The sequence below is a fragment of the Bradyrhizobium sp. CCBAU 53338 genome (assembly GCF_015291665.1).
In the GTDB taxonomy this organism is placed as follows: Bacteria; Pseudomonadota; Alphaproteobacteria; order Rhizobiales; family Xanthobacteraceae; genus Bradyrhizobium.
In genome coordinates, this window is sequence record NZ_CP030048.1 from 7,174,035 (window position 1) to 7,289,377 (window position 115,343).

A 115,343-nucleotide genomic window follows, 5' to 3' on the forward strand; every position below is an offset into this window, starting at 1 on the left:
CTCGGCGACGCCGGGATGGGCCCGCATCAGCGATTCGATTCCGGCCCACCAGTCCGGGTCCATCGTCGTATCAGGCGAGATGTTGAGGCTGAGGCGGATGTCCGGCGCGGCCGCGAGTTCGGCAACCACCAGTTCGAGCACGCGATGATCGACCAGGCGGATGAGGCCGAGCCGCTCGGCAACCGGCACGATGTCGGGCGCAAGCAGCACCTGGCCGTCGCCCTGGTCCATCCGCACTAGGCATTCGTGGAACGCGCCCTCGCGGGTCGCAGCCGAGACCACCGGCTCGTAGGCGAGCTTGATGCGACGCTCGTTCAGCGCCGTGACGATCTCGTCGGTGACGCGGATGTTGACGCGGCGCTGCGCGTCGCGCGCGGCATCCGGACGCCACGCCGCGAACGAGCCGGCGCGGCGGCGCTTGGCGGCATCCAGCGTCTCGTGGGCGCGGTTGATCGCCTCGTCGGTATTGCGGGCATAGCGCGGCAGGCTGACCGCGCCGATCGAGACGGTGACCGAGACCGGGCCGGATCTGGTCGGCACCACCTCGTCGCGGATGCCGGCGAGGAAGCGCTCGGCGGCGACGTTCATGTCGTCGACGGTGCAGTTCTTCAGGATCAGGCCGAACTTGTTGCCGGAGAAGCGACCAAGCACGTCGCCGCCGCGCAGGCGCGCGCGAATCCGCTTGGCGACGTCGAGGATCACGGCGTCGGCCACGTCGAAGCCGAAGGCGTCGTTGACGCGGGCGAGATGATCGATGCCGACCAGCATGAAGGCCGCGGTCGAGCGGAAGCGGCTCGTCTCCTCGATCGCTTCGGCCAGCGCCGCAATCAGATGGGAGCGGTTGAGCTCGCCGGTCAAGGGATCGAGCCGGGCGAGCCTGCCCAGTTCCTCGTCGCGGGCGTGCCGTTCGTTGTTGATGCGGATGGAGCCGATCGCGCGCGTCGGGCGGCCGTCGGGGCCGGCGAACCAGCGGCCGGTCTCCTCGATCCAGACCACGGGATCGGAGGCGCTCATGCGCACGCCATATTCGACCCGGTAGGGCGTGCCGTCGGCGCCGTGCACGGCTGATGTCTGCGCGAGCGCGGCGCTCCGGAGCGTTTGCGCGGGCTCGATCAGCTTGGCGAACTCGGCGCCGGTCGCGAGCCGCTCGGCAGGGATCCCGGGGAAGATGGCGCCGGCCTGCTCGCCCCACACGATGGCGTCGCTGGCAAGATCCCAGGCGAACAGGGCCTCGCCGAGGGCGGCGAGGATTTCGGAGGCTTGCGGCAATGCAGGGGTCAAAAGCGCCTCGTTTCGGGACAGCGGGGGAGTCCTGAGCCGGCACAGGATACGGCCAGATTCGCCTTCGACCCTAGGCAAAGTTCATAAACAATTTGGAAACCACGTTCCGGAACCCCGTGGAACGGAATAGGCTCGGCCGGCATAGGCCTTGCGAGACCATCACATGCACCGGCGCCAGCGTCCCAAAACGCGCCAGTTCAACCGGATCAGCGGTGTTGCGATGGTGAATGCGGACCAGATCGAAGAAACAACGCGGGAAGCGAGCACCGCGCTGGTCCCGTTGACCCCGGTTTTGCAGTTCCTTCGCAAGGTGCCCTTGACGCGTCCCGACCCCAGCTTCGTCACCCAGCTGATCGCCAATGCCGAACACCTGCCCCAGGCAAGCCGGCTGCGCCGCGGCTCGTCCGAGGACGCACGCATGGCCTATGGCAGCAAGCGCCCGCTGGGAAGCGTCAGCGCGCGCACGCGTCAGGTGGCTTGAGAAATCTCAGCGCGACTCTTCGGGGGAGGACGGCGTGCCGTTGCCCGGCTGCAAATGCGGCGAGGGAATTTCCGGCGACGGCGCGATCGCCGGCTTCGGCGCGGGATGATCCATCAAAACGGATTCGGCAACCGATTGCGCCGAGGGAGCGGGCGGCTCGGGCTGCGGTTCGGGCACCTTCGGCTCGAACGTCGACGCCGGTGGCGGCGCCTCGGCCTGCCGCTTCGCCTTGCGTGGCACCGGCACGGTCTCTGCGGTGACATAAGTGATGCGGCGACGCGCGCGCTGCGCAATGCCGCCGAGGAAATCGGCCATCGCCAGCAGTACCAGCAGGAAGTAGGTGGAGTTGCCGAATTTGGGCCACATCACGAATTCGGCGGCGGCCGCGCCGAAGATGATCAGCGACAGCAGATGATCCATCAGGAATTTCGCGCCGGGCCGTGCGCCCTTCACCACTTCGAGCAGCAGCAGCAGCACGCCGAGCGCCAGCAGCAGATCGGCGAGCGTGACCGGCCAGGTCTCGCCCGTGATCATCGGCACCTTGAACAGCACGTCCGAGAAGGACACGCTGGGCATCAGGAAGGCGATGATGTTGTAGACCGCGAGCGGAATCAGGAGCAGCGGGAAACCAACCATCGGCGAAATGCCTTCTCGATCAAGATATCCGGACAGAACAATGCAGCGGCGAAGCATTCGCTCCGCCGCCGTCACTGTCATATCTCATGGATTGGCCGAAATCAGGCAGGTCACGCCATCCTGATTGAGGATAACTCTGCCCGAGAAGAGTCTTTAGGACTCTTTCTTCTTCAGGACCTGACGGCCCTTGTACATGCCGGTCTTGAGGTCGAGATGGTGCGGACGACGGAGCTCGCCGGAGTCCTTGTCTTCCACATAGGTCGGCTTCTTGATGGCGTCTGCCGAGCGGCGCATGCCACGGCGCGACGGCGAGGTTTTTCTTCTCGGAACGGCCATTTCAGTATCCTCTAGGGATTGGTGTTCATCCGGGCATCGTCCGCGGAGGACGGCTCAGCACCCGCAATACGGGGCGAGCTGAATGCCGATCAAGGCCGGGCTTATAGAGGAAGGCTGGCCGTAAAGCTAGGCTCTTCGACCGGAAAATACGCCCGAAAATCGCTCGAAATCAGCGATTTTCCCGCCAGCAGGTCAAAAGCGAGGACGCCTGCCCCCTCGCCACATAGGTCCCGGCCAGCCGCCGGACGCCCGGCCCCGGGGTCCTGGCGCTGCGTTTGACCGGATTCGGCAGGATCGAGGCCAGAAGCGCCGCCTCCCGGGGGGAGAGATCGGCCGCCGACTTGCCGAAGGCATAGGCGCTGCCCGTCTCCGCCCCAAACTGCCCCTGCGGGCCGAGTTCGGCGATGTTGAGGTAGATTTCCAGAATCCGGCGCTTCGGCAGGACGAGGTCGACCCATAGCGCCAGCGGAAATTCCATCGCCTTGCGGATGAAATCGCGCCCCTGCCAGAGGAACAGGTTTTTTGCCACCTGCTGGGTGATGGTGGAGGCCCCCCGGAACGGCGTGCCGTCCTCCGTTGCGTCGTCGATGGCCTCGCGCAGTGCGCCCCAGTCGATGCCGTGATGCTTGCAGAAATGGGCGTCCTCGGCCGCCACCACCGAACGCGGCAGATGCGGCGACATCTCGGCCAGATCGATCCATTCCCGATGCATCGGCGCGCCCGTCAGCGAGCGCCAGGCCATCAGCGTCGAAACCGGATGGCCGGTGCGATAGAACGGCGCGATCACATAGGGCGTGAGAGCAACGACCACGAGCGCGACCAGCAGGATTTTAACGATGCGCAAATCAACCTTTCCGGCGCGAAATGAACGCAGCCGCGGATCCCGCCATTAAGTCTGTGATAATTCGGGCCTTTTCCAGCACTTTTTAGGCCTTCCAAACGATTGACTGGGGCGGGCGCATAAAGGATTGTCCGGCCGAATTTTGGTTCTGGAGCCTTTCTTGATGACCGGCACGTCACCGTCCGATTTCGCCAAGCGTCTGGACAAGACCGCTGATGACACCGAAACCCTGCTCGGGCGCCTGCTGTCGGACGACATCCTGCACGATGAGATCGCCCGCCCCAAGCGACTGATGGACGCAATGCGCTATTCGAGCCTGAATGGCGGCAAGCGCCTGCGGCCGTTCCTGGTGGTCGAGAGCGCCGCCGTGTTCGGCGTTCCCCGCGAAGCCGCGCTGCTGGTCGGCGCCGCGCTCGAATGCATTCATTGCTATTCGCTGATCCATGACGACCTGCCGGCGATGGACAATTCGGACCTGCGCCGCGGCCGTCCCACCCTGCACAAGCAGACCGACGACGCCACGGCGATCCTCGCCGGCGACGGCCTGTTGACGCTCGCCTTCGACATCGTCACCCGCGACGAGATTCATCGCGACGCCAATGTGCGGCTGCTTCTGACGCGGGCGCTGGCGCGCTGCGCCGGCATCGGCGGCATGGTCGGCGGCCAGATCCTCGACCTCGCCGGCGAAGGCCGCTTCGGCGGCAACGAGCCGATCGACGTCGCCCGCATTCAGCAGATGAAGACCGGCGCGCTGCTACGCTACGGCTGCATCGCCGGCGCGATCCTCGGCCAGGCCTCGCAGAAAGAATACCAGGCGCTCGACGATTACGGCCGCGCGCTCGGCGAAGCCTTCCAGATCGCCGACGATCTGCTCGACGTCGAAGGCGATGCGGCCGCGCTCGGCAAGCCGGCCGGCGCCGATGCCGCGCTCGGCAAAACCACCTTCGTCACCCAGCTCGGCATCGACGGCGCCAAGCAGCGCGTCCGCGACCTGCTGGCGCGCGCCGACAGCGCGGTGTCGATCTTCGGCGATCGCGCCGCCGTGCTGCAAGCCGCAGCCCGTTTCGTCGCCGAGCGCAAGAGCTGACGTATTCACGATCTTCACCTCTCCCCGCTTGCGGGGAGAGGGAGCAGAGAGCCATCGCCACCATGGCCACTGACAAGGAAGACCCCGTCCTCGCCCGCTTCCGCCAGATGTCGCGACCGATGCGGCTGATCTACGCGCGGCCGCGGACCTTCATCTCGCTCGCCGTCGGCGTCCTCGTCTGCCTGCTCGTCCCCGGCTCGTACCGGCTGGTGACGCGGCTGTTGTTCGGCTGGGATGCGCTGATCGCGGTCTATCTCGTGCTGGTCTATACGATGATGCTGTGCAACGACCATCAGCACATCCGCCGTGCGGCTGCGATGCAGGACGACGGCCGCTTCGTGATCCTGCTGGTGACGGCGGTCGGCGCGTTCGCCAGCATCGCGGCGATCGTCTCCGAGCTCGGCACGCCGCACCGTGGCGCCGCGGAGCTCACCATCGCCATCACCACCATCGCGCTGTCCTGGGCCGCCGTGCACACGACCTTCGCGCTGCACTACGCTCATGACTATTACCGCCATCCGCCCGGCGGATTGCAGTTCCCGAGCGGCGACAAGGAAGACCACGCCGATTATTGGGACTTCGTCTATTTCTCGTTCGTGATCGGCATGACCGCGCAGGTCTCCGACGTCGGCATCACCGACAAGACCATCCGCCGCACCGCCACGGCGCACGGCATCGTCTCGTTCATCTACAATACGGCGCTGCTGGCGCTGACGGTGAACATCGCGGCGAGCGCGATCTCGGCGTAGCCGTCACAGCTCTCTTGCGACACCTCAGTTGCAGACCTCGACATTGGCATCGACGTGAGGGCCGCCGCCGCCGTGATACTCGAGATGGCAACCGCGCTTGACGGGACGGCAGAGCAGATCGTTACAAAAGATCTGACCACTTCCGCCCGTAGCGCGACCGGCGCCGGCGGCAACAGCAGCGCCGCCCGCAGCTCCCGCCGCCGCACCGCCGGACTGACGACGCTGCCGTGCGGGACGGTCATCGCCGTCGTCGCGCCTGGCGGTTGCGGGCTTGGCGCCTGCAGGCCTGGCCGGCTTGCCGGCACGCTGCTTCTCGCATTCATTGTCGTCGTTCAGCACGAAACCGTCGCCGCAGACGATCTTGGTGCAGGTGTCGCCGTCGGCCTTGAAGCCGTGATCGCAGACCAGCGGGCAGACGCGCGACTGCCTGGCCTTTACCGTGTCGAGCGCGTCCGTGCTCGCCACCTTCACGTCGAGCTTGGTGCCGGCATAGCGGTTGAACTGCGACAGCGACCGCTGCGAGGACGTGTTCCAGTTGCCGTCAGCCTGGCCTGAGAAGCAGCCGACGCGGCCGAGCTCGGTCTGCACCGAGCGGCTGAGATCGGCCGGCGTGGTGGCCGGCGTCAGCGCGGCGACATTGGTTCCGGCGGGACTCGCCGTGCCGGCCGGCGCGGCGGTCGGCGCGGCGGCAGCGAGATTGACGCGCTGCTGCTCGGCAGCGGCGGCCTGCTGCTGCGCCTGCTCCTTGGCCTTCTGCGCGGCCAACTGGGCCTGCTCCGCCGCCTTCGCGTCGGCCGCAGCCTTGGCCTGCGCGTCCTTCTGCGCACCAAGCGCAGCGAGACGGTCGCGCTCGGCTTCCGCCTGCTTTGCCTTCTCGATCGCTGCGGCATGAACCTGCTCGGCCTGGATCTTGTCGAGCTGGAGCTTGGCAAGGCTCGCGTAGAAACCGTCCGGGTGCTGGGCCAGGAAGGCCTCCCACGCCGGCCTGTTGCCGACCTGGAGCGCGAGCTCGTAGTCGCGGCGCATGTCGGCTTGCGGATTGACCGCAGGCGCAGATGCCGCCGCGGCCGCCGGCGCGGCCTTGACCGGCACCAGCGGCACGTCTTCACCGCCGAGCGAACCGTAGACGAACGGCTCCTGCTTGTTGCCGGTCGATTTCAGCACGTCGTCGCGCACGAAGCCGAAAGCGCGGCGGACGTCGAGGCCAGGCGTCGTCAGATGCTTCGACAGCGCGATCGTGAAGGGACTGTTGGCGCCGTCGCCATCCTGCGCGGTGAACCCGGCCTTGGCCGAATAGGCAATCAGCGTGTTGGTGCTGGTCGGCTCGACCTGGGCCAGACCACGGCCGATGCCGCGCGAAGCGAGCGTGCGCTTCATGGTCCGGCCAAACGGATTGTCGCGGCAGGCGTCGAGGATCACCAGGCGAAGCTGCTTCGCCGGCTCGACGGCGACCAGAACGCGATCGAGCGAAAGCGCCTCGTCATAGACGTCGGTGTCGCGCTCGAGCTTGGCGTCGACCGGGATCAGATAGTTGGAGCCTTCGACCTCGATGCCGTGGCCGGCATAGTAGACCACGGCGATGTCGGCATCGCGGGTCGCATCGGCGAAGTCGCGCAGCACGCGCCGCGTTTCGAGCGCGGTCAGATCGTGGCGGGAATCGACGACATCGAAGCCGGCATCCTTCAGCGTCTTCGCCATCACCGCACCGTCGTTGACGGGATTGGGAAGCGAGGGCGCGTGCTGATAGGCCGAGTTGGCCAAAACCAGCGCAACGCGTTTTCCGGCGAAGGCGGGCTCGGCACCCCACATCAGCGCGACAGCGAGCAGAAGCAGGCAAAGTCTGAAAATATTTCGCATGACACGACGTCCAAATATTCGGGGTAGTTCACACCCTCGGGGCCAGCCTTAGCAAGATCCATTGCCTGCGCTTGTGATGGAGGTCACGCACACCGCGCCGGCGACATGCCGAGGAACCCTTTTTGTTAGTCGCGCCAGAGCCTTGGCGGTTCGCCACCAAATGCCCGCGGGCCGGTTTCCGCTACGCATCTTCGATGTGGCCCCGATACTGCGGCAGATTGTCCGTGATCTCGTGCCACGGCGCCTTGGAGCCGACGAAGATATGGGCGGTCGGGCGGATGGTGGGGGCATCGACCAGGGTTCCCATGGCGACATGGGCCCATTGGCCTTCGCGGACGCGGGAATAAAGCAGCGAGCCGCAGCGGCCGCAGTGCGCGTCATGGGTGGTGTCGTCGCCGTAGATGATCCTGATGTCCTCGCCCCCGACGAGGCGGAGCCGGCTGTATTCGATGCCGACGAACGGCTTGAAGGCGGAACCCGTGGTCCGGCGGCAGTTCGAGCAGTGACAGTTCAGCGCGTAGGAGAACGCGTCCGCCACCTCGTAGCGGACCGCGCGGCAGGTGCATTCGCCGGCAAGGATACGAGCATTCTGATGTCGTGAACCCGTCATGATGGTGCCCTCGCGCAAATCGCGGAAGACAGAGATAGCGCAATCCGACGCGTCCGACTAAATTCTCGCCAAGCCATCATTCAAAGGGATGATCCATGAGCCCAAATCGGTCGAGCATCGAAGCCGTCGTGCAATCCTATTTTGACGCGCTTTACGAGGGCGACGCCGACAAGCTCGGCGACGTCTTCCATCCGTCCGCCGATCTGCGCTGGGTGGAAAAGGGCGAGCTGAAGATCCTGACCGTGCCTGACTGGCTCGCCTGGGTCCGCAAGCGCCCCTCCGCCAAGGCCGAAGGCAAGCCGCGCGAGGATTTCATCGTCACGATCGACCGTTCGGACGACAAGACCGCCTTCATCAAGGTCAAATGCCAGCTGCCGCCGCGGTTTTTCACGGACTATCTGGTGGCGATGAAGCTCGCCGACGGCTGGCAGATCGTGTCGAAATCGTATCGGTACGATCTGAAGGAGTGAGGGCTTTCGCCGGCCATCCACCTGCCGCGCTCATCCCTCATTCTCCGTCATTGCAAGCCCAACTCTCGCCACACGTCATTGCGAGGAGCTCTTGCGACGAAGCAATCCAGAGTCTCTCCGCGGAGAGACCCTGGATTGCTTCGCTTCGCGCGCGATGACGACGCGGATAGCCCGTCGATTGCATCTCTTTCCACTTCTCCGTCTCCCAGAAGGCCCCCCATGCTCGATCGCCGTTCCGTGCTCGCCTCGCTCTGCTGGATGGCCGCTTCTCCCGCGCTCGCCGCGGAGGCGCCGCCCGAGCTTGAATCCTATGAGCGCGAGAGCGGCGGACGGATCGGGGTCTATGCGGAGAATCTCGCCACCGGCGCAAAACTCGCATGGCGCGCGGACGAGCGCTTCGTGATGTGCTCGACGTTCAAGGCTTCGCTCGCGGCCTGCGTGCTGGCGCGGGTCGACCGCGGCGAGGAGAAGCTGGCCGCGATGATCTCTTTCGGCAAGGCCGACCTGCTCGAGTACGCGCCGGTTGCGAAGCAGAACCTGACGGCCGGCGCGATGTCGGTCGCCGACATGTGCAAGGCGATCGTCGAGCTCAGCGACAACACCTGCGCCAACCTGCTGCTGGCGCGGATCGGCGGACCCGCCGCGCTCACGGCGTTCTGGCGATCGACCGGCGACACCACCTCGCGGCTCGACCACAACGAGCCCGAGCTCAACCGCTCGCCGCCCGGCGATCCCCATGACACGACCACGCCGGCCGCAATGGCCAGCAATCTGAAGCGGCTGGTGACGGGCGAAGCGCTGTCACCGGCTTCCCGGATCCAACTCACCGAATGGATGGTCGGCTGCAAGACCGGCGCGAACCGGCTGCGCGGCGGCCTGCCGGCAGCCTGGAAGATCGGCGACAAGACCGGCAGCAACGGCAAGGACGCATCAGGCGATATCGCCGTCACCTGGCCCAAGCCCGATGCACCGATCCTGATCGCCGCCTATACCCAGGGCGGCGCGCCGAATCCGGCTCAGCTCGAGGCGGTGTTCGCGCGGATCGGGCGCATGGTGGCGGAAAAGCTGGTGTAGGCCGCCCTGCATTGACCTCCCGGCCGCTTCCGGCCAAGACAGGTCATGATCGCAGCGAAATTCCAGACCTTTCTCATCCTGCTCGCCGTGCTGGCAGGCACCGCGCTGGTTGCACGCCGCTTCAACCTGGCGCCCGCGATCCTGCTGATGCTCTCCGGCGTCGGCCTCGCTTTCGTGCCCGGGATGCCGCCGGTGGAACTGCCGCCGGAGCTGGTGCTGCTGATGGTGCTCCCGCCGCTGATCTACTCGGCGAGCGTGGCGATGAGCTGGCGCGAGTTCAGGAACAATCTGCGTCCGATCGTGCTGCTCGCGGTCGGCGCGGTGATCTTTACCGCCGCGATGGTGGCGATGGCGACGCACTACGTGATCGGCCTGCCCTGGAGCATCGGCTTCCTGCTGGGCGCGATCGTCGCGCCGCCCGACGTGGTGGCGCCGCTCGCGATCGCGCGACGGCTCAACATGCCGCGCCGGCTGCTGGTCATCCTCGAAGGCGAAGGGCTCGCCAACGATGCCACCGCGCTGATCCTGTACCGCTTCGCGCTCGCCGCGATCGTGGTCGGGCATTTCTCGCTGCCGCTGGCAACAGGCGAATTTGCCCTGATCGTCGCCGGCGAGATCGCCTTCGGCATCGGCGTCGGCTGGCTCTCGCTGCGTTTCCGCAGATGGTCGTGCGAGCCACGGGTCGAACTGACGCTGTCGCTGATCACGCCTTACGTGTCCTACTGGCTGCCCGAACACGTCGGCGGCTCCGGCGTGATCGCCACCGTCGCCTGCGGCCTCTATGTCAGCTGGAACGGGCCGCTGCTGATCTCGGCGTCGACGCGGCTGCAGGGCATCTTCTTCTGGGACCTGATCATCTACCTGATCGAGGGCCTGCTGTTCCTGCTCACCGGCTTCCAGATGCGGGCGCTCTACGAAAAGTCAAAAGCGTTTCCGCTCGACGACATCATGCTCGCGACCGCATTGGTCATGGTCATCGTCGTTCTGGCGCGCTTCGCCTGGCTCTATCCCGCGACTTACCTGCCGCGGATGCTCTCGAAGTCCCTGCGCGCGCGCGATCCCTCGCCGCCCTGGCAATGGCCGTTCGCGCTCGCCTTCACCGGCGTGCGCGGCGCGGTGTCGCTCGCCGCCGCGCTGGCGCTGCCGTTCACGCTGCCCGACGGCGATGCTTTCCCCTATCGCGATCTGATCCTGTTCGTCGCCTTCGGCGTCATCTTCATCACGCTGATCGGCGTCGGCCTGACGCTGCCGCCGGTGGTGCGCGCGCTCGGCATCGCGGAAGCCGGCCGCAACGAGCATGTCGCCGAGCACGAGGCCGAGATCGCGGCACGGCGCCAGGCGCTCGACGCCGCGCTGAAATCGCTGGATGCGCTGACCGAGCAGAAGGAGGTGTCGGACGAGGTGATGCGGCTGCTGCGCGCCCGTCATGAGATCCGCGTCAACCAGCTGCCTGACTCGCTCGATCCCGCCCACCACGACGTCTCCGCAGCCGGCACCGCGCTGACCCGCGAACTGATCGAGGCCGAGCGCAAGTTCATCCACGACCTCCTGCGCGACGGCCAGATCACCGACGAGACGCGGCGGAGGATCGAACGCGATCTGGACCTGGAAGAGGCGAGCCTGGCGAACCGGGAGTATCAGGGCACGCCGCTGTAGCCTGACGGCAGCCTACCGCTTCCCGCAATAGGTCCGCATCGCCGTCACCACGGCCGTCGCGATCAGCTCCCGCCGTTCCGGCGAGTTCATCGCCATTTCCTCGTCGCGGTTGATGATGGAACCGGCTTCGAGCAGGACTGCCGCGCTTCGGGTCTGCGAGAGCACGACGAGGGCGTCGTAGCGGTAGACGCCGACATCCTTGTCGAGCAGGGGATGCCGATAGCGGCCCATCAGCGGCAACGTGTATTGGCTCGCATAGTGCAGCCCGCCGGCTTTCAGCTCCTTGCCCAGCAGCCGGGCAAAAGAGAGGCTGTCGGTGAAGTGCGGATTGCGCTCCGATACGAACAGCGAATGGCCGCTGAAGCGGTCGCTGAACCAGCTCCTCGAGCCGTCGAACTCCCATTCCTCGAGCAACTTGTCCGGGACGGAATCATGGTGGATCGACAGGACAAGGTCGGCGTGGTCGGCGTTGGCCGTGGCAACACGCTTGAGCAGGCTCGCCTTCGCCTTGCCATCGGTCACCAGCACGCGGGTCGCGGCGAAGCCCGCCGACTTCAGGCGCGTTCCGATCAGCCGCGTCAAATACAGATTGAATCCGAATTCCACGTCGTTGCGCGCGCTGGTCGCCCCTTGCGCTTCGGAGGTGTGGCCGACATCGAGGATGATCCTGAATTTGCGCGGATCGCAGGTCTCCGGCGCGGATGGCTTGATCTTGACCCGCGCGGCCTTGCGTGCCGCGGCCGCTTCGCTGTCGTCCACCGACGAAACCATGAGCGGGATCAGCGAAACAACGATGGCGGCGGTGATGCGCCACGACATTCTCACACCGGCCGTTCCCCCTTCACCGTCACGCGCGTGCCCGAGCGTGTATGCGGCCAGTAGTCCCACATCGCGCGATGCTGGGTGCAGCGGTTGTCCCAGAAGGCGATGGCGTTCTCGGTCCAGCGGAAGCGGCACTGGAACAGCGGGTTCTCGGCGTGCTGGTAGAGATAGGCCAGCACCGCGTCGCTCTCGTCGCGCGGGATGCCGTTGATGTGCCTGACGAAACCGCGGTTGACGTAGAGCGCCTTCTTGCCCGTGACCGGGTGCGTGCGCACGACGGGGTGCTCCGCATTCGGGTAGGACGGCCGATCGGCGACGCCGTAATTCGCATAGAGCCCGCGATAGATCGGCTCGCCATCGTGCAGCGCGGTGAGTCCGTCGAGATAGGCCTTCATGCGATCCGACAGCGCCTCATAGGCCGCATACATGTTGGCGAACAGCGTGTCGCCGCCGCGCGGCGGGCACTGCTTGATGTAGAGGATCGAGCCCATCGGCGGCTCGAGATCGCAGGACACGTCGGAATGCCAGCCCTCGCCGTTCGCGCGCGGCGAGTTCTTGTCGGCATGGATCTTCATCAGCGCCGGGTCTTCGTCCTCGTGCGGTGCGGCGGGATGAAAATGCAGCTCGCCGAACTTGCGGCCGAAGGCCAGATGCTGCTTCGGCGTGATGGTCTGGTCGCGGAAGAAGATCACGAGGTTTTCGGCCAGCGCGCGGTGGATCTCGTCCATTTGCTGGTTCGAGCGCGCATCGCCCTCGACGAGCTTGCCGATCTCGACGCCGGAAATTTCCGCGCCGATGATCGGCGTGAGCTTCTCGACCGCGATGGTCTCGTAAGGCGCGCCGTCGTCGGCCGTGTGGCGATAACGCGGGCCTTGCTTGCCGGATAGCGAGCTCATGGGTGCCGTCTCCCGATCGTTCTTGATTGGGAGCCATCGTAGCCCGGATGACGCGAAGCGCAATCCGGGAACGGTCGCGCAAAAGAAGAGGGCGGGCCGCTGTTCGCTAACCCGCCCTACGATTCCAACATCTGGAAGACGGCTACTCCGCCGCTGATACGGGCGCCTTGGCGCCCTGGCCGTAGCGCTGGTCGATGTAGTCGATCACCAGCGCCTTGAAGTCGGCGGAGATGGTCGGGCCGCGCAGCGTGCGGAACTTCTTGCCGTCGACGAAAACGGGCGCAGCCGGCGCTTCGCCGGTGCCGGGCAGCGAGATGCCGATATTGGCGTGCTTGGATTCGCCGGGGCCGTTGACGATGCAGCCCATCACCGCGACGTTGAGCTCCTCGACGCCGGGATATTTGCTCTTCCAGTTCGGCATCTCGTCGCGGATGAAATCCTGGATCGAGCGGGCGAGTTCCTGGAACGTGGTCGAGGTGGTGCGGCCGCAGCCGGGGCACGCGGCGACCAGCGGCACGAAGGTGCGGAAGCCCATGGTCTGCAGCAGCTCCTGGCCGACCTGCACCTCACGGGTGCGGTCGCCGCCGGGCTCCGGCGTCAGCGAGATGCGGATGGTGTCGCCGATGCCCTGCTGCAGGAGGATGCCGAGCGCGGCGGACGACGCAACGATGCCCTTCGAGCCCATGCCGGCCTCGGTGAGGCCGAGATGGATGGCGTAGTCGGAACGCGAGGCGAGATCCTGATAGACCGCAATGAGGTCCTGCACCGCCGAGACTTTTGCGGAGAGGATGATGCGGTCCTTGGGCATGCCGAGCTCTTCGGCACGCGCGGCCGAGAGCAGCGCGGACTGCACCATCGCCTCGCGCGTCACCGCGCGCACGTCGCGCGGATTGGCGGAGGCGGCGTTCTCGTCCATCAGCTTGGTCAGCAGCTCCTGGTCGAGCGAGCCCCAGTTGGCGCCGATGCGGACCGGCTTGCCGTTCTTGTTCGCGATCTCGATGATGTCGGCGAACTGGGTATCGCGCTTGTCCTTGAAGCCGACATTGCCGGGATTGATGCGGTACTTCGCCAGCGCCTCGGCGCAGGCCGGATAGGCCGCCAGCAGCTTGTGGCCGATATAGTGGAAGTCGCCGATCAGCGGCGTGGTGATGCCGCGCTTGGCGAGGCCGTCGCGGATGTGCGGGACGGCGGCAGCAGCCTCTTCGCGGTCCACGGTGATGCGGACCATTTCGGAGCCGGCGCGCGCGAGCGCTGCGACCTGGGCGATGGTGCCGTCGATGTCGGCGGTGTCGGTGTTGGTCATCGACTGCACGACGATCGGCGCGCCGCCGCCGACGGCGACGTTGCCGACCTTGACCTGGGTGGTGTGATGGCGCGGCGCGGGCCCCGCGATGTCGGAATCGATGGTGTTTTCGGGCTTGTTCATGGGGTCCAAATATCAGGTTTTGGTGACGTTCAGCAATGCATCAGCCGGCGCCGCAGCCGTTTGGCTCGGACGGTTAACCAGAAAAAGCCCAGCAATTACAAGGACGGCTGCCGCCCCAAAGGCCAGGCTCAGGGTGTCGTGCATGATGAAATAGCTACCCACCACGCCAAACAAAGGGGTGATGAAGGTAAAAGCCGACAATTTGCTGGCCGAATAGGCCTTCACCAGCGCGAACCAAAGCGTGAACGTGGTTCCGACCACCCAGATCGCCTGGAAGGCCAGAAGCGCGAACGACAGCGGCGAGGGGGTGTGGGTGATGGATTCGCCCGACAGCAGGGCGGCCGCGCCCAGGATCGGGATCGAGGTCGCGACCTGGTAGCCGAGCGCCTTCTCCGGCGCGGCAAAGCGCAAGCGCGTGCCCTTGGCAACGAGCGTGGTCGCGGCCCACAGCGATGCACCAAGCACGATCAGGAGATCGCCGAGCAGAACATGCGAATCGACATTGGCCTGCGGCACGCCGATCGCGAGCGCGACACCGGCAAAGCTCACGGCGAGCCCCAGCCATTGCGTGGTGCCAAGCCGCTCGCCGAGCACCTGATAGGAACCGAGCGCGACGAAGAAGGGCGCGGTGTAGAGGAACACCACCGCGCGGGAGGCCGAGGTCAGTCGCAAGCCCTGGAAGATCAGCACGAACTCGATGCCGAACATCAGCCCCGCAACCAGGCCGGGCTTCCACGTGTTGTCGTTCTCGAAGAATTTGACCCCGCGAAACGTGCCGATGAGAAACAGCACCGGCAGCGCGCCCATCGAACGGATCATCGCCTGCAGCATCGGCGGCACGTCGGGCAGCACCAACTTCACCGCGATCTGGTTGAAACCCCAGGTCAGGCACAGCATGAGCATCAGGGCGATGGCGCCGGCACTGAGGGGACGACCGGCAGACGGGATGGGTTGAGGTGAGGACATTTCTTCCTGAGACCCGGCTTTGCGCCGTTGTTGCTTTAAGACGTTTTCTGACAATGGGTGCAGACGCCCGTGATCTCCACCACGGACAGTTTTGGCGCGAAGCCCGACGCACGCGCCGCGGCGTTGAGCTCCCTGGCAAAAGACCCTGACGGGATCTCGCCGACGAGACCGCAGCGCTCGCAGATCAGGAACGCGACCGCCGAGGTCGCGTCGTGATCGTGGGCGGCGCAGGCGAGATAAGCGTTGCGGCTCTCGATGCGGTGCACGAGGCCGTTCGCCATCAAGAAATCGAGAGCCCGGTAGACCGTGATCGGTGCCGGCCGCGGCATCGATTTGGCGAGTTCGTCGATCACCTCATAGGCGCCGAGCGGCCGATGGCTGGAAAGCAGTGCGCCCAGCACCTGGCGGCGGATCGGCGTGAATTTCTGCGCCCGCTGCTCGCAGACCGCTTCCGCATGCGCCAGCGCGTCCGCGGTGCAGCGTCCGTGATCATGGTCGGGGGTTGGAAATGCCGGCTTTGCGAGGGTCATTCGGCCCGCCTTCTAGCATTTCGGCAGGGGAACCCAAAGCACGACCGGCACGGCGGCGATCAGCCATGCTTTTGCTGCGGGACAGCATCGCATTAACCCGCCATGAAATAATCATAAGCTTGCTTATTATATTCAAGCTTATTGGAGACCAAGCTCATGACCCGCGGGTCTGTCGACCAGAACTTCCTGTTCACGCTCGGCGAGCTCTACCGCCTGTTGCGCGTCTATGCCGACAAGGAGGCCTCGCGCTTCGGCATCACCCGCGCGCAATGGGCCGTGCTGGCCAAGGTCGAGCGCAGCGAGGGCATGAAACAGTCGGAACTCGCCGAGCTGCTGGAGATGCAGCCGATCACGCTGACGCGCCTGATCGACAAGCTCTGCGACAGCGACTGGATCGAGCGCCGCAGCGACGCCACGGACCGCCGCGTCAAGCGCCTCTATCTGAAGAAGGCCGGCCGCGCGCTGCTCGGCAAGATGAGCGGCCTGAAGTCCGAGCTGACCGCGAACGCGCTCGACGGCATCAACCCGGCGGACGCCCACCGTCTGCTTACCCAACTCGAAACCATCAAAGAAAACGTGCGTAGCGCGATCCAGACATCCGGCGCGGAACAAGCACGCAAGGAGCAGCGCTATGGCTGAACAAGTCCTCAAATTCCAGCCCGAGCAGAAGATCGACAGCGGCAAGCCGACCAAGAAGGCCGGCACCGATCCGCGCCGCCGCTTCGTTGCCGGCCTGCGCCGCTATCGCCGCTTCCTGCTGATGGTGGTGCTGCCGATCGTGGCCGTCATCGCCGGCCTGACCTTCTATCTCAATGGCGGCCGCTATGTCGGCACCGACGATGCCTATGTCGGCGCGCAGAAGGTGCTGGTGACGCCGGATATCTCCGGCAAGATCGACAAGGTCGTGGTCAAGGAAGGCCAGAACGTACAGCTGGGCGACGTGCTGTTCGAGATCGACCCCGTGCCGTTCCGCCTCGCCGTGGACGAGGCCAGGGCGCAGCTGATGCAGGCGCAGACGACCTATGACAACCTTCGCGCCAACATCAAGATCTACGGCGACATGCTCGATCTCGCCCAGAAGGGCGTCGACCTGAAGCAGCGCGACGTCGAACGCAAGCAAGCGCTGGTGAAAAACAGCTTCGGCTCGCAGCTCGACCTCGACAACGCGTCGAATGCACTGGTAACCGCGGGCGCGCAAACCCAATTCATCAGGCAGCAACTCTCGAACGCCAAGACACAATTGCTCGGCGACCCCTCCTTGCCGCTGGAGAAGTTCCCGCCCTACGCGCAGGCGAAGGCCAAACTCGACGATGCCGAGCGCAATCTGGACCACACCGTGCTGCGCGCACCGATGGCCGGCGTCGCCACCCAGGTCGACCAGATCCAGCTCGGCCGCTTCGTTGCCGCCGGCACGCCGGTGTTCTCCATCATCGACATCGCCCATCCCTGGGTCGACGCCAATCCGAAGGAGAGCGACCTCACCCACGTCACCGAGGGACAGCCCGTGACCCTCGAGGTCGATGCCTTCCCGGACCATGTGTTCAAGGGCAAGATCGGCTCGCTCTCGCCCGGCACCGGCGCGCAATTCGCGATCCTGCCGCCGCAGAACGCCACCGGCAACTTCGTCAAGGTGGTGCAGCGCGTGCCTGTCAGGATCTATTTCGACGAGAGCGACAAATACGTGAAGAAGCTGAAGGCCGGCATGAGCGTCTATGCCACCATCGACACCGGCCACAAGCGCTCGCTCGCCGGCCTGCTCGGCCTGTCGGCGACGGCAAATCAGGACAAGGACTAGGATTATGTCCGGTCCCAATGCCAGCCTGATGGTCCCCGGCCTGCGCCGGAACATGGTGACGATCTGCGCCATGACGGCGACCATCATGCAGGCACTGGATACGACCATCGCAAACGTCGCGCTGCCCTACATGCAGGGCACGCTGTCGGCCTCGCAGGACCAGATCAACTGGGTGCTGACCTCCTACATCGTCGCCGCCGCGATCATGACGGCGCCGGTGGGATGGATCGCCAACCGCTACGGCCGCAAGCGCATCTTCATCATCTGCTCGGCCGGCTTCACGCTGGCCTCCGTGCTGTGCGGTCTCGCGCAGGACATCAACCAGATGGTGCTGTTCCGCCTGCTGCAAGGCGTGTTCGGCGCGGCACTGGTGCCGCTGTCGCAGGCGGTGATGCTCGACTATTACACGCTCCAGGAACGCGCGACCGCGATGTCGATCTGGGGCATGGGCGTCATGATGGGCCCGATCATGGGGCCGTCGCTCGGCGCCTGGCTCACCGAGACCTATTCCTGGCACTGGGTGTTCTTCGTCAACCTGCCGTTCGGCGTCATCACCGTGCTCGGCCTCGCCGTCTTCATGGACGAGACCGACAAGAATCTCAGCCTGAAGTTCGACTGGTTCGGCTTCGGCGCGCTGGCGATTGCGATCGGCGCACTGCAGCTCGCGCTCGATCGCGGCGAGCAGCTCGACTGGTTCGAGTCGGTCGAGATCGTCACCGAGTTCGTCATCTCCGGGATCGCGTTCTATTACTTCTTCGCGCATTCCTTCACGACCTCGCGCCCCTTCATCCAGTTCGCGCTGTTCCGGGACCGCAACTTCCTCACCGGCTGCATCTTCATGACGGTGATGGGCCTCGTGCTGTACTCGACCATGGCACTGGCCTCGCCCTACCTTCAGAACGTCATCGGCTATCCCATCATGACCGCCGGCGGCCTGCTCGCCAGCCGCGGCTTCGGCACCTTCTTCGCCATGATGATGGTCGGCCGCATCATGAAGTACATCGAGGCGCGCACGCTGATCATCTGCGGCCTGACGCTGACGGCGGCCTCGCTGTTCCAGATGACCGGCTGGACCGACCAGACCCAGGTGCCGGAGATCGTCATCGTCAGCGTGATCCAGGGGTTCGGCTTCGGCCTCGTCTTCGTGCCGCTCTCGACGGTGTCGTTCCTGACGCTGCCGAACCATCTGCGCACCGACGGCACCTCGATGCTGACGCTGCTCCGCAACGTGGCGAGCTCCGTCGGCATCTCCATCGTGATCGCCCAGCTGACGCAGGGCACGCGCAAGACCTATGCAATCCTCTCGGAGCACATCAACCCGTTCAACCACGCGCTCCAGATGCCCGACGTCCGCGGCCTGATCAACCTGTCCACCGATGCCGGCCGCGCCATGGCCGACCGCATGGTCAGCGTGCAGGCGCAGATCATCGCGTTCGCACACGACTACCAGGTCATCATGTTCTTCATCCTCTGCACCATCCCGCTGGCGCTGATGATCGGCTCGACCAAGGCCGCGCTGCGCAAGCAGGCGGCAGGTCCGGAACATGCGGTGATGGAGTAGGCAGTCTCAGCTGTGCGGCCATCTCCGCTCGTCGTCCCGGATCTGCGCCGGGACGACGCTGAACGAGTTGAGCCGCCGTCGCGCCTCACCGGCTACCAGGCGACCGCTACAACAGCTCCTCGCACCCGAGATCCTCGACCGCCATCATCACCCGCTCCAGATTATTCCACCAGATCAGCGGCGGGATGTTGATGCTCCATTGCCAGACCGGCTTGGTGATGTGCCAGAGCACCGATCGGCGATAATCCTGGTCGAGCGCCCCGCGCGAGTAGCCGCGAACGCCGTTCGCGATCAACGTCTCATGATAGTGATTGAGCAGCGCACGCTCGAGCACCTGCCGGCGCTCGGGATACCATTGCATGGCCATCATGTAGGCGAGATCACCGGTCGCCACGTTGATGCGCCACTGGTCGAAATCGAACATGCGCACGGTGTCGGCGACGCCGGCACGCGGCAGCATGAAGTTCCAGATGTGGGCGTCGCCATGGGCAATGGTGAGATGCCGACGGGAATGATAGCGCTCGAATAAGCGAGCCGACTGGTCGATCAGGCGGCGATAGAGAATGCGCCGTTCCTCGCTGAGGCGATCGCCGAGCAGATCGGCGAAGCGATCGTAATGGCCGGCGAAGATCTCCATATGCTGCGCGCTCTCGTCGGCGCTCACCCAGGTGCCGACGGTATCTCCAAGGCCGGGGTGATCCCACCAGGCGGCATGCCAGCGCGCGAGCGTCGTGACGATCGCGATCGCCTGATCGCGCGACGGCGGCAGCGGCCATTGCGTCGCGACCTCGTGACTGTCGGTGAGGTCTTCGAGCAGGAGGTGCCAGTCCGTGCTCTCCTCGTCGAAGCGCCCGTCGAAACAGCGGGGCACCAGCCCCGGTGGCATGTTCGGTGCCAGCTTCGTATAGAAGGTCACTTCATGCCGACCGCCATGCACGAGCGTCTTGGCAAAATTTGCATGAGGCGTTTTGAGGAACAAGGTCTGCGGAGAACCGGCGGACTCCCCGACATAGCGCAGTCCGAGCCTGATGATGTGCGACACCAGAGTATCGCGCTCATGCAGCACCTTCACTTCGCGCACGGCGCCCGCGTCCAGTGCGCCGGCCTTGCGCAGCGCAGCCGTGAGGAAATTAGGTTCGGCGACCGCCGGAAGTTGCGGATTCGTCATGACCACGATGCCCCCGTGTCGAGCAATACTGCACGATCACAATCGCGGACACCAGCGGCAGATGCACGGAAGTGAAGGCGCTCAGGCCGCCGCCGCTTCCTCTCCAAAATTCCGGGCGATGTAACGGGCGAGCTCCTTCTTTTGCGCATCGCCAAGGGCAAAGGCGACGTGCGCGGCTTCGCCGTCATGGGTCCGGACCGTGAAGGGGAGCGGCAATGCAAATCCCCTGATGCGCAGCACCCCGGTCTCACCAACATCGAGCTGGGACGCGCAGCGGATCCAGGCTCCGCCTTCCGAAAGATCAACCAGCGTGGTCGCGTGCGCAGCCTGCCGGTTGTCGGTGACCGTCACTTCCAGATCGGTCGGATAGCGCTTGCTGAGGCGTCGATCGACCTCCGTCGCCGAACTGCGCACCGTGCGGACGAGCAACGACTGCAACGACGACAGGTTTGAAGATACGCCGGAAATCGCATCTCGCATCTCGGCCGCACGCGCGTTGACGGAATCGGCATCCTGGCTGACGCGGGCGATCTTGGTCGACACCTGCTTGGCCGCGGTTGCCGACTCCTGGATCGACCGCGCGATCTCGCGCGTCGCCGCGTCCTGCTCCTCCATCGCCGCCGCAACCGAGGTCGCAACGCCGTCGATCTCGGTGATCTGGCCTCCCATCTCCTCGACCGCCTGCACTGCGGCCTGTGTCGATGCCTGAATCTCCGCGATCAGCCGCGCAATCTCTTCGGTCGATTTTGCGGTCTGGTTGGACAAGGATTTGACTTCGGCCGCCACCACCGCAAAACCGCGGCCGGCCTCGCCTGCACGCGCAGCCTCGATCGTGGCGTTCAAGGCAAGCAAGTTGGTCTGGCCGGCAATTCCACCGATCAAATCGGAGACTTCAGCGATTTTCTTCACGGAGCCCGATAGCGCCTGGATGGTGGCGTGAGCCTGCTCGCGACCTACGACGGCCGATGCCGTGACCTGGCTTGCGCGCGCCAATTGTCCCGAAATCTCGCGAATCGATGCAGTCAATTGCTCCGCCGCAGCGGAGACGGTATCCGCGCTGGCGAGCGCCTGCTCGGAAGCCGCGGCGACGCCTTGCGATTCTATCGACAGATCCCGCGCAATATCCGAGAGATTGGTGGCTGCGCGCTCCACACCCTGGGTCGCGTCGGTCGCCGTCTCGACCGAAGCGCCGGTTTCGCGCTCCACGGTGGCGGCCATGTTCAGCAGCGCTTCGCGCTTCGTCAGGTTGGCCTGCTCCTCGTTACGAATCTGCTCCTCGCGCAGCCGTGCATTGTCCAGCGCACCCTGCTTGAATACCGCCAGCGCGCTCGCCATCGAGCCCACCTCGTCGCGGCGTTCGGCGTAAGGCACTTCCGCGGAGAGGTCGCCGGTCGCGAGCTTCTGCATCGCGCCGGTCATTCGAACGATCGGGCGCACGACCCCGAATGCGACGAAGGCGATACCGCCGATGATCAGCGCAAGCACGACGGCAGACACGCCCCATACGACATAGGAGATGGAGGCGTCGCGCTCGGCGGCGAGCTTTTCCATGTCGGCGTTCTTCTTGTTGGCCCCCTCGACGATGCCGTCGATGATGCCGCGATGCGCCGTATAGGTCTCCTTCAGCTGCGCGTAAGCACGCTCGGCCGACGTGCCGTCCTTGCCGTTGAGAGCCGGCATGAGCTGATCGAGCACCAACTTCCAGAATTTCTGAACCTCGACATCTGATTTGGAAACCAGCGCCGTCTTCAGATCCGCTCCCAGGCTGGACGCGCTCCAGAATGCTTTGCGATCTTCATAGTCCTTCCGGAGTTGAACGAGGCGCTCACCGTGAGCAGCAAGTTGATCCGGCTCCCGCATTGCCAGAGTCGCGACCAGATAGGCTTCGAGCACGTAAGCCGGGGGCGGCAGGATGTCGGCGACGAGATCGTTGCCGAGCTTGATGTCGGAATAGAGCGGACCTCCGACCTTCAGCTCGCGCAACGCATAGACGCTGGTGGCCAGCACCGCCGAGAAACCGAGCACGAGGAGAAGACCAAACGCAACGATGGCGGAGGAAATCGACAAACGCATTTTCATGGAGGATGCCCGCAAGATGTACGGCCCCCATGAATAGTCCTATCAAGTCAACGGACACTGAATGGGACTATCGAAATTCCGCAGCAGGAGCCTCCGTACGATACCGGAGGAGGAAAGATAATTCGCATCTCTCGCATTGCATCATTTCAAGAAGCGATGCCCGGGAGCAGGCCCGGGCATCGCAACGAAAGAAGCAATCGCGGTTGGCTCACACGTCGAAGAACACCGTCTCGTTGTCGCCTTGCAGGCGCAGGTCGAGCTTGTAGACGCCCTTGCCGGCCTCGCGTACCGCGATCAGCGTAGCGCGGCGGTCGGCGGGCACCAGGCCCAGCACGGGATCGGCAGCGTTGCCGGCCTCGTCGCTGAAATAGATGCGGGTATAGAGATGCCGCAGCATGCCGCGCGCGAACACCGCCAGGACGATGTGCGGCGCCTGCGGCTTGCCGTCAGGGTCGGGCACCGCGCCCGGCTTGATGGTGTCGAAGGAATAATTGCCGTCCTTGTCGGTGCCGCAGCGGGCGAAGCCGCGGAAGCTGGCGTTCGGCAGCGCGCGCTTGTCCTGCGGATCGGCGTAGCGACCCTGCGCATCCGCCTGCCAGATCTCCAGCATGGCGTCGGGCACGACGGCGCCGTCGCCGTCGAGCACGCGGCCCTCGATGCGGACGCGATCGCCGGAAACATCCGGGGTCAGCGTCGAGTTGGTGAACGCGTCATTCCAGGAATATTCTCCGGTCGGCGTCAGGCCGTATTTGAAGAACGGGCCGACCGTCTGCGACGGCGTGATCCCGTCGGGCTTCACAGAATCCTGCACGTTACTTGGTCTCCATGGGGGTGGCGTTCTTGCCGCGCAGCACGATGTCGAAGCGATAGCACAGCGCCCATTCGGGCTTGGTGTTCTCCAGGTCGAACGACGAGACCATGCGCATCCGCGCCTTTTCGTCCGGCACCGAGTTGAAGATCGGATCAAACGGAAACAGCGGATCGCCCGGAAAATACATCTGCGTCACCAGGCGCGTGACGAAGGAATGGCCGAACACCGAGAGGTGGATGTGCGCCGGCCGCCAGGCATTGTGGTGATTGCCCCAGGGGTAAGCGCCGGGCTTGATGGTGACGAAGCGATAGTAGCCGGAGGCATCGCTCTGGGTGCGGCCCGCGCCTGTGAAATTCGGATCGAGCGGCGCCGGATGCTGGTCGCGGACATGGACGTAGCGGCCGCAGGCGTTGGCCTGCCAGATCTCGACCAGCGAGTTGGGCACGCCGCGGCCGTCCTCGTCGCGGACATGGCCGTGCACGATGATGCGCTCGCCGAGCGGCTCGCCCTTGTGCTGGGTGGTGAGGTCGTTGTCGCCGTCGCGCACGGTCTCGTGGCCGTAGACCGGACCGGTCAGTTCCGACAGCGTATGGCGCATCGGGATCAAGGGCTTGTTCGGCGCGCGCTTGATCGAGCTCTTGTAGTCGGGCGACAGCGGCAGCGGATGCGCCTTGTTGCTGTCGACGGGATAGATGAATGTCATTGGCGAACTCCTCCCCGGCCATCTTGGTCCGGCCGGACAACCTTTGCGCCAATCATTATAGAATATAACTAATTTAGGGAAGCGAGTTTAGCACCCTTCCCGCACCGGGCACTACTTGATCGGCGCACGCGGCAGCACGGCCTCGCCGGCTTCGAGCCGGTAGATGTGGTCGAGCGAATACCAGGGCGTTGCGACATCGGACGCAGTCGGATGCGGCGTCTCGTGGCGCACGAACTTGCCGATCAGCGCTTGCGTCACGCCGAACTGCACGTCGCTGTCGATGTGAGGGTCGTTGGGATCGTAGACCTGCGAGATCAGCACCTTGAATCCGGGCTTGAAGATCAGGGCGTGCAGGTGCGCGGGACGATAGGGGTACCGGCTCTGCGCCTCCAGCAGGCGACCGACCACGCCGTCGGTTGGAATGGGATAGCCGACCATCATCACCGAGCGGAAGGCAAAACGGCCGTCGGCATCCGTCGTGAACTTGCCGCGCAGGTTCATGTCGGCCTGCTCGGGGTCCTGGTTCTCGTAGAGCCCGACCGGCGAGGCGTGCCAGACATCGACCTCGGCAGCCGCGACGGGACGGCCGTCCTTGTCGACGACGCGGGCGTTCACGAACAGCGGCGCACCCGGCGTTTCGGAGCGGACGATCGATCCGCCATTCTCCACGCGCGGCGAGTTCAACCGCCAGAACGGCCCGAGCAGCGACTGATCGGTTTCGGTGTTGCCCTGGTCGCCGTTGTTGAGCAGGCACACCAGCGGCGAGACGCCGAGCGAGCCCGCCGTCAGCACGACTTCGTTGTGCGTGTCGCTCGTCAGTTTGCCGAGTTCGGCAATGATCGCCGTGGCGTCGCGGAATTCCTTCTCGGTCAGCCTGACATCCCGGACGAAGCCGTGCAGGTGCTTGACCAGCGAGACCATGATCTGCCGCAGCCGCGGATCGGACGTCCGCTCCATCACCGCAAGTGCGGCGGCCGTGACGTCCTGCTCGCGCGCGATGATCATGCTTGTCTCCCAACCGCCGGACTCTTCGCCTCTCCCCGCCTGCGAGGAGAGGGAGAGGGAGAGGAGAAAGCTCAGTTCAGCTTCTCGATCGCGACGGCCACACCCTGGCCGACACCGACGCACATGGTGGCGAGCGCCAGCTTGCCGCCGCGCTTTTCCATGCCGTGCACGGCGGTGAGCGCCAGGCGCGCGCCGCTCATGCCGAGGGGATGCCCGAGCGCGATGGCGCCGCCATGCGGATTGACGAAATCGGCATCGTCGGCGACGCCGAGCTGGCGCATGCAGGCGATGCCCTGCGAGGCGAAGGCCTCGTTGAGCTCGATCAGGTCGAAATCGGTGATCTTCTTGCCGAGCCGCTCCATCAGCTTGCGGGTCGCGGGCACAGGTCCGATGCCCATGATGCGCGGCGGCACGCCGGCCGAAGCGAGGCCGAGGATGCGCGCGCGGGGCGTCAGACCATGCTTCTTCACCGCGGCTTCCGACGCCAGGATCATCGCCGCCGCGCCGTCATTGACGCCCGACGCGTTGCCGGCCGTGACCGTGCCGGGATTGCGCACGATCGGCTTCAGCTTGGCGAGGCCTTCGAGCGTGGTCTCGGGACGCGGATGCTCGTCCTTGTCAACAGTGATGGGGCCGGCCTTGCCGCCGGGAATGGTGAGCGGCGTGATCTCTTCGGCAAAGTAGCCGGCAGCGATCGCCTTGCCGGCACGCTGCTGCGAGCGGATCGCGAAAGCGTCCTGGTCGGCACGCGAGACCTGGAATTCCTCGGCGACGTTCTCGCCGGTCTCGGGCATTGCGTCGACGCCGTACTGCGCCTTGAGCAGCGGATTGATGAAGCGCCAGCCGATCGTGGTGTCGAAGATTTCGGCCGAGCGCGAGAACGCTTCCTGCGCCTTGCCCATCACGAAGGGCGCGCGGGTCATGGACTCGACACCGCCCGCGATCGCGAGCTCGATCTCGCCGGAGCGGATGGCGCGCCCCGCAGCACCGACCGCATCGAGGCCCGAAGCGCAAAGCCGGTTCAGGGTCTGACCGGGAACCGAATCCGGGAGGCCCGCCAGCAGCAGCGCCATGCGCGCGACGTTGCGGTTGTCCTCGCCGGCCTGGTTGGCACAGCCGAAGAAGACTTCGTCCACCTGCGCCCAATCGAGATTCGGGTGCTTGGCCATCAGCGCCTTGATCGGGGCTGCGGCGAGGTCGTCGGCACGCACCTTGGCGAGCGAGCCGCCGAAACGGCCGATCGGGGTCCGCACGGCATCGCAGATAAAGACGTCACGCATCATCGTTCTCCCTGAATGCCGCGATCCGGCGAAAATTCTTCAATGTCGGCGGAGTTTTAGGAGGGCGCCCGCGGCAGGTCAATTGACGGTTTCTTGCATGTTCCGAGGGGCGCGCACGCCGCCAGCGCATGCCGCGGTGCGGACAACGTGGAAAACCTCTCCTGCCAGCCCAAAGCGATAGGAGCGAAGGGGGAAATTTTGTAGGTTGCGCCGCCCATGACGATGCAACAGCCCATTCCCGTACCGCCACCCGACGAAGCGCCCGCGCCGCAGGCGGAAGCCGCCGCGCGCGTCACGCCGATGATGGAACAGTACCTGGAGATCAAGGCGGCGCATCAGGGCCTGCTGCTGTTCTACCGGATGGGCGATTTCTACGAGCTGTTCTTCGAGGACGCCGAGATCGCCTCCAGGACGCTCGGCATCGTCCTGACCAAGCGCGGCAAGCACCAGGGCAACGATATCCCGATGTGCGGCGTGCCGGTCGAGCGCTCCGAGGATTATCTGCATCGCCTGATCTCCGCCGGCCACCGGGTCGCGGTGTGCGAGCAGACCGAGGATCCTGCCGCCGCAAAGGCGCGCGGCAACAAGAGCGTGGTGCGCCGCGGCGTGGTGCGGCTGGTCACGCCGGGCACGCTGACCGAGGACACGCTGCTCGATGCGCGTGCCAACAACTATCTGCTGGCGATCGCGCGAGCGCGCTCGTCCGCCGGCGGCGACCGCTTCGGCCTCGCCTGGATCGACATCTCGACCGCTGAATTCACCGTGACCGAAGTCTCCGGCGGCGAGCTTGCCGCGACGCTGGCACGCATCAACCCGAACGAGGCCATCGTCACCGACGCGCTCTTTGGCGACAACGAGCTCGGACAGACCTTGCGCGAGCTGCCGGCGGTGACGCCGGTGACACGTGACGTCTTCGACGGCGCCACCGCGGAAAAGCGGCTGTGCGACTATTTCGCCGTCGCGACCATGGATGGCCTCGCACAGCTCACGCGGCTCGAAGCCGCCGCCGCGGCCGCGGCCGTCACCTATGTCGACCGCACCCAGGTCGGCAAGCACCCGCCGCTGTCGCCGCCCGCGCGCGAAGCCTCCGGCGCGACCATGGCGATCGATCCCGCCACCCGCGCCAATCTCGAGCTGACGCGCACGCTCGCGGGCGAACGCCGCGGCTCGCTGCTCGATGCGATCGACTGCACGGTGACCTCTGCCGGCTCGCGCCTGCTGGCGCAGCGGCTCGCTGCGCCGCTGACGGATGCCCCGGCGATCGCGCGGCGGCTCGATGCCGTCAGCGCCTTCGTCACGGATTCGGCGACACGAGAGGACATCCGCAGCATCCTGCGCGGTGCACCCGACATGTCGCGCGCGCTCGCCCGGCTCTCGGTCGGCCGCGGCGGCCCGCGCGACCTTGCCGGCCTGCGCGACGGCATCATTGCCGCCGACCAGGTGCTGGCGCGATTGTCCGAACTCGACCAGCCGCCGCTGGAAATCGCCGCGGTGATGGCGGCGCTCGAGCGTCCCTCGCGCGAGCTCGCCGCGGAATTTGCAAGCGCGCTCGACGAGCAGCTGCCGCTGATCAAGCGCGACGGCGGCTTCGTCCGTGCCGGCTACGAGCCGGCCCTCGACGAAGCGCGAAACCTGCGCGACGCCTCGCGCCTCGTCGTGGCCTCGATGCAGGCGCGCTACGCCGACGACACCGGCGTGAAAGGCCTCAAGATCCGCCACAACAACGTGCTCGGCTATTTCGTCGAGGTCACCGCGCAGCATGGCGACAAGCTGATGTCGGCGCCGTTGAACGCGACCTTCATCCATCGCCAGACGCTGGCGGGCCAGGTGCGCTTCACGACGTCCGAGCTCGGCGAGATCGAAGCCAAGATCGCCAATGCCGGCGACCGTGCGCTCGGCCTCGAGCTCGAAATCTTCGAACGGCTCTGCGCCAAGGCGCTCGCGATCAGCGACGACCTGCGCGCCGCGGCGCAAGGCTTTGCGCTGCTCGACGTCGCGACGTCGCTGGCCAAGCTTGCCGTCGACGAGAACTACGTACGGCCCGAGGTCGACGGCTCGCTCGGCTTCGCCATCGAGGCCGGCCGCCATCCCGTGGTCGAGCAGGCGCTGAAGCGCAACGGCGAGCCGTTTATCGCCAATGCCTGCGATCTCTCGCCGAGCCCCGCGCAAAAGTCCGGTCAGCTCTGGCTGCTCACCGGTCCGAACATGGCCGGCAAGTCGACCTTCCTGCGCCAGAACGCATTGATCGCGCTGCTCGCACAGATCGGCAGCTTCGTGCCGGCCACGCGCGCGCGGATAGGCATCATCGACCGCCTGTTCTCGCGCGTCGGCGCCGCCGACGATCTCGCCCGCGGCCGCTCCACCTTCATGGTGGAGATGGTCGAGACGGCTGCGATCCTCAACCAGGCCGGCGAGCGCGCTCTGGTCATCCTGGACGAGATCGGCCGCGGCACCGCGACCTTCGATGGCCTCTCCATTGCTTGGGCCGCGATCGAGCATCTGCACGAGAGCAACCGTTGCCGCACGCTGTTCGCCACGCACTATCACGAGCTGACCGCGCTTTCGGCGAAACTGCCGCGCATGTTCAACGCCACGGTGCGCGTGAAGGAATGGCAGGGTAATGTCGTGTTCCTGCACGAGGTGCTCCCCGGATCGGCCGACCGCTCCTACGGCATCCAGGTCGCCAAGCTCGCAGGACTTCCGCCGGCAGTAATCACGCGCGCGAAATCTGTACTGGCAAAACTCGAAGCGCAGGACCGCGGCCAGACCGCCCGCGCGCTCGCCGACGACCTCCCGCTATTCGCCGTCCCCTCACGCGCCGCCGCGGAAGCCGCGCCGCCGACCGAGGCCGAGCTGCTGATGGACGCGGTCAAGGCGCTGCACCCGGACGAAATGTCGCCGCGCGAAGCGCTGGACGCGCTCTATGCGTTGAAGGCCAAGCTGCCGAAACAGTGACGGCCCTTCCGGAGGTTAGTGCGCCAGCCGCTTCCGGCGGCCGTTCCACCACAGCGTCAAGTTCCAGACGATGCAGGTGGCGAGGCCCATGCCGAGGCCGGCAGCCGAGCCGAAGCTCGATGCGCCGACATGGAGCACCGCAATCGCCATGCCGAAGCCGAGCAGGCCCCAGGCCGAGTTGGCGAGCACGGCCGCAGTCGGCGGACCGCCGATGCGCGGGTGCAGGATCACCATCATGCTGGTGAACACGATCGGATACAGTGCGATGACGCCGGAGACGCGCGGGCCGACCCAGCCCGAGGTCGAGACCACGATTGCAACGAGCGTTGCGACCAGCGAGGCGCGGAACGGAATGTCGTACCAGCGGCGTGTCACCAGTGGCATCTTCACATGGCGGTACTTTGCGAGCAGCGGAATGCAGATGCCGAAGGCCACCAGATTGGCCGCGAGCCCGGCCGTCAGGGTCCAGTCGAACAGACGGACGATGGACGCCAGGACAATCCACACCCCCACAGCGCTTCCAACGCTCACGGCAAAGCTGTGCCGCTGCGCCAGCACGACGTAAGTCAGCCCGAGGAAGATCGTCGCGGCGTTGACGGGAAGGCTCGACAGCGCGCCCTGCGCAATGAAAGCAGCGTCATGGTCGATCGCGAGGAAGACATAGGAGGGCCCCGCCGAAATCGGCAGCGTCGCCACCAGCGCCCCGATCACCGGACCGGAGCGCTCGGTGATGATCGACGCCGACACCACGAAGGCGGCCGCAACCGCCATGCGCAGCAGAAGGAAGAGGATGTAAGACAGTTCGGCCGGCATCTTTTTCTTCTTGCCCTCCCCTCGAGGGGGAAGGAGGCAGCTACATCCGCTGCATCGACACCGAAACCTTCGGGCCGTTCTTGATGGTCTGATAGACCACGCAGTAGCGCTCGGTGAGCTTGAGCAGGAGATCGAGCTTGTCCTGCGGCGCTGGCGTGTCGACCTCGAAGCGCAGGCGGATCTCGGCGAAGCCGACCGGGGTTTCCTTGTCGACGCCGAGGGTGCCGCGGAAATCGAGGTCGCCTTCGGCATAGACGTTGCCGGTCTTCAGCGGCACCTCGATCGCGGTCGCGACCGATTTCAGCGTGACGCCGGCGCAGGCGACCAGCGCTTCCAGCAGCATGTCGCCGGAACAGAGTTCGAGGCCGGAGCCGCCGGTGGCGGGATGCAGGCCGGCCATCGCGATGGCGCGGCCGGTCTCGACCTTGCAGGCGATGCCTTCGCTATCGGTCGAGCCCTTGGCCTTCAGCGTGATCATCGCGGTCTTGGGATCGGTCTTGTAGCGTTCCTTGATCGGGGCCTGCATCTGGCGCAGCTCTGCGGCATCCATCTCGTTCTCTCCCGGGAAAATTGCTCTCCGATGTACCGGCTCGGGGCGAAATTGTCACCACCACACGGCCTGACCGGGACCCTGGGTTGCGTCACGGTCGGGCATGTTGCGATCGAGCGAACGGTCGAGTGACGTCAGCACGCTTCGTTTGAAGTTCTCGAACAACGGCGAATTGCGGTCGCGCGGCCGCATCACCGTTACGCGGTCGGCCAGCGCCATAGCCTCGTCGATGTCACCGGCTGCTCGCGGTGCACGAGGAGACCCGCAAACATTCGCTGGCGAACTACGACGACCTTGAGGAAGGTCTTCATCGCGTCGCAAGGCTGCCCGACGCTGTCGTCGTCAAGCAGCTCAGGAACCGAGTTCGCCCGCAGCCGCATCGGTGCGGATCCAGGTCGGCCCAGACGCCTGGATCGCCGCAGGTCGCGCGGAAAGCAAGAAATTTCATGTTTTCAATGGGTTACATCCTGAGTTCACCGAGAAAATCAGACCCTTGAAAGCGTGTGGCCTGAGAACAATTTTGCTTCGGCGGGCCTTTTCCAGCATGGAACGACACTTGCCAGAGAATGGCTGATGACAGCGCCTGTCAGCTCTTATATCCGGTGAGACATGGACACCGTTGCGACCGAGCACAAGCCAGAGCTGGATGATCGCTTCGACACGGCGCGGATCACCGCCGCGGTCGATGCGCTTGCCGAAAAGCATCAGGGACGCGAGGACACGTTCCGCACCGCCGTGGCGCAACTGCTCAAGGCCGAGCTGATCGCCGCACGCGCCGCAGCGCAAGCGATCCTGCTGAAGGACCGCCACGGCCGCCGCTGCGCCGAGCGTCTCTGCCACGTGCAGGATGAGATCATCCGCATCCTCTATTCGGCCGCGACGCGCCATCTCTACCGCTCGCCGATCCCGAGCGGGGCGGAGCGCATGGCGGTGGTGGCGACCGGCGGCTACGGCCGCGGCCTGATGGCCCCCGAGTCCGATATCGATCTGCTGTTCATCCTTCCTTACAAGCAAACCGCCTGGGGCGAGCAGGTCGCAGAGGCCATCCTCTATTGTCTGTGGGATATGGGGTTGAAGGTCGGCCACGCCACGCGCTCGGTCGACGAGTCGATCCGGCAGGCGCGGGGCGACATGACCATCCGTACCGCGATCCTGGAGACGCGCTTCCTCACCGGCGACCAGCCGCTCTATAACGAGCTGGTCGAGCGCTTCGACAAGGAAGTGGTGCAGGGTACGGCGTCCGAATTCGTCACCGCCAAGCTCGCCGAACGCGAGGAGCGGCATCGCCGCGGCGGCCAGTCGCGCTATCTGGTGGAGCCCAACGTCAAGGACGGCAAGGGCGCGCTGCGCGACCTGCACACGCTGTTCTGGATCGCCAAATACGTCTATCGCGTCCGCGACACCGACGAACTGGTCGAGCGCGGCGTGTTCGACGCGCAGGAATATCGCAGCTTCCGCCGCTGCGCCGACTTCCTCTGGTCGGTGCGCTGCAATCTGCATTTCTACTGCAACCGTGCCGAGGAGCGCCTTTCCTTCGATCTCCAGCGCGAGATCGCGATCAGGCTCGGCTACACCTCGCATCCCGGCATGCAGGACGTCGAGCGCTTCATGAAGCACTACTTCCTGGTCGCCAAGGAAGTCGGCAACCTCACCGCCATCCTCTGCGCCAAGCTCGAGGACCAGCAGGCCAAGCCCGCGCCGGTGCTGAGCCGGATGATGGCGCGGCTGCGCCCGACCCAGGCGAAGCGGCGCGTCCCTGACAGTGACGACTTCATCGTCGACAACAACCGCATCAATGTCGCCGCGCCCGACGTGTTCAAGCACGATCCGGTCAATCTGATCCGCATCTTCCGCCTGGCTCAGAAGAACAACCTCGCCTTCCATCCGGATGCGATGCGCGACGTGACGCGCTCGCTCGGCCTGATCAACGCGCAGATGCGCGAGAATCCCGAGGCCAACCGTCTCTTCATGGAGATCCTGACCTCCGACAACGCCGAGATCGTGCTACGGCGGATGAACGAGACCGGCGTGCTCGGCCATTTCATCCGCGCCTTCGGCAAGATCGTCTCGATGATGCAGTTCAACATGTATCATCACTACACGGTCGACGAGCACCTGATCCGCTGCGTCGGATTCCTCCAGGACATCGAGCGCGGCGGCATCGAGGAATTCGCCCTCGCCAGCGACCTGATGCGCAAAATTCGCCCCGAGCATCGCCCGGTCATCTACATCACGACACTGCTGCACGACATCGCCAAGGGACGGCCGGAAGATCATTCGATCGCCGGCGCCAAGGTCGCACGCCGGCTCTGCCCGCGGCTCGGCTTCAGCGCGGCCGACACCGAGCTGGTGGCCTGGCTGATCGAGGAACATTTGACGATGTCCACGGTCGCGCAGTCGCGCGACCTCTCCGACCGCAAGACCATCGAGAATTTCGCTGCCGTGGTGCAATCGGTCGAGCAGATGAAGCTCTTGACCATCCTGACCACCGCCGACATCCGCGGCGTCGGTCCCGGCGTGTGGAACGGCTGGAAGGCGCAGCTTTTGCGCTCGCTGTATTACGAGACCGAGCCGGTGCTGACCGGCGGCTTCTCGGAGGTTGACCGCGGCAAGCGCCTCACGGCCGCCTATGCCGAATTCCGGCACGCCTTCGCCGAGTGGCCGACGGACGAACTCGATGCCTATGTCGGCCGGCACTATCCGGCCTACTGGCTCAAGGTCGAGCTGCCGCGGAAAATTCGCCATGCGCGTTTCGTCCGCTCCAGCGAGCAGGCCGGCCACAAGCTGGCGATCAATGTCGGCTTCGACGAGGTGCGCGGCGTCACCGAGCTCACCATCTTCGCCGCCGATCATCCCTGGCTGCTCTCGATCATCGCAGGCGCCTGCGCCTCGGCCGGCGCCAACATCGTCGACGCGCAGATCTACACCACGACCGACGGCCGCGCGCTGGATACGATCTCGATCTCCCGGGAGTACGACCGCGACGAGGACGAGGGACGGCGCGCCACCCGCATCGGCGAGATGATCGAGGACGTGCTGGAAGGCAAGCTGCGCCTGCCCGAAGTGGTGGCGCGACGCACCGTGCGCAGCAAGGCAAAGCCGTTCGTGATCGAGCCTGAGGTGACCATCAACAACCAATGGTCCGACCGCTACACCGTGATCGAGGTTTCGGGCCTCGACCGCCCCGGCCTGCTCTACGAGCTGACCACCGCGATCTCGAAGCTCAACCTCAACATCGCCTCGGCCCATGTCGCGACCTTCGGCGAACGCGCGCGCGACGTGTTCTACGTGACCGACCTGCTCGGCGCGCAGATCAACGCACCGACCCGCCAGGCCGCGATCAAGAGTGCGCTGACCCATGTGATGGCCGGCGACAAGGCGGTTCAGCCGGCGGCGTGAGGAGCGAGGCCTAAACCGCCACGCCCTCGTGCCGCAGCAGCCAGCGCTTGCGCTCGAGGCCGCCGCCATATTTCACCAGCGAACCGTCTGCACCGATCAGGCGATGGCACGGCAGCACAACGCTGATCGGATTGGAGCCGTTGGCGTGGCCGACGGCACGAATGGCTTTCGGCATCTCGATCTTCGCGGCCAGCGTGCCGTAGCTCATCGTGGTGCCCGCCGGAATCTTCGCGAGCGCCGTCCAGACCTTCTGCTGGAACGGCGTGCCGGCGACGCGCCAGGCGATTCGTGCGAGTTGACCGAGATCGCCTTCGAAATATGCCGAGAGCGCGGCCTTCATCGCGGTTGGCGCGGGCTGATCGATCAGGTTCACCGCGCCATGATGCAGGCGCAGCAGATCGCGCATGCGGTGCTCGTAATCGTCCCAATCGAGCGCGCGCAGCGCGCCATCTGCGTCCGTGACGAGCAGCGCCGTACCAATCGGTGTCGCCAGCCGATCGAGGCCGAAGCGTTCAGGCGTCATCGTTGATCGAGCGAGCATTACGGCACCATCACGTCGGAACACGGTTCGCACTTGCCATGCCTGATATGCTAACGTCCACCCGAAAGCTGACGCTTTCGGGGGAGCTCAACTTGATTCTCATTGCCAATGTCCTGGTGGCGCTGGTCGCCGCGCTGCACGCCTATTTCCTGATCCTGGAGATGTTCCTTTGGGACAAGCCACAGGGCTTGAAGGTTTTCCGCAACACGCCCGAGAAGGCCGAGATGACGAAAGTGCTCGCCGCCAATCAGGGGCTCTATAACGGCTTCCTCGTCGCCGGCCTGATCTGGGGTCTGGTCCACGGCAACCCGGCCTTCGCGTTCCAGATCAAGATCTTCTTCCTGCTCTGCGTGATCGTGGCCGGCGCCTATGGCGCGGCGACCGTCAGCACGCGCATCCTGATCGTACAGGCGCTGCCGGCAGCGATCGCAATGGCTGCATTGTTCCTTGCTTAAGTTCTTGGCCCAGTGCTTGGCCTGAAGCGCTAGTGCTTGGCCTGAGACGCTAAGGCGCAGCGCCGTGATCCTTGCGTGCGGCCTGCCCTTCCTCCACACTCTTCGGCAGCGATGGCGACCGTTGCAAACAACGGGAAAAAGACCATCAGCCAGAAAATTCCGTCAGGAGGAACAACCCAACATGAAGACTCGCAGAGCCTATCTAGCTGCCACGGCGGCGCTCGCCTTCGCGTTCTCCGCCACTCAAGCTCTCGCACAGAAGAAATACGACACCGGTGCGAGCGACACCGAGATCAAGATCGGCCAGACCGTTCCGTTCTCCGGCGCCTATTCGGTCTACGCCAACATCGGCAAGACCCAGGCCGCCTACTTCAAGATGATCAACGACCAGGGCGGCATCAACGGCCGCAAGATCAACCTGATCCAGTATGACGACGCCTATTCGCCGCCGAAGACCGTCGAGCAGGTGCGCAAACTGGTCGAAGGCGACGAGGTCCTGTTTACGTTCCAACTGATCGGCACCGCGGCGAACGCGGCCGTGCAGAAATATCTCAACGGCAAGAAGGTGCCGCAGTTGCTGGCATCGACCGGCGCGGCGCGCTTCAACGATCCGCAAAACTATCCCTGGACCATGGCGTACAATCCCAACTACGTGTCCGAGGGACGGATCTACGCCAAATACATTCTCAAGGAGCATCCGAACGCCAAGATCGGCGTGCTCTACCAGAACGACGACATGGGCCGCGACTACCTCGCCGGCCTCAAGAACGGCCTCGGCGACAAGGCCGCCAGCATGATCGTCGGCGAGGTTTCCTACGAGGTCACCGATCCTACCGTGGACTCGCAGGTGGTGAAGCTGAAGTCGATGGGCGCCGATCTGTTCTACGACGCCTCGACGCCGAAATTCGCGGCGCAGGCGATCAAGAAGCTTGCCGACCTCGGCTGGACGCCGGTGCACATTCTCGACATCAATGCGAGCCCGGTGTCGGCGACGCTGAAGCCGGCCGGCCTCGACATCTCCAAGGGCATCGTCTCGACCAATTACGGCAAGGACCCCGGCGATCCCCAGTGGAAGGACGATGCGGGCGTGAAGGCTTTCTTCGCGTTCATGGACAAATATTTCCCTGAGGGCGACAAGCTCAATACCATCAACACCTATGGCTACTCGGTGGCGGAGTTGCTGGTGCAGGTGCTGAAGCAGTGCGGCGACGACCTCACGCGCGAGAACGTGATGAAGCAGGCTGCCAGCATCAAGGGCTACACGCCAAGCCTGGCGCTGCCCGGTATCAAGATCACCACCGGGCCGAGCGACTACCGCGTCAACAAGCAGATGCAGATGATGAAGTTCAACGGCGAACGCTGGGAGCTGTTCGGACCGATCATCGAGGACTCGGGTCCGGCGGGTTAGCGGAGTAAAATCAAACCTCGAATTGCGGGGTGGGCAAGGGCCCCGTCAGCGCCTTGCCCACTCTCCGAAGTTAACCCTACGAAGGGCGAGCATGCACCGACCTTGCGTTGCACAAGACGTTCCTCCACTATCCCGGCCGAGCGATGGCACGACAGGACCATCGACACCAACGGGAGAAAGTGCAAATGAGGAACGGGCTTTTGCATCTGGTCACGGGAACGGCACTCGCTTTGGCGCTGTCGGTTTCTTCGGCCAGTGCCCAGAAGAAATACGACCCTGGCGCCAGCGATACCGAAATCAAGATCGGCCAGACCAATCCATTCAGCGGACCGGCCTCCGCCTATGCCACAATCGGCAAGACGCAGGCCGCCTACATGAAGATGATCAATGATCAGGGCGGCGTGAACGGCCGCAAGATCAACCTGATCCAGTATGACGACGCCTATTCGCCGCCGAAGGCGGTGGAGCAGGTCCGCAAGCTGGTCGAGAGCGACGAGGTGCTGCTGACCTTCCAGCTTCTCGGCACCCCCTCGAACGCGGCCGTGCAGAAATATCTCAACTCCAAGAAGGTACCGCAACTCTTCGCGGCCACTGGGGCTTCCAAGTTCACCGATCCGAAGAATTTCCCGTGGACGATGGGCTTCAATCCCAACTACTTCGTCGAGGGCCGCATCTACGGCCAGTACATCATCAAGAACCACCCGAACGCCAAGATCGGCGTGCTCTATCAGAACGACGACCTCGGCAAGGACTATCTGAACGGCCTCAAGGCCGGCCTCGGCGACAAGGCCGCCAAGATGATCGTGACCGAAGCCTCCTACGAGGTCTCCGATCCCACGGTCGATTCGCAGATCCTCAAGATCAAGGACGCCGGTGCCGACCTGTTCTTCAGCGCCACCACGCCGAAACAGGCCGCGCAGGCGATCAAGAAGATCGCCGAGCTCGGCTGGCACCCGGTGCAGATCCTCGACATCAACGCCACTTCGGTCGGCGCGGTGATGAAGCCCGCGGGGCTCGAGGCGTCGAAGGGCGTGATCAGCGTCAACTACGGCAAGGATCCGCTGGACCCGACCTGGAAAGACGACCCCGGCATGAAGAAGTATTTCGAGTTCATGGCGAAGTACTATCCTGAAGGCGACAAGGACTCGAGCTTCAACAGCTACGGATACTCGACCTCGCAATTGATGATCTACGTGCTTCAGAAGTGCGGCGACAACCTGACCCGCGAGAATGTCATGAAGGTCGCCACCAGCCTGAAGGACGTGCAGCTCGACCTCTCGCTGCCCGGCATCAAGGCCAACACCTCGCCGACCGACTACCGCGTCAACAAGCAGCTTCAGATGATGAAGTTCAACGGCGAGCGCTGGGAGCTGTTCGGCCCGATCATGGAAGATACCGGCCCGGCGGGCTAGTTCTCGAAAGCAACTGCTTCAACGACGTGATGCCCGGGCCTGTCCCGGGCATCCACGTTCTTGGAGTAGAAAAAGGAGGCGTGGATAGCCGGGTCAAGCCGGCCAAGCCCGGCCATGACGGTACTCAGGTCGGTATCTCCCCAAAATTCTTCCCCACCGGCAGTACCGCGTGCCGGATCAGGCGCGAATCCTCGACTGCTGCCTGGCGGTGCTTGACCGCCTCGCGATAGACGGGGTCTCGGATCATCTCGACGAAGGCGGCGACGCTCGGGTACTCGGCGATGAAGCAATGATCCCAGCGCTCCTCCTGCGGACCGATCAGCATCAGTTCGAACCGGCCCTGCCAGACAATGCGGCCGCCAAGGCGTTCAAACACCGGGCCGCTCTCGCGACCGTAGGCCGCATAGGCTTCTGCACCGCTGGCCTTGCGGCCGTCGGGATAGGCCGCCTCTTGGCGCAGCCGCACCAGATTGAGCATGTGGATCGGACCCGGGCGGTCGTTTTCCCGGAATTGCGCGAAGATCTCCTTGGTCGGATCGATGTGGCCCATGCGAGCTCCCTCTTCTTGATGGCCGCGATCCTAGCTCTGCCGCCCGATGAGCGGAACTGCGGCCTGGGAATGCCGTACCTCCTAACCAGACGTTAAGGACGGGGTAACGGGGCCTTAAACAGCGACCGCTAGCGTGCGGCGGGGCGGGGTGACCGGGCGTTTGCGTATGGGGTCGGGAAAGAAAAAAGGTGGGCGGAAGGAGCCGTTGTTCGGCTTGCCCGCTGCGCTCGCCGACCTGCGCCTGACGGCGGCCGATCGCATTCCCGGCGGCGGCGACGACAAGCCGAAGAAATCCGCCAAGCGCAAGAGCGAACCTGCCGGCGACGAGCCGCCGCGCGAGCGCAAGGCGCCGGCCAGAAGCAGCGGCGCCAGGCGCCGGTCGAGATCATCCTTCAGCGCCGGCCTCGGCCGCCTCGTCTATTGGGGCGCCGTGCTGAGCCTGTGGGGCGTGATCGCCGTGATCGGCGTCGTGATCTGGGTCGGCGCCCATCTGCCGCCGATCCAGTCGCTGGAGATTCCGAAGCGCCCGCCGACGATCCAGATCGTCGGCATGGACGGCACCCTGCTGGCGCAGCGCGGCGAGATGGTCGGCGCGAATGTATCACTGAAGGACCTGCCGCCCTATCTGCCGAAGGCGTTCATCGCCATCGAGGACCGCCGCTTCTATTCGCATTTCGGCATCGACCCCGTCGGCATCCTGCGCGCGCTCGTCACCAACGTGCTCCATCGCGGCGTGTCGCAGGGCGGCTCGACGCTGACGCAGCAACTCGCCAAAAACCTGTTCCTGACCCAGGAACGAACCCTGCAGCGCAAGCTGCAGGAGGCGGAGCTCGCGATCTGGCTGGAGCGCAAGCATACCAAGAACGAGATCCTCGAGCTCTATCTCAACCGCGTCTATTTCGGCTCCGGCGCCTACGGCGTCGAAGCGGCCGCGCAGAAATATTTCGGCAAGCCGGCGAAGAACGTCACGATCGCCGAAGCCGCGATGCTGGCGGGCCTGGTCAAGTCGCCCTCGCGCCTCGCGCCGAACCGCAATCCGGAAGGCGCCGAAGCGCGCGCGCAAGTCGTGCTCGCAGCGATGGCGGACGCCAAGTTCATCACCGAGGCGCAGGCCCAGGCCTCGATCGGCCATCCCTCCTACAATGTGAAGCCGGTCGGTGCCGGCACGATCAACTATGTCGCCGACTGGATCGGCGAGGTGCTGGACGACCTCGTCGGCCAGATCGACGAGAGCATCAGGGTCGAGACCACGATCGATCCGAAGCTGCAGGCCGTGGCGGAGGCCGCCGTCATCGACGAGCTCGCCGCCAAGAGCGTGAAGTTCAACGTCAGCCAGGGCGCGCTGGTGGCGATGACGCCCGACGGCGCCGTGCGCGCCATGGTGGGCGGCCGGAACTATTCCGAGAGCCAGTACAACCGCGCGGTCACCGCCAAGCGCCAGCCGGGCTCCTCGTTCAAGCCGTTCGTCTATCTGACGGCGATGGAGCAGGGCCTGACGCCCGACACCATCCGCCAGGACGCGCCGATCGAGGTCAAGGGCTGGAGGCCGGAGAACTACACGCATGAATATTTCGGCCCGGTGACGCTGACGCAGGCGCTGGCGATGTCGCTCAACACCGTCGCCATCCGCCTCGGTCTCGAGGTCGGGCCGAAGAACGTGGTGCGCACCGCGCATCGGCTCGGCATCTCCTCCAAGCTCGAGCCCAACGCCTCGATCGCGCTCGGCACCTCGGAAGTCTCGGTGGTCGAGATGGTCGGCGCCTATGCACCGTTCGCCAATGGCGGCTTCGCCGCCATGCCGCACGTGGTGACGCGGATCAAGACGCTCGACGGCAAGCTGCTCTACATGCGGCCTGCCGACGAGCGCAACCAGGTGATCGAGCCGCGCTATGTGGGCATGATGAACACGATGATGCGCGAGACGCTGATCTCGGGCACGGCGAAGAAGGCCGAGATTCCCGGCTGGCAGGCGGCCGGCAAGACCGGCACCAGCCAGGACTATCGCGACGCCTGGTTCATCGGCTACACGTCGAACCTCGTCACCGGCGTCTGGCTCGGCAATGACGACAACTCGCCGACCAGGAAGGCGACCGGCGGCGGCCTGCCGGTGGAGGTCTGGACCCGCTTCATGCGCGCAGCCCATGAGGGCGTGCCGGTGGCGGCCCTGCCGAACCTGCAAGGCAATTGGGGGCCGGCGAACCTCGCGCAGATCTCATCGCAGGTGTCGCCGCCGACACAGGCGGCCGCGCCCGGATATTCACCGGGATATTCCCCTGGACCTGCTCCGGCGCCGGCCGGCAATGGCGGCTATCGCGCGCCACCGCGCGCCAATGTCAACGCACGGCCGGAAGCAGCCGCAGGGCTTGATGGCTGGCTGATGGACCGGCTGTTTGGCGGGAATCGATAGACCCCGAAACAACAACGCGAAAACAACCCCATGCACAGTAGGCGGCAGTTACCGGCTTGGTGTGCGGTGGGACTTGCGAGGCGGTTGATATGGCTCGCAGATCGACCAATGTGGCGCAAGGCGCACTCTCTGCGCCGGATCGCCCGCTTTCGCGGGCGATGACAGCGTCAGTCGGGGCAACGGCGCGCCCTAATCCTCGACCCCGTAACGGTGCAGATCGTTGCCAGAGGTGTCGAGCCACTTCTTGGCGCGCTCCATCGAGGGACAAATCTTGCCGCAGACGCGCCAGAAGCGGGCCGAGTGGTTCATCTCGACGAGATGGGCCACTTCATGCGCGGCGAGATAGTCGAGCACGAAAGGCGGCGCGAGGATCAGGCGCCAGGAGAACGACAGCGAACCGGCCGAGGTGCAGGAGCCCCAGCGGCTGGACTGATCGCGGATCGAGAGCCGCTTGACCTTGACGCCGAGCTCGGCGGCATGGGCCTCCGCGGAGCGTTGCAGATCCTTGCGCGCCTCGCGCTTGAGGAAGTCGCTGACGCGGCGATCGACATGCTCGAGCCCGCCGGCGACGCAGAGAATGCGTTCGCCGCTGTCGCGAATTTCGGTCCACACCGTGCCGCGGCTGCCGGCGCGATGCACGATGCGATGAGAAACGCCGCGGAGCGGTATCACTGTGCCATGTTGGAACGGCGCAGCCTTCGGCAAACGACCGAGACGCGCCGCGATCCACGCGCCGTGACGCTGCGCGAAATCCTTGGCTTCAGCGAGCGTGCCGCGCGGCGGGATCGTGAGGATCGCTTCGCGATCGCTCGGATGGATTCTGAGTGTGTAACGGCGCGCGCGGCGGTGCCTGCGCAGCCGAATCGCAAAGAATTGCGATCCATGGGTTATGAGAAGGGTCTTCGGTTCGTGAGGCCGACGGTAGAGGAGCGCGCGAGTGGCCATGTCTGTCAGTCCGGGGAGCAAGAGATCGCCCGGATTCTGCCATAACCGCCGCCACGGAAAGCGCTCGGCGCAAAAACAAATCATTTGCCCAATATACAGGGGTTCTGCAGTCCGGAGACCCTACAGACTGGGGTTGGAACCGGGTTTTTTCGCCCCCGCTGGACGCATGCGACACCCCCAAGGGCTGAGGGGTGACTCACTCCTATAACGCTACCTAAATACCCCGAATCTGGCGGGAACCCGGGACTGCCGGAGCCTCCGGCAGGGCCCGAAGTTTCGACGGGAAAGCCGAAATAGCTGGGTTATTCGGCTGCGAGCGCCTGCAACGATGCCGGATTCGCAGCCGAGACCATGAAGTCATGGATGCGCGGCACGATTTCCGACTTGAAGCGCGAGCCGTTGAACACGCCGTAATGTCCAACGCCCTTCTGGACGTAATGAACGCGGCGATGATCCGGAATCGAGCTGCACAATGCGTGCGTTGCTTCGGTCTGGCCGAGACCCGAGATGTCGTCGTTCTCGCCTTCGACCGTCATCAGGGCAACGCGCGTCACCTTCGAGGGATCGACCAGAGTTCCGCGATGGGTCATCTCGCCCTTCGGCAGCGAGTGCTTCACGAACACGGTGTCGACGGTCTGCAGATAGTACTCGGCCGAGAGGTCCATCACCGCGAGGTACTCGTCGTAGAACTCGCGGTGCTTGTCGACGAGGTCGCCGTCGCCCTTCACCAGATGGGCGAACAGCTGCTTGTGGGCGTCCATGTGCCGATCGAAGTTCATGCTGATGAACCCGTTGAGCTGCAGGAAGCCGGGATAGACGTCGCGCATCATCCCCGGATGCGGGAACGGCACCTTGGTGATGACGTGGTTGCGGAACCAGTCGATGCCGCGCTCCTGCGCAAGGTTGTTCACCGCGGTCGGATTGCGGCGGGTGTCGATCGGACCGCCCATCAGCGTCATCGAGGTCGGCACGAAGGGATCGCGCCGCGCTTCCATGATCGAGACGGCAGCGACGACGGGCACGGAGGGCTGGCACACGGCCATGACGTGGGTGTTGCCGCCCAGCACCTGCAGCATCTCGATGACGTAATCGATGTAGTCGTCGAGATCGAAGCGGCCTTCGCTCAAGGGCACCATGCGGGCGTCGGCCCAATCGGTGATGTAGACCTCATGCGCCGGCAGCAAGGCCTCGACGGTGCCGCGGAGCAGGGTCGCGTAGTGGCCGGACATCGGCGCCACGATCAGCACGCGCGGCTGCGGGCTGCGCAGCGGACGGGCGAATTTGCGATCGAAGTAGAGCAGATTGCAGAACGGCTTTTCCCAGACCGAGCGAACCTCGACGGGGACGCGGATGCCGTTGACCTCGGTGTCGTTGAGGCCCCACTCCGGCTTGCCGTAGCGGCGCGTGGTGCGCTCGAACAACTCGCAGGCCGCGGCGACGGACTTGCCGACCTCGGTGCGCGTCCATGGATTCAAGGGATTCTGAAACAGCAGCTTGGTCGCGTCGGTGACGGCACGTGCCGGATTGAGAGAGGCATGCGCCATCTCGTACATCCAGTACATCGGCGTGGTCAGGACCGGGCTGCCTTCTGCTGCCAGGGGCGGCGCGCCGCCAAACTCACCAATCGGCATGGTCAAATTCCTCTTCGCATCGCAGCATACTGCCGAATGCGTAATATTGCGTCAATGCATGGTTCCGTACATCTACGTGCTCAAAGCAGCCAAACCCGCCAGAATCCACGAGAAAGTGCGCTATTCCCCGCCCGACAGCAGCGAGCCGTGCTTTCTGGCGCTGCGCAAAAGGGCAAGGAATGCCCCAAAAGAAGCCAGCAGAAGCGCTGCGTTGATGGCTAACGCCTCCAGCATCAAATCGGTCCGGAAGGTGTTCTCGATCAGGAGCGCGCGCATCCCTTCGAACACGTAGGTCGGGGGCAACGACCAGGCGATATATTGCAGCCAGGGCGGCAGCACGCTGACCGGATAATAGATGCAGGAGAGCGGCAGGATCGCAAAGATCAGGGTCCAGACGATGCTCTCGGCGCCAAGACCGTTCCGCAAGACGAGACCCGAGACGAAAATGCCGACCGACCAGCCGGTGAAGATCAAATTGAAGAAGAAGGCGATCAGCGGCAGGCCGAGGCTGTAGATGTTGAAGTGAAACAACACCAGCGCGAGCAAGGTCATCGGGATGATGCCGAGCAGCAGCCGGATCAGGCTCATCACCATCAACGACAGCAGAAACTCGATCGGCCTCAACGGACTCATCATGAGGTTGCCGAGGTTGCGCGCCCACATCTCCTCCAGGAAGGAGATGGAGAAGCCGAGCTGCCCGCGGAACAGGGTTTCCCAGAGGATCACGGCGCCGATCAGCGTGCCGCCGGCACGCGCGAAGTAACTGGCGTTCTGCGCGGCATAATATTGGATGAAGCCCCAGGTGATGACCTGGATCGCCGGCCAGTAGAGCAGGTCGAGCAGCCGCGGCCATGACGATATCAGCAGATACCAGTAGCGCAGGATCATCGCACCGATGCGCTGGACCGAGATGCCGCGATGGAGGGAGACTTCGCTCATCGCGCCCCCTCCTTCGCACCGTTCACCCGGCCGCGCGCGACGTCCAGAAAGACCTCTTCCAGCGTGGTGCGGTTGTAGCGGGCCATAATGGCGTCGGGTGCGTCGTCGTCCTCGACCCGGCCGCGCTTCATGATGATGACGCGGTCGCAGAGCCGTTCGACCTCCAGCATGTTGTGTGACGCCAGCAGGATGGTGGCGTCGTTGTCCTTGCGGTAACGCTCCAGATGCGCCCGCACCCAATCGGCGGTGTCGGGGTCGAGCGAGGCGGTCGGCTCGTCCAGCAGCAGCAGCTCGGGCTCGTTGATGAGCGCCTTCGCCAGCGCGACCCGGGTTTTCTGCCCGGCCGAGAGCTTGCCGTTGGCGCGGTCGATGAAGTCGTTGAGATCGAGATCGTCGGCCAGCTTTGCGATACGGTCGGCCAGATGCCTGACCGCGTACAGCTTGCCGAAGACGGTCAGGTTCTGCCGCACCGTCAGCCGCATCGGCATGTCGACATAGGGGCTCTCGAAATTCATCCGCCCCAGCACTTCGGCGCTCTCCTCCGGCATCCGATGCCCGAGCACGCGGACGCGGCCGGAGGTCGGCAGCACCAGCCCCATGATCATCGCGATGGTGGTGGTCTTGCCGGCGCCGTTGCCGCCCAGCAGCCCGGTGATGCTGCCGCGGGGAAGCGAAAAGGAGATGCCGTCGACGGCGCGGGTCTGCTTGTAGACCTTGACGAGGCGATCGACCTCGATGGCCGCGGACAATCGAGTGCCCGCGACAGTCGGCCGACTTGAAGCATTGTCATTCCCGGTCATGCTACGGGCGTTCTTCCGCCATTGCGCGGTGGAGCGCAAGGCTTGATGTAAATGGCTCGCAACCAAGAACCGATTTCTGCGGGCCGGCGTGTTTGTGATCGGACACGCGCACCGCTAGATTGACTGTGATGACCGAGACCGCCGCTTCCGACTTCCGCCCGTCGCAACGACACATCCGCCTGGACACCATCCTGCGGCTGCGCTGGCTTGCGGTGCTTGGCCAGCTTGCGGCGATCTTCATCGTGGCGCAGGGGCTCGAGTTCGACGTCGCGATCGTTCCCTGCGTCAGCATCATCGGCCTGTCGGCGACGCTCAATCTGGCGCTGCAGACCGCGGTCAATCCGATGCAGCGGCTGGAGCCGATCCACGCCGCCGCGCTGCTGGCGCTGAACATCGTGGAACTGGCCGGGCTGTTGTTCTTCACCGGCGGCTTGCAGAACCCGTTCTCGTTCCTGTTCCTCGCGCCGGTCCTGATTTCGGCAACGGCCCTGCCCGCACGGCTGACTTTCGGTCTCGGCATTCTGGCCGTGGCCTGCGCCTCGATCCTGTTCTTCGTTCATTTCCCGCTGCCATGGGATTCCGAAGACCCGGTGGTGCTGCCGCCGATCTATCTCGTCGGCGTCTGGCTTTCGATCGTGCTCGCGATCGGCGTCACCAGCCTCTATTCGTTCCAGGTGACCGAGGAGGCGCGCAAGCTCGCCGACGCGCTCGCCGCGACCGAGCTGGTGCTGACGCGCGAGCAGCATCTGACCCAGATCGACGGACTTGCCGCTGCCGCCGCGCACGAGCTCGGCACGCCGCTCGCGACCATCTTCCTGATCTCGCGTGAGCTCGAGAAGACGGTGAAGGACCCGAGTTTCGCCGCCGATCTGAAGACCTTGCGCGAACAGACGCAGCGATGCCGCGACATCCTGAGCAAGATCACGCAGCTCTCCTCGGCCGGCGCGCCGTTCGACCGCATGAAGCTGTCGGAGCTGATCGAGGAAGTGGTGGCGCCGCACCGCGATTTCGGCGTCGACATCAAGGTGCGGATCGCTGTGACGACGACATCAGAGCCGGTCGGGTCGCGCAATCCGGCGGTGCTCTACGGCGTCGGCAACATCGTCGAGAACGCCGTCGATTTCGCCAACACCACCGTGGAAGTGAACGCGTGGTGGAACAACGACACGATCGAGATCGTGATCTCCGACGACGGCCCGGGCATTCCGCCCGACATCATGAAGCGGATCGGCGAGCCCTATTTGTCGCGGCGGCGCGGCCAGGATGCCGGCGGCGGCCTCGGACTCGGCGTGTTCATTGCCCGCACGCTGCTCGAACGCACCGGCGCCAAGGTCTCGTTTACCAACCGGACCTTTCCGGAACACGGTGCAGTGGTCCAGATCGCATGGCCGCGCGAGCGTTTTGAGGCTATCGAGAGCCTCGAAGAAACAATAGGATAGGCCGCGACCTTGCGTCGCACGTGAGGCCGGATCGACTATTTGCGGCCTTGGCACCGCCCGATTGCGACGCCATATGTGGATGTGCAGGAGAGAGGAAAACACCTTGAACGCCATCGCCGAACTGAACGAACAGACCGACCGCTCGCTTCTCATCGTGGAGGACGACAAGCCGTTTCTGGAGCGCCTGTCGCGCGCCATGGAAACGCGCGGTTTTGCGGTGACGTCATGTGACACGGTCTCGGATGGCCTTGCGCAGATCGGCAAGTCGGCGCCGGCATTCGCCGTGGTCGATCTCAGGCTCGGTGACGGCAACGGTCTCGACGTCGTCTCCGCGCTGAAGAAGAAGCGCCCCGAAGCCCGTGCCATCGTGCTGACCGGCTATGGCAACATCGCCACCGCCGTCACCGCGGTGAAGATGGGCGCAATCGATTATCTCTCGAAGCCTGCGGACGCCGACGACGTCGTCGCGGCGCTGCTCTCGACCAGCGCCGAAAAATCCGAGCTGCCGGCGAACCCGATGTCGGCCGATCGCGTGCGCTGGGAGCACATCCAGCGCATCTACGAGATGTGCAACCGCAACGTCTCGGAAACGGCGCGCCGCCTCAACATGCACCGGCGTACGTTGCAGCGCATTCTGGCGAAGCGCGCGCCGCGGTAACGGTCTCGCAGCGTGGATTAGCCGAAGGCGTAATCCACCGCTCCTCTTTCAGAGCGGACGGTAAAGAGGTGGGTCACGCCTACGGCTAACCCACCCCACGGACTCATTCCCAAAACTCCGCGTGCCCCTGCGGATCGACCAGGCGGTTGATCCGAAGCGCCGCCGCCATGCCGAACCGCACCGTCATCTGCTTGCGCGTCGCCGCCGCGATCTTGTGCTCGGGCGCTTCGCACTGCATGTGCGCGCCATAGGCGTCGGCGATGATCAGGCCGGTGCCTTCAGGGAAGATCTCGCAGGGCAGGTCCTGCGTGAAGGCGAAGAACAAGCGGTCGCAATGAGCACGGTATTCGTGCCATTTCCGATCGGCGCGCAGGTCCTCGACCGATGATTTGATCTCGACGATCCAGATCTCGCCGCGCTCGTTCAGCGCCACGAGATCGGCGCGCCGGCCCGATGGCAAGGGCAATTCGCCGATGCAGGAAAAGCCGAGCGAGCGCAAGAGCCGCGCCGTGCCGCGCGCGATCGCGAGCGCCGTTTCCGACTGACGACGGTCGGGCGGCGGAACAAGAACGATGTTGCGGGCGGGGCTCTCCATGCGGGAAGATTAGCCGATTCCATCCCACCCGTCATTCCGGGGCGCGCCCCGGGACGACACCGGAATCGCGGAACCTCCCCTCCCCCACGCACTTATCACGCAGCCGCCGCACCTCGGCGGAAGCATCGAGGCTGCGCGCATGATCGACGATCTCTGGTACAAGAACGCCATCATCTATTGCCTCTCCGTCGGCACCTACATGGACGCCGACGGTGACGGCGTCGGCGATTTCAAGGGGCTGCTCCGCCGGCTCGACTATCTGCACGGGCTCGGCATCACCACGATCTGGCTGATGCCATTCCAGACCTCGCCGGGCCGCGACGACGGCTACGACATCGCCGACTATTACAGCGTCGATTCCCGTTATGGCACGCTCGGCGACTTCGTCGAATTCACCCATGGCTGCAGGCAGCGCGGCATCCGCGTCATCATCGACCTCGTCGTCAACCACACCTCCGACCAGCATCACTGGTTCAAGCAGGCGCGGCGCGACAAGAACTCACCTTATCGCGACTGGTACGTCTGGTCCGACAAGAAGCCGGCCGGCGCCAACAAGGGCATGGTGTTTCCAGGCGTGCAGAAATCGACGTGGACGCGCGACAAGGACGCGGGGGCGTATTACTTCCATCGCTTCTACGATTTCCAGCCCGATCTCAACACGTCGAACCCGCGTGTGCAGGCGGAGATCCTGAAGATCATGGGCTTCTGGATCCAGCTCGGCGTCTCCGGCTTTCGCATGGACGCGGTGCCCTTCGTGATCTCCACCAAAGGCGCGAAAGTGAGGAAGCCGGTCGAGCAGTACGACATGCTGCGCAGCTTCCGCGAATTCCTGCAATGGCGCGAGGGCGACGCCATCATCCTGGCCGAAGCCAACGTGCTGCCGGATACCGACATGGACTATTTCGGCGATGACGCCGACCGCATGCACATGATGTTCAACTTCCACGTCAACCAGCATCTGTTCTATGCGCTGGCGTCCGGCGACTCGCGCCCGCTGGCGAAGGCGCTGAAAGCAACCAAGCCGCGGCCGGCCTCGGCGCAATGGGGCCTGTTCCTGCGCAATCACGACGAGCTGGATCTGGGGCGCCTGACCAAGGCGCAGCGCGAGGCCGTGTTCAAGGCGTTCGGCCCCGACAACGACATGCAGCTTTACGACCGCGGCATCCGCCGCAGGCTTGCACCGATGCTCGGCGGCGACCGTCGGCGGCTCGAGCTCGCCTACAGCCTGATGTGCACGCTGCCCGGCACGCCCGTCATCCGCTACGGCGACGAGATCGCGATGGGCGATGATCTCTCGCTGCCCGAACGCAGTTGCGCGCGCACGCCGATGCAATGGTCGACCGAGCCGCAGGGCGGCTTCACCAGGAGCGACAAGCCGGCCTGCCCCGTGATCGACGAGGGGCCGTACGGCTATCCGCACGTCAACGTCGCCAAGCAAAGGCGCGATCCCAACTCGATGCTGAACTGGACCGAGCGCATCGTCCGCATGCGCAAGGAGGTGCCCGAGATCGGCTGGGGCGACTTTGCTGTTATCCCGACCCGCGATCCCGCCGTGTTCATCGTGCGCTATGACTGGCGCAACAATTCCGTGCTGTTCGTGCACAATCTCGACGAGAAGCCGCGCGAGACCGCCTTCTCGACCGGGTTGCCCGACGATGCCGGGGCTCACCTGATCAATCTGCTCGCGGAGGACCACAGCCACGCCGACAAGCGCGGCAAGCACCGCGTGGTGCTGGAGCCCTATGGCTATCGCTGGTACCGGGTCGGCGGACTGGATTATCTGCTGAAGCGGAGTGATGTGGATGGGAAGACCGTGAAGGGAAAGAAGCAGTGATGTAGCCGCCGCTGTCGCGTCACCCTCCGCTGTCGTCTCGGACTAGCGAAGCGGAGACGATAGCTAAGAGGAACTCGGCGGCACGACCACCACGCCCTCATTCCCCCGCAGATCCAACACACCCTCCAGCCGTTCCCCCTCGCGATCGAGGAACGTCGACAGCAAGATCTCGCTGCCGAAGCGGAGCGCGCTGGTGGTGACGGCGATCGGCTCGGGGCCGAGATTGAGCACGATGACGAGCGAACGGCCCTCGGCTTCGCGGCGATAGACGAGCAGATCGCCCTGCGCGGCGATCGGGTGATAGTCGCCGGCGACCAGCGCCGGCGAGTTCTTCCGCAACGCGATCAGGCGCCTGTAGAGGCTGAGAATCGAGCGCGTGTCGGCCTCGAGATTGACCACGTTCTCGCGGACATGGTCCGCCGGCAGCGGCAGCCACGGCCTCGCGTCCGAGAAGCCGGCGAAGTTCGATGCGTCCCACTGCATCGGCGTGCGGCAGCCGTCGCGCCCGACGCCGATGCCGGGCACGTTCTTCTCGAAAGGATCTCGGACATCCTCGGGCGCGATGGCGAGCTGATGCATGCCGATCTCGTCGCCATAATAGAGCGTCGGCGTGCCGCGCAGGGTCAGCAGCAGCATGGCGGCGATTCGGGCCTGCTCGGGGCCGACGCGGCTGGCGACGCGCGGGCGATCGTGATTGCCGAGCACCCAGTTCGGCCAGGCGCCCCGCGGCAACGCCTTCTCATAGTCCTCGATGATCTTCTCGATCGAGCGCGCGCTCCAGAAGGTCGAGAGCAGCGCGAAATTGAACGGCATCTGCGCGCCGGTGAGATCGTTGCCGTAATAGGCCATCAGACGATGCAGCGGCAGATAGATCTCGCCGATCAGCACGCGCGCGGAATATGCGTCCGTCACGCGCCGCATCTCGGCGATGACGTCGTGCACCTCCGCCTGGTCGGTGGAATATTGCGTCAGGATCTTTTCGTTCGGCGGCCGGCCCTCGACGTAGTGCGGGTTGGGCGGATTGTCGCGAAACACGGCATCCTTGATCAGGTGCCAGATCACGTCGACGCGAAAGCCGTCGACGCCCTTCTCCAGCCAGAACCGCATCACGTCGTAGATCGCGGCGCGGACCTGCGGATTGCGCCAGTTGAGGTCCGGCTGCGCGGCGAGGAAGGCGTGGTAGTAGTACTGCCCCGTGGTCTCGTCGAACTGCCACGCGCTGCCGCCGAACTCGGACAACCAGTTGTTCGGCACGCCGCCATCGGGCGCGGGATCGCGCCAGATGTACCAGTCGCGCTTGGGGTTGTCGCGCGAGGCGCAGCTCTCGACGAACCAGGGATGCCGGTCGGAGGTGTGGTTCGGCACGAGATCGAGGATCAGCTTCAGGCCGGCGTCATGCGCGGCCGCGAGCAGCGCGTCGAAGTCTTCCATCGTGCCGAACAGCGGATCGATGCCGGTATAGTCGCAGATGTCGTAGCCGAAATCGGCCATCGGCGAGGGGAAGATCGGCGACAGCCAGATCGCGTCGACGCCGAGCGACTTCACGTAAGGCAACCGCCGCAAGATGCCGGCGAGATCGCCGACGCCGTCACCGTCGCTGTCCTGAAAGGAGCGTGGATAGATCTGATAGAAGATCCCGTCGCGCCACCAAATCTCGCCGTCCCGTGCCATCGGAAATCCCACCCGGAAATCTGTGCTTCGCGCGAAAGAACGCGGAAGCAACGCCCCGGTTCAAACAGCGACGCGAATTGGGACGGCCATGTGACGGCGGCGCGGCTGTTCCCGCGGCCGACCACGACTATTTTGCTTGGCGGCGCAGCAAAAATCGGCATTGTGAGGCCATGACCGAGCAAACCGACACCCAACAAGCCAAGGCCGGCGCGATCATCGTCCCCGTGACGCTGTTCGAGCAGAACTGCACCATCATCTGGGACGAACCCGGCAAGAAGGCGGTGGTGATCGACCCCGGCGGCGACGTGCCGAAGATCTTGGAAGCGATCAAGCAGACCGGCGCGACCGTGGAGAAGATCTGGCTGACCCACGGCCATATCGACCATGTCGGCGGCGCGGCCGAGTTGCGCGACGCGCTGAAGGTGCCGATCGAAGGCCCGCATGCCGCGGACAAGTTTCTGCTCGACAACGTGGTGGAGAGCGGCGCGCGCTTCGGCATGACCGGGGTGCGCAATTTCGAGCCGGACCGCTGGCTCGACGAGGGCGACAGCGTGTCGATCGGCGGCTTGACCTTCGACATCCTGCATTGTCCCGGCCACTCGCCCGGGAGCGTGGTGTTCTACAACAAGGATTTGCGTTTCGCCCATGTCGGCGACGTGCTGTTCGCGGGCTCGGTCGGGCGCACCGACCTTCCCGGCGGCAGCCACGCCACGCTGATCAATTCGATCCTGACGAAGCTGCTGCCGCTCGGCGACGATGTCGGCTTCATCTGCGGCCACGGCGCCGGCTCGAGCATCGGCCAGGAGCGGATGACCAATCCGTTCATCACCGGCGAGATGTGAGGTTCATTCGGCGGCGTCCGCGAGCGCCGCGCTCTCACTCAGGTTGCGCTCACCCCATTCGCGGATCGCAGCGACGACCGGCACAAAGCTCTTGCCCTTGCGGGTGAGACGATATTCGACCTTGGGCGGCACCTCGCCGAAATCCTTGCGATCGATGAGGCCGCTCGCGGTCAGCGCCTTCAATTCGCGGCTGAGCACGCGCGGAGTGATCTCGGCGCTGCCGGATGCGCCGCGCAAGAGGCCGCTGCGGATCTCGCCATAGCGGCGCGGGCCGTCCTTGAGATCCCAGACGATGCGCAGCTTGTACTTGCCGCTGATCATCTTCTGAAAGGCCGCGACCGGGCAGCTGCGTGGGGAAGCTCTTGCCATGCCGTCTCCTCCAAGTGCAGGAAGCCAGGATAGGAGCGGCGCCGAAAAAGTCCATACTATCAATTTTGTCCGTACTTGCAGGATCGCATCCGGGCCGCAGATGATGCTGCACATGACGAACAGGGAGCGTCACATGAAGCACTTCATGATCAAGTACGAATTCAGGAACGGCGCGACGGAGGCCTGGCACCAGGAGATCGGCCGCTTCATCAAGGCGATCGACAGCGATCCCGAGTTGAAGGGGCGGATCGGCTATCGCGTCCTGAAGAACCGCGACGACGGCCACTATTTCCATCTCGCCAGCGTCGCTGACGAAGACGCGCAGAAGACGCTGCAATCACGCGACTTCTTCAAGCACTATTCCGCGATGACGCGGCAGGTCTCCGGCGGCGAGGTGACGGCAACGCCGATCGAGATGATCGACGCGACGGCGTGAGGCTACTTCATCAGGCCCGCGGCCGTCAGCGCGCGGGTGATGACCTGGCCGAGATCGAAGCCGCGACCCTGGTCGCGCGTCGGCTCGGCCTTGTCCTCGGCGACCTTGGCGCGGATCGTGCGGGCGAGATGCGGTGCGGGTGACCGCGCGGGCACGGGCTTTGCCTCCGCCTTGCTGGCGTCGTGGATCCAGCCGGTGAGCCCGAAGAATTTCGCGATGTGATAGGACGAGGAGATGCCGGCCTCGATCAGGAAGGCGCCTTCGACGCCGTAACGCTGCTCGTTGTCGGCAAGCCCCAGCGGCGTGCCGTGCGCCATGCCCGTGATGGCATAGGACTCGACCAGCGTCTCGCCGTCCTTGTTCCACCACGCCTGGCGCGGATAGCCGTCGACATTGGTCTCGGCCATCGGCGTCATCGGCAGATCGTGCAGGTCGAGCCACTGCTTGACGATCTCGTTGGCATTGCCCGGATTGACGGTGCGGTCGGCGCTGCCGTGCCACACCGACATTTTCGGCCAGGGCCCGCGATGGTTCGAGGCCCGGCGCACGAAATCGCCGAGCTCGCGCTCGGGCCGCGCAGGCGAATGGAACATGCCGTCGAGCGCCTCGCGCAGGTTCGAGGCGATGCCGTAAGGCAGGCCTGCGATCACGGCGCCCGCCGCGAACACCTCGGGATAGGTCGCGAGCATCACCGAGGTCATGCCGCCGCCGGCGGACAGGCCGGTGATGTAGATGCGCCTCGGATCGATGCGATGCGTCTGAACCATATGCGCGATCATCTCGCGGATCGACCTCGCCTCGCCGCTGTCGCGCGCGGTGTCCTCGGGATTGAACCAGTTGAAGCAGGTGTTGCCGTTGTTGATGCGCTGCTGCTCGGGCATCACGAGCGCAAAGCCGTAGTGACGCGCGAGCGTCGACCAGCCCGCGCCGAGATCGTAAGCCGCGGCGGTCTGGCCGCAGCCGTGCAGCACCACGACCAGCGCACGCGGCTTCTGCAGCTGCGCCGGCACGAACGCGAACATGCGCAAGGCGCCGGGATTGTCGCCGAAGCCGGTGACTTCCCGCAACGAATTGGAGCCGTCAGCGCCCGCGCCGAAGTCGGGCAGGCGCAGACCGTCCAGCCTTTGATCTGGTCTTTGATCTGGTCTTGGCAGACGTCTCAAGAGATCGACATTACGGGCAAGCGACACGGCAAGTTCCTGGTGGGCGGCTTTCAACGTTTACCCAGACCAGATAGTTGCTGCAGTGCAAAATGAAAAGGCCGTGTGCTGCCGATCACCCGTGAAACGCGCAGAATCCCGCAGAATTCCGCACGTATTGACCGCACTGCCTCAACTTCATGCAGGTGCGCGGCGCATCCATGACAGGAATGCGGCCGAGATCATGATTAACGCCGTAAACAGCGCGAGCGAGGCGAGAAATCCTGCGCGCGCTGATTGCAACGATTCGACCGCGAAGAACACCGCGCCGATTGCGGCCACTCCGGCCGCATTTCCGATCTGCGCCGTGGTGCCGTACATGCCGGACGCCGAGCCTGCGGCGACAGGCTTGACGGTCGAGAGCACCGCACCCGAGAGCGGCGCCATCACCAGACCCTGGCCGTAGCCGAAGATGATCATGACGAGCGCGAGTTCGGTCGGCGTCGGCGCATCAACGAAGTCCGCCACGCATGCGAGTGCGGCGAGACCTGCGATCTGCAACGCGCAGCCTTCGATCAACACCTTGGTGCCGCGATGTCTTGCCCGTGCGCCGCTATGGCGCGAGGCGACGACGAAAGCGAGCGCGAGCGGAACGAAGGCGAGGCCGGCCGAAAGCGGCGGGATCTTCAGGCCGCGCTGCATGAACAGCGTCATCACCAGATAGAACGAAAGATTGGCGCAGAAGAAAAAGAACGCGGCGCCGAGCCCGCGCAGGAAGGCCGCGTCCGCCAAAAGCGCGAGATCGATCAGCGGCATGCCGCCGCCGCGCGCGACCGCGTGTTCGAGCCGCACGAACGCCGCGAGGATCACAGCGCCGCTTCCCATCACGGCCCACAGCAACGGCGCCCAGCCGACATCGTGGCCGAACAGCAGCGGCCCGATCAGGCACAACAGCCCGGCGAACAGCACGATGCTGCCCTTGATGTCGAGCCGTGTGCCCGATCGCCGCGGCGCCGTCGGCATGACGCGCCAGGCAGCGACCGCGATCACGAGGCCGCTGGGCACGTTGACGAAGAACACCGAACGCCAGCCGGTGTGGGCGAGATCGATCGTGACCAGCAGACCGCCGAGCAGAAAGCCCGCGGCGCCCGCGAGCCCGAGCACGATGCCGTAGATGCCGAAGGCCCGGTTGCGCGACTCGTCGGTGAACAGCAGATGCAAGGTCGCCAGCACCTGCGGCACCATCAGCGCGGCCGTCGCCCCCTGCGCCAGCCGGGCGACGATCAGCTCCATGCCTGATTGCGCGAGGCCGCACCACAGCGACGTCGCGGTGAAACCGAGCACGCCGGCGAGAAAGACATTCTTCGTCCCGTGGATATCGCCGAGGCGGCCGCCGGTGACGACCAGCGTGGCATAGGCGATCAGGTAGATCGCGATGACGGATTCGATCTGCGCCGGCGTCGCGTGGAGGTCGACGGCGATGGTCGGAATGGCGACATTCACGATGAAGGCGTCGACGCCGAACATGAACTGCGCGGCGACGACGATAGCCAGCACCCACCAGCGGCGGGTCGAATCGACGGGCTTCGTGACGGTCTGATGCATTTTTCGCGCGGCCCCGGGATGATCACCGCCGGATGATTCCAGACCGCGCGCGGTGTCGCGATTACCTCGGAGGTAGTCCGTGCGCTCTTGGCCGATCTCCGCAACCAGCAAGAGGAAGAAGAAACGCGCATGCCTGCATTCCGCCATACGGGACATCGCGCGATTGCGTTCGCGGCAACGCCCACGTAGCCTCGCATCACCAACAAACAGAAAATTCAGCCGGAGAGAACGCCATGGCGCGCCTGAAGTTTGGAGCCTTTCTTGCCCCGCATCACCCGATCGGGGAGCATCCGATGCTTCAGTTCCGGCGCGACCTCGACCTGGTCGAGCAACTGGATGCGCTCGGTTATGACGAGTTCTGGTGCGGCGAGCACCATTCCTCCGGCTGGGAAATGATCGCCTCGCCCGAGATGTTCCTGGCCGCGGCCGGCGAGCGCACCAAGCGGATCAAGCTCGGCACCGGCGTGATATCGCTGCCCTATCACCATCCCTTCAACGTGGCCCAGCGCATGGTGCAACTCGATCACATGACCGGCGGCCGCGCCATCTTCGGCTCCGGGCCCGGCGCGCTTGCCTCCGACGCGCATACGCTCGGCATCGACCCGATGACGCAGCGCGACCGACAGGACGAGGCGATCGCCGTGATCCGCCGCCTGTTCAACGGCGAGCGCGTCACCGCCAGGAGCGACTGGTTCACCATGAACGACGCGGCGCTCCAGCTCCTGCCGTTGCAGGAGGAGATGCCGTTCGTGGTGGCCTCGCAGATCTCGCCGTCGGGCATGACGCTCGCCGGCAAATACGGCATCGGCATCATCTCGCTGGGCTCGATGACGACGCAAGGGCTGATGTCGCTGCAGCAGCAATGGCAGTTCGCCGAGGACGCCGCCAAGAAGCACGGCACCATTGTGAGCCGCGCCGACTGGCGCGTGCTGCTCACCTTCCACATCGCCGAGAGCCGCGAGCAGGCCCGCAAGGAAGCCGGCGCCGGGCTGATGCGCTGGCACAACGAATATAACGTCGGCACGCTGCAACGGCCGGGCCTCACCGCCTTCTCCTCGCCCGACGAGGCCGTGGACAAGACCGCCTTCGTCGAGGGCGCGGCCTCGACCATCGGCACGCCCGACGATCTCGTCAAGACCATCAAGAACGTGATGGAGGTCTCCGGCGGCATCGGCGCCGTCATCGGCTTCGTGCACGACTGGGCCAATCCGGAAGCCACGCGCCGGAGCTGGGACATGGTGGCGCGCTATGTCGTGCCCGAGATCAACGGCTATATCGACGGACTGCGCAGGTCGCAAAAATTCGTGATCGAGAACCGCGCGATCTTCGAGCGCGCAGGCCAGGCCGTGATGGCCAAGATCATGCAGAACGAGAAGGCCGCCGAAGCGCTGAAGGTCACCGGCCCCGGCCGCGTCGCCATTCCCGCCGTCAATGCGCCGGATCTGCAAAAGGAAGCGGCGAAGCGGTAAGCCGCAAGACCATCCGGTGGTCGTCCCGGCGAAGGCCGGCCTTCGCCGGGACGACGATGGTGTGTTCGGCGACGCGCCAAACAACCCTCGCGTCATCGCGCCCGTATTGTGCTATATCGTCGGGGTCAGCCATCCGGAGCGATCGTCATGTCGATGCAGAATGTGGCCGCGCCTGTGCTTCCGTACACCGCGCCCCGGCGCAACGAGCTGACGCACATCCCCGGCGACGAAGGCTGGCCGATCATCGGCAAGACCTTTCAGACGCTTGCCGATCCCAAGGGACATATCGAAGCAAACGGCGCCAAGTACGGGCCGGTCTACCGCACCCACATATTCGGCGAGACCAATGTCGTGCTGCTCGGGCCGGAGGCGAACGAGCTCGTGCTGTTCGACCAGCACAAGCTGTTCTCCTCGACACACGGCTGGAACAAGGTACTCGGCCTGCTGTTTCCGCGCGGATTGATGCTGCTCGATTTCGACGAACACCGCCTGCATCGCAAGGCGCTGTCGGTCGCGTTCAAGTCCGGGCCGATGAAATCCTATCTCAGCGATCTCGATCGCGGCATCTCCGCCCGCGTCGCGCAGTGGAAGACCAGGCCCGGGGAGATGCAGCTCTATCCGGCGATGAAGCAGCTCACGCTCGATCTCGCGGCAGCATCCTTCCTCGGCGCCGGTATCGGCCCCGAAGTCGACGAGATCAACCGCGCCTTCGTCGACATGGTCGCGGCCGCCGTCGCCCCGATCCGCAGGCCCCTGCCCGGCACCCAGATGGCGGCCGGCGTGCGGGGGCGCAAGCGCATCGTCGCCTATTTCCGCGAGCAGATCCCGCTGCGACGCGGCAATCACGGCGGCGACGATCTGTTCTCGCACCTCTGCCGCGCCACCCACGAGGACGGCGCGCTCTTGTCCGAACAGGACATCATCGACCACATGAGCTTTCTGATGATGGCGGCGCACGACACGCTGACCTCGTCGCTGACCTCCTTCATCGGCGAACTCGCCGCGCATCCGGATTGGCAGGCCAGGCTGCGCGAGGAAGTTGCTGCGCTCGGGCTTGCGGCGGACGCGCCGACCAGCTTCGATGATCTCGAAAAAATGCCGCTGTCGGAGATGGCGTTCAAGGAGGCGCTGCGGATCAAGCCGCCGGTGCCCTCGATGCCGCGCCGTGCGATGCGCGACTTCACCTTCAAGGGCTTTACGATTCCCGCCGGCACCGCCGTCGGCGTCAATCCGCTCTACACGCACCACATGAAGGACATCTGGCCGGAGCCGGATCGCTTCGATCCCCTGCGCTTCACCGAGGAAGCCCAGCGCAACCGCCATCGCTTCGCCTGGGTGCCGTTCGGCGGCGGTGCGCATATGTGCCTCGGCCTGCACTTCGCCTACATGCAGGCAAAATGCTTCGCGCGGCACTTCCTGCAGAACGTCGAGGTGTCGCTCGAGCCCGGCTACAAACCGGATTGGCAGATGTGGCCGATCCCGAAGCCGCGGGATGGGTTGAAGGTGCGGGTGAAGGCGGTGTGACCATCGTGTCCCGGACGCACGAAGCGCGAGCCGGACCCAGAACGTTGCGGCATATTCAGCACGGAAAGACGGACCCCGGCTCTGCAGCCGCACCGATGAAGAAGCGCTGCGCGGCGTCCGGGGCACGAGACATCGTCTTGCGCGACGCGCCATAGCGGTGCTGCCGGCTCCAGTTGTGCCGGCCTGCGATCACAATTTTGGCACCTTCGGCAACGAAGACTTCCACAATCCGCTGTCCGATCCTGCTGGTCGCGCCCGAGATCACCGCACCGTTGCCGTCTAGCCTGCCGATGGAATGTCCCTGCTTTTGAATGATTTGACGCCAAATGGCGGACACCGATCGATGACGCTTCCGCGACAGTCGACGCCGCCGCGATCGCTATTCCTGCCTGATCGTGGCAAGGCAAGCTTTGCTTGTGCATGCGGGATGCGTAACATCATGACCCATCTTTCGTTTTTTGCGCGTCACGCGCGACCGGGCTGCGTATGGGGAAGCTGATCGACGAATTCCGCAAAGGCTGGCAGGGCGAGGCTCCGCCATCGCTCGGCCTGAGCATCGCATTCGCCGTGGCCTCCCTGCTGCTTGCGACGCTGGCCCGCTGGGGGCTCGCGCAGGTGCGCCCGGACGTCTACTTCACGCCGTACTTTCCGGCCGTGCTCTTCGCCGCAGCCTTCGGCGGCCTGCGGATCGGGGTGGTGACGGCGCTGGTCGGCGGCGTGCTCGGCGTCGTCGTGAATTTCGACCACACGTTTCCCGACCGCGCACGGTTCGTGCTTCTGACACTCTATTGGGGCGTCTCTGCGCTCACCATCTGGGGCGTCGAGCACTATCGCACGATGCTGGCGGAGCAGCGTCGGATTTCCAAGCGCCTGATCGAGGAAGAGGACTATCGCAAGGTGCTGGTCGACGAGCTGCAGCACCGGCTGAAGAACAAGCTGTCCACCGTGCACGCCGTGCTGCACCAGGTGCTGCACGATCAGCCGCAGGTCTGGGCCCGGATCGATCCACGGCTGCGCTCGCTGGCCGCGACCGATGATCTGATCTCGCGGATCGACAAGGCCGGCTGCGACATCCGCGATCTCCTGATCTCGGAGCTCGGCCCTTACGGCCATGTCCGCTTCACCCTCAACGGCGACCGGCTGTTCCTGCCGCCGAAGCTCGCGGTGACGCTGTCGCTGATGTTTCACGAGCTCGCCACCAACGCCGGCAAATACGGCGCGTTCTCCTCACCGCGGGGATTGTTGCAGGTGTCATGGACCGTCAGCGACGATCGCCTGACCGTCACCTGGGACGAAACCGAGGGACCGACCGTCGGCGAAATCTCCGAGCCCGGCTTCGGCACCAAGCTCTTGAAGTCGGCGCTGTCGGCCTTCGACGGCAAGACCGAGGTCTCCTATTTGAAGACCGGCCTGCATTGCATCATGCAATGTCGCATTCCCCGGAGGGAGTGACTGTGGACCGCTCTGCCTACGGGAGGCAGAGCAATCGCCATGGATCGACGATTGTCCGCGGGCTTGCTTCGTCCCTCCCGCTTGCGGGAGAGGCCGACGCGCTCGCAGAGCGCGGCGGGTGAAGGTTCTCTCCACCCAGGGACATTCTCTGCAGTCCTCGACAATCCCGACACGGAGAGACCCCCACCCCAAACCGTCCCCCGCAAGCGGGAGAGGGAGCCCACTTTCGATGCCGCAGCAGCGTGCACACGATATGCAGTCGCCTCCTTAGGGGTCGACTACGCTCACACCGATTTCAAGCGAAAGCGAACCGCGCATTCCACTCGCGCTTTCGCAAGCGCTGTTGACCTTCTGTTAATGACGATCGGCGGCACGCCTCGTATCGTCGCAAGTTTCTCGCAAAACACCCCCGTATTTCTGCGGACCCCTTAACCAAACCTAAGAGGGAACCGCGCATGATCGCGTCCATTGCAAAGCCGCGCTGAACAAGAAGATTCATGACTTCTATGAACGACAACGCATACAACGGCGCGAGCGAGGCCGAACTCGGATTTCTCAAGGAAATCGTTAGAATGCTGCCTGCCGGCCTGACCGTGCAGGACGCGCAAGGCAAGCTTCTGCTGGTTAACGATGTCGCCGCGTCCCAGCTCGGCATGGACGGCAGCCGTCCCTCGCCCAATCTCGCGCCGCGCCGCGAGGCCTGCCAGCAAGCGTTGAAGTCCGGCCAGTCGGTCACCTCCGAGGAAGCGCTCCACGATGGAGCCGCACGCCAGGTGCTGCTGACCACCCATCGCCCCATCAGTCTCGCCGGACGCGAGCTCCTGATCTCGGCCTCCTCCGACATCACGGAGCAGAAGAATTTCGAGGACCAGCTGTTCCGTTCGGCTTATTTCGACGAGCTGACCGGCCTGCCCTCGCGGCGCGTGATCGAGCATCGCACCAACGGCCTTTTGGCTCGCGACCAGCCCGGTGAACGTTTCGCGCTGGCCTTTCTCGACGTCGACAATTTCAAGCACATCAACGACTATTACGGCCACGCCGTCGGCGACGCGCTGCTGGTCGAGCTGTCGAAACGGCTCGGGCGAGACTTGCGCGACTCCGACATGCTGTCGCGCATCTCCGGCGACGAGTTCCTGCTGCTGCTCTCGCCGATCCAGAGCCAGGACGAGGTCGCCGAATTCATGCAGTCGACGCTGGAGCGGCTGACCGCGCCGTTCTTCATCGACAATTCCGAGCTGTTCGTTTCCACCTCCGTCGGAGTCAGTCTCTATCCCGATCACGGCCGCAACTTCGAGACGCTGCGACAGAACGCCGACATCGCGATGTACCGCATCAAGAACAACGGCAAGGGATCCGCCTCATTCTTCGATGCCGGCATGGAGCGCGAGGCTCTGGCGCGGATGAAGATCGAGCAGTCGCTGCGGCTCGCCATTCTCGAAAAGCGCTTCTGTTGCGCGTTCCAGTCCAAGGTCGACATCCGCACGCAAGCCGTGAAGGGCATCGAGGCGCTGGTGCGCCTGCGCGACGACGAGGGCGTGATTCAGGCGCCGGGCTCGTTCATCAATCTCGCCAGCGAGCTCGGGCTGATCGACGAGCTCACCCATCTCGTGCTGGCCGAGATCGTCAAGTCGATCGACCTGATCAACGAGAGCTTCGGCGCGGACGCCACCATCAGCATCAATGTCGCCGCCAAGCAGGCCGGCAACCCCGAATTCATGCGCAATTTCGCGCAGGCGATGAAGGACACCGGCTTTCCGCAGCGCTTCATGATCGAGGTGACCGAAGACGCCTTCGTCGCCAAGAACCATTTCCAGAGCGAGATCCTGCCGATGTTCCGCAAGCTCGGCGTCGGCATTTCCATCGACGATTTCGGCACCGGCTATTCGTCGCTCTCGGCGCTCGCCGACATCACCGCCGACGAGATCAAGATCGACCGCTCCTTCATCACCGACATCCATAAGCGGCCGCGCAGCCAGGGCATCCTGCGCGCGATCGAATCCTTGAGCGAAGCGCTCGGCATGACCGTGATCGCCGAGGGGCTCGAAACCTACGAAGAGCTCGCCTATCTCCAGGCCGCGACCAAGATCCGCTACGCGCAGGGCTATTATTTCGCCCGACCGATCTTCCTGGAGGAGCTGAAGCTCGCCACCCCCGCCTCCAGCGAATCCCGCACCAGCGTCTCGGCCCGACCGATGCAGCAGAACCGGCAGGGCTATTCGCGGGCGAGCGCGTATCGGCGGTAGGCCGGCGGCAGCGCAACTCCCTCGCCCGGCCTCGGGTCGAGGGCGCCGACGCCTCGCATCAAGCTTCGGTTAACGATGCAGCGCAGCGCGCCGTACAACCGCTGCGCAACCGGGACGCGATGCCTCGCGGCTCCCGCGTTGCTGGATATCCGTAGAAGTCCGCAACCGGTTTAAGCCATGGGTAACCGGCTTTCCTAAGCATTGCGCCATCTGTCCGTAGTAATTCTGGTCCTCCAGGGGAGTGGGATGCGCCGGGTTTTCCAACAGATGGCAGCCGCAATTTTCTCGGCCGCGAAAAGCGGCTGGGACGCTGCCGTGCGGCGCGGCCCCGTGCTGTGGCTGACGCTCTCCGGCGCGCTTCTCGTCGCCGGCATCTTCGCCGTGACCGCGATGGCTGTCGGCGAGTTTCGCGAGCGGACGCTGACCAACCGCGAACGCGAGCTGGAAAACACCGTGCAGCTGATCGCGCGCCATTTCGATCAGCAGTTTGAAGATTCCGACGTCGTCGCGGCCGATTTGATCGGACAGATGCACCTGCCCGAAATCACCTCGCCGCAGATGTTCCGCGAACGCATGTCGGGCCACGAAGCCAACCGGATGCTGCGGAGCCGGATCGGCGCCGTCTCCTATCTCGGCGACATCGCGATCTACGACGCCGACGGCGAGTTGATTGCCTGGTCGCGCGCCCAGCCGTTGCCGAAGATCAACATCTCCTCGCGAGCCTATTTCCAGTCGTTCAAATCGAACCCGATGTCGGAGCCGGTGCTGCTGGAATCCGTGCGCAGCTTTCTGATCGGAAAATGGACCACGGTCGTGGCGCGCCGGCTGAGCCTGCCGGACGGCACTTTCGTCGGCGCGCTGGTCCGGCGGATCGATCCCGACAGCTATCAACGCTATTTCGCCTCCGTCGCACTTGCCGACGGCGCCGCCATCTCGCTGTTCGACCGCGAAGGCGTGATGCTTGCGCGCTACCCGAATGTCGAATCGATGATCGGCAGGAGCTACAAGAATGCGCCGCTGATGCAGAACGTGCTGTCCCGGGGCGGTCAGCAAACGCTTCGCGTCAAGAGCCCGGTCGACGGCACGGAGAAGCTCGGCTCGGCCGCGTCGCTCACCCATTTCCCGCTGGTCATCGTGGCGACCAACACCATGTCGGCCGCGCTGGCGGACTGGCGGCAGCAGACCGGTTTCCTGATCACCACCGCGACGCTGTCGGCGGCCGTGATCGCGCTGATCCTGTTCATGATCATTCGCCAGATCATCAGGCAGAATCGCGAAGCCCAGCAGCGGCTGGAGGCGGAGCGGCTGCAGCTCGACACCGCCCTCAACAACATGTCGCAAGGGCTGATCCTTTACGACGCGGCCGGATACATCGTCACCTGCAATCGCCGCTATGCCGACATGTTCGGCCTGTCCCACGACGTCATCAAGCCCGGCTGTCACATCCATGAGGCGATGCGTCACCGCAAGGAGCGCAACGCATTCAGCGGCGACGTCGAGGAGTTTTGCGCCGAAGTCATGAGGGGCGTCGCCGAAGGCAAGGTCGCCACCAAATTGCATCAATTGCCCAACGGGCGCTCCTTCCAGGTCATCAACACGCCGCTCGCACAAGGCGGATGGGTCGCCACGATCGAGGAGATCACCGAGCGCCGCAATCTGGAGCAGGAGCGCGACCGCAACTACACGTTCCTCCGCGAGATCATCGACCACATCCCGTCGCAGATCACGGTGAAGGACGCCCACACGCGGCGCTACCTGCTGGTCAACCGGATTGCCGAGGACATCTTTGGAGAAGGCGGCAAGTCGATCGTCGGCAAGACGGCGACCGACATCCTGCCCGAAGCGGACGCCGGCATCGTCACGCGCGACGACGACATCGTGCTGCAATCGCCCGACCGGCTGCTGCAGAAGGAGCAAAGCTGGAAGACCCCGGCCGAAGGCCAGCGTCATACCATTTCAAAGCGCATCGGCATCTGCGACAAGGCCGGCGAGCCGCGCTACATCATCAACGTCATTGAGGACGTTACCGCGCAGCGCAAGGCCGCCGAGAAAATCGCCCATTTGGCGCATTACGACGCGCTGACCAACCTGCCCAATCGCGTGCTGTTCCGCGAGCAGATCGAGCGCGAGCTCGAGAAGGTCGCCGGCGGCGCGCAGTTCGCGCTGCTCTATATCGACGTCGACGAGTTCAAGGGCATCAACGATTCGCTCGGTCACCATGTCGGCGACGAGCTGCTGATGGCGATCGCCGGCCGCATCCGCGCCTGCCTCAAGCCGGGCGATCTGATCGCCCGGCTCGGCGGCGACGAATTTGCGGTGATCCAGACCGGGATCGAGTCCTCCACCGACGTCCTGGCCTTCGTGACCCAGATCCATGAGGCGATCCGCCGCCCCTATCATTGCCTCGGCCACCAGCTCTCCACCGACGCCAGCATCGGGATCGCACTGGCACCGCAGGACGGCGCCGATCTCGACCAGCTCATCAAGAACGCCGACCTCGCGATGTACGGCGCCAAGGCGCAAGGACGGCGCACCTACCGGTTCTTCGTGCCGGAGATGGATGCAAGCGCCAAGGCCCGCCTCACGCTGGAGCAGGATCTGCGCCAGGCGCTGATCAACGGCGGCTTCGAGATCCACTACCAGCCGCTGGTCAACCTGCACACGGGCGTGGTCTCCGGCTGCGAGGCGCTGCTGCGCTGGCGCCATCCCGAGCGGGGCATGGTTTCGCCGGCCGAATTCATTCCGATTGCCGAAGACACCGGCCTGATCAACGAGATCGGCGAATGGGTGCTGCGCACGGCCTGCAACGAGGCCGCGACCTGGCCCGCCCATGTCCGCCTCGCCGTCAACGTCTCGCCGGTGCAGCTCAAATGCGACACGCTGGCACTGCGGATCGCAGGCGCGCTGGCCGCCTCTGGCCTCGAGCCGCGGCGGCTCGAGCTCGAGATCACCGAGGCCGTGCTGATCCGCGACGACGAAGCTGCGCTCTCGATCCTGCACCAGCTCCGCTCGGTCGGCGTGCGCATCGCGCTCGACGATTTCGGCACGGGCTATTCCTCGCTGAGCTATTTGAAGCGCTTCCCGTTCGACAAGATCAAGATCGACCGCTGCTTCGTCGCCGACATCGCCGAGGCCGGCGGTTCGCCCGTGATCGTGCAGGCCGTGGTGAACATCGCCTCGGCCAGCAGCATGACCACGGTCGCCGAAGGCGTCGAGACCGAAGCGCAGCGCGAGATGCTGCGCGCGCTCGGCTGCACCGAGATGCAGGGCTATCTGTTCAGCAAGCCGCGGCCGGCCGCCGAGGTGCGCGAGCTGTTCGGCCCCGATGACGCCATGCCCGTGGCGGCGGTGGCCTGACATGGCAAAGCCCCCCAAGATGATCGACGTCGCGGATTCCTACGCAGTGCGGCTGATGCAGCACCTGGTGGTGCCGACCTTCGTGATCGATCCGAAGCGGCGTGTCGTGATCTGGAACAGGGCCTGCGAGCGGCTGACCGGCGTTGCCGCCGCTGATGTGATCGGCACCAACAGGCACTGGCAGGCGTTCTACGAGACCAAGCGCCCTTGCCTCGCCGACATCGTCGCGCTCGACCGCCCGGAACGGCTGCCCGAGTTCTATTCGGAATATGCCGCGCGAGGTCACAACGGGCTCGGCTTTTCCGCGGAGAACTGGTGCGTGATGCCGAAGCTCGGCAGCCAGCTTTACCTCGCGATCGACGCGGGTCCCATCCATGATGAGGCCGGCAATCTCATCGCCGTGGTCGAGACGTTGCGCGATCTAACCGACCAGAAACGTGCCGAGATGGCGCTGAAGGAGCTCGCCACCAAGGACGGCCTGACCGGGCTGTCGAACCGTCGCTCGTTCGACCAGATGCTGATGAGCGAATGGGCCCGCGCGCAGCGGACGCAGAAGCCCTTGGCGCTGTTGTTCGTCGACGTCGATCATTTCAAGCTGTTCAACGACGCGCACGGCCACCAGAGCGGCGACGAGTGCCTGCGCGCGGTCGCGGGTGTCGTCAGCCGCCACGCGGTGCGCCCGCTCGACCTTGCCGGCCGCTATGGCGGCGAGGAGTTCGCGCTGATCCTGCCCGACATGAGCTCCGACGATGCCTGCACCATCGCCGAGGAAATCCGCCGCGCGGTCATGGCCTTGGCGATCACCCACGGCGCCCATGGCGCCGGCGAGCACGTCACCCTCAGTGTCGGTGTCGCCAGTCACGTCCCCGGCGAGGGCGACGGTGCCCCCGACCAGCTTCTGGGCGCGGCCGACCAGGCGCTCTATGCCGCCAAGCGCCTCGGCCGCAACCGGGTCGTCTCGTCCGAGCGGGTGCTGGCCGAATTCGCAGGCGTCGGCTGGGATAACGTCCCGGTTCCTGGCCTGGCCCCGCGCAAATCGGCCTAAAGCGCGGATATTGCCGCGGCGAGAGCGGTTGCCCACCCCTCGCCATTAGGCTAAATGAGGCCTCGCTGCACCCGTAGCTCAGCTGGATAGAGCGTTGCCCTCCGAAGCTAGCCCGGCGGTCCACTCATTTCCTATAAAATCTAGTAGTTTGTTGCACTGGGATCCTACTTCCCGCGCTCCACGGCACAATTGGGCCACACGTTCACCATGGCGTCATCGTCCGGTTGCTCAAGATCTGGGCGATCGCAGCGAAGCTGCGCGAGGACTATCTCGAACGCTTCCGCGTCAGATCGGAAATCGTTCAAGTTGATCAACCCGGCGAATTCGTCCTGATGCAGTCAATACGCGCATAGAACGCCTGTAGTTCTCCTGTTACTATAGCCACCATTCATGACGGCCATTAGCCCTCCAAGGGGTTCGGGATGCAATGCTCACGTTGCAATTCTCAGAACAAAGCTACCAATGATTATTGCGAAGCATGCGGTGCCGCCCTTGGAGTCGCATGCGACTCTTGTGGCCACGTCAATGGTGCAACCAGTCGCTTCTGCGGGCGATGCAGCGCCCCGCTGAAGCCAACCACGATTGCGACCCAACCGCACAATTGGAAACAGCTCCTTGCGGAGCTAACTGCCAAGGGTGGCGAGCGCAAGCGTTTGACCATTCTGTTCGCCGACATCCGCAACTCGACCAGCTTGATCGACAACCTCGGTGATCCGGAGCTGGGACTAAATCGGCTGCAGCCCGTTTTGAACTTAATGAACGAAGCCGTCCGTCGCTACGATGGGACCGTGAATAAGGCCCAGGGCGATGGCATAATGGCGCTGTTTGGCGCACCTCAGCCCCACGAAGATCATCCGGTTCGCGCCTGCCTGGCTGCTTTGGCGATGCAGGAAGAGATGAAGCGGCTGGATGACAACGACCTTCGGATTCGGGTCGGGATCCACACCGGTGAAGTCGTTGTTCAAGCGATAGAACACGGAATCTATCAGACTTATGACGCCGCGGGCGCGAATGTGCACCTAGCAAATCGCCTGGAGCAGCTAGCTGAAGCTGACTCCATTCTGGTCTCAAAGGAAACCTATGAAGCGGCGAAGCAGTTCGTCGAAGTCGACCCGCTTGGTCAGCAGACGATACGGGGCATCAGCAAGCCGGTTGAAGTTTTTAAGCTGACCGGTCTTCGACATGCGCCGTCAAGCGGGGCGTTTCGCAGTGGCCGACGACTAAGTCCGCTTACAGGTCGAGCCAAGGAAGCATCCGCGCTTGCATTGGAGCTCGAGGCAACCCTGAAGGGCGATGGGCGCGTTGTCGGCGTCGTGGGCGAGGCGGGGATCGGGAAAAGTCGCCTTTGTTTTGAGTTTGCGGAAGGTTGCCGCGCGCGGGGAATTCGCGTCTATGAAGCTCGTGTGCTTGCTCATGGTCAGGCGACCCCCTTTCAGCCTGTCCTAGAACTGCTCCGGGATGTCTTCGGGTTGAAAGCAATAGAGGGTGTTGAGGCGTCGCGGCGACGGGTCTTGGACCGCTTGGCTAAGCTTCCCGTGCCCGAACATTTGGCACCAGTTTTGCTCGATTTCCTAGGGCTAGCCGATCATCGGCAAGCGGCGATCAAGCTTGACCCTAAATCACGCAAGATTCAGCTGCTTGAGTTTGTGCAAACACTCGTGCGGTCGAGTTCTCCGGATGAAGCAACCGTCGTGCTGATCGAAGATCTGCACTGGATCGACGCCGCTAGCGAAGAATTCGTCGAGGCGCTCGCCGATGCAGTGGTCGGCAGCCCTACACTCCTAGTTCTGAACTTTCGCCCGGGCTTTGCAGCGCCGCTGGTGCAAAGAATGCATTACCGGCAGATCAACATCCCGCCGTTGTCATCATCGGATGCACACCAGATTGTGCAAGATTATTTCGGGGCCGACTCTTCCATCGCGTTGGTAAGCCGGAATATCGTCGAACGGGCTCAAGGGAATCCGTTTTTTTTAGAAGAATTGATGAATTCGCTCATCGAACGTGGCGAGCTCGACGGAACAAAAGGCGCTTATCGCCTTAGAGCCGGTATCGACTCGATCCCATTGCCTGCGACGGTGCAGGCCGTTGTCGCCGCTCGCATCGATAGACTTGACTACTCCTCGAGACAAGTCCTCGAGATCGCTTCGGTCGTCGGTCGTGAGATCTCCATTCCGGTCTTGGAGTTGGTTTCGGTGTTACCTCATGTCGAGATTCTCGACGCGATTGGGCGCTTGAAAAGAGCAGAACTTCTCTACGATGTTCCGCCATTTGAGCAGAAGGTAATTGCATTCCGTCATCCGCTGATTCAAGAAGCCGCCTATCGATCATTGCTACATGCGCGTCGCCGTGACCTTCATTCATCCGTCGCAGACGCGATTGGAAAGGTCTTCAAAGCTCAACTTGACGAGAAGGCTTCGCTCCTCGCGTATCACTTCGAACAAGCGACAGAGTTGTTCAAAGCGGCGCAATGGAACATGCGTTCCGCTGTTTGGGTTGGTGCCAACGACCCCCGACAGGCATTGAAAGACTGGAAGAAGGTTCGCGAGCTTCTTTCAAAAGAAGCGTCATCTGCGCAGACTGATTATTTGCGAATGATGGCTGCTGGCCAGATCGTCAACTTTGGCTGGCGTGAGGGCATTTTAGCGGACGAGGCTACCGTTTACTTTAACGAAGCAAAGGATCTAGCACTCTCGTTAAAAGATATGAGGGCCAGCGCTCTGATCCACGCAGCTTATGGACGGATCTTAGCGAACGGCGGCTCAGCAGACGAATATGTGGACAGGATCCGCGAAGCCAAGGCGATTGCGGACCAAGGTAGCGATCGAAGCGTGAGCGTTACATTAAAGGCAATCCTTTGCCACGCACTCCGACTCTCTGGTCGGATGTCCGAGGCCCTTGCAATGAACCTCGAAGCGTCGGCTTCTGTGAACGAGATCGTCGAATCAGATCGCAAGATGCTGGGCTTCGACGTTGAGATATGGCTGACCGCCATGCGGGGGCACACTCTAGTGACTTTGGGTCGAGCGGCGGAGGCTAAGCCACTTCTGGACCGCATTCTTGCGTTAGACGAGGGCAGCGTTGACGTCATTCATCACGCGATCCCTAGCTTTTCTTACGTGGATATTGCTTGGTTCGAAAAGAACGCCGAATTGGCGCGCGAGCATGCGAATCGCGCTTACTCACTTGCTCTAAAGAGCGGAAATCCGTATTTGCGGGTCTATTCACAAGCTTGTCGCGGCCTCGCTCATAGCATCGCCGGAAGGCTTACGTCGGCCATCGCCGATCTGTCGGAGGCGCTAAATTTCGCTCGCACTCGAAAAGTCGGCCTCGAGAATGAAGCGAGAATCCTGGCAGATTTGGCAAACGTCCACATGCAGAATGGGGATAAAGAGATTGCTCTATCCATTGCTGAGGAGGCCATCGAAGTTGCGACTGCGCGTCACGCCCGTGTGCCCGAGTGCCTAGCTCGAATTGTGCGTGGGAATCTGTTGATCAACAGCAGCACAGCGGATCAAGCGACGGCAGGATTAAGCGAGCTCAGTCGCGCAAACGAGCTTATGGTGCAAACAGGGGCTCTAATCTTCGAACCTTTGCTTCGAGGCGCAAATCCAACATTCGCTTTGAACAAGCTGGCTGGCTCGGCTTAACTAAATGTCTCAAAGAATTCGGCTTCCGGCTACAATTACCCGGATTTGGACAGCAGACTTATCCTTCGGCATCTAGCGGGTGTCGGCGCGGTTCGGGAAGCCCCGCGCCTACAAATCGCCTAGCTGCGCTTCGATTTGCTCGCCTTCTTGGTCCTTTTCGCTGTCTTCTTCTTCTTGCCTTTCCTTGCTTTCTTCTGGCCCAGTGGATGAATGGGGGACTTCTCACCGTTATCTGGTCCAGGATTTGGGTCACCTCCTTCGCTCGAAGGGATTTCGTGGTCAGTGAGTATTGTTATTTTTCTAAATATTTGACCAGCACCAGCCGGCACATCGGAGACGACAACGATATAACTATTGGGAGCAACGTTCGGATCATATTGCGCCCAAAACTGCATTCCGATTACATTTCCGGTATTATTCAGGACGGCGTTCTTCAGAGCGCGTTTTATGTCGTCCCGATTTGTCTTAGAAAGTATTCTTCCGAGAAACGCAAACCATCTTCGCTTGGGACTCGGAGTGGTGGTCGCTGTCGGCCATATTCCCAGTCTCCAAGAAGCGCGTGCGAGGTTTCTGCTGTTACCCCACAAGAAATCGTCGCCTGTGGAGGCGACGAATTGTCTAATCGCATCAAAGCTCGACCCCGTAAACTTGTTATTCAGCTGATTGATGACGTCGAGATCGTTTCCATTCGGTAGCGCGTCGCCCATTACCGCCTCCCTTCTAAAAAATGTTGAGATCAAAATAGCCCGCACTGCTTAGGGATAACTGATCCCCTAAGCAGACTCCTTTTCCTCTCGACCCAATTTGAATACGCACAACGCCTAGGCGCCTGCTTCGAACTAGAACGCTTGTTGAGATTTGCGGCTCTCTCCAACTGCGTTAGCGCAATTGTCAGACTAAACTCGCAATTGTTTTCAGCCAGTTTGGCCCTTCCTTCCGTGACTGCCCAGCAGTCAGCGGCGCAATCACAAGCGATTTGCTGATTGCATGGATGCCGACATCCCTTGCTGAGATGATGCCCCGCTTCATGCAAATAGGCAAAGACAAGCCCGTCATGATCTACTGCAGGATTGAACGCGAGCCCGCCAAAAATGTCGACGGAGCGAAGACTATCGCGAACCGAGGCTTGCGCGTTGATTGCTGCGATCCGGTCAAAAATACGAAATCTCAAACTCGGGAAAGATAGCCGAAACACCTTAGCCAGGGTGGCGATTAGCTCCTGACGTTCCCCTGAGCGGTCTTGGTTTTCAGCTATGCACCGAGGTTGATCAAAGATCATCTGCGTATAGTGGCCCCTTTGCGGATAAAGCTTACCGTTGCCATCGAAATCCGCAATGGCTGTTCGACTGCGGCTCTTAGCTGGACCACGGCAGCTTGGATCGTTGCTCCGTTGCGCGTGCTTGGAAGGCGCCTCCCGCACGCTCGCGCGACGGAAAAGGCCGTTCAAAATCTCGCCTCTTGGAAAACAACAGCCCTCTTGCGACTGCGAAAAGGGGTGCCTTTAATGCTTCATACAAAGGCTGGCGTGAGCAGCACGCCTCGGCGAGGAGAGCGCACCTAATTCAGGTGGGCTACACTCCTCCCAAGCCCGCGGCTTTGGGTATATCCCATTGCAAATGGGGTTTTTGGGGCCGAAGCCGTCGCTCTTGCGGTGGGAAGTTAGACCAAGCTTGGCGACGTATGCCGCTGATGCGGCACAAGAATCCGACATGGCCGCGGGTCTAAGACACTCCTCCCTCCGCGCCCTGCATTCGTGCTCCAGTTGCATTTGCAATGCGTGCTTGCCGAAAGTCGGTAAGGAGTTCTAATCTGCTCTGATTACCAATTCATTTGAGAGGTAATCATGGGCGATTTCATAGGGGCAGCGGGTGCGGCATTCACTACGGGCTCGCTGAATTGGATGTTTGACACCGACATCAAAGCAACCTTCGCCACTATCGAGGAGCTGAGGAAGACTTTTCCCAACTTGCTTCTGCCCATGCAGAACCCTGGGCCGAAGGAGGCCAGGAAACAGACACTCCGCTTCGCGGCCTTCCTTCTTACTGAACCGCCCCGGGTTTGCCGGAGGCCATTTGGTTTGAGTTAGGCCGCCATGGCGGGTTGTTCCAGCATGGCGTAGTAGCGTTGCTCGGCTTCGGCTGGCGGGATGTTGCCGATGGGCTCGAGGAGCCGTCGGTTGTTGAACCAATCCACCCATTCCAGGGTCGCGAACTCGACGGCCTCGAAGCTGCGCCATGGCCCGCGCCGATGGATCACCTCAGCCTTGTAGAGCCCGTTGATGGTTTCGGCGAGAGCGTTGTCATAGGAATCTCCTACGCTGCCGACAGAAGGCTCGACACCAGCTTCAGCCAAGCGCTCGGTGTACTTAATGGATACGTATTGGCTGCCCCTGTCGCTGTGGTGCACGAGCCCGCCACGATGGACCGGCCGTCGATCATGCAGCGCCTGCTCCAGCGCATCGAGCACGAAGCCTGCATGCGCCGTGCGCGAGGCTCGCCAGCCCACGATCCTGCGGGCATATGCGTCGATGACGAAGGCGACGTAGACAAAGCCCGTCCAGGTCGCGACATAAGTGAAGTCGGAGAGCCAGAGAACGTTCGGCCTTGGCGCCTTGAACTGGCGGTTGACGTGATCCAGCGGGCATGGCGCGGCCTTGTCGCTGATCGTGGTCTTGACCGGTTTGCCGCGGATAACCCCTTGCAAACCCATCTCCCGCATCAGTCGCGACACCGTGCAACGGGCAACATCGAAGCCTTCGCGCTTGAGCTGGCGCCAGACCTTGCGCACGCCGTAGACGGAGAAGTTTTGATCGAAGACGCGCCGAACCTCCATCTTCAGCGCAGCGTCCTGCCTGGCGCGCGTCGACCGTTTGGCCGGATCGCGCCGTTTGACCACATGAGCGTGGTAGGTCGAGGGGGCGATCGGCAACACCTTGCAGATCGGCTCGACCCCATGCGCCCCACGATGATCGTCAATGAAGGCGATCATGGCTTGGACCGGCGGTCGAGCTCCGCCATCGCAAAATAAGCGCTCGCCTTGCGCAGTATCTCGTTGGCTTGTCGAAGCTCACGGTTCTCCCGTTCCAGGGCCTTCAGCTTCTCGGCCATCTCGGTCGGAACACCAATCCGCCGCCCGCTGTCGATCTCGGCCTTCTTGACCCAGTCATGCAGCGTCTGCGGCGTGCAGCCGATCTTGGCCGCAATCGATGTCACTGCCGCCCAGCGCGAAGGGTGCTCGCCGGCGTGATCCAGAACCATCCGAACCGCACGGTCCCGGACCTCGGGTGAAAACTTGTTCGTCGTCTTGCTTGTCATGGCTCCATCCTCTCAGGAGTTGGAGCCTCCGGCAAACCCGGGGCGGTTCATACCGACGCAGTTACTTTCAGCGGCAATTACCCGGCTCCCAATTTTAAGAATTGGCTCAAATGGCTCACCTGGCTTGGAAAGAAGGCAGGAGGAACGGTCACTCTGGATGGCGCGGACTACCCGGGAAAGGCTAGCGAGATGATCTTAGATGTGATGGCGAGAGCTCTGCCGCACGGCGGCCCACCCTCTCCTATTCATTTCTCCTGGACCAATGATGCCGCGGCCGCTCATTTCGCTGTGGCCGGCACGACGGTCGGCGGATTTCGCATTGATATCACCGCTCCAGATCACGGCCACGTAGCTGCCAACTCTGACGATGAGGATGGAATTTAGACATAGCTCAGCACAAGCCGTCACACGTGCGACGTGACACAACGCACCCGTTTCATCATCGGTCCATATGGATACTGAAGCGGCATCGCTTGACAAGCCGATGCGTATTGCAGCCTTCGACCACGTCCGAAGGCTAACTGAGCTCCATTCGCATCTGACCGCAACAGAATTGAGGCCAGGCTTCCCATTTCAAGGCGAGCGCGTGCCCCTGCTCAACGAGCGCCGCGGCATCTTCAAGCCGCGCCAAATGCGCTATTTGCTGTCTATCAAAACGGTCTTTCCCAAGCCAGGAGGCAAAGTTTGGTATGACGATCAGAGGGAGGTTCATCGTCAGATATTCCAAAGTGACGAGACCGTAGACTACGCCTTCATGGGTCAAGACCCTGACTCCGCTGACAACCGATGGCTAAGGGAGGCGTATGAGAACTCCATTCCAATCATATACTTTCTCGGAGTGGCGCCGGGGCGTTATCAAGCATTTCTTCCGGCATTCATTTCAAGCTGGAATGGCAGCGCCTTGAGGGCTGGGGTAGCGTTCGGTTCTGTCGAGCATGGCTTGATCCCACCAGCTGAGGGGCCAGAGCGCAGATATGCGCTTCGGACGATAAAGCAACGATTGCATCAAGCTACTTTCAGAGAGGCAGTGATTGCGGCTTACAATGGACGGTGCGCCCTTTCGGGACTGCCAGAGCCCCTCCTATTGGATGCCGCTCACATCGCCGCCGACGCACACGAAAAGCTGGGACAGCCAGTAGTCTCCAATGGTCTCCCGTTATCTAAGATCCACCATGCCGCCTTCGATGCACATTTAATCGGGATCGACCCCGACTTTGGGATACATGTTTCAGAGCGGCTACTGGGCCAAAGAGATGGCCCTATGTTGGACGCGCTCAAGCAACTGAACGGTCGGCAAATTCGGCTTCCCGATAGAATGCGAGATCGTCCAGACCGAGATAGGTTGGCGGCACGCTATGAGACCTTCAAAATTGCCTCGGCTTAGCGCATCTTAATTCGCTCCCCGAGCCGCTCAACCGAGGGACTTCGCTCGTTGAGCCACGCCGACTTCAGTCCATCAGCGTCGCCGAACAAGGTCTATCAGTTCCGCCAGTCTCCGCTCGAGGTCCTCGATTTTTGCACTCATCAGCAGGTTTTCACGGCCGGCCATCGAGAGCACCGCCATCAACACAGCGTCGCAGTGTTTGATAAGCGTAACCAGATGATCCCCACTCGGACCGTAGTGACCCGCGAACCAATTCTTCACAGTGCGTTCATTGGCTCCAGTCCAAGCCGCTACAATCTTCACATGCGCACTTGTCTTTCCGAGCTCTTCGTTCAGGGCAGCTGCAACTCTCGTAGCGAAGATTCTGGAATTTGTTCCATTTTCGCTCATGTTTCTGCTCGCCAGGAAACATCTTGCCCCTTTTTGGAAACGACATTCCCTCAACCTGCTTCCTATGATCGCCAAGATCGGCGGCCGCAAAGTGACAGCACAAAAAGAGCATTTCGATGGGGCGCCGTTTGATACGCCGACCTTTCAAAACCGAAGATCGCGATGGCGACATCAAGCCCGCAGCGGCCTATGTCCGTATGTCAACTGACCATCAGAAGTATTCGACCGAAAACCAGCTGGAGACGATCGAACGATATGCCGCAAACCGCGGCTTTCGGATTGTCGCGACATTTGAAGACTCTGGCCGAAGCGGCCTAAGAGTGGACGGCCGAGAAGGCCTCCAACGCCTTATGCGCGAAGTCCAGAGCGGCCAAGCCACTTTTTCGGCCATTCTTGTTTATGATGTCAGTCGATGGGGCCGCTTCCAAAACGCAGATGAAGGCGCATACTACGAATACGTCTGCTCTCGCGCGGGAATCCGAGTTCACTATTGCGGCGAACAGTTTGACAATGATGGCAGCATTGGATCGGTTCTGCTTAAGAACGTGAAGCGGGTGATGGCCGGTGAATATAGCCGAGAATTGTCGGTCAAAGTATTCGCCGGCCAATGCAGACTTGTCGAGCTTGGGTTTCGACAAGGTGGACCTGCTGGATTTGGCCTCAGGCGCCAGCTCATTGACGAACACCGCGCACCCAAGGCGATGTTGAACCGCGGAGATCGGAAAAGCCTGCAGACAGATCGAGTTGTGCTTACCCTCGGGCCGGCAGAGGAAGTGGAGCAGGTCCGACAAATCTATAGGATGTTTGTTGAGCAGGGACTATCTGAGAAGGAGATTGCAGCACAGCTAAATATGGCGGGCACTCTCACAGATTTGGGTCGTCCTTGGACACGTGCTTCGGTCCATCAGATCCTCACCAATGAGAAATACATCGGAAACAACGTTTTCAACCGCGTCTCGTTCAAGCTCAAGCAGAAGCGCGTCGTGAATAATCCCGATACCTGGGTTAGAGCTGACGCGGCCTTTCCCCACCTAGTCAGCCATGAACTCTTTGACCGAGCTCGCGCGATCATTGATGCTCGTAGCGCTCACTATTCAGATGAGGAACTGCTGGCCCTGCTGCAGGGGATTCTGAAGGAGGAGGGCTACCTCTCCGGGCTTATTATTGACGAGCGAGAGGACATGCCTTCGGCAAGCGCCTATCGTCATCGCTTCGGAAGCCTGATCCGAGCCTACAGTCTAATCGGATATATACCGGATCGAGATTACTCTTACATTGAGATAAATCGCCAAATAAGAGATACCTATCCGACGGTTGTCGCCACCATAGTTCACGGCTTCGAGCTATCTGGCGCCGGCGTCTCTGCAGATCACAATCAGCTTCTGACCATAAATGATCAATTCACGGTAGCCGTCGTAATCGCGCGAGCGCGCATTTATGGCAGCGGATATCGCTGGCATGTGAGGTTTGACACGGGCTTGGTCCCAGATCTTACGATCGCAGTCCGATTGTCAACTTCGAACGCGGACGTATTGGACTATTACGTTTTTCCTAGACTCGACCTCACGACACCTCGGCTGAAGCTTGCTCAAGACAACGCGCTTCATTTGGATGCATATCGATTCGACGCGTTGGATTCGCTCTATGCGCTGGCCAGACAGTGTCCCTTCGAGGAGGCCGCATGAATATGCCAGACATAACAGGCGGCTCTCGGCTAGAGATCAAGGCCATACCGATCAGCCAGATTCGTATCCTAAACCCTCGCGCGCGCAATCAGCGGAATTTTCACGAGATTGTAGAGAGCATAGCGAAGGTAGGCCTGAAACGTCCTATCACGGTTAGTCCTTGCACTTCTGACGGCGGGCCTTACCGATATGATCTGGTATGCGGGCAGGGTCGAATAGAAGCGTTCATTCAACTAGGCCAGCAAGAGATTCCGTCGATCGTTATTCATGCAGAGGAGAGTGATTGCCTCGTTATGAGCCTGGTCGAGAACTGTGCTCGCCGTCAGCATCGAGCAATCGATCTATTGGAGGATATTAGCACCCTACGAGGTCGCGGTTACGATGAAAGAGAGATTGCCAACAAGATCGGCGTCAGCCTGGACTATGTTCGAATGATTAGCACACTCCTCTCGAAAGGCGAGGAACGCCTCGTTCACGCGGTCGAAACCGGCATTATACCCCTCAACATGGCGATCGAGATTGCCCGATGCGACGACAATGAAGTGCAGCGCGCTTTGACACAGGCGTATACGGAGAAGAAGTTGCGGGGCAGAAAGTTAGTTGCGGTCAGGCGGGTAATTGAACAGCGTCAAAGGCGCGGCAAACATCTGCACGGGCAAAGTTTTGGACGGCAGACTGCCAAGAGGCCTCTTACCAGCGAATCCATGATTAGGGTCTACAGGCAGGAGGCTGATCGTCAGCGCCTTTTGATCAAAAAAGCTGAAATAACTCAAAACCGGCTATTGTTTGTGGTCGAGGCAATCCGAGCGCTGCGTGATGACGCCGAGTTCGTCAGACTGTTGCAGACAGAAGATCTCGCGATGATGCCCTCGATATTGCAAGAACGACTCGCAGCGAGGCCAAGTCAATGAATCAATACGTCGATCTCGTTGCTTTGGGCGAAGTCGTGCAGGCCTTTAGCTCCGACACCATCCACATCGATCTCTCCAAAATCCTGCCCGTGCGAGCAATCGGGAAGACCGTAAAGTCTAGCCGGAAATACCAGCAAATTGCTTGTTCCATTAGGGAGATCGGCCTAGTCGAACCGCCAGTGGTTTGCCGAGATAAGCAGAGGACAGATACGTTTCTCTTGCTAGACGGCCACCTTCGAATTGAAGTGCTGAAAGATATTGGCGAAACGCAAGTGGAATGTTTGCTGTCTAGCGACGACGAGGCCTTCACTTATAACAAGAGGGTAAGCCGCCTGTCAGCCATTCAGGAACAGCGAATGATCGCGAAGGCCATAGAGCGCAACGTTCCGAAAGAGAAGATAGCTAGAGCACTTGATATCAACGTTCGTAGCTTAGTCCGGAAGGCAACGTTGATTGAAGGAATATGCGAGGAGGCCGTGGCCCTTCTGAAAGATAAGATGTGCCCGATGGCCGTATTCGACATATTGCGGAAGATGATTCCAATACGGCAGATTGAGACAGCAGAGCTTCTGATCAACGCGAACAACTATTCGGTGGGATACGCCTCGGCCATCCTCGCGGGCACCGCTCAAGCGCAGCTCGTAAACTCGTCGACGCCGAAGCGGATAAAGGGGATGACTGCAGAGGCTCTTTCTCGAATGGAAACCGAGCTTTCGAGGCTTCAGCAGGCGATGACATCGATTCAGGACAGCTACGGTCAAGACCACCTGCACCTCACGGTGCTCAGAGGTTACTTAGCCAAACTTGTCGGTAACACGAAAATTGCCAAGTATCTTGAGAGACACCACCCGGAATTCTTCTGCGAATTCAAGTCTATCGTTGAGACGTCGGCATGACGGCGTAGACACGCTGAAGTCTTTTTGGGCCTAAGGGGACCCGGACCCTACAAGCGCGGGGACCACGGGAGAAGCCGCACCTGGAGGCGGAGCAATCGTGGTGATGGGGATGGCGGCGAACCCGCTCGGAGCCCATCAGGCCGGCGAGCTTTCGCTGGCTGAACGACTAATCGGGGTGGCGGCCGCTTCGCGGCCGACACTCCTTCTGGATATAGAGTTCGGCTTCAATCGGTGTTGCAACTCTAAGTTATTCGCGTTTCAATGGCATACGGCAGTTATATATTGAACCATAATTCCTCGGGGGTAAGGGCGTCCAATTGCTCCTATATGGAAGAGAGACTTTTTGATGTGTGCGCGGCTGCTGCTCGGCATCACAATCGGCGTTTATTTCTGCGGCGCCGCAAACGCGGCAGCTCTTTCCACCGACCAAGCTAAGACGAGCTTTGGTCGAGCGGTGTTCTCAGCCCTGAGTGACCCCGACGCTCGAATACGAAGTTACGGGTGGCAGGCAATTGGACAGCTTGGCCGCTTGTCCGGCGCCAATCAGCTCCACACCCTGAAATTTGAGCAGTTTATCCTTCAAGATCGTGACGCGGCGATCGCGCACATTGACAACCTGTTCGACCGCGCTGCTGTGGCTACCGACGACGGAAGCACAAAAACCGAGCTTGCCGAATTCCGACAACTTTCCTTATCAGTTCCGGAGGTAGCAGCACTAGCTCTTGGCCGGCCAAAGCTCGGTAAGGTCTTCGATTCTGAGACGTTGAGGCAATTCCGCGAAGCAGCACAACGTCAACGTCCTCAATTGATGATCACTCCCAGCGGCGACTCAGCAATCGCAACCTCTCTCGATGCACTCGAATCGTCGAACGCGAATGAAACCGAAATGCGGCGGGATGGTTCGGCAACCCTGGCTCGATCTACACTTCAGCCCTCTCTCCTCGATCGAATCGAGATCCTCTTGAACAACAATAGCTTCCGACCGGAAGCTCGGCGCAACCTCGCTCTCGCAATGATCCGCAACGGACGCTCGGCCAAAACATTATTGGTCGTGGATGACTTATTGGCCGCCGGCGTCAACAGTGCCGAACAAAACGGATTTGCACTCGACATCCTCACAACAATGCTGCTGGTAGCTCCGTCGCAAGGACGACAAGCAACCATAGATCGCGCGAACCAAATTATTCCTCTCTTATCGGACACAGAATTGTTCGTGAAGGCGAGCGCGGTTCTAAGTCAAATAGCAAGAGATGACTTCGCAAAGATTATTTCTCTTCAACTCATGAGGCGGATCGAGATTGGAGATGGACTTGGAGGAAATCTTTGCGTTTACTCTCAAGCACTTCCCCGGTCGCGAGATCTTCCGCTAGAGTTGGCTCTGGTGTCGCGAATCCCTAGCGAAGGCGCTAATCGAATAGACACTGCAGGCTGCGTGATCATCCTGGGTGAAGACTCCAACCTCACCAGCAGTCTTCGGGAGCTGGCTCTGAAAATTGAGCCGGCGGAAAAAGAAGAGCGACAGCGTCGCCTCAAGGCCTTGGACGCCCTCTGGAACGAGGCTTCCAACCTGGACGGTCGTCAATTCCCAAACATAGTCGAGGCAGCTCGAAAACTATTGATATTGGATGCAGCTAGCCTCGCGAGCGATTTTCCCTTGACGTCGACCACCTCCCTTTCAAATTGGATGGAGCGCGCTGAAACTGCTAGAATTCCAACACAGCTCTACCGGTCGTATCTGTTGCGCAAAGCGCTCATTTGGCTTCCAACAGTAGTTGGAGGAATACTGTTGTGGCCAATTGCGCTCATTCTTATAGTTCTGACGTCTCGTTCAGAGACCATACGGGTATTCCTATTGTTTCATCCTCTTGGACGCCAAATTGGCGCGCTTGGCCAAACAAACACGTTAATTTTCTCCATTCCAATCCTTCGGCGCTTGTTCTTTCTTCCCTATCGAACGATCATGTTAGGACAATTAGCTCAGGACATCGCCTCCGAAAGCCCCGAAAATAACTACTATTCTAGTTCTGGCGTAGCTGAACTTGAGCGAGGGGCCATCGCTCATCAATTACGGGAGCTTGATAGAAGCACACTAAGCGTGGCTCCTCCCGAGCGGCCCACAGTTGTCGAGAAGCTTAGCCAATGGGAAGGACTGCTCTTTCTGATCGGACAGTCTGGAAGGGGCAAATCAATGTTCGTCCGTTATCAAATGTCCATCACTGGACAAGCGCGCGATCCTGAGATCTTCGCAACTGCTATCGAGCTGGGTCGAGAACCCGCAAAAGCAATACAAGCAAGATTTGGATCGGCCGTGCCGGACGATCGTCTCATCGACTCGCTAATCCAATCGAAGCGACTGACCTTGTATATCGATGGCTTGAACGAGGTAGACCCTGATACGCGTGCATCAATCTTGGACTACATGGCCGCGCGCCCCCACTCGAACATCCTTGTAACGACCCAACCTCTCGATCGTTACCCTAGTGGAGCTAAGTTGCTGGCCTTACTCCCATTAACTCGGTCGCAAATAGTTTCATTCCTCTCCAGCCGCGCCCGAGATAAAACGGAGGATAGCGAAATCAGCGGCTATCGCACACAGTCTCTAGCTTTTGTCGCTGAGAAGCTAGCCGAGGCCGACGGAGAGTTTGAGGTTGGCGATACTGACGGGCGAGAAAGATCTCGCGCGCTTGTCGAACGATTGTCCAACCCGATGGATTTGCAGACTATCGCGGACTTGCTCCTTCTTGGTCAAAGGCCCGACGTGTGGGCCCTTCAAAAGCAACGACATAGGTTAGTAGACGATCTATTTCGCGAGCAAGGAGGAGGTGATCCCTTCCCACTTCGGGCGTTTTCTCGATCCGTTTATGAAGCGCGAAGGGACGGCACTTCCGAAATTGACGGAGATCACTTTCCACGCGTCGCGGAAGTCCTGCTGAAAGAGAAACAGATTCAACGATACGTAACAGTCGCTTCTGGATTTAAGTCGGATGGTTATATTTTTCGGCATGACAAGATAAGAGACTTCTATACATGCGCAACGTTTGTTGCGGATCCAGAGCTTAGAACGATGCACGCAGGTGACGATAAATTTGCAGGCGTCTACGACCTCCTCTGCCAAGAATTGCCTCCGCGAGAGGCCACTGAGCTACGCGAATATCTTGCCGAACGAGCGTTGGATAACGGAGACCATCGCATGTCGGACCGATATTTGGAGGGACTTCGCACGCGCCGCGCTCTCGATAGTAAAGATCCGCCATGGTTGGCCGAGTTTGACCGAGATGATGTCGCAGGCGAAAACGACGTGGTGGCCCGACGAGAGGCCGTGCGCGCCCAGGCCGTCGCTTCAATGGCAGAGTCGCTAGCTCGATTGGATGCCGGCCGAACCGGAACTCGTGTAATCTCAGCGCCGCGCTCAGACCTTCTGCTCGAGGCAACGACATCCTTGCTATCTGAGGCCGGCGTTGTCCCAGCGGGCGTAGGGTCGGCCCAGAAGCTCCTCTTCGTTACACCATCCCAATTCAAGTTTGGCGTTCTCGGCTTAGCGCACTATGGAGACCTCCCTACGTCGATGCTCGAAGGAGCGAGAGCGCTGTTAGGCTTAATTCCAGCGGATAGCGTGCCGACGATGGTCGTTGTGAACGCGCAGGCGGATCTAGAGCCATCTAAGCGCTCTGAAGCAAGCTTGTCGGCGATAAGAGTCATCTTTGAAGATCAGCTTGTGCCGGTAATCACAGCTTGTGATTTGCTATCGCTTGTGAGGTCAGAACAAAAGGGTGTCCGATATGATCTTGCGGGGCTTTGGAGTTAAGTTAGCTAGACGACTATTCTGGCGACTCTCGGTGATCGCATTCGTTTACGAAGGATCGGGGACAGCGGTCTTTGCGCAGGTTGAGACGAAGGTATTTCAAAACAGCTACATTTCTCTCGAAGTGCCTACCACATGGGATTGCGTTCGAGAGGGGGACGCCTTCGTCTGTCAGGAGAATGGCCTTCCTACGGTATCTTCAATGGCTGTCATTGCTGCAAAGATAGCTGACCCAGAGACCGACACTCCAGCTGTTTTTGCATCGGAATTGGGCCTTCAGCGCACTAAGAAGGCTTTGGATGGAACGACGATGCTGTCGAAGCCGATAGACAGTCGCCTGCGATGCATCCGAGGAACGAGATGGCAATGGGCGAAGCAATATCAATCCGAGCTAGCCAACTACTACACTGAATATTTTGCCACCGTAACAAAAGGCATCGCGATCCTTGTATCTATTTCATACCACACCAGTGTCGAGGCCGACGGACGAGAATTTGCACGTTTGATAGCGAGACGTCTCACCGTAACATACGGCGCTGCAAATCCGCTTGCATCTCTGACAGACAAGTCCGCTTGCAAATGGGAGGACTAGCCGCTGCCATCGATATTGATTGCAGCTGAGTAATAGCGGCGGACCCGTCGAGCCCATCAGGTCGGCGCGCTTTCGCCGGCTCACTGGTCAGATCGGAGTGGCGGCTTAACCTTGTCACTCCGTCTCTCGCAGGTCAGATAGACCAGGGCTCTGGCAGGGCAAAGCTCTGCCGTCAAATTCCCCCTCCAAATCAATGCTGACTTGCTTCTTTGGCCTGGCTGATTCACGATCTGTCACATTGGCGGCGCGTGTAAATGGACCGCGGTCTTCCGCAGCTGGACCGGCAGCTGACCGAATCCATTGAAAGCTACTGGTTTCCAAGGCTCGGTCCGCCTTCGCCGTAGGCAACATTCGAGTCACGTTCGCGCACCTCTTATCGGCGATTGGGGGCCAAGCCGTCCGCTTTGACGCGCCCATAACGATTAGAAGCAGGAACAACATCCTCTCAATTGTCAGGCATGCATAATTATGGCGAAGCAAAATCAGGATAGCTCCAAAAAACTGCGTGGGGGTTCACCTGCAACTAGCCAAGGGGGAGGTATATGGGTGCAGCTTCAGCCGGATCAACTGGAGGCCCTGGATGCTTGGATTGAAAAACAGGCTAGTCAGCTATCCCGTGCCCAAGCGATATGCTGCATCGTGAAAAGTCGATTGAAGGGCAAAACCAACCCTAACCGCTCAAAATTATACTCCAAGACTCAGTTGCGAGATGCCTTAGAAACGCTCCGAGCGCCAACTCCGATATCAGACCGATTGAAGAAGGAGAAGGATGACGACTATCGCAAACGTTTAATAAGGTGGACCGTCAAGAACAGTAAATCGCGCAACGCGCGTGAGGTATATAATCGACTTCAAGTCCCTGAGTGGATCCTTTGGATCAATGAGGCCGCAGGCGTGTCAGCAGAACTCATTAGAAAAGCGAAATCTGAAATGCGGCGCAGCGTAACGAGACAGCAGCAGGCCGCAAACGTTAGAAGCGTCTTGCAATGGGGGCGGGCAGCCCAGCTGCTATTCGATAAGCACTCGGCCGCTCAACGTCGCTGACTTCCTTAGCTGTTATATGTATCGCTTCTGGACTTTCACTAGGCGTTAGCTCTTGCCAATTTCGCGCGCATTGCAAATTGTGCTCGACGCGATCCCTCTATGAGATCACCAAGTTAGATAGCTTGCTGCTTCTTAATAACAAAGGAACCCACGGCTCACCTCGGTGAACGCCAGGGCACCAAAGAGCACTAACCGTCGAAGTCGGAACGGAGCTATTTGTGGCAACTAACGCTCCAACATTCCCGTATCCAAGAGCCCTCTCTCTGCACTTCGCTTTCTGGCTTGGAGTCAGCTCACTAAAATTCCGCTGGTAAAGTGTTGAAGCGATAACGGATTGGCCAACCTCAGATAGATAGTTCTTCAGTTTCGATTTCCACTGGAAAGCACGGTCAATCCTTATTGAATATCGCAAGCCTTTGAAGCTATCGAAGTCATTCTTCTTCATTTCAGCCTTGATTGCTTTGTTTGCAGCCGGACTTCCCGCACAAACGATTAGATGCACGTCACGAGTCTTGAGCAACGAGACCTGCTCTTGGCTCAAAGGGGATAGGAGATCGTGCTCGTCCTGGCATTCGATTGGCCAGTCGGCTCTGTCGACGCCTAGCAGATTTAATAGTTGGGCTCTGGCTTGAACGCCAGATGCAGAATTATCATCGACAAATACTATCGGATCATCACTCTCGTGAGCGAGTGCCGCCGCGATATCGGCCGGAAATCTGAGATCTCCCTGCCCTCGCAGCTCGCGTTTGAGCATTGCATGAACCTGATATCCACTGGTCGCAGAGAATGCGACAACGTCAGCCCCCGTTTCGAGGCCCTCAAGAATTGGCTGGATGCCGGCCACTATCGCATCCGCGTCAAAGACTGTTATCGCCAAAAGCGAATCAGCCATGGCATCCCTCAAGTCGATCGGAAACTGACTTAGATATGCTGCGACGGACTTAGGTGTCACAGACCACCCGCGAACTCCGTTGAATTTCTCCAGACGGCGCGCAATCTGTATTGCAGCTTCACTACTGTCGTCGAACGGCTCCGCTGCCCAGCACTTGTCGTCAAAATATCCTACGCTCGCTAGAGCCGAGTGAACCTGTCTTATCCGCGTTCCGGAAACACCGGACCGCAAAATCGATGTAGTATAATCTGGCAGAAAACGAGTGTATTGACGAACAGTATCGACTATCGTTTTTTCCGGACCGATTTTGAACTCGAGATCAATGTTGCCGATCTTGTTCTCCATACGAGCTAGGACCACACGCGCGGCGAAGAAGATAACTGCTCGCCACTGTTCGTCGCAAAGAACGAAACCAATTTCCTTCAAAAGCTCAAAGGCGTCCTGCTGCTCCCGCGCGTTACTATAATCTCGAACCGTCAGCAGGTGATCGTTCTGGCAGATTATTGGATTGTGGTTTTTCTGCTTTTCATGAGCATTGCCTACTGCGATCAAACAGTCGGGTCCAATCGTATCGAACTGATCGATCAACTCGAGATCATTCGAACTCGAAATTGCTTCGATAATTTTCTTCGCCTCTGAGCGAATATCCCTCTCGAGGATCGCTCCATCTCCACGCCAGAGCCGTTCTTCTCGCAAATGCTCCTCAATAATCGTGTTCTTTACCTGCTTTTTTATTCGTTTGATCGAAGCGTCAGAGGTATTTGGAAGAATCTCGTGGATCGGTGTTTGAAGGTTACCCAATCCGGGACTAAACGAGTATGCCTTCTTGGGTAAGTTTCTCGTCGTCACCCTGCTAATTAGCTTTTTGACGACTGGTGATCTTGACTTTCCGATCCTCTCGAGCAGCTCAACGTCTCGGTATGACCAGATTTTGAGGATGTTTGTTAAGTCACGATCAGCATTAGCCAGGCCGCCATTCAACTCAAGAGCTCGGCCAAATATTCGCTCTGCTGTGCGAGTAACCGCATGAAAGTAGACACGCTGATAGAGCGCAGTTCTCGCTTGAAGGATCTCATCGATGGTATCAAGTCCTGAAGAGTTTATTACGAAGAGATACTCTTCCGTCGTCGGAGCGCTTTTGAAGCCCAACGACCTTATTTGTTCGATGCTAGCTAGAATAATGCCACTGCGTAGGAATACTCGAGCTACGTCCACCCCAACAGGAATTCCGCAGTTTAAAGCGTCACGATTCACATAGTCGACCTTGTCTGCGTCGACAGCTCCTGAAATGAGTTCGGAGACCCCAGTAAGTTTTTGGTTAGGTGGTATGCCTGCAATCAGGCAGCATATTGTTAGCAGCGGAACCTGGGAATTCGGCAAATCTGCGCAAACAAAATTTCGATAGAAGTTTTCGAATCGGCGCGAGAGAAGAATTATGAGTGTCAAAACCTCGGACAGAGGAAGGTTTTTACCCAGCTGCAGATTTGCAGCGAGCAATATGTCAGTTGCGCTTTTTCCTCCAATCGAAAAAAGCTGAGGTTGGCTTGTCAGAACCTTTTCGGTGACATGAGAAAATGGAAGATGACCGATGTCATGCAACAAAGCTGCGTGGACAAGATCGGCCGAAGACAGACCCGGAATAGAATCTAGAGACTGATACTTGATACTGTTGTCAGGATTTTGCTCGAGCGCTCTTTTATCAATCGCCCGGATGAAGTTTTTGACAACATGGCCGATACCCAGAGAATGACTAAAGCGAGAGTGCTCCGCTGATGGGTATGTTAGATAGCTGAATCCAAGCTGCTTCACATATCTTAGCCGCTGCAGCACTGGACTGTCGATCAAGCGCATTTCGCGCCAATCGAACTCCATCATGCCCCATTGATTATCTTTGATCTGCTTGCTTTTTTGGTGACTGGTGGCTTTTGCTCGAGAAATCGATGACTTGACGTAGGCATCGGTAAATCCAATGGCGTCAAGGGCTCGTTCGATCGCTTGCTGAAGCGAATTATCGCTCTGCCAATTGTTTTTTAGTGAGCGAGCTCTTTCAATCGACATCGCTCAAGAACATTTCATCTATCTCCGAGCTGCGACAAATGCCTTTGCTGCCGTCGTCGCAAGAGCTCGCTGAAAATCTGGAATTGTCTTTGCAAAACTCTGAGCTTGGGACTTTGAAATTGGGAACGCTATGTCATCGTAAAATGGGTTTGGCGATGCCGTAAATGTTAGTTGTAATGATCGCAAGGCGGCTTCGAAACCCTCATAGCTACCAGTATTGCTCGCCCGAAGTTCATTTGCAATTTTTGCAACTGCGAGCACAGCGTCCGAAGACACTTTTTCCTTGAGGAGCTTCTTAACTTCGCCGTCCAAAATTCGGACCACGTTCGCGAAACCCTGGCGGTCTTTAGGATTATGAGGATAGACCGCCTCGACATTTAGCTGAACTAAGTGAGCTACCAAGGCTTTCGTGAACGACTGAAGATCAACGGACCTCGCAGCTTCGTTTATAGCTTGTGCGGCGGATGAAGAGGCTTTCGGCATATATTTCTCTACATGTCAGGCCTGACGCGCTTAGCTGACACACTATCTGGTAGGGAGAAGAAGCTAGATTGCAACTTTTGTCAAAGCTCGGGTAGCCATGACAAATGCTGCGAGCAATATAAGAGTCATTTGAATCACTTAGCCATCTAAGATTCCGGGCTCGAGGTTCGTCCTGTCGTCTGTCTATCAGTTTTAACGAAAATGATTCGTCCTGGCTCAGGATACGACTGGATAAAAGGAGTGGTAACTTCGGGGAAAACCACGATCCGAAGCACAAACAATTCGCCTTTTTGAACCAGCCTCTATGACAAGGTCTCCACAGCTATCGAATTGCTGTCTGCAACGATCGCAATTCACACGCCCGGCCGATTTTCTAGCACGTCGCGCATGAAACTCAAGAACATTTAGAGAACAATCTTAATGGCGCAAAATGGCACCGTGATCTAGTTCTGCCTGAGCAAGGTTGACTCGCAGCACTGGGGCTTGGTTGCACAACAGCGCGTGGACAGGAGCAGGGAGCCGCTCGTAGCCACAACAGCAGCGCACAACATGACGCTGCTGAGGTAACCATCAGACTGTAATTGGCTGAGCATGATGGCCCTACAATTTTGCCGACCAGGATCCACTTACGGCAAAGCAAAATCGATACCCAGTCGGGAGAGCCCGAGCCGCGCAGTTTCCACGGCAGGGCCCCATCCTCCGGTTAAATCTTTGGTCGAGGTAAGGGCAATCGTAACTACGCCAATAGTGCCGTCATTTCGCTTTCGCGCAATCACGTCGAACACTCCCGAGATGAAATCTGGCGAGAGAAAGCGCTGGGGCGGTTGGTCGTCAGAGGCGTCGCAGAAGAAGTAGTCGAGATCGACATTCATAATCCAAGGCGCCAGTTCCGGCTTAAGCCAGTAGTCGAGATTTTCAGGAACGTCCCATACGTCATGTTCCCAAATCTCTTGCTTTGGCCTCTCTCCAACTCGATGGGTTGCAAAATTTACCGAGTTCAAATGGCGCCCGAATAGCTCCAGATAAATCGAAAGATAATTATCCCAGCTAAGTAGGGGAATCTCCCCTATAGCCGGATGAGCGACAGTAAGAGACAAATAATCTTCAATTGGAATGTCCCAGCATGAAGGAACCTTCTTCAGCCACTCATTCATATGGCTTGTTCTCGTGTCGTAGTGTTGGTCGATGTGGAAGAGTGAGTGCGATGACGTTGGCTTTATGCGCTGCAACCAGCACCACATCGCCGCCCGGTGGTTGTCCATTACGAAAACATTCTCGTGTTGCCACAGGAAGTTTAGCTGGGTGTAGGCTGACGAACCTCTTCCTTTAAACGGAACAAGCCATTTTCCTTCATCCATCGAGATCATTGCATGTCCTTGCTTCGACAATTTCATCCACTGGAAGTGGACAGCGCCTATTCTGACGCAAAACCCAGACATCAATGTGCCCGAATAGGTTCGATCTTTAGAAATGGAGCTTTGCCTCATCACGGCAACGCGGCTTGGCCGCGATCGCTGCTGACCCGGTCCGGTCCCCATTGATCGCATAGGTGTTTCCGCGTCCTAGCTCGGATTGTCGCTCGGAATAGGCACACAAGCGGCACACCCGACTTTTCCCGCACCGCGCCGGGATAATCCTTGGCACCGACTCGCCGGCGTCCTTGTATCGAGAAAACAAGGTGATCCGAGCAAGCGACTGTGGCGACTATTCGAAAACTCAGAGGGCGTTGGCAGGCGCAGGTGCGTCGTCGAGGGGTCCCGCCCCGCGCCAAGTCGTTCGATACCAAAACTGCTGCGGAGCGCTGGGCCCGCGATCTTGAGGCGGAAGCTGACCGGTCTGGCTGGGTCGCTGATACACGCGCTGCCGAGAAGACGACGCTGGGCGAGCTTCTCTCCCGTTACGCCAATGAGGTGACACCTACCAAGCGCGGGGCCGTCTCCGAGAAGGCGCGGATCAATTCGATTGTGCGCTGCCCCATCTCGCACCGCACGCTCGCCAAACTAACGAGCTCGGACGTCGCGACATATCGGGACGAGCGCCTCAAGACGGTCGCTCCGGCGACGGTTGTTCGCGAGCTCAACACGATATCGCATGCGATCGAGGTTGCGACCCGTGAGTGGGGCCTCTGGGTGCCCCGCAATCCGGTTAAGCTGATCCGACGCCCGCCAGTCCCGCGTGGTCGAACGCGAAGGCTCAAGGAGGGTGAGGAGCAGCGCTTGCTCGACGCTTGCGACCGTGGGCGCACCCCGCTGCTCAAGCCGCTTATCGTCCTCGCAGTCGAAACAGGTATGCGGCGGGGAGAGCTGCTAGATCTCAAATGGGAACACGTCGACCTGAAGCAAGCTGTTGCGCATCTACCACTGACCAAGAATGGCGATAGCCGCGACGTGCCATTGTCACGTCGCGCGATCCAGACACTGCAAGACCTTCAAGCCAACAGCGCAAAACAACAGCGAGTATTTCCTGTGACGGGCAACTCGGTGCGGCTAGCGTTCGAGCACCTGCGGGTCCGCGCCGGAATGTCGGATTTGCACTTTCATGATCTGCGCCATGAGGCGATCTCTCGGTTCTTCGAGAGGGGTCTCAACATCGCCGAGGTTAGCGCGATCTCGGGACATCGCGAGCTCAAGATGCTGCAGCGCTACACGCATTTGCGCGCCGCCGATCTGGTCGCTCGGCTCGGGTAGCGCCCCTATCAACTCACTTCACCCGAGCAAACAGGAAAAGAGAGAATGCTCAAAACTACACTTACGCTTGTCGTCCTAGCCACCACTCCGATCGGCACCAGTTCCGTCCAACAGCGCCCACTGACAGATGCCGAGAAGAAGATCATCGCGAACACGTATGGCAACCGGCTAAAGGATCCACAGTCTGCTCAATATCGATGGCCTAACCTGATCAAAGCTCAGGCTGAAGGGCCCGACTACTGCTTCCAAGTCAATGCCAAGAACTCCTACGGTGGCTATGTAGGTTTCCAGACTGTGTTGGGCTCAGTAACACAGCGGAACGGAACTATCGTCGGCTATAACTTCAAAATGGGAGCCGAAAGCAGTTCGATGATGAATGATACAGCAAGCGAATTCTGCGCGATCGGTGGCTATAAATTCCAATAACCTGCTTTTGCGGTCGTCCCTCTGGGGCTTCGCGACGAGCGAAGTCCTAGAACTTTTTTAGGAAGCCCAATCCATTGCGTAACGGGTCCACCACACTTTTCCGCTTTAGCCTTGGCCATTAGTCTTCATCTTCAGAGCGTTAGCGCGCAGTCGACGCCTCGATGTTTACGTCAACGGCTTTGCCCTCCTCCCGGCGGCGGCTCAGACAACCCGATCTCGACCAATGGCGCTATAGTTCGCTTCGGCGTGCGCTAAGCTCCTTGCGCCACTTGAACAGCCGTCGGAATTCACGCCACTATCCGATCCACCCCCGAGCCAACTCCGCCTATGTGTCGCAGCAGAACATCAGCAGCTCGCCGGCAACGTCGTCAAGCTTGTCGATGTCTGGCCCAAGGCGGCTTTGTCCAGCAGCGGCATGCCATGGTCGCCGGAATACTCGCGCACGTCGAAAGCAGGCGCGGTGCGAAGATCTGGCGCTTCAACCGAAGCTCACCAGCGGCCCGGTCGAGCCACTTCCAATTGCCCCTGCTCAACAGAAGCGGTGGTCGACGCGGAAATTCTGTGGGGCTGTCGGGCCGTTCCACTCTTGTCCACCATGATCACGATGCGCCGCGTTCTGTCGACCCAACTAGAAGCCCGCTGACGCGTCAGGACCCTTCACTTGTGTCAGGTAGCGGGCACTTCGAAATAGCGAATCCAGAGTCACGGCTCGCGATCCTAGACGCGACCGGAACGCCCATCCGTCAAACCGATGGCCCGCAGTGAGCCGCCGGAGCCGGCGATCATGGCCGGAGGTGGCTCATAGCCGGAAGGGTTCTCATAGCCGGAAGGCTTGCTCCCCTGGAGTGTTATCGACCAGGACTTGAGCCGGCCGGAGGCCGGCGAATGGCCGGGAGCATTCATATCCTGGAGGTCCATTCTAGCCGGAAGCAGTCCCTTCTCCGGAGATGATCAGAAGGCGGCGCGCGCCGCGCGCCCCGAACGAAATGAAGGAAGGAAGGAACGAAGTGACTGACTGACTGAATGGAGTGAGGTCTTAGCGACCGTGACGCCAGATCGTGCTAACCTAATTCTCTGATTTTACTGACACAAACCGAAAAGAAAGAGAAGTCCGTGCTACTCCTTTCGTGCTAACCTCGTCACGCTTTCACCGGAAACTGTGCCGTGACGAAAAGCGTGCTACCCTAGCCCGTGCCACGGTCCGCCGGGCTGCTCTAGCTTGCGGACCTTATCAAGCAGGTTCCGTATCTGCCACTTGGTGATCTTGCCCGGATAGCGCTTCGCAATCTCGGCCAAAGACGTCTTTGTTCCTCCAAAGCTTGCCTTGGCTTGCCATGCGGTCGTGATCCTCTCCTCTTCATCCCTGATCTGCACCAGCGATTGCCGGGCGTTGGGCGCGTGGGTGGCGGCGACCAGTGCCGCTAGTCGCGTGTTGTAAATCTTGCGCAAGGTGCGATCGAACGGTGGGCGCGGTATGGCGTCCAACTGCTCAATCACCTTGTCCACGTCAATGGTGCGCTCGCGCCGCTCCCGGTCGCGATAGTTTTGGGACCGAATGGCGCTCTTGCGCCGCTTGCGTTTCAATTTATTGGCCGCGATGAGTGCTGATACCGAGTGACCTGGCTCTGGCGTCAAGGCCTGCGACTGATCTGCGGCGTGCGTGGGTTCGTCATCGAGTTGCGAAAGCAAGCCGTTAATATGAGCCTGTTGGTCGCCGAATGAATGATCGGAGCGCGGCCCGTCGAGCTTGCTCTCCAGCGATCGCTCAAAGCTATCGAAGTCGGAGATGCAATCTTCAGGGTTTTCGCTTGCGCCGCCGAGGGCTGATCGAGTATTCTTCACGGGTCGAAACTTTCTTGCAAAGTAGGGTCGACATTCTAGAAAACGACGCGCCGGCCAGCGCGTCGTTTTGCGTTTTGGTGTCTACTGTAGCATGCCGTCGCCGGCTTGTGTTGGGCTTTCAGCGCCGGAACAGCACGCCGCCAGGACGCGACTGTTGCCGTAGCTCCTGGCCGATCAGCGATCGCACATGAACCATGGCCGCGTCGGCGACTGACTTGCCCAGGCGCTCGTTATCCTGTGGCGACTGCCCAGGCGAGCCCTGCACCGAGACGTTGATCGAGGGCGCTATCACATGAGGAGGCCGATCAAGGAGCAGCCACCGAACCTCCGCCGACCAGTCCGCCGTTGGCGAACTTGGGAACGCCGCTAGGCTCGGGTTGCTGACACCAAGCTGATTCGAGGAACCCGGGACGACGGACGAGACGATAAAACTACGCACGCTCATCGAGAGGACCTCTCGCGGCCAGAGCTCCAGCACCCGTCAGGACATGCTGATCGATCAGCCGGTGTTTTGATGTGCTCAACGCGAGCTTGGCCCCGCACAGATCGGAGCGCTTATACAGAACACGTCGAAAGTTCTGTAGGAACGCACAGAATTTCTGTGCACTTCGCACAGAAAACGACATGCAAATCTGTATGAAGTGACAAGAAAAATGGCGCTGCAAAGCTATCTCATAAGAGTGCAGCATGCGATTTCCGCGGGAATTCGCGAACTGGACGCCAAATGGCAGGGAGAAAATTTTGCATTCTGTTTTCAGCTGGCTGCAGGTTGACTACGTTGTTGGGGAGTCAACGGGAACTTATTGCGGAAAACTACCTTCTGAAAATAGGTTACATTTTTCGTGTCGGATGAGCCTGAGGCCGGCCTGACAATCTCCGGAAATGCTTTCGCACGAACTCGAATGCATATTCGCTGCGCGGTTAGCAGGCGTGCGTTATATCCGGCCCGAGGCCGCATTCCTGCAATTGCACGCTCCAAATCAACGTGCGAGCTCACAACGAACGAGAAGCTCAAAACGGGTTCGAGTAAAATGAGTGAACTTCGCTAAGTCAGCTGCTGACATCTGACACAGTTGAATCCCTTCGATTGCCCTTGGGGTTTGTTTGAGCCAGTAGCCAACATAACCTCAGAATCAATGTTTCATGTCATGGTTCATGAGCGTAATTTTGTTGCTCAGATCGACTTAGAAGAACGCTTCACCCGCCGCGGACATCGTCGCGGTCAGAAGCGCTCGGTCCAGGTATAGATTTCGGCTTTCGCAGCTGGTCTCTGCGATGAGCAAACAGCTATGGCAAGCGGCTCCATGAGTTGCGCGATCGCCACTCTGGGTGTCTGGCTCGTGATCAGAGCAAACCGGGTCGTTCGAGCATATCGCAACTCGATCCAAGGCCGATTTGAGGATGGAGGCGAATCGAGGGGCGGTCGCTACTAGGCCCCCCAAAGTTCCCTGTGCTCCGGCCGTCGCGGTATAGATCAGTATCCCGAAGCGGCCTCCGTCACCCTCCGGCAACGCGTAAATCCTTTCCTTGAGGGCACTGGCTGGATATCCGCAATCAAGGGCGATTTCGGACATGAGCGCGTGCGACAGGCTATGCAGTAGCGCGTAGGGCAGACCGGGATACTTCGGACCTTTGCCCCCAAATCGGAGCGACCAATGCTGAAATCCAGCAATCAGCTTCGAATTTCGTTCTTTAGCCGGCTCCCCGTTCATCCAAGCGCGGATTTTGGCCTCGTCAAAGTGCACAAACAGGCCTTCGCCAAACTGTTCGATCGCGGGTAACCAATCGGCGTCTCTCGATATTGGCGCACCGTCGACCGCCAGGCTCACGTCCTCGATGTCGCCATCGCTAGACGTGGGTGCGGCTTCGAATCGCGTAAAGCCATATAGGCAAGAAACCTCTCGAAGCCTGTGGACTGCCACGAGGCTTTTTACACTCGATAGATCGATATCCGTCGCGCTGGCCCAGGCCTCCCGCTTCAAAGTTTGAGCGTAAAGTTTGGCGGCCGGATGGTTCTGCCCTATCTCGTCGCGGCCGCTGGCGAAAACGTCGAACTCGGCCACCTTGGGAGACTTTGAAGCATCGGCCTTTGCCCCTTCGCGAATTCTGACAAGGCGATCAAAAATGTCTTGGTCGGCGAACCCTCCGAGCGAAGCAGAAACCTTGGGATTGAACAGCTTTGCTCCGTCTACATGCTCAACTGATTTCACGTTGGTGAGCTCCCCCGAGAGATCCGCAACCAACTTCGTTAGCTCATCCTCTTCTGAGGGGAGCGAGATGATCGTTAAAACCTGGGGGAAATAGGTATTGGTGGCCGTTCGGGTGAGAAGCTTTAGATTCAGATCACACCCATCCGGGTCCTTGTCGAGCAACCACGGGCGCTCACCTCGGCATTTTCCGAGCCTGCCCGGAATGAACGCCTCTTGAAGGGATAGCCGCCTGCCACAGCCGCACACGACGGAAGTATCTGCGGGGTCGGCGCTGGTCCCCTTTTCTTCAACCCACATCGGCTCCTGGCAAACCGTGGTGCCGTGCACGACCCAGCGCCAATCGATGTCCTGCAAGTGCCCCTTTGTGCAGGCGCAAACGAAGCGGATTGGCGTTACTTCACTCTTTCGGCCATCGTCGAAGTTGAAACGCTTGCGGCCCGTGGCGTCCAAATCTCTCCATCGCACCAGCCTCCGGCGACGAAAGCCCGCAGGCCCCGTTCCCACGACGTCGACCTCCTCACAGACGAACCAAGCCGGGAATATCGCCGATGATATGCCGCGAGGCTCTCCGTTCGGTGCTGCTTCAGTAATCGGGGGCGTTCGAAGGGAAAGACTCTTGCTCTGATCCAGCCGGCTCCGCTCCTTCAGGAGCTTTTCGAGACGCTCCTGAAGCCGCGGCTCCGATAAAGTCGTGAACCCGCCGCCCTTCATGTCCCATTGCTCGAGTCCGCCAATGACTACGGATCGCGTTGGCAAATCCACCATGGCCCCCGGGCCGAACGTGGAGATGACCTGGCTGAGTCGCTGCGTATTCTTGCTCATCAGACGTCATCCGCGTTGGCTATGACTTTTCCATCTGGGTCTTTCACCTTCAACGTCACACTGGGTTCAACATCCCGCATCGACCGCCCCGCAATGAAGAGCTGATGGCCTTGCGAGAGGTTTGGTATTTCCGGCGCGAGTGGCATATGAAGCAGTCGGTTTGGACTCTTTTTATGGGCGTAGGCGAAGACGTTTCCGCCAGCCGCCTGATCTTGCGCAGTCGCTATCCACGCGTCGAGAATGGTGTCAATCTGTAAGGCAAGAGCCGCCTTGCCCCCGGCAATTGCCCTGTCAGGAGCCCGACTGAGAATTGCATCACGGACACGTTGTCGCGTCAGAGGATGGTCCTTCAGCACCCCGACGGCGGTATCCGGAGTTAGGCTCTCATCCACGTGACGGGCCGCGGCAACCACGATTGCAGCCAAGGCCCTGTCGAGTGCCCTGGCTGCCCACGGAGTTACGCTGGTGGCTTCAACGGCTCGATAGAACGTTCGGTGAAATTGGCAGAATTGCTCAAAATGCATCCGGTCGCGCGGCTTATGCACGTTGAGCACAACAACTACCAAGCCAGGGCGGTCGTGATCGCGACCGACGCGGCTCGTAGCCTGAATATACTCTGCCGCAGTCTTTGGCTGCCCCTGCACCAGCATCAAGCCTAGGCGGGTGATGTCTAGGCCGACCGAAATCATGTTGGTGGCGAGCGCCACGTCGACGACCTCATTCGGCGAACCGAAGACAGCTTCAAGGCGCTGCTTGGCCTCGGCCACTTTGTCGGTCGACTCGCGCGATGTCAGCTCCATCGGAGCTTTGATTTGTCGATCCGCGAAAATAACGTCCGGTGGTTCGACCCGGCGTCGCTGAGTGCCGTAACGACTGACGCGATCGCGAACTTCGTCTTCGACGATCCGTCTCGCCCCACCCAGTTCGCGGAGAGCGTTGAAGTAACATAGCGCCGTCATGTAGGGATCGGCCGGATTGTTCTTGCCCGGTGGAACAGACGCCGCAGCCTGGTCGTAAGCAGCTTGCGCCGCGGACAACAGTGTTGTCAGAGCACGCAGATAGACAAGCTTGGGGCCTTTACCTTGCGCGGCGATGCCTAGATACCAGCGTGCAGGGTTCTTTGACGACGGGACCGTCTGAGCAAAAAAGCTATCCGTGCGGTCGATCCCCGGTGGCGGAAAGATCTGTGTCGAAGCCCGGTCGAAAAGCGCCTCGATCTGTGCCGCGGCACGTCTAACGGTTGCGGTCGAGGCGACAATCTTTGGTCGGATACGCTTGTCGCCTTTCGTGCGTGTTGCAAGCTGATCAATCGCGCATTCGTAGAGACCCGCGACGGTGCCCAGTGGCCCAGCGATCAGATGAAGCTCGTCCTGAATGATCAAGTCCGGCGGGTCAAGCGACCAACCGTTCCCCAGTGGCTGTCCTTGTCGAGGTTCGGATGCCCCAAAGAAGCCGAGCCCCTCCTGATATCGATCGACATGCCCAAAGAATGCGCCTGTCTGCCCTTCCCAAGGCAAGCTCGCGAATTTGTCGACTGTGGCGATCAGAAACGCGGGCAGCCGACGGTAGATCGGCTCGTCAACGGTGAGCACCGGCAAAGCGCGGTTGCCCGTGAAATCGCATGAAAGATTGTCGCAGCGGATCTCAAGATTGGTCGGGGCCGTCTCGTTGGGACGGCAAGCAAAGGAGTTTTTCGTAAAAGGCGTTCCGCACCAAGGACAGGCTTTTAGGGGAGCTGGCGCTCTTTTGTCCTTTTTGTTGCGATAGCGGCGAACGCGACCAACGGCCGTGTGTTCGTCCGTATCGCCCTTGCCGCCCAGTTTGTTCGGAGATGCATCGGAGCCGACCCAAAGCCCGATTTCGATCGGCCAATCACCCAGGAGCCGCCTCCCCTTCTCATCGAGATTAGCCGAATTTGTCCGCATTAGTTCGAGGGCGCAGACCACGCCCGCGGCACGGGCAAGCTGGTCGAGCGTCAGGAGGCGCAAAGTGTAGCGCATAATGACGGCCACGCCGGCGCCCAGAATGCCTGGGCCGGTCAGCCGCCGGAACGCGATGACGAAAGCGGCGAGACCCAGATAGGCTTCGGTCTTGCCGCCGCCCGTCGGGAAGAACAGCAGGTCCGCCTTCTCTCGATCGGGATGCGACTTGTCCACAAGACCGGACAGATTCAATAAAATGAAGGCGAGCTGAAACGGTCGCCATTCAGGCTTGCGCTGGGCCGCCGGGTCTCCATTCGGACCGGCATTGCGCCGACGGGCAGCCATTGCGATGGATGCATTCATGAAGCGAAATGCCGTCCGCGCAATGCTGCTTGAGCTTACGAGATTAATACCGGCCGCGATGCGGTCGCGAGCGGCTTCCATATCCGTTATCAGGCGATTCGCTGTCGCACGACGTTGCCCTGAAAGCCGCGTGGCTTTAACGCGTTCCAGTCCAATCCACGCCTCGTATAGTGCCGGTAGAGCCGTGAGAGCATCTGCGAGAGACTTCTCGCCTTCAGTTGCCCTCTCAACGAGATCCTCCATGCCGAAGACGACGCGGGATGTCAGCTTCGCATCCTCATTGGGCGCTACACGTTCGACCTCTGCAACTGGGAGCGGGTCAGTCCAGACGCGTTGAACGGCTGTGGCCTCATTTTCTGGAGCACTCCAGCCCGCGGCTGCATTACGGCCGACGGCCCATTCGCGGATGTCGCGATAGTGCAGGTCGGCAAGCTGCAGATCGCCATCCTTGGTTTTCGTGCCCGACAAGTCACGACGCGGCTGAAAGCCGGATGGACAGATAAGCTCAAGCCGGGTTTGAAATGCGAAAGAGACGTCGGCGTAACTGCTTTGGGGCACGATGGCCCGCCGATTAACAAGGAAAACGGTTAATGCTCGCACTCTCTCCCGCGTGCCATCCGGCGTCACATAATCGAAAATGCGCGAATGAGACTCGAGCTGAAGTCCGCCGCCACGTCGTTGCTCGGCTGCGCTTTCCCGAACAACAATCGGGCTGCCTCTTCCCTCTCTTGTTAGCTTGATCGTCTCGGTGCGCGTCTTGGGAACTCGAACCCATTCAACTGCAACGCGAGCCTTCCGCTTCCGTTTACCATCCGTGCCGACCTCCTCGGGCTCGGATTCTCCGATCAAAACACTCTCAGGAAGCGGAGGTTCTGTCCGATAGTCGCCCCAACTGACGTTTGCTTCGATTTCATTAACGTCTGGGTCGAGCAGAACTGTAAGTCCGATCGACGAGGGCAAGAACCGGCGCGACGCATTTGGCGCATCTGGGGTTTCGTTGTCACCAGCGGCGCCGCCCGACCCGGCCGGATCGGGAGCGTCAACCTCGGGATCGAGTTCTTCCTGAGCATTCGGATCGACAACATCGTCGTCGGCGGCATCAAGCGCCATGGGATCGTCGGTGGGAGCAATAAAGCCAGCAAGATACCAGCGCGACGGCCTATCGCTCAGCCGTTCCATCTCCAAATCCTTGTCGGCGAGCTCTACGCTAACCGGCAGTGGGCCAATCAAGTCGCGGCGGAAAGTATTGACGATGCCACGGCGGATTTCGTTACTGGTTGTCATGGTTCATCCCGCGCTCTCATTCACTCCTCGTCGTTTCCGTCATCGTCACTCTCATTATTGCCCATCATCCCCGGAGCATTGCCCAGACGCACTTCTTCGGCATGCCTTTCGGCATTGAGAGCGAGGAGGCGCGCCAGAACTTCATCATGAAAATCGGACGGCCAGAACAGGCGATCCTGATAAGTGTGGTCATCCTCGTTTGTCTCATCTAGGAAAATAGGCTCAGCGCGCGTTGCCAGATCTTGCCAGCCGTAGGCTTCTAGAACGGCGCGATCCATAGCGGCGTGTAGTTCCCGCAAGCGTGTGACGTCTTCAGCAGTCTCAGTGCGGCTGTGGAAGCGATTGTAGATTTTGGTCATACCCTCCTTGCGGGCGGCCATGAGAGTTGCGCGGTAGCTGTTGTAGGCTTGGCCTACGACTTCGAGCTCGGGCAATTGCTCAAGGCCGCGCGGGAAGGCAAAGGTCTCAAAGCAATCGGACGGCGTATAACGAAGACGATCCTCCAGAGTTGAGGCGAAAAGTCGGGCCCAGATTTCGTGAGGTCGTGCCTGCATCCGCGAAAAGGCCGACCAAGAGTCTAGTGCAAATATATTCAGCCCATGGCCCCATATGCGCCCCAGGGGTTGCATGGCAAACGCTAGATGCGGGCTAACCGACGAATTGACAATAACGCCACGCAGACTCCTAATTCTATTGTAAAATGACCGACGTTCGGCGTGATAGCACCACCATTTCCTCTTCAATTTCTTATTGTTCGGATTGTCGTTCAAGTGATCTCGCTCCGGTTTCACCTTTTCTTTCACGATCTTGTGCAGGGCCGGGAACCTGCGAAGCTGATCTTCGTCTTCGAGGTCGCTTACATTGATAACGTATCGCTTCGGTAGCTGTCCCGGCGAAACATTGATCTCTTCGCCACCAAGATAGGGGAAGATCCTGGACATGCATTCTGGATGGTTTACTCGCAACTGATCTAAATCGTTCAACGTATTCGGTTCGCCCTCATCACCAAACAGGAAGCCAGGGGATCGAATGTTCGTTCCTTGAGAAAATAATCCGGATAGAGCGCTCAATCTGTGAGGCGCCCGATTTCCACCCGACGCTAACAAGAACGCTGTAATTGTGGACTGCCGCCTTCCATCAAGCTCCACCAGGTGCCGGTAATTTTCTCCTTTGAAAATATGGACCGTCGAAACAACTATTGTCGCCTCGCCGGGCCATCGCAATCGTTTGATTGCGCGATAGATCGTGCCTCGATGCTCAACAATCCAACGCAAGCCTGATTCCCGGGTATCTCCCTGAGCAATTGTGTTTGTCGCGATAAGGCCGATGGTGCCCTGCTCACGGCAGAGGATAAAAGCCTGACGAAAGAAATAAGCCACGTAGTCGGCGAGATGTCCTGTCTCAATAAAGATCGACGTTAGAAATGAGAAATATGACATCCCGAGTAGATTGGATATTTTTACTCCCCCCAGAAACGGAGGATTACCAATGATCGCATCAAAGCCCCCCCTCTCGCGCGCAAACACCTCTGGAAACTCGATGTCCCAATGGAATGGTGTGAGCGGATGAGCTCCTTGTTTCAACTTTGCGGCTACTGCTGCGAGCTTTTCCCACGCCAAGTCGAACGATCCGGTCAACCAACTCTCAACCTCGGCGCGTTTTGTCTCCCGCGCCTTCGGCTTGTCGGTTGAGAAGAATGCCGCGATCACCGCATCGCCCATCAGCCTGATGTCTCTCAATCGCACTTCCAACGCGCGATGCCGCGCCTCCTGAATCGCACGCGAAGTGTCGTCGGGCGCAGCTTGGATTTCGGCACGGCCTTTCATTGCCTCAGCAACGCGCTGTTTCACCAACTGCCGAAACAACGGCAGTCCGGGCTTCGATACGTCCCAGTGCACTGCTGCTATTTGAGCTTCAGTCAGACCTACCAAGCTGTCGCCGGATTTAAGCGTGTGATCGAGGAAGGTGAACTCGTGATCTCGCGCCAAGGTTGCAAGCCATAGCGATAGCTTGGCGAGGTCGGTGGCGAGGGGATTCTTGTCGACGCCGTAAAGGCAACGTTGCGCTACAAGCCGCCGCGCATGCAGCTCCTCGTCCTCATCGGCGGGAACGACCGGCTTCGTCTCCGGCCAGCGCGCCCACGCGGCGACTAGCCTTGCGGCAAGTGCGCGGCAGGCCTCGACCAGAAACGCGCCCGAGCCCATCGCGGGATCGCAGACCTTGAGATTAAGAATTTGTTCGGGCGTGGCGTCCGGGCCGAGCCGCTCGAATGCCGGCTCAAGCGCGTAACGCACGATCGGCTCGGTGAGGCTCCGCGGGGTGTAGTGACTGCCGGTGCGGCGGCGCTCGTCGGTCGGCTGCAGGATCGGCGTGCCGGCGGACAACTCACGCTTGCGCGGCGAGGCGCGCTCGTCGACGATTGAGTCCAGCGCCGCAACCATTTCGGCGACACTCCTGGCTGTCTCGACAGGCCTGGCCTGCGCCGCGGTCAGCGCGCGATCGCCGTCTTCCTTCAGATATTTGACGCGATCCTTGCCGCTTTTGGCCAGCAGCGCGTCGAGATCGACGAAAACCGGCGTGTGGTTGTTTTTGCCGGCCCTGATGGCGAGCACGCGGCCCGCCGCCTGCTCGACAGTAAACCCCATCACGGTCTCGTAGACCGAGCCGATTTGCTCGACATCGAGGGTTCGGTAGGATAGGCGCTCGCGGGCTCGGTCCGCGCCACGGCCTTTGGCTTCGAGGGTCATCAGACCTTCGAGCACGCGCAGGATGCAGCCGTCGGACACGGTCATAACGGCCGGCTTATGGGAGCGCGCCGCGCGTCCTTCGAGAAACGGGAAGACATCCGGATCGAACAGCTTGCCACCGCGCGCCTGGATGATGTGGGAGGGATGGCCACCATGGATCAGCCGGAACAAAGCCAACAAGCGGCCCCAGCCGCCGCGCCGCTCATCCATGGTGTCGGGGTTCAGCGCCGCGTCCTCGGCCAGCTTGGCGTAGAGCCCGCGAATGGAGTAGCCGTTGTCATAGAGCGCGCGCGAACGGCCATCGGTGCGCGACGGCAGGAGATCGCGATCCTCTGCGTAGAGCACGAACACCAGCCGCATCAGGACCGTGAGCAGGCCTTCGTAGAGGTGTCCCGGTTGTTCGGCCGCCAGCTTTCGGATCGCGTCCGGATCGGCGGCGTTGAGGCCACGCAGCAATTCATGCAGCGCACCGAGCACCTGCTCGGCGAGGGCGATCGATACCGCCGCCTGCGCCTCGCGGCTTTTCTTCAGGACGGCGGGCAGACGCCGGTCCTCAGCATCGGTGAAAAGCCGTCCCCGATCGAGCATCAGCTTGAGCCCACCGAGCATGGCACGCCCGGCGACTGTCGCGAGCGATCGAATCGGGAAGGCGAGCCATCCAGAGGTCTCGCCCTTCGGGGCGTAAACCAGCCGGATATCCTTGTCGGTGATCATTAGCCCCGCGGAGACACCGGTCTCGCGCAACAGCCGCTCGAACCGTTGATGCGGGGTCGCCTCCCATCCGCCGAGCGCGCCGCGCTGATCGGGATCGATGCCCGGCCCTTCCAACCTGACAAGTATCTGCCACGGCTGCTCGCCACCCGAGGGGTCGAGGACGGCCCAATCGGGTGAAAGTGTCGTGTCATACTCCGGCAGGCGCAGGCTAAGGCTATCGAGTAGAGCGGGGCCGCCGGGCGCGCCCGCAACCATCCGCGCTTCCCAGCCGAGGATCGCTTCCGCGAAGGCCCATGGATCAGCCAGAGCCGGCTTGGCCGGATCGGGATCGACAAGCAGTTCGACCTCGGCGCTATCGATCTGGCTCTGCGGCGTCGGCTCAAGGATCAGATCCTTGACTACGGCTGGTGCGACCACAAGGCCGACCGGCTGCACGTGGTCCAGCCATTCAAGCGCAGGATCGCGGTATGTCTCTCGCATCGTTTAGCCTGAAACCGGCCAGAGATAGACGATACCGACCGGTTCGAGTCGATGCGCCGTCACGTCGTAAGAATGCAGGATACGCTCCGGCTCCGTTTTCATTTCCTGATCGAGCCGTTCAAGCCGCGTTCGCCAATGACGACGATCCGCCTCCTGTTCCCGCCGCTCCTCCTCGGCGATTCCAGGGAGGGCAAGCTGATTGGGGTCGAATTCGTCCGCCGCCTTGGAAATCCGGCCAAGCTGCCGCTCCAGCAATTCGCGCAGGGACTTTGACTCCTCTTCGCCACGCTTGCGCAACAACTTGATATTGGCTGCAATGCGCTCGCCGGCGATGCTCTCGAGTGCGGGGCGCAAATCCGTGATGTCTTGCTCAATCAATGCCTGAACGCGCGCAACCGCCATTTTAGGGGCGGGCGTCGCCGTTCTCAACGCTTGCTCCAGCTGATCAAGCGTCCGCGCCTCGCCGCTCTCGCCCAGAGCTTTCAACGGCTTCCTGGCACGCTCGGCCTCGGACCAGATCGCAGCGATTGGAATGACCTCCTCGTGCAAGCGTGTCGCGCCGCTGCCATACAAGCTGAGGCGTCCCATCAGGACGATGCGCGGCTGCGCGCCCGGACCCATGATCACCGAAACGCGTGATAGGCTTGATTCGAAGCCTTGCGAAATGAAGCGTGACAACAGCCTTCGGACAAGACGGTGTTCGAGATGGACCTGGACGACGTTCGGCGCGTCGCGACCGTCCGCCAGCACCGGGGGTTTGAAGGAAATCGAGCGGATCGGTGCGTTACGCCGCCAATCCGAATAACGTTCGCCTCGCTTTCGCGGCCGGATTCGCAGATCGTCGAACGCATCGCCCCAGCCGCCCTCGCCCTTGAAGGCCAGATGTGAGGGATCGAAACGATAGGTTTCGACCGGGCCAACAGCTTCCGCCCGGGCCTCGTCGAAATGATAGCCCGCACGATCAAGCGCGACAGCCACCACATGCCTCAAATCATCTTGGTTGACGCCGACCTTCTCTTGCGAGTCTTCCAGCACCCGTTGTAGCTCGCGCTGCTCCTTGGTGATCTTGTCAAAGCGGACGCGCTCATCATCGTCCATCTCAGCCCGCGCCCGAGTAAGACGTTCGGCATCGCTCTCCGCCTCGATGGCTTTGGCGATCTCCGCCGCCGCACCCTGACGGATGCCGCTTTCCGCTAGCCGCCTCGTCACACGCTCTTCGATTACCTGACCGACCGAGCCGAGCTGATTGCGAATCGACTCGGTCTTGCGCACGAGGGCGTCGAGAACTATGTCCGCTTCGCGCTGCTCATATTTGAAGTAGCGGCAAACGATTAGCTTTGCCGGCTGCAGCTTGCGATCAATGCGCCCGTTGCGCTGCTCAAGACGAGAAGGGTTCCAAGGCAAATCGAAGTGGATCAAGTCCGAGCAATAAGTCTGGAGATTGATACCTTCGCGGGCGGCGTCGGTGCAAAGCAATATCCGGACAGGTTCGATCGCTGGATCGGTGTTGAAGGCGCGTTTGACGGCTTCGCGCTTGTCTGTGCCGGTGGCACCTGAGAACACAAGGATGCGTTCATCTGATTTATCGGTGGCATCGATTGCCTCAAGCAGCCGCCGTTCCAGCCATCTGCGCGTGTCTTCGTATTCGGTAAAAATGATCAGGCGTCGGTTGTTCCAGGTCTTACTCGAGAGCATATTGCCCTTGATCCATTCGACCAGCCAGCGAACCCTGGCGTCGGGGCGGCTTGCGGAAGCCTCTGCGACAGCAAGCATGTCATCGACCGCGGCAAGCTCTTCTTCAAGCGCGCCTTTGGTAGCTCCGAGCGCTCCCGCGCGAGACGCGGCCTCGGTCGCGGAGGTTTCGTCTTGATCTATTGTTGCTTCGGCGTCCGAATCCTCTAGGTCAAGCTCGGCAGTGACCTCACCGCTCGGCGAAGCCACGAATGTCAGCGCGGCTTGTGATTCACGCGCCGTAACCTCCCCGTCTATCAGCTTTGCCAGCGAACCACGATGAACCTTGAGCGTTTTGGCGAACGCAGCGTTTGATGAAAGCAGGCGTTGCTGCAATCCCACGAACGCAAGCTTGGCTAACGCCGCCTTTTGGCTCGGCAGGGTCGATATGCGTGCCATCCGCAGTTCGCCATACGCTGCGAGCCGGCGAGCGAGATCGAGTTCCGGCGCATCGGCCGGGAGCCCAGAAATTGGGATCGCCTCGATCCGCCGTTCCGGAAATGCCTCACCGAGCCGGCGAAGATCCGATTTCAGCCGGCGAACCATGACCGGCTCCAAATCCCTCGGTCGAACCTCAACTCCGCGCGTAAACCGCTGTGGGTCGAGCATCTCTAACAAGGCGGAAAAGCTGTTGCTGTGACCATTGTGCGGAGTTGCAGAGAGAAACAAGCGATGTTCGAAGCGCTCAGAGATATTGCGCACGGCCTTGGTGAACTGGCTTGAGATCGCATAGCGCGATCCTCCCGCCGGGGCCGCATGATGCGCCTCATCTAGGATCAGCAACGCACGAGCACGAAACTCTCCGAGGACATCCCTCAAGCCGGAAACATACGTTTCATCAGTGAGCAGCCGATGCGAAATGATGAAGCGAGAGCCCGTGCGCCACGGATTGACACCGAAGCCGTGCAAACGCCTCATCTCGGCGAGATGCTCTCGGTCGACAATCTGGAAGGCTAGACCAAATTTCGCCTGCAGTTCGTCCTTCCACTGCAATGTCATGGACGGTGGCGCTGCCACAACGATGAAGTCTATGCGGCGCCGCAGCAAGAGCTCCCGGGCGATCAGGCCGGCTTCAACAGTTTTGCCCAGCCCGACGTCATCCGCGATCAGCAGATTTACTCGGGGCAACCGCAGGGCCTTCCGCAAAGGTAGAAGCTGATAGGTATCCAACCGAATTCCCGCCCGGAAGGGCGCTTGAAACAAGTCCCGTTCAGCTGCGGTGGAAGAATTCCAGCGAATTACCCGCAGATGGGCTGCGAACACGTCGGCCGAATCCGGTCCGCCTGCCCCGACACGTTGCCAATTATCCTCGCCTAGGATCCTTGGTCCGATCTCGGCATCCCAAATGACCTCAAGTTGCTCGCCCTGGGCGTCGTCGGCAATGCACGAAAGCCTCAGCGACTCGAACTCTCCGTCCCCCTTCACGGTCTCCTCGACCAACCAAGGGCGCCCCCGGAGCTCCACAAAAGCCCCGGCCTCAAGTTTCCCCGCCATTTCAAGTGCTTCCAGTGTGGCCTTATCGATCGGGATAGGACAATAGTTGCGCCTAAAGCGCCACACAACTATTTGCTAAAACGTCCGAACGTGTCAGATTTGGGCGCCCCCTTTGTCAAGTCCAAGAACGCCTATGGCCAATGCAAGACACAACTTGGTCGACTACAGATTTGCGCCTAGTGGCGCACACCTGCAGATCGAAGTTCTTTGGAAGGGACCTCATCCCCAAGCCGCCATCAATCACGCGAAGGCTTGCCTGGAGCAGTTTGCGCGCTCGCAACACGACGAGATAAAGATCTTCTCAAAGAAATACATGGGTCGAGTCTACTTCCATGTTGCCGGCGCCGAGCAGATGATCGACTGGCAGCCAGCCAAGGCGCCCCCGCGGAATTCGTATGGGGGAGAAGTGAGGGCTCGCGGCGTCGATACTCTCGCTCGCCGGGGCGTTTCCTATCGCAAGTGACCTTCCCAGCACCTAATCCATCGTTAGATTGTGCCTAACCTCTCAGCGCGCGACGAATCTCTGATCGGACTTGATTTATAACGATTTCGCTATAACAACCTTGCGACTTTTTCTCAATCAGCCTTGCGAACTTTCCAAATATCTCGCGAAGATCACTGATGCTCAAATAGCAAACCCAGTTCGGCGGTTCGGTCTCGCGCGACCTATTCCAAAGATACACACCTTTGATTGCACCTTTGTCAGACGCAAAGTCGATATTGAAGTGCGCAAAACTGTTTCGCATGTTCTTTACCAGGTCGCGGAGGTTCTGCGTTCTCTCCTGCCCGTGCTCAAAGGAGGGGATTGGCCATCCATCCTTCTTCAATTCCGCAAGACTCTTCTTTGGGATATCGTCAAAGAATTCCTGCTGGGGGAACATCAGAAGTCCAATGGCGGAAATGATCAGCTGAGTCACTTCGAAATATTCGTTGGGCTTGAGCTTGCTCAGCTCCTCTATCTTTTCAAGATTTTTGCGAGTTCTCTGCGCAAAGTGGCGAACAGTAACCGCGTAGTCAGTCATGCTTAGGTCCGCCCTTGCCAAACTACTCGATGAGATAGCCTCGCCGGTCCCTCCGCTCAAGTCGGCGGGTATTGCAAACCCTCGGGTAGTTCCGAGCAAGGCTGACGCTCCAACACAGGGCCCGGAGGCAGCAAGTGGCGCCGAGGTCCTGCCTCGCCGCGGCTGTGGCGCCACAGCCGCGGCACATGCGGCCGACCCTAGACCGGTGCACCCGACACGATTCGAACGTGTGACCTTTGCCTGAGGAGGGCTACGCAACCATCCGACCGAGCCACCCCAGGCAAACCTAGCGGTTGCCCGCCCCTCGCCGTTAGGCTAAATGAGGCCTTGCTGCACCCGTAGCTCAGCTGGATAGAGCGTTGCCCTCCGAAGGCAAAGGTCACACGTTCGAATCGTGTCGGGTGCGCCACTTCCTTGCAAGGCCGCGAATCCCTCCCTTGTCAGCCCGCTTGGGCGGCGGTCTCGGTGGGCGAGATCGACAATGTCGCTTCTCTTCCGCAGCACTTCCGCATCATGTGGGCGCGGGCCTCCTGGAGGCTGACGAAGGTCGCATCGACGTCGACGTCCGGACGAGGGCCGTGCGTGGCCCCCGTCCTCGCGTTCTCAGTGCCTGATATGCTCGAACACGACGATCACGCCGGTCGGCTCGGGCTCGTGCGCCATCAGCCGTGTCAGATCGGCATCGCTCCAGTCGGCGAGGCTGACGACTTCGCCGGTCTGGCGTTCCGCGCCCTGTGACGGCGTCGGCTCCAAAACCTTCAATCCCATCTCGTCGACGAAGAACGTGTGCTCGCCGAACATGCTGTTGAGCTGGGGCATCGCGGGATGCTCGTCGGGCAGCACCTGTGCACCGAGCTGGTTGACGGTTTGCTTGACCTGTTCGGATGTGAGCTTCATGAGCTGCTCCGTTCTATCGTTCGAGTTTCACGGCTTGAGCCAAATTGTTGGCCGGAGCGCGCGTGTTCCCTGCGCCTGTTGGCTGGCTCAAACTCCCGAACGGGTGCTGCGCACAAATGTTCCTGCGAAATGAATTTCGTGATCGCGCGCAGCGTCTGCCGCGCCGACGGCGCGAGATCGCCACACGATATCCACGATCTGGCCGGCGGCGCTAGTCTAGTCGGCCGCTTCGACGATCCTGATATCGCGATCGGCGCCGTCGCCAAGCAGATCGTGCGCGGCCTTGTAGGCCGGGCTTTCATAGGCGGCCCTGGCGCGTTCGACGCTGTCGAACTCGATGAGAACGACCCGTTCCATCTGGCCGAGCTCGAAGGCCGCAGCCGGCATGCCCCGCGCGAGCACGCGGCCGCCGGCGGCCTCGATCGCCGGACGCGACAGCTTGGCATAGGCCGCCATGGCATCGGGATTTCTGATCGCGCGGTAGGTCGCAACCCAATAGGCTTTGGCCATTCTCGTCTTCCTGGTTTCTCGTGAGCTAATGCTCGCTCCGGTTTTCACCGACCGAGAGCGCGCAGATGCGCGACAGATAAGTGTAGGGCAGACCGGTCTCCTCGGCCCAGGCATTGAACTGCGCCTGCACCTTGGCGAGATCGCCCTTCGACTTGACCTCTTCGGCGATGTCCAGGCCCGCATCGCGCAGGCAGGCAACGACGTCCTTGGAGGTGACAAAGCCGTCCCAGCCGACGAAGCGCAGCAGCATCTGCCCGGTGTTGCCCCCTAGCCGGCTGCCGCGCCTGGTCAAGAGATCAAGCAGGCCGACCTCGTTGGACGGCGGCCATTGCGCCAGGAATTTACCGAAGCTGCCGTGCTCTTTCGCGATCTCCTGCACGAAGGCGGCATTCTCGCGCACCGACATGATCTTGGCGCCGTTGCGCACGATCCGCGCATCGCGCAGCAGGCCTTCCCAATAGTCTTCGGGCTGGAAGGAGAGCTTGGCCGGCTGGAAGCGCAGAAAGGCGTCTTCGAAACCGTCCCATTTTGCGTCGATCACGCTCCAGGCAAAGCCCGCGCAAAACACCCGCTTCGTCATCTCGGCGAGGATGCGATCGTCGCCGAGCCTGGCCAACCGCTTCAGGTCGGGCTTGTCAGGCATCAGCTTGTCGAGCGCCTTGGAGCCGCCCTTGCGCTTCTCGGCGCGGGTACGAATGGTCTTGAAGGACGTCATGGCGATACCGGCGTTGAGGGCGCGCCACGACACCAGAATTCGGCGATCCGGTCCAGCCCAGCGACGACCCGGGGCTTGCGCGCTTCAATCCGCCGCAGCATGGTTGACGGGACAGGCCATCCGTACTGGTCCGCTTCTTGCTTCATGAATAACGTTTTGAAATTCCCAAATACTTTCACACTCCCGCCGACGGATCCCCAATGCGCTGCCTGGTCGTGGCCGACCTGCACTATTCGCTGCCGCAGCTCGACTGGCTGGTTAGCGCGGCGCCGCAGTTCGATCTGGTGATCTTCGCAGGCGACGCGCTGGACGTCGGCTCGATGGTGGATTTCCGTGCCCAGATCGTGGTGGTGAAAAAGTACCTGGCGATGATCGCGTCGAAGACCCGCGTCATCCTCTGCTCCGGAAACCACGACCTCGACGAGCGCAACGCGGAAGGCGAGAAGATCTCCCGCTGGATTTCAGAGGTCCGCGAGCTCGGCATTGCCTGCGACGGCGACAATCTCACCATCGGCGATACGCTGTTTACGGTGTGCCCGTGGTGGGACGGACCGCTGGTGAAGCAGCGCATCGTCGACCAGTTGCGCGATGCCGCGGTCGATCACCCACGGCGCTGGATCTGGGCGCATCATGCGCCGCCGGCCGATTCACCGACGAGCTGGGGCGGCAAGCGCTTCTTCGGCGATGTCGAAGTGGTGCAGTGGATCATGCAGTATCAGCCCTCGATGGTGATCTCGGGCCATGTGCACCAATCGCCGTTCATCAAGGACGGCTCGTGGTACGACCTGATAGGCCAGACCTGGGTGTTCAACGCCGGCCTGCAGCCGGGACGCCCGCCGACACGCATCGTGCTTGATCTCGATGAGAACAGGGCGTTCTGGCTGGCGGCCGGCGAAGCGCAGTGGATCGATCTCGGCGCACCGCTGAAGCGGCCGGCGTCCCATGTCACTGAGCCGCCGGACTGGCTCACATCCTTGGATCGGATTTCCGATCCGAGCCTGGCGAGACCTCGAGCGGCGGCAGGTTGATCATGCTCTGGAGCACCTCGCCGACCATGGCGAGATGCGTGCCGTGGCCGGCATATTGGCGCTTGAGATCGGCGAGATAGGTGTTGGCGGCATTGAGCCGCTGCGCCAGCATGCGCGCGAGCAAGAGCGCGAGCTCCGGCTGCTGCTTGAGGAGCGAGGCAGCATCCTCGAACTCATAGATGACCGTGTTCGTACAGGCTCGCACGGTTGCAGTATGCGGCACTCCCAGCAACACCGACATCTCGCCCAGGACCGCGCCCGGCTCCGTGACGGTGGCGACGATCATCTCGCCCTTGAGCACCTCGAGCTTGCCGTCCATCAGCACATAGAGATGGCCGGAAGCGCCGCCCTCTGTCACCAGATCGGTGCCGGCGGCAATCCTCCGCTCCGTTCCACCGGTGCAACAATCCAGAACCGCGCGCATCGCCGCATACTCCCGCAAGAGACGGCAGTAGAGCACGATCCGCAGGGAGATGCAGCGGTTTTTGCGCATGCCGCCGCACAGCACTACATCCGGCGCGAAGCGGTTCGCCTCAGCGTCCGAGAACCGCGGCGGAGACCCTTGCCCGGCTCCGCCTCGGTGTCAGGCCCGCGAGAGTGCGGGCACCTCTTCCGGCATGATCGCCTGGAGACCGCCGAAGCGACGCTCGCGGCCGTGGAAGGAGGCCAGCGCCGCGGCGAGATCGCCCGCATCGAATTCGGGCCACATCCTCTCGGTGAAATGCAGCTCGGCATAGGCACCTTCCCAGAGCAGGAAATCCGACAGCCGCTTCTCTCCCGAGGTACGGATGATGAGATCGACGTCGCGGAGGCCAGCTTCGCCAGTGACGAGCTGCGAGAAGGCCTCGCGGGTCAGGCTGGTCAGCGCAGCCGCCTTCGCCGCGGCGTTCAGGATGGCCTCACGCGCGGAATAGTCGACGGCGATCCGCAGATGCAGCGTCGTGCCGCGCGCGGTCGCGTCTTCTGCACGCGCAATTGCGGTGGCGATGCCGTCAGGCAGGCGATCGCGACGGCCGATCACGTTGAGGCGCACGCCGTTCTTCACCAGGCTCTGCACTTCATTGGCGAGATAGAAGCGCAGCAGCGTCATCAGGGCTGCAACCTCGGCCTTGGGCCTGCGCCAATTGTCGGTCGAGAAGGCATAAAGCGTCAGCGTGCCGATGCCCTGCCTGGGTGCGGCCTCGACGATGCGGCGGATGGTCTCGACGCCGGCCTCGTGGCCGCGCACGCGCGACAGCCCGCGCCGCGTCGCCCATCGTCCGTTGCCGTCCATGATGATGCCGACGTGAAGCTTCTCGTTGTGGGACGTGACGTCACTTTGCATCGCAAAGTCTCCGGTCAAAAAAGGGGACGATCAGGTCGAAAGAAAGCCGAGGCGGCCGAGCGGCGACGCCTCGCGGCCGGCGGCCTTGGCGGCGTCGCGCACCAGCCGCTCGAGCACGGCGAGATAGTCGAGGAAGCGGCGACGGCCGGCCTTGGTGAGGCGGCAGGTGGTGTGCGGGCGATTGCCCTCATAGCCCTTGGTGACCTCAACGAGGCCGGCCTCCTGGAGCACCGCGAGGTGCCGGCTGAGATTGCCGTCGGTGAGGCCGCAGAGCTGCTTCAGATCGGCGAACGCAAGCCCTTTCGGGTGCGCCATCAGCGAGGTCAGAAGCCCGAGCCTCGCCTTCTCGTGGATCACACGGTCGAGCCCTTCATAGGAGAAAGGCGCGCTGTCAGTCTTCGACATCGTTGTCTCCGGACGCGAAATACAGAATGGCCGCCATCACCGACTGGCCGATCACGAAGGGCAACCCCATGGTCCAAGGCGACAGCATGTGTGTCTGGCTCGCCAGCACCACCACCGCAAAGCCCGAGACGAAGTACCAGGCTCCCGCGAACGCCACGCTGCGCGGCAGCGAGCGGACGGACGCGAAAATGCCGAGCGACACCAGGATCTGCCACAGGCCCGGCAGCAGCCACAGCGTCTCGCTTGCGAACTTCCACATCACCACCGCAAGCAGGACGCCTGCGACGCCCGCAGGCAGGAACTGCTCGACCGCCTGGTGGATCATGGCATCGGCAAGGCCGGAATGATGACGACGCGAACGCGCGCGCATCTCGATCCAGATCATCAGGCCGGATAGCGCGGCTGCAATGAACCAGCCGAGAAAGAAACCGAGCGGCTCGCCGGTCGGATCGCCGAGCAACCAGAACTGCAGGACAGCGGTGACGAGCGCGACCGCGCCGGTCGCGGCCATCGTCGCCGGACCGTAACCGCGGAACGCCGTGCCGGCCGCAATCTGGCTGCGGATCGCCACGATGTCGGCCAGCGCCTTGTCGAGATCGCGCATCGGCAATGCCAAGACTCCGCTCCACCCGGTTCATGGACTGGCTTGTCCAGGTACTTTGTATCGCAAAGTATACCGCGCCGCAAAGTAAAGGCAAGCCGGAAGGTCGCCCGACGGAGACGATATCTGCACGGACAACTGCTGGTTGCGCGCCACCCGCTCGTGCAGCTAAGATGCGGCCAAAGTGTCCGGGGGGAAGTCATGTGGTTGAGGTCGTTTGCCGTTGCGGCTGTGCTGCAACTGGCTTTTGCGGGGCTAGCGCATGCGGCGGGACCGTTCGGCTCCGTCAATGTCGGCAACTGGATCGGCGGCGCCTTCAGCAACGACCAGACCGGCGCCTTCTCCCATTGCGCCGCAACGGCACCGTATGCAAACGGCGTCAACCTTGTCGTAAGCCAAAATGTCACCGGCATATGGTCGCTGGCCTTCGCAAGTCCCAGCTACCACTTCAACAAGGGCGAGAATGCTGCGATCGACGTGACGTTTGACGGGCAGGAGCAAGCCAGGCTGTACGCCACGGCCTATCAGACCAACATGCTTACGGCCGTCATGCCGGTCAACGTCGCGCGTAGATTTCAAAAGGCGAGCCTCATGGTCGCAACAGCCGGCCGCGCTGTCCTGAATTTCGACCTGACCTCGACCGGGCCGGTGATCGCCGCATTGGCCAACTGCGTAAATCGCGTGAAGACCGACGGGCTGAGCAAGGCCGGCGATTTTGCGAAGAGTGCCGCGAAGCCGGCAGTAACGGCGGACAAGCAGGGATCATCGCCGGCCGGCAAGGCCGGCAGAGGAGCAAAGAGCAGCTCCGGCTTTGGCACCGGCTTCGTGGTCAGCGCCGGCGGGCACATCGTCACCAACAACCACGTGATCGACGGTTGCAGCGAGCTCAAGGGCAATCTCACCGGTGAAGCCGCGATGGTGTTGCGCGTCGTGTCGAGCGACGCAAACAACGATGTCGCTCTGTTGCAGGCGCCCTCGACCGCGACATTCAAGGAGTTTGCCCGGATCCGCGACCGTTCGATCCGCTCCGGCGATTCCGTCGTGACGATCGGCTTTCCGTTCCACGGATTGCTGACCTCGGACTTCACAGTGACGACGGGCATTGTGAGCTCGCTCAGCGGCATGCGCAACGATTCACGCTTCCTGCAGATCAGCGCACCCGTGCAGCCCGGCAACAGCGGAGGCCCGCTATTCGATACGACCGGCCAGGTCGTTGGCGTCGTCACCGGGAAGCTCGATGGATTGCGAGTCGCCGCCGCGACCGGCAGCATCCCCGAAAACATCAACTTCGCCATCAAGACCGGCGCGCTACGCGACTTCCTCGACAATTCGGTGGTGCCGTACCGGACGGCCGAGCCGAAGGGCGAACTCAAGACCACCGACATCGCCGGGAACGCACGCGCCTATACGATGCTGATCTCGTGCAACGGCACGGAACAGGCGGACGCGAAGAAGTGAGGTCGCCGCCTGTGGTGCCTCCCTTCCGGCGTCGCCCTGGCGAAACCTGGCAAAAACCAGGACCACATCTGTGAACGCCCCCCTCACCCGTGACAGCAAGCGCCCTTCGCCTGTGGCTCGTACTGGTCCCGCAGGCGAACCCAATCCATCGGATAGGGCAACCCTTCTTCGTGACGGCCGAGCGGGGTAAGGTCGAGATATTGATAAGCGGCGTTCATCATGTCGAGGCCGCGGGCGAAGCAAGAGTAGGTATGAAAGATCTCGCCGGCTTCGTTGCGGAAGAACACGCTGATGCCGGGCAGCTCGGGCCCATAGAACGGTGTGGTGCCGAAATTGTATTTCGGTACGCCCCGATCGATCTGCTCGGGCGTGAACGAGACCTCGTAATCGTAGTTGAAGTCGCTGCCGCCTGACGACACCCAGTCAAAACTCCAGCCCATGCGCTTCTTGAACGCCTCGAGCTTTTCGACTGGCGCCAGCGAGACTGCGACCATGGTGGTGTCGCGCGCCGCCAGATGCGGCACCATCCGCTCGAACCCGTCGACCCAGAACGAGCAGCTCTTGCAGGCCGCCTCCCAATCCGGCGCGAACATCACGTGCTGGACCACGAGCTGCGGGCGGCCCTTGAAGAGATCGTCGAGCGTCACCTTGCCATTCGGCCCGTCGAACACGTAGTTCTTGTCGACCTTCACCCAGGGCAGCGCGCGGCGCTCCTCGGCCAGTCGCTCGCGCGCCTGCGAAAACTCCTTTTCGTGCGCCAGATGGGCTTTGCGGGCGGCGACCCATTGCTCGCGCGAGACGATCTGATGTTGCTGCATGGTATCCTCCTCGGACGAAGATCAGGCGACGAAGCTCTCGAGCTTGTCGAAGAACGAGCTCCAGCCGCGCTGGTGGTTGTCGCGCGCGGTCTCGTCGAAGAACTGGGCGTGATGGAAGATCATCAACGTGCCGGCGCTGTCG

Annotated in this window: 91 protein-coding genes, 1 tRNA gene, 2 pseudogenes and 1 other annotated feature (2 of these 95 cut by a window edge); of the genes and pseudogenes, 40 read left to right on the plus strand and 54 right to left on the minus strand. The window is 61.6% G+C overall.

The window, feature by feature from the left end:
• Positions 1-1,281: the 5' portion of a bifunctional diguanylate cyclase/phosphodiesterase gene (locus XH90_RS33725; protein WP_194478525.1), read on the minus strand. The gene continues 414 nt to the left of window position 1, outside the view; only the first 1,281 of its 1,695 coding nucleotides appear in the window; it begins with the start codon at positions 1,279-1,281; its stop codon lies beyond the left edge, outside the window.
• Between the two features lie 220 nt (positions 1,282-1,501).
• Here XH90_RS33725 and XH90_RS33730 point away from each other — a divergent pair, with 220 nt between their 5' ends.
• Positions 1,502-1,762: a hypothetical protein gene (locus XH90_RS33730; RefSeq protein ID WP_194482897.1), complete on the plus strand. Its 261-nt coding sequence runs from the start codon at positions 1,502-1,504 to the stop codon at positions 1,760-1,762.
• Between the two features lie 6 nt (positions 1,763-1,768).
• Here the strand turns inward: XH90_RS33730 and XH90_RS33735 are convergent, their stop codons facing one another.
• From XH90_RS33735 to mtgA, 3 genes are all read right to left on the minus strand, one after another.
• The gene (locus XH90_RS33735; RefSeq protein WP_194478526.1) at positions 1,769-2,398 is read right to left on the minus strand and encodes a hypothetical protein; all 630 of its coding nucleotides are present in this window, start codon (positions 2,396-2,398) and stop codon (positions 1,769-1,771) included.
• 153 nt (positions 2,399-2,551) lie between these two features.
• A complete protein-coding gene (gene rpmF, locus XH90_RS33740) occupies positions 2,552-2,734 on the minus strand; it encodes a 50S ribosomal protein L32 (RefSeq protein ID WP_007598106.1) in 183 nt (60 codons plus the stop codon).
• Between the two features lie 169 nt (positions 2,735-2,903).
• Positions 2,904-3,578, minus strand: a complete 675-nt coding sequence (gene mtgA / locus XH90_RS33745) for a monofunctional biosynthetic peptidoglycan transglycosylase (RefSeq protein WP_194478527.1) — start codon at positions 3,576-3,578, stop codon at positions 2,904-2,906.
• Positions 3,579-3,738: 160 nt separating this feature from the next.
• Between mtgA and XH90_RS33750 the strand changes: the two genes are divergently transcribed.
• Entirely contained in the window at positions 3,739-4,662 is a 924-nt protein-coding gene (locus XH90_RS33750; protein WP_194478528.1) for a polyprenyl synthetase family protein, read from the plus strand.
• 62 nt (positions 4,663-4,724) lie between these two features.
• Positions 4,725-5,411, plus strand: a complete 687-nt coding sequence (locus tag XH90_RS33755; RefSeq protein WP_194478529.1) for a DUF1345 domain-containing protein — start codon at positions 4,725-4,727, stop codon at positions 5,409-5,411.
• 24 nt (positions 5,412-5,435) lie between these two features.
• Here XH90_RS33755 and XH90_RS33760 read toward each other — a convergent pair whose 3' ends face one another.
• Positions 5,436-7,268, minus strand: coding sequence for a caspase family protein (locus XH90_RS33760; protein ID WP_194478530.1), 1,833 nt, complete (start codon positions 7,266-7,268; stop codon positions 5,436-5,438).
• A 181-nt stretch (positions 7,269-7,449) separates the two neighbouring features.
• Entirely contained in the window at positions 7,450-7,878 is a 429-nt protein-coding gene (locus XH90_RS33765) for a GFA family protein (RefSeq protein ID WP_194478531.1), read from the minus strand.
• 95 nt (positions 7,879-7,973) lie between these two features.
• Between XH90_RS33765 and XH90_RS33770 the strand changes: the two genes are divergently transcribed.
• The 3 genes from XH90_RS33770 to XH90_RS33780 all read left to right on the plus strand — a co-directional run bounded on the left by XH90_RS33770 (position 7,974) and on the right by XH90_RS33780 (position 11,078).
• Positions 7,974-8,348 (plus strand): nuclear transport factor 2 family protein, encoded by a 375-nt coding sequence (locus XH90_RS33770; protein ID WP_194478532.1) that lies wholly within the window; start codon positions 7,974-7,976, stop codon positions 8,346-8,348.
• 219 nt (positions 8,349-8,567) lie between these two features.
• On the plus strand, positions 8,568-9,422 hold the full coding sequence (bla, locus tag XH90_RS33775; RefSeq protein ID WP_194478533.1) for a class A beta-lactamase: 855 nt from the start codon (positions 8,568-8,570) through the stop codon (positions 9,420-9,422).
• Between the two features lie 45 nt (positions 9,423-9,467).
• Positions 9,468-11,078, plus strand: coding sequence for a Na+/H+ antiporter (locus XH90_RS33780; protein ID WP_246755657.1), 1,611 nt, complete (start codon positions 9,468-9,470; stop codon positions 11,076-11,078).
• 12 nt (positions 11,079-11,090) lie between these two features.
• Here XH90_RS33780 and XH90_RS33785 read toward each other — a convergent pair whose 3' ends face one another.
• From XH90_RS33785 to XH90_RS33805, 5 genes are all read right to left on the minus strand, one after another.
• Positions 11,091-11,897: an N-acetylmuramoyl-L-alanine amidase gene (locus XH90_RS33785; RefSeq protein ID WP_194478534.1), complete on the minus strand. Its 807-nt coding sequence runs from the start codon at positions 11,895-11,897 to the stop codon at positions 11,091-11,093.
• Positions 11,898-11,899: 2 nt separating this feature from the next.
• On the minus strand, positions 11,900-12,796 hold the full coding sequence (locus XH90_RS33790; RefSeq protein ID WP_194478535.1) for a TauD/TfdA family dioxygenase: 897 nt from the start codon (positions 12,794-12,796) through the stop codon (positions 11,900-11,902).
• A gap of 142 nt (positions 12,797-12,938) precedes the next feature.
• A complete protein-coding gene (gene ispG, locus XH90_RS33795; RefSeq protein ID WP_194478536.1) occupies positions 12,939-14,222 on the minus strand; it encodes a flavodoxin-dependent (E)-4-hydroxy-3-methylbut-2-enyl-diphosphate synthase in 1,284 nt (427 codons plus the stop codon).
• 12 nt (positions 14,223-14,234) lie between these two features.
• Positions 14,235-15,188: a DMT family transporter gene (locus tag XH90_RS33800; RefSeq protein ID WP_194478537.1), complete on the minus strand. Its 954-nt coding sequence runs from the start codon at positions 15,186-15,188 to the stop codon at positions 14,235-14,237.
• 35 nt (positions 15,189-15,223) lie between these two features.
• Entirely contained in the window at positions 15,224-15,718 is a 495-nt protein-coding gene (locus XH90_RS33805; RefSeq protein WP_194478538.1) for a Fur family transcriptional regulator, read from the minus strand.
• 156 nt (positions 15,719-15,874) lie between these two features.
• On the opposite strand from XH90_RS33805, the gene XH90_RS33810 reads away from it, so the two are divergent.
• Genes XH90_RS33810 through XH90_RS33820 form a run of 3 tightly spaced genes read left to right on the plus strand, consistent with a single transcriptional unit; the run spans position 15,875 to position 19,074 of the window.
• Positions 15,875-16,357: a MarR family winged helix-turn-helix transcriptional regulator gene (locus XH90_RS33810; protein WP_194478539.1), complete on the plus strand. Its 483-nt coding sequence runs from the start codon at positions 15,875-15,877 to the stop codon at positions 16,355-16,357.
• On the plus strand, positions 16,350-17,513 hold the full coding sequence (locus XH90_RS33815; RefSeq protein WP_194478540.1) for an HlyD family secretion protein: 1,164 nt from the start codon (positions 16,350-16,352) through the stop codon (positions 17,511-17,513). Before XH90_RS33810 ends, XH90_RS33815 begins: the two co-directional genes overlap by 8 nt.
• A 4-nt stretch (positions 17,514-17,517) precedes the next feature.
• Positions 17,518-19,074 carry an MDR family MFS transporter gene (locus tag XH90_RS33820; protein WP_194478541.1) on the plus strand — a complete coding sequence of 519 codons (1,557 nt, stop codon included), beginning with the start codon at positions 17,518-17,520 and terminating at the stop codon, positions 19,072-19,074.
• Positions 19,075-19,180: 106 nt separating this feature from the next.
• Here the strand turns inward: XH90_RS33820 and XH90_RS33825 are convergent, their stop codons facing one another.
• The 6 genes from XH90_RS33825 to pcaF all read right to left on the minus strand — a co-directional run bounded on the left by XH90_RS33825 (position 19,181) and on the right by pcaF (position 26,120).
• Complete coding sequence (locus XH90_RS33825) at positions 19,181-20,269, minus strand: phosphotransferase (protein ID WP_194482899.1); 1,089 nt, start codon at positions 20,267-20,269, stop codon at positions 19,181-19,183.
• Between the two features lie 54 nt (positions 20,270-20,323).
• Positions 20,324-22,321 carry a methyl-accepting chemotaxis protein gene (locus XH90_RS33830; protein ID WP_194478542.1) on the minus strand — a complete coding sequence of 666 codons (1,998 nt, stop codon included), beginning with the start codon at positions 22,319-22,321 and terminating at the stop codon, positions 20,324-20,326.
• Positions 22,322-22,529: 208 nt separating this feature from the next.
• Positions 22,530-23,132, minus strand: a complete 603-nt coding sequence (gene pcaG, locus XH90_RS33835; protein ID WP_194478543.1) for a protocatechuate 3,4-dioxygenase subunit alpha — start codon at positions 23,130-23,132, stop codon at positions 22,530-22,532.
• A 1-nt stretch (position 23,133) separates the two neighbouring features.
• Complete coding sequence (pcaH, locus tag XH90_RS33840; protein ID WP_194478544.1) at positions 23,134-23,835, minus strand: protocatechuate 3,4-dioxygenase subunit beta; 702 nt, start codon at positions 23,833-23,835, stop codon at positions 23,134-23,136.
• Between the two features lie 111 nt (positions 23,836-23,946).
• Positions 23,947-24,840 (minus strand): dioxygenase, encoded by an 894-nt coding sequence (locus XH90_RS33845; RefSeq protein WP_194478545.1) that lies wholly within the window; start codon positions 24,838-24,840, stop codon positions 23,947-23,949.
• Between the two features lie 71 nt (positions 24,841-24,911).
• Positions 24,912-26,120 (minus strand): 3-oxoadipyl-CoA thiolase, encoded by a 1,209-nt coding sequence (gene pcaF, locus XH90_RS33850; RefSeq protein ID WP_194478546.1) that lies wholly within the window; start codon positions 26,118-26,120, stop codon positions 24,912-24,914.
• A gap of 216 nt (positions 26,121-26,336) precedes the next feature.
• Here pcaF and mutS point away from each other — a divergent pair, with 216 nt between their 5' ends.
• The gene (gene mutS, locus XH90_RS33855) at positions 26,337-29,075 is read left to right on the plus strand and encodes a DNA mismatch repair protein MutS (RefSeq protein WP_194478547.1); all 2,739 of its coding nucleotides are present in this window, start codon (positions 26,337-26,339) and stop codon (positions 29,073-29,075) included.
• 15 nt (positions 29,076-29,090) lie between these two features.
• Here the strand turns inward: mutS and XH90_RS33860 are convergent, their stop codons facing one another.
• The 3 genes and pseudogenes from XH90_RS33860 to XH90_RS33870 form a co-directional block, all read right to left on the minus strand.
• Complete coding sequence (locus tag XH90_RS33860) at positions 29,091-29,888, minus strand: hypothetical protein (protein ID WP_194478548.1); 798 nt, start codon at positions 29,886-29,888, stop codon at positions 29,091-29,093.
• Between the two features lie 40 nt (positions 29,889-29,928).
• Positions 29,929-30,438, minus strand: coding sequence for an OsmC family protein (locus XH90_RS33865; RefSeq protein WP_063686102.1), 510 nt, complete (start codon positions 30,436-30,438; stop codon positions 29,929-29,931).
• A 54-nt stretch (positions 30,439-30,492) separates the two neighbouring features.
• Positions 30,493-30,672: pseudogene (locus tag XH90_RS33870) on the minus strand (ABC transporter ATP-binding protein); the annotation flags it as partial.
• A 375-nt stretch (positions 30,673-31,047) separates the two neighbouring features.
• Here XH90_RS33870 and XH90_RS33875 point away from each other — a divergent pair.
• A complete protein-coding gene (locus tag XH90_RS33875) occupies positions 31,048-33,837 on the plus strand; it encodes a [protein-PII] uridylyltransferase (protein ID WP_194478549.1) in 2,790 nt (929 codons plus the stop codon).
• Positions 33,838-33,847: 10 nt separating this feature from the next.
• Here XH90_RS33875 and XH90_RS33880 read toward each other — a convergent pair whose 3' ends face one another.
• Complete coding sequence (locus tag XH90_RS33880) at positions 33,848-34,378, minus strand: methylated-DNA--[protein]-cysteine S-methyltransferase (RefSeq protein WP_194478550.1); 531 nt, start codon at positions 34,376-34,378, stop codon at positions 33,848-33,850.
• Between the two features lie 47 nt (positions 34,379-34,425).
• Here XH90_RS33880 and XH90_RS33885 point away from each other — a divergent pair, with 47 nt between their 5' ends.
• The 3 genes from XH90_RS33885 to XH90_RS33895 all read left to right on the plus strand — a co-directional run bounded on the left by XH90_RS33885 (position 34,426) and on the right by XH90_RS33895 (position 37,653).
• Entirely contained in the window at positions 34,426-34,833 is a 408-nt protein-coding gene (locus tag XH90_RS33885; RefSeq protein ID WP_371748376.1) for a DUF1304 domain-containing protein, read from the plus strand.
• Between the two features lie 181 nt (positions 34,834-35,014).
• A complete protein-coding gene (locus tag XH90_RS33890) occupies positions 35,015-36,241 on the plus strand; it encodes an ABC transporter substrate-binding protein (protein ID WP_194478552.1) in 1,227 nt (408 codons plus the stop codon).
• A gap of 185 nt (positions 36,242-36,426) precedes the next feature.
• Positions 36,427-37,653 carry an ABC transporter substrate-binding protein gene (locus XH90_RS33895; protein ID WP_194478553.1) on the plus strand — a complete coding sequence of 409 codons (1,227 nt, stop codon included), beginning with the start codon at positions 36,427-36,429 and terminating at the stop codon, positions 37,651-37,653.
• A 124-nt stretch (positions 37,654-37,777) separates the two neighbouring features.
• On the opposite strand, the gene XH90_RS33900 is transcribed toward XH90_RS33895, so the two are convergent.
• Entirely contained in the window at positions 37,778-38,203 is a 426-nt protein-coding gene (locus XH90_RS33900; RefSeq protein WP_194478554.1) for a DUF1330 domain-containing protein, read from the minus strand.
• 166 nt (positions 38,204-38,369) lie between these two features.
• Here XH90_RS33900 and XH90_RS33905 point away from each other — a divergent pair, with 166 nt between their 5' ends.
• Positions 38,370-40,610, plus strand: a complete 2,241-nt coding sequence (locus XH90_RS33905; protein WP_194478555.1) for a transglycosylase domain-containing protein — start codon at positions 38,370-38,372, stop codon at positions 40,608-40,610.
• 189 nt (positions 40,611-40,799) lie between these two features.
• On the opposite strand, the gene XH90_RS33910 is transcribed toward XH90_RS33905, so the two are convergent.
• The 4 genes from XH90_RS33910 to XH90_RS33925 all read right to left on the minus strand — a co-directional run bounded on the left by XH90_RS33910 (position 40,800) and on the right by XH90_RS33925 (position 44,925).
• Positions 40,800-41,639 (minus strand): M48 family metallopeptidase, encoded by an 840-nt coding sequence (locus tag XH90_RS33910; RefSeq protein ID WP_194478556.1) that lies wholly within the window; start codon positions 41,637-41,639, stop codon positions 40,800-40,802.
• A gap of 218 nt (positions 41,640-41,857) precedes the next feature.
• Complete coding sequence (locus XH90_RS33915) at positions 41,858-43,186, minus strand: polyhydroxyalkanoate depolymerase (protein WP_194478557.1); 1,329 nt, start codon at positions 43,184-43,186, stop codon at positions 41,858-41,860.
• A gap of 120 nt (positions 43,187-43,306) precedes the next feature.
• Positions 43,307-44,125: an ABC transporter permease gene (locus XH90_RS33920; RefSeq protein WP_194478558.1), complete on the minus strand. Its 819-nt coding sequence runs from the start codon at positions 44,123-44,125 to the stop codon at positions 43,307-43,309.
• On the minus strand, positions 44,122-44,925 hold the full coding sequence (locus XH90_RS33925; protein ID WP_194478559.1) for an ABC transporter ATP-binding protein: 804 nt from the start codon (positions 44,923-44,925) through the stop codon (positions 44,122-44,124). The genes XH90_RS33920 and XH90_RS33925 overlap by 4 nt, the downstream gene beginning before the upstream one ends.
• Positions 44,926-45,053: 128 nt before the next feature.
• Between XH90_RS33925 and XH90_RS33930 the strand changes: the two genes are divergently transcribed.
• Complete coding sequence (locus tag XH90_RS33930; protein ID WP_194478560.1) at positions 45,054-46,364, plus strand: ActS/PrrB/RegB family redox-sensitive histidine kinase; 1,311 nt, start codon at positions 45,054-45,056, stop codon at positions 46,362-46,364.
• 103 nt (positions 46,365-46,467) lie between these two features.
• Positions 46,468-47,022: an ActR/PrrA/RegA family redox response regulator transcription factor gene (locus XH90_RS33935; protein WP_271607750.1), complete on the plus strand. Its 555-nt coding sequence runs from the start codon at positions 46,468-46,470 to the stop codon at positions 47,020-47,022.
• A gap of 103 nt (positions 47,023-47,125) precedes the next feature.
• On the opposite strand, the gene XH90_RS33940 is transcribed toward XH90_RS33935, so the two are convergent.
• Entirely contained in the window at positions 47,126-47,617 is a 492-nt protein-coding gene (locus XH90_RS33940) for an MmcB family DNA repair protein (protein WP_194478562.1), read from the minus strand.
• A gap of 139 nt (positions 47,618-47,756) precedes the next feature.
• On the opposite strand from XH90_RS33940, the gene XH90_RS33945 reads away from it, so the two are divergent.
• A complete protein-coding gene (locus tag XH90_RS33945) occupies positions 47,757-49,451 on the plus strand; it encodes an alpha-amylase family protein (protein ID WP_194478563.1) in 1,695 nt (564 codons plus the stop codon).
• 63 nt (positions 49,452-49,514) lie between these two features.
• Here the strand turns inward: XH90_RS33945 and XH90_RS33950 are convergent, their stop codons facing one another.
• Positions 49,515-51,122 carry an alpha-amylase family glycosyl hydrolase gene (locus tag XH90_RS33950; RefSeq protein WP_194478564.1) on the minus strand — a complete coding sequence of 536 codons (1,608 nt, stop codon included), beginning with the start codon at positions 51,120-51,122 and terminating at the stop codon, positions 49,515-49,517.
• A gap of 170 nt (positions 51,123-51,292) precedes the next feature.
• Between XH90_RS33950 and XH90_RS33955 the strand changes: the two genes are divergently transcribed.
• Positions 51,293-51,964: an MBL fold metallo-hydrolase gene (locus XH90_RS33955; RefSeq protein ID WP_194478565.1), complete on the plus strand. Its 672-nt coding sequence runs from the start codon at positions 51,293-51,295 to the stop codon at positions 51,962-51,964.
• Between the two features lie 3 nt (positions 51,965-51,967).
• On the opposite strand, the gene XH90_RS33960 is transcribed toward XH90_RS33955, so the two are convergent.
• Positions 51,968-52,333, minus strand: coding sequence for a helix-turn-helix domain-containing protein (locus XH90_RS33960; protein WP_194478566.1), 366 nt, complete (start codon positions 52,331-52,333; stop codon positions 51,968-51,970).
• 133 nt (positions 52,334-52,466) lie between these two features.
• Between XH90_RS33960 and XH90_RS33965 the strand changes: the two genes are divergently transcribed.
• Entirely contained in the window at positions 52,467-52,769 is a 303-nt protein-coding gene (locus XH90_RS33965; protein WP_246755659.1) for a hypothetical protein, read from the plus strand.
• Positions 52,770-52,771: 2 nt separating this feature from the next.
• Here XH90_RS33965 and XH90_RS33970 read toward each other — a convergent pair whose 3' ends face one another.
• A complete protein-coding gene (locus XH90_RS33970) occupies positions 52,772-53,959 on the minus strand; it encodes a PHB depolymerase family esterase (protein ID WP_194478568.1) in 1,188 nt (395 codons plus the stop codon).
• Between the two features lie 147 nt (positions 53,960-54,106).
• On the minus strand, positions 54,107-55,513 hold the full coding sequence (locus XH90_RS33975; protein ID WP_194482900.1) for an MFS transporter: 1,407 nt from the start codon (positions 55,511-55,513) through the stop codon (positions 54,107-54,109).
• 233 nt (positions 55,514-55,746) lie between these two features.
• Between XH90_RS33975 and XH90_RS33980 the strand changes: the two genes are divergently transcribed.
• Together XH90_RS33980 and XH90_RS33985 are read left to right on the plus strand one after the other, a co-directional pair.
• Entirely contained in the window at positions 55,747-56,982 is a 1,236-nt protein-coding gene (locus XH90_RS33980; RefSeq protein WP_194478569.1) for an LLM class flavin-dependent oxidoreductase, read from the plus strand.
• Between the two features lie 147 nt (positions 56,983-57,129).
• Positions 57,130-58,506: a cytochrome P450 gene (locus tag XH90_RS33985; RefSeq protein ID WP_194478570.1), complete on the plus strand. Its 1,377-nt coding sequence runs from the start codon at positions 57,130-57,132 to the stop codon at positions 58,504-58,506.
• A gap of 178 nt (positions 58,507-58,684) precedes the next feature.
• Here XH90_RS33985 and XH90_RS33990 read toward each other — a convergent pair.
• Positions 58,685-58,798: pseudogene (locus tag XH90_RS33990) on the minus strand (2,5-dichloro-2,5-cyclohexadiene-1,4-diol dehydrogenase); the annotation flags it as partial.
• 194 nt (positions 58,799-58,992) lie between these two features.
• Here XH90_RS33990 and XH90_RS33995 point away from each other — a divergent pair.
• The 5 genes from XH90_RS33995 (at position 58,993) to XH90_RS34015 (ending at position 70,250) form a co-directional block, all read left to right on the plus strand.
• On the plus strand, positions 58,993-59,958 hold the full coding sequence (locus XH90_RS33995; protein WP_194478571.1) for a sensor histidine kinase: 966 nt from the start codon (positions 58,993-58,995) through the stop codon (positions 59,956-59,958).
• Between the two features lie 506 nt (positions 59,959-60,464).
• Positions 60,465-62,201: a bifunctional diguanylate cyclase/phosphodiesterase gene (locus tag XH90_RS34000; protein ID WP_194478572.1), complete on the plus strand. Its 1,737-nt coding sequence runs from the start codon at positions 60,465-60,467 to the stop codon at positions 62,199-62,201.
• Positions 62,202-62,468: 267 nt separating this feature from the next.
• A complete protein-coding gene (locus XH90_RS34005; RefSeq protein WP_371748290.1) occupies positions 62,469-65,558 on the plus strand; it encodes an EAL domain-containing protein in 3,090 nt (1,029 codons plus the stop codon).
• Between the two features lies 1 nt (position 65,559).
• Positions 65,560-66,603 carry a diguanylate cyclase gene (locus XH90_RS34010; RefSeq protein ID WP_194478574.1) on the plus strand — a complete coding sequence of 348 codons (1,044 nt, stop codon included), beginning with the start codon at positions 65,560-65,562 and terminating at the stop codon, positions 66,601-66,603.
• Positions 66,604-67,025: 422 nt separating this feature from the next.
• Positions 67,026-70,250, plus strand: coding sequence for an adenylate/guanylate cyclase domain-containing protein (locus XH90_RS34015; protein WP_194478575.1), 3,225 nt, complete (start codon positions 67,026-67,028; stop codon positions 70,248-70,250).
• Between the two features lie 119 nt (positions 70,251-70,369).
• Here the strand turns inward: XH90_RS34015 and XH90_RS34020 are convergent, their stop codons facing one another.
• Positions 70,370-70,957 carry a hypothetical protein gene (locus tag XH90_RS34020; RefSeq protein WP_194478576.1) on the minus strand — a complete coding sequence of 196 codons (588 nt, stop codon included), beginning with the start codon at positions 70,955-70,957 and terminating at the stop codon, positions 70,370-70,372.
• 1,375 nt (positions 70,958-72,332) lie between these two features.
• Positions 72,333-73,564, minus strand: a protein-coding gene (locus XH90_RS34025) for an IS3 family transposase (RefSeq protein WP_194478577.1) whose coding sequence is annotated in 2 segments (ribosomal slippage) — positions 72,333-73,273 and positions 73,273-73,564 — 1,233 coding nt in all. Because the reading frame shifts where the segments join, the coding sequence is not laid out codon by codon here.
• Positions 73,164-73,280: a sequence feature (AL1L pseudoknot), on the minus strand. Its footprint overlaps the gene before it by 117 nt.
• Before the next feature lie 451 nt (positions 73,565-74,015).
• Between XH90_RS34025 and XH90_RS34030 the strand changes: the two genes are divergently transcribed.
• A complete protein-coding gene (locus XH90_RS34030) occupies positions 74,016-74,948 on the plus strand; it encodes an HNH endonuclease (RefSeq protein ID WP_194478578.1) in 933 nt (310 codons plus the stop codon).
• Positions 74,949-75,020: 72 nt separating this feature from the next.
• Here XH90_RS34030 and XH90_RS34035 read toward each other — a convergent pair whose 3' ends face one another.
• Positions 75,021-75,338, minus strand: coding sequence for a hypothetical protein (locus tag XH90_RS34035; RefSeq protein WP_210348710.1), 318 nt, complete (start codon positions 75,336-75,338; stop codon positions 75,021-75,023).
• Positions 75,339-75,454: 116 nt separating this feature from the next.
• On the opposite strand from XH90_RS34035, the gene XH90_RS34040 reads away from it, so the two are divergent.
• The 6 genes from XH90_RS34040 to XH90_RS34065 all read left to right on the plus strand — a co-directional run bounded on the left by XH90_RS34040 (position 75,455) and on the right by XH90_RS34065 (position 84,268).
• Positions 75,455-77,023 carry a recombinase family protein gene (locus XH90_RS34040; protein ID WP_194478579.1) on the plus strand — a complete coding sequence of 523 codons (1,569 nt, stop codon included), beginning with the start codon at positions 75,455-75,457 and terminating at the stop codon, positions 77,021-77,023.
• Positions 77,020-77,934 carry a plasmid partitioning protein RepB C-terminal domain-containing protein gene (locus XH90_RS34045; protein WP_246755661.1) on the plus strand — a complete coding sequence of 305 codons (915 nt, stop codon included), beginning with the start codon at positions 77,020-77,022 and terminating at the stop codon, positions 77,932-77,934. The genes XH90_RS34040 and XH90_RS34045 overlap by 4 nt, the downstream gene beginning before the upstream one ends.
• The gene (locus XH90_RS34050) at positions 77,931-78,830 is read left to right on the plus strand and encodes a plasmid partitioning protein RepB C-terminal domain-containing protein (protein WP_194478580.1); all 900 of its coding nucleotides are present in this window, start codon (positions 77,931-77,933) and stop codon (positions 78,828-78,830) included. Before XH90_RS34045 ends, XH90_RS34050 begins: the two co-directional genes overlap by 4 nt.
• Positions 78,831-79,176: 346 nt before the next feature.
• Entirely contained in the window at positions 79,177-82,635 is a 3,459-nt protein-coding gene (locus tag XH90_RS34055) for a hypothetical protein (RefSeq protein ID WP_194478581.1), read from the plus strand.
• A gap of 31 nt (positions 82,636-82,666) precedes the next feature.
• Positions 82,667-83,224 (plus strand): hypothetical protein, encoded by a 558-nt coding sequence (locus XH90_RS34060; protein WP_194478582.1) that lies wholly within the window; start codon positions 82,667-82,669, stop codon positions 83,222-83,224.
• 546 nt (positions 83,225-83,770) lie between these two features.
• Positions 83,771-84,268: a hypothetical protein gene (locus XH90_RS34065; RefSeq protein ID WP_194478583.1), complete on the plus strand. Its 498-nt coding sequence runs from the start codon at positions 83,771-83,773 to the stop codon at positions 84,266-84,268.
• Between the two features lie 97 nt (positions 84,269-84,365).
• On the opposite strand, the gene XH90_RS34070 is transcribed toward XH90_RS34065, so the two are convergent.
• The 3 genes from XH90_RS34070 to XH90_RS34080 form a co-directional block, all read right to left on the minus strand.
• Positions 84,366-87,218, minus strand: a complete 2,853-nt coding sequence (locus XH90_RS34070) for an HD domain-containing protein (protein ID WP_194478584.1) — start codon at positions 87,216-87,218, stop codon at positions 84,366-84,368.
• 18 nt (positions 87,219-87,236) lie between these two features.
• Entirely contained in the window at positions 87,237-87,701 is a 465-nt protein-coding gene (locus XH90_RS34075; protein ID WP_194478585.1) for a hypothetical protein, read from the minus strand.
• A 626-nt stretch (positions 87,702-88,327) separates the two neighbouring features.
• On the minus strand, positions 88,328-89,068 hold the full coding sequence (locus XH90_RS34080) for a UPF0489 family protein (protein WP_194478586.1): 741 nt from the start codon (positions 89,066-89,068) through the stop codon (positions 88,328-88,330).
• 330 nt (positions 89,069-89,398) lie between these two features.
• On the opposite strand from XH90_RS34080, the gene XH90_RS34085 reads away from it, so the two are divergent.
• Positions 89,399-90,388, plus strand: a complete 990-nt coding sequence (locus tag XH90_RS34085) for a site-specific integrase (protein WP_194478587.1) — start codon at positions 89,399-89,401, stop codon at positions 90,386-90,388.
• Positions 90,389-90,433: 45 nt separating this feature from the next.
• On the plus strand, positions 90,434-90,814 hold the full coding sequence (locus XH90_RS34090; RefSeq protein WP_194478588.1) for a hypothetical protein: 381 nt from the start codon (positions 90,434-90,436) through the stop codon (positions 90,812-90,814).
• 1,179 nt (positions 90,815-91,993) lie between these two features.
• Here the strand turns inward: XH90_RS34090 and XH90_RS34095 are convergent.
• The 6 genes from XH90_RS34095 to drmD form a co-directional block, all read right to left on the minus strand.
• Positions 91,994-92,656, minus strand: a complete 663-nt coding sequence (locus tag XH90_RS34095; RefSeq protein WP_194478589.1) for a hypothetical protein — start codon at positions 92,654-92,656, stop codon at positions 91,994-91,996.
• Positions 92,657-92,774: 118 nt separating this feature from the next.
• Complete coding sequence (locus tag XH90_RS34100) at positions 92,775-93,101, minus strand: hypothetical protein (protein ID WP_194478590.1); 327 nt, start codon at positions 93,099-93,101, stop codon at positions 92,775-92,777.
• 739 nt (positions 93,102-93,840) lie between these two features.
• A complete protein-coding gene (drmB, locus tag XH90_RS34105) occupies positions 93,841-95,688 on the minus strand; it encodes a DUF1998 domain-containing protein (RefSeq protein WP_194478591.1) in 1,848 nt (615 codons plus the stop codon).
• On the minus strand, positions 95,688-99,257 hold the full coding sequence (gene drmA / locus XH90_RS34110; RefSeq protein WP_194478592.1) for a DISARM system helicase DrmA: 3,570 nt from the start codon (positions 99,255-99,257) through the stop codon (positions 95,688-95,690). The genes drmB and drmA overlap by 1 nt, the downstream gene beginning before the upstream one ends.
• A gap of 20 nt (positions 99,258-99,277) precedes the next feature.
• Positions 99,278-103,198: an Eco57I restriction-modification methylase domain-containing protein gene (locus XH90_RS34115; protein ID WP_194478593.1), complete on the minus strand. Its 3,921-nt coding sequence runs from the start codon at positions 103,196-103,198 to the stop codon at positions 99,278-99,280.
• A 3-nt stretch (positions 103,199-103,201) separates the two neighbouring features.
• The gene (drmD, locus tag XH90_RS34120) at positions 103,202-106,423 is read right to left on the minus strand and encodes a DISARM system SNF2-like helicase DrmD (RefSeq protein WP_194478594.1); all 3,222 of its coding nucleotides are present in this window, start codon (positions 106,421-106,423) and stop codon (positions 103,202-103,204) included.
• 154 nt (positions 106,424-106,577) lie between these two features.
• Here drmD and XH90_RS34125 point away from each other — a divergent pair, with 154 nt between their 5' ends.
• On the plus strand, positions 106,578-106,886 hold the full coding sequence (locus XH90_RS34125) for a hypothetical protein (protein WP_194478595.1): 309 nt from the start codon (positions 106,578-106,580) through the stop codon (positions 106,884-106,886).
• Between the two features lie 34 nt (positions 106,887-106,920).
• Here the strand turns inward: XH90_RS34125 and XH90_RS34130 are convergent, their stop codons facing one another.
• Positions 106,921-107,445: a HEPN family nuclease gene (locus tag XH90_RS34130; protein ID WP_194478596.1), complete on the minus strand. Its 525-nt coding sequence runs from the start codon at positions 107,443-107,445 to the stop codon at positions 106,921-106,923.
• A gap of 332 nt (positions 107,446-107,777) precedes the next feature.
• Between XH90_RS34130 and XH90_RS34135 the strand changes: the two genes are divergently transcribed.
• Positions 107,778-107,854: transfer RNA gene (locus XH90_RS34135), tRNA-Arg, on the plus strand.
• A 194-nt stretch (positions 107,855-108,048) separates the two neighbouring features.
• On the opposite strand, the gene XH90_RS34140 is transcribed toward XH90_RS34135, so the two are convergent.
• From XH90_RS34140 to XH90_RS34150, 3 genes are all read right to left on the minus strand, one after another.
• Positions 108,049-108,342, minus strand: a complete 294-nt coding sequence (locus XH90_RS34140; protein ID WP_194478597.1) for a hypothetical protein — start codon at positions 108,340-108,342, stop codon at positions 108,049-108,051.
• A gap of 216 nt (positions 108,343-108,558) precedes the next feature.
• Entirely contained in the window at positions 108,559-108,852 is a 294-nt protein-coding gene (locus XH90_RS34145; protein WP_194478598.1) for a DUF1330 domain-containing protein, read from the minus strand.
• A 25-nt stretch (positions 108,853-108,877) separates the two neighbouring features.
• Positions 108,878-109,567, minus strand: coding sequence for a DNA-3-methyladenine glycosylase I (locus XH90_RS34150; RefSeq protein ID WP_194482902.1), 690 nt, complete (start codon positions 109,565-109,567; stop codon positions 108,878-108,880).
• A gap of 200 nt (positions 109,568-109,767) precedes the next feature.
• Here XH90_RS34150 and XH90_RS34155 point away from each other — a divergent pair, with 200 nt between their 5' ends.
• A complete protein-coding gene (locus tag XH90_RS34155; RefSeq protein ID WP_194478599.1) occupies positions 109,768-110,595 on the plus strand; it encodes a metallophosphoesterase in 828 nt (275 codons plus the stop codon).
• Here XH90_RS34155 and XH90_RS34160 read toward each other — a convergent pair.
• The 4 genes from XH90_RS34160 to XH90_RS34175 all read right to left on the minus strand — a co-directional run bounded on the left by XH90_RS34160 (position 110,534) and on the right by XH90_RS34175 (position 112,928).
• Positions 110,534-111,019 carry a Crp/Fnr family transcriptional regulator gene (locus XH90_RS34160; RefSeq protein ID WP_194482903.1) on the minus strand — a complete coding sequence of 162 codons (486 nt, stop codon included), beginning with the start codon at positions 111,017-111,019 and terminating at the stop codon, positions 110,534-110,536. The two genes, XH90_RS34155 and XH90_RS34160, sit on opposite strands and share 62 nt — an antisense overlap.
• Before the next feature lie 159 nt (positions 111,020-111,178).
• Positions 111,179-111,919 carry a di-trans,poly-cis-decaprenylcistransferase gene (locus XH90_RS34165; RefSeq protein ID WP_194478600.1) on the minus strand — a complete coding sequence of 247 codons (741 nt, stop codon included), beginning with the start codon at positions 111,917-111,919 and terminating at the stop codon, positions 111,179-111,181.
• 30 nt (positions 111,920-111,949) lie between these two features.
• Positions 111,950-112,324: a transcriptional regulator gene (locus XH90_RS34170; protein ID WP_194478601.1), complete on the minus strand. Its 375-nt coding sequence runs from the start codon at positions 112,322-112,324 to the stop codon at positions 111,950-111,952.
• Entirely contained in the window at positions 112,311-112,928 is a 618-nt protein-coding gene (locus XH90_RS34175; RefSeq protein ID WP_194482904.1) for a hypothetical protein, read from the minus strand. Before XH90_RS34175 ends, XH90_RS34170 begins: the two co-directional genes overlap by 14 nt.
• Before the next feature lie 198 nt (positions 112,929-113,126).
• Here XH90_RS34175 and XH90_RS34180 point away from each other — a divergent pair, with 198 nt between their 5' ends.
• The gene (locus tag XH90_RS34180; protein WP_194478602.1) at positions 113,127-114,383 is read left to right on the plus strand and encodes a S1C family serine protease; all 1,257 of its coding nucleotides are present in this window, start codon (positions 113,127-113,129) and stop codon (positions 114,381-114,383) included.
• An 83-nt stretch (positions 114,384-114,466) separates the two neighbouring features.
• Here XH90_RS34180 and XH90_RS34185 read toward each other — a convergent pair whose 3' ends face one another.
• Both XH90_RS34185 and XH90_RS34190 read right to left on the minus strand, forming a co-directional pair.
• Positions 114,467-115,201 (minus strand): thioredoxin family protein, encoded by a 735-nt coding sequence (locus XH90_RS34185; protein ID WP_194478603.1) that lies wholly within the window; start codon positions 115,199-115,201, stop codon positions 114,467-114,469.
• A gap of 21 nt (positions 115,202-115,222) precedes the next feature.
• A protein-coding gene (locus XH90_RS34190) for an SRPBCC domain-containing protein (RefSeq protein WP_246755662.1) crosses the window boundary here: on the minus strand, positions 115,223-115,343 show its 3' portion. Its footprint extends 224 nt past the window's final position; the window shows 121 of its 345 coding nt (coding positions 225-345); its start codon lies off the right edge, out of view; its stop codon occupies positions 115,223-115,225.

Bases quoted from the DNA above. Each gene is read 5' to 3' on its own strand.
- XH90_RS33730 (WP_194482897.1), top strand. From the start codon at position 1,502: ATGGTGAATGCGGACCAGATCGAAGAAACAACGCGGGAAGCGAGCACC.
- XH90_RS33735 (WP_194478526.1), bottom strand. From the start codon at position 2,398: ATGGTTGGTTTCCCGCTGCTCCTGATTCCGCTCGCGGTCTACAACATC.
- rpmF (WP_007598106.1), bottom strand. From the start codon at position 2,734: ATGGCCGTTCCGAGAAGAAAAACCTCGCCGTCGCGCCGTGGCATGCGC.
- XH90_RS33750 (WP_194478528.1), top strand. From the start codon at position 3,739: ATGACCGGCACGTCACCGTCCGATTTCGCCAAGCGTCTGGACAAGACC.
- XH90_RS33755 (WP_194478529.1), top strand. From the start codon at position 4,725: ATGGCCACTGACAAGGAAGACCCCGTCCTCGCCCGCTTCCGCCAGATG.
- XH90_RS33760 (WP_194478530.1), bottom strand. From the start codon at position 7,268: ATGCGAAATATTTTCAGACTTTGCCTGCTTCTGCTCGCTGTCGCGCTG.
- XH90_RS33765 (WP_194478531.1), bottom strand. From the start codon at position 7,878: ATGACGGGTTCACGACATCAGAATGCTCGTATCCTTGCCGGCGAATGC.
- XH90_RS33770 (WP_194478532.1), top strand. From the start codon at position 7,974: ATGAGCCCAAATCGGTCGAGCATCGAAGCCGTCGTGCAATCCTATTTT.
- bla (WP_194478533.1), top strand. From the start codon at position 8,568: ATGCTCGATCGCCGTTCCGTGCTCGCCTCGCTCTGCTGGATGGCCGCT.
- XH90_RS33780 (WP_246755657.1), top strand. From the start codon at position 9,468: ATGATCGCAGCGAAATTCCAGACCTTTCTCATCCTGCTCGCCGTGCTG.
- XH90_RS33785 (WP_194478534.1), bottom strand. From the start codon at position 11,897: ATGTCGTGGCGCATCACCGCCGCCATCGTTGTTTCGCTGATCCCGCTC.
- XH90_RS33790 (WP_194478535.1), bottom strand. From the start codon at position 12,796: ATGAGCTCGCTATCCGGCAAGCAAGGCCCGCGTTATCGCCACACGGCC.
- ispG (WP_194478536.1), bottom strand. From the start codon at position 14,222: ATGAACAAGCCCGAAAACACCATCGATTCCGACATCGCGGGGCCCGCG.
- XH90_RS33800 (WP_194478537.1), bottom strand. From the start codon at position 15,188: ATGTCCTCACCTCAACCCATCCCGTCTGCCGGTCGTCCCCTCAGTGCC.
- XH90_RS33805 (WP_194478538.1), bottom strand. From the start codon at position 15,718: ATGACCCTCGCAAAGCCGGCATTTCCAACCCCCGACCATGATCACGGA.
- XH90_RS33810 (WP_194478539.1), top strand. From the start codon at position 15,875: ATGACCCGCGGGTCTGTCGACCAGAACTTCCTGTTCACGCTCGGCGAG.
- XH90_RS33815 (WP_194478540.1), top strand. From the start codon at position 16,350: ATGGCTGAACAAGTCCTCAAATTCCAGCCCGAGCAGAAGATCGACAGC.
- XH90_RS33820 (WP_194478541.1), top strand. From the start codon at position 17,518: ATGTCCGGTCCCAATGCCAGCCTGATGGTCCCCGGCCTGCGCCGGAAC.
- XH90_RS33830 (WP_194478542.1), bottom strand. From the start codon at position 22,321: ATGAAAATGCGTTTGTCGATTTCCTCCGCCATCGTTGCGTTTGGTCTT.
- pcaH (WP_194478544.1), bottom strand. From the start codon at position 23,835: ATGACATTCATCTATCCCGTCGACAGCAACAAGGCGCATCCGCTGCCG.
- XH90_RS33845 (WP_194478545.1), bottom strand. From the start codon at position 24,840: ATGATCATCGCGCGCGAGCAGGACGTCACGGCCGCCGCACTTGCGGTG.
- pcaF (WP_194478546.1), bottom strand. From the start codon at position 26,120: ATGCGTGACGTCTTTATCTGCGATGCCGTGCGGACCCCGATCGGCCGT.
- mutS (WP_194478547.1), top strand. From the start codon at position 26,337: ATGACGATGCAACAGCCCATTCCCGTACCGCCACCCGACGAAGCGCCC.
- XH90_RS33860 (WP_194478548.1), bottom strand. From the start codon at position 29,888: ATGCCGGCCGAACTGTCTTACATCCTCTTCCTTCTGCTGCGCATGGCG.
- XH90_RS33865 (WP_063686102.1), bottom strand. From the start codon at position 30,438: ATGGATGCCGCAGAGCTGCGCCAGATGCAGGCCCCGATCAAGGAACGC.
- XH90_RS33875 (WP_194478549.1), top strand. From the start codon at position 31,048: ATGGACACCGTTGCGACCGAGCACAAGCCAGAGCTGGATGATCGCTTC.
- XH90_RS33880 (WP_194478550.1), bottom strand. From the start codon at position 34,378: ATGCTCGCTCGATCAACGATGACGCCTGAACGCTTCGGCCTCGATCGG.
- XH90_RS33885 (WP_371748376.1), top strand. From the start codon at position 34,426: ATGCTAACGTCCACCCGAAAGCTGACGCTTTCGGGGGAGCTCAACTTG.
- XH90_RS33890 (WP_194478552.1), top strand. From the start codon at position 35,015: ATGAAGACTCGCAGAGCCTATCTAGCTGCCACGGCGGCGCTCGCCTTC.
- XH90_RS33895 (WP_194478553.1), top strand. From the start codon at position 36,427: ATGAGGAACGGGCTTTTGCATCTGGTCACGGGAACGGCACTCGCTTTG.
- XH90_RS33900 (WP_194478554.1), bottom strand. From the start codon at position 38,203: ATGGGCCACATCGATCCGACCAAGGAGATCTTCGCGCAATTCCGGGAA.
- XH90_RS33905 (WP_194478555.1), top strand. From the start codon at position 38,370: ATGGGGTCGGGAAAGAAAAAAGGTGGGCGGAAGGAGCCGTTGTTCGGC.
- XH90_RS33910 (WP_194478556.1), bottom strand. From the start codon at position 41,639: ATGATTTGTTTTTGCGCCGAGCGCTTTCCGTGGCGGCGGTTATGGCAG.
- XH90_RS33915 (WP_194478557.1), bottom strand. From the start codon at position 43,186: ATGCCGATTGGTGAGTTTGGCGGCGCGCCGCCCCTGGCAGCAGAAGGC.
- XH90_RS33920 (WP_194478558.1), bottom strand. From the start codon at position 44,125: ATGAGCGAAGTCTCCCTCCATCGCGGCATCTCGGTCCAGCGCATCGGT.
- XH90_RS33925 (WP_194478559.1), bottom strand. From the start codon at position 44,925: ATGACCGGGAATGACAATGCTTCAAGTCGGCCGACTGTCGCGGGCACT.
- XH90_RS33930 (WP_194478560.1), top strand. From the start codon at position 45,054: ATGACCGAGACCGCCGCTTCCGACTTCCGCCCGTCGCAACGACACATC.
- XH90_RS33940 (WP_194478562.1), bottom strand. From the start codon at position 47,617: ATGGAGAGCCCCGCCCGCAACATCGTTCTTGTTCCGCCGCCCGACCGT.
- XH90_RS33945 (WP_194478563.1), top strand. From the start codon at position 47,757: ATGATCGACGATCTCTGGTACAAGAACGCCATCATCTATTGCCTCTCC.
- XH90_RS33950 (WP_194478564.1), bottom strand. From the start codon at position 51,122: ATGGCACGGGACGGCGAGATTTGGTGGCGCGACGGGATCTTCTATCAG.
- XH90_RS33955 (WP_194478565.1), top strand. From the start codon at position 51,293: ATGACCGAGCAAACCGACACCCAACAAGCCAAGGCCGGCGCGATCATC.
- XH90_RS33960 (WP_194478566.1), bottom strand. From the start codon at position 52,333: ATGGCAAGAGCTTCCCCACGCAGCTGCCCGGTCGCGGCCTTTCAGAAG.
- XH90_RS33965 (WP_246755659.1), top strand. From the start codon at position 52,467: ATGAAGCACTTCATGATCAAGTACGAATTCAGGAACGGCGCGACGGAG.
- XH90_RS33975 (WP_194482900.1), bottom strand. From the start codon at position 55,513: ATGCATCAGACCGTCACGAAGCCCGTCGATTCGACCCGCCGCTGGTGG.
- XH90_RS33980 (WP_194478569.1), top strand. From the start codon at position 55,747: ATGGCGCGCCTGAAGTTTGGAGCCTTTCTTGCCCCGCATCACCCGATC.
- XH90_RS33985 (WP_194478570.1), top strand. From the start codon at position 57,130: ATGTCGATGCAGAATGTGGCCGCGCCTGTGCTTCCGTACACCGCGCCC.
- XH90_RS33995 (WP_194478571.1), top strand. From the start codon at position 58,993: ATGGGGAAGCTGATCGACGAATTCCGCAAAGGCTGGCAGGGCGAGGCT.
- XH90_RS34000 (WP_194478572.1), top strand. From the start codon at position 60,465: ATGAACGACAACGCATACAACGGCGCGAGCGAGGCCGAACTCGGATTT.
- XH90_RS34005 (WP_371748290.1), top strand. From the start codon at position 62,469: ATGGCAGCCGCAATTTTCTCGGCCGCGAAAAGCGGCTGGGACGCTGCC.
- XH90_RS34010 (WP_194478574.1), top strand. From the start codon at position 65,560: ATGGCAAAGCCCCCCAAGATGATCGACGTCGCGGATTCCTACGCAGTG.
- XH90_RS34015 (WP_194478575.1), top strand. From the start codon at position 67,026: ATGCAATGCTCACGTTGCAATTCTCAGAACAAAGCTACCAATGATTAT.
- XH90_RS34020 (WP_194478576.1), bottom strand. From the start codon at position 70,957: ATGGGCGACGCGCTACCGAATGGAAACGATCTCGACGTCATCAATCAG.
- XH90_RS34030 (WP_194478578.1), top strand. From the start codon at position 74,016: ATGGATACTGAAGCGGCATCGCTTGACAAGCCGATGCGTATTGCAGCC.
- XH90_RS34035 (WP_210348710.1), bottom strand. From the start codon at position 75,338: ATGAGCGAAAATGGAACAAATTCCAGAATCTTCGCTACGAGAGTTGCA.
- XH90_RS34040 (WP_194478579.1), top strand. From the start codon at position 75,455: ATGGGGCGCCGTTTGATACGCCGACCTTTCAAAACCGAAGATCGCGAT.
- XH90_RS34045 (WP_246755661.1), top strand. From the start codon at position 77,020: ATGAATATGCCAGACATAACAGGCGGCTCTCGGCTAGAGATCAAGGCC.
- XH90_RS34050 (WP_194478580.1), top strand. From the start codon at position 77,931: ATGAATCAATACGTCGATCTCGTTGCTTTGGGCGAAGTCGTGCAGGCC.
- XH90_RS34055 (WP_194478581.1), top strand. From the start codon at position 79,177: ATGTGTGCGCGGCTGCTGCTCGGCATCACAATCGGCGTTTATTTCTGC.
- XH90_RS34070 (WP_194478584.1), bottom strand. From the start codon at position 87,218: ATGTCGATTGAAAGAGCTCGCTCACTAAAAAACAATTGGCAGAGCGAT.
- XH90_RS34075 (WP_194478585.1), bottom strand. From the start codon at position 87,701: ATGCCGAAAGCCTCTTCATCCGCCGCACAAGCTATAAACGAAGCTGCG.
- XH90_RS34080 (WP_194478586.1), bottom strand. From the start codon at position 89,068: ATGATCTCGATGGATGAAGGAAAATGGCTTGTTCCGTTTAAAGGAAGA.
- XH90_RS34090 (WP_194478588.1), top strand. From the start codon at position 90,434: ATGCTCAAAACTACACTTACGCTTGTCGTCCTAGCCACCACTCCGATC.
- XH90_RS34100 (WP_194478590.1), bottom strand. From the start codon at position 93,101: ATGAGCGTGCGTAGTTTTATCGTCTCGTCCGTCGTCCCGGGTTCCTCG.
- drmB (WP_194478591.1), bottom strand. From the start codon at position 95,688: ATGAGCAAGAATACGCAGCGACTCAGCCAGGTCATCTCCACGTTCGGC.
- drmA (WP_194478592.1), bottom strand. From the start codon at position 99,257: ATGACAACCAGTAACGAAATCCGCCGTGGCATCGTCAATACTTTCCGC.
- XH90_RS34115 (WP_194478593.1), bottom strand. From the start codon at position 103,198: ATGCGAGAGACATACCGCGATCCTGCGCTTGAATGGCTGGACCACGTG.
- drmD (WP_194478594.1), bottom strand. From the start codon at position 106,423: ATGGCGGGGAAACTTGAGGCCGGGGCTTTTGTGGAGCTCCGGGGGCGC.
- XH90_RS34130 (WP_194478596.1), bottom strand. From the start codon at position 107,445: ATGACTGACTACGCGGTTACTGTTCGCCACTTTGCGCAGAGAACTCGC.
- XH90_RS34140 (WP_194478597.1), bottom strand. From the start codon at position 108,342: ATGAAGCTCACATCCGAACAGGTCAAGCAAACCGTCAACCAGCTCGGT.
- XH90_RS34145 (WP_194478598.1), bottom strand. From the start codon at position 108,852: ATGGCCAAAGCCTATTGGGTTGCGACCTACCGCGCGATCAGAAATCCC.
- XH90_RS34150 (WP_194482902.1), bottom strand. From the start codon at position 109,567: ATGACGTCCTTCAAGACCATTCGTACCCGCGCCGAGAAGCGCAAGGGC.
- XH90_RS34155 (WP_194478599.1), top strand. From the start codon at position 109,768: ATGCGCTGCCTGGTCGTGGCCGACCTGCACTATTCGCTGCCGCAGCTC.
- XH90_RS34160 (WP_194482903.1), bottom strand. From the start codon at position 111,019: ATGCGCGCGGTTCTGGATTGTTGCACCGGTGGAACGGAGCGGAGGATT.
- XH90_RS34165 (WP_194478600.1), bottom strand. From the start codon at position 111,919: ATGCAAAGTGACGTCACGTCCCACAACGAGAAGCTTCACGTCGGCATC.
- XH90_RS34170 (WP_194478601.1), bottom strand. From the start codon at position 112,324: ATGTCGAAGACTGACAGCGCGCCTTTCTCCTATGAAGGGCTCGACCGT.
- XH90_RS34175 (WP_194482904.1), bottom strand. From the start codon at position 112,928: ATGCGCGATCTCGACAAGGCGCTGGCCGACATCGTGGCGATCCGCAGC.
- XH90_RS34180 (WP_194478602.1), top strand. From the start codon at position 113,127: ATGTGGTTGAGGTCGTTTGCCGTTGCGGCTGTGCTGCAACTGGCTTTT.
- XH90_RS34185 (WP_194478603.1), bottom strand. From the start codon at position 115,201: ATGCAGCAACATCAGATCGTCTCGCGCGAGCAATGGGTCGCCGCCCGC.